Genomic DNA, 113454 nt, shown 5'->3' with positions numbered 1-113454 from the left:
TAGAACCTGGTACGGTGATGCGCAGTAGCCTCTCAACGCAGAGAAATAGCTGCGTGCTGCGCGCGCGAACCCGCTGTCCGTGACGGCCTCTAGAAGGTTCTCCAGCAAATCACGCGTTTTCTGCTCATCAAGGCCTGCAGTGACTATAATATCTCGGCCCGCGCGGGCTCCGTCTGCGGAGGCGTATTGCCCTGTCGCTGCCTCATCTCTGGTCATCGTAGCCACTTGAGACGTCTACGTCACGCCCAGCCGTGGACCGGTTCGCTGAGGCTTCACCTCCTGGACCTGTTCTGGCCTTTATATCGCGCCCCGCCTTTGCACCTTCAGCCGTCGCGCGCGGCTTGTGTTGGCCAGCTTTGAGACCCGTGTTTCCAAACAACGTCAGATTGATGAAACCGAGATTTCCGGCAAGCACCAGAACAACAATGATCGCAACAACGGCGACCGCTGTAATGAGCCAAGCAGTATCTGTCATCGCAAAGCCCTCCCCTTAAAAATACTGCGAAGGCTCGGCTTGCGTCAATGCAGTCGGATTAACCTGAAGAGGTAGTATCCGCGGATGCTGATCCGCCAAGCTTACGTGGACGGCCGCTGGATCAGATTATGTCAGATTATGATGGGCGAGCGCCGCTCAGGAACGCACGCACTTCGCTGCAATCCGGAGCCATGGATCGCCAGACGCCGCGTCAGGTTTTCCCTCAGCACCGCGGGCCCGCCGCCATGCGCATTACCATCCATGCGGCTAGAGAGGATGCATGTTGCTCCGTCCAGCGGTTGACCAGACCAAGCGACCTTTATTGAAGGATGCCGCAGTTGCATGGTGAGGCTGTCGTTGCTGCTAAACGGCCGAGCTTTGGTGCGGCGGCACCAGTTTGCTTCTACAAGCGTCATGAACCGCCCGCAGACTAGCAAGAGACCCTTCAGGTGAGGACTGATCTCCGTCATTCCGCAGGGAGCCTCGCTCCGGCCGAGAGTAGAGCCGGCCAAACCCGTCTTTCGGCCCTAGGCCCGAGTTGTCGTCGCCGAGCACAGGAGATGGGGCCAGGCGATTTTGCAGTCCCGAGGGCCGTGTGCGCGCCAGGGTCCTGTAACCGGTCAAGCTGTCGTCGCACGCTGGGCCTATGACCAAGCACTCGTACTCGCATCCGCCGGCGACCGAATTGATCTATAAGCAAAACATTGATCTACAGCAAAACGCGTCCAGTCGGAGCCGGCGCGGCTTCGCTACCTCCCAATCCGAGAACCGCTTCCAGCAGCAAGTCGACGTCAAGATCTGGGCACGCTGCTGTAGTGGCGGGCACGCAGTGATCACCGGCCTCAAACCGGGCAAGGCTGGACATTTTCAGGCACTGACTGCTTAATGTTCCATCGTCACCGCAAGATTTCGTGCGGGATACGACTTCCAGTGTCTGGAGGACGATGTGCCCACAAAGCAGCGAACATTCAGGCATATTCGGCTCCAGGCGCAACCGTGCGGCGGAGACGCACTGTTCCGGCACGGAGGTGCGGCGCGCGGTCTTACGGTCTGCCTTATTAGAGCGATGAGACGCCTGTTGGCCCTGCTCACCGTTGCCGTGCTGCTCAGTGCTTGGCCGCTTGACCAGACGACGGCGCGACGCGGATCGCCTGAGCGCCCGCCCGAACCGCCTCAGGTCCAGCATGGCCCATCGTACTTGAAGTCCGAGACCAAGGCTGCTCTGAGGGATGTACTAGCCACCGATCCGGCGCTGGCCGGCTTCGACACAAGCCAGTGGTCGTTTACGGAGCGCAGCTATCGAAGCCGAGACATTGTTCAAAGGTTCGCCGCGCTGATGCGCCACGACCTTCCCGGTAAACAGCCGCGGCTCACCTTCTTCCTTGACCGCGCGGTTTTCAGTGCGCCGATCGGCCGGATGGAAGAGGCTTGGAAGGGTAGCGGTGAAATCGCAGAGTTCCCCGATACTCCCGCTGCGATGGATAGCTTCTTCTCCATAAGGCGCGGCCAGACCATCATCGTGGTCAGTCATGTCGAAGACGGCGATTTTTCGCTCAATTACGGCACCGGATCAAGGATCTCAATCGCAGCGGCGCGCGACGCGGCGGCACGGCACGGCGTCTTCCTGGTGCCTGTGGGGTGCAACACTCTGACCTCAGGCGCTCCCTTCGGCTTCACGCGCAACATCTCGACGGAGCAGGTGGAGATATTCCTGCGCCACGCGGCCAGCGCCTCCACTTTTGCCGCATTGTTCAACGCGCTCGCGCAGGTGGGCTCGCTCCAGATCGATATCGCGCCCGTGGTCGGCCTGCTTACTGCGCTTGTCAGGGACACATCCACACTCAGCGACGCGATCAGCGTCGAAATTCCTCGGGAGGTCCTTAGCAATGTGTCGGGTTGGGACCAGCCGCCGGTCAATCCCGATAAGGACGGGAAGGTCCGCCTCTTTGTCCCTCAGCTGATCCACCCGATCAACCTGCCCTTCCCTATCACGGCTTTTGTCTGGCTGTGGGAGTGGGCACTTGTGTTGCTGGCACGCAGCAACTGGATGCAGAGAATCCGGGAGCGCAGTCGGTGGCTGCCCGCGGTCTTAGGGGCTTGCCGTGTCCTGCGGATCGCTCGGTGGGTCGGGATCTACATCTGCATGCTAGTAGCCCTCGTATGGAGCTGGCTGATGGGCCCTTGGCCACTCGTTATAATGTTGGTCATGCTGGGTTTCGCCCATGAAGCAGTTAAGAACGTCGACAGATGGACAAATGGCACAGTGAGGTAAGCCGTGACGCGCGAACGCTTTAGGGGCGGCTATCAGAGCTTGGTAACCGTCCTTGAGCGATGGGCTCCCACGGAAATTGCCGAACTTCGTCGGCGCCATGTCGCAGCCGCTTCACTGCTCAGCAGCAGCCGTGAGTTGGGAGAAGCCCAGGATGCTGGATCAGCCGCGCCCGTATCCGGCGATGGTACTGTGCTTCTGGACTTGGCCAGGGCCAGCCTTGCCCCCCTGCGGGCGCGGGTGGATCGCTTACTTGAGCACGTTCTGCGGCGCATGACTCTCGCCTCACGGATTAGGCTATTCGGCGCCGTTGCCGCAGCCGCCTCGGGACTGGTTGCCGCTCTGCTGGTCTACACTGGGTCGGAGAAGGGCACGCAACTCGCCACGGCCTGCTTCAGCTTCGTTGGCGGCTTAGTCACGGTCCTGGCCGACCGAGTCATTCAGGCGCCGAGCGGCCTCCCGATTGCCTCCAGCGACGTGTATACGAAAATCTTGGCGATGCGGCTTGACATCGAGCGCATGGCGCTGCGTCTCGCACGCGCCGTTCCGACCCCGCTTTCCGAGAGTGACCTTGCGGACATCCTGAATAGGCTCGATGAGATCGCACTGGACCTGATCCGCTACGAGCGCTCTTGACAGCGCCACGGCGCGACGAAGCAAGGTCTTTTTGAATTCCGCTCGCCTCCGGCTTTTCAGTCGGTCTGCGTTGAGATATCATTCCTTCTGAGACATGAAGAGGCTTCTCTCGACAGCAGTGCTTCGCATCATACCAATTGCGCCAGATCAGCACCTCAGGCTCCGACGTTCGCGCTTGAGGATACACGAACTCAGCCGGCTGAACTGCAGGAATAGAATGGCGCGCAGACCACTTCTCACTCCACTAAATGGCCCTTCTCCCTATTCGGTACTCAACAAGGCTTTAAGCTCGGCAGCATCAAACCTGTCGATGGTCGGGAGACGCTCGACATAAGTTCGGGTTATGCCCGCCAGCTTTTTTGCCGGAAAGTAGGCGTCGACGATGGCGTTGCGTTCGCGCGAAAAGATAAATTGGTAGACATATACCTGCTGTTCGTCAGAGACCAATTTTTCCATTTGGGCGAGCTGAGTCACTGCGCCTTTCTTGTCGCCGAGCAAGCTATCGTTGAGCGCGCGATAGAATAAGCCATCCTCCAGCCACTCGGATTTGACGAACGCCCCGGCGCGAGATTTGTTGATGAATTCGTCGAACACACCGTTCGATTCGACCACGAGTGCCCGTCCGTTTGGATGGCCAAGGCGATACGCCCTGGTGAGATACTGTCCAAGGTAGAAGTTTGCGTTTTCGGCGTACCGGCTCCTTCCGAAGTCCGAGTAGACACGCCTGAAGCAATCTTTTGTCCGTGGTAGATCGGAGATGACGTCATTGTTATAGTCTTGGATGCAGTCCCAATACATGCCTTCTGCATTGTTCAGGGCGTCATCCAGGGACCTCTTCAGCGTCTCGTCCTCGGCACGATTGTACAGGCTGTAAAGCTTTTGGAGAGCGCCCTCGTGGTCTGTAGCTCTCCAGCGAACCTTGGTTTTGCCCAACGCCACAGCAATTCCCAATTGGACTCGGTAATCTTTGTCATCAAGCGCACGGACCAGGGCATCTACAGCCGGGGCGAGCTGGTCACGCGGGATCCGGTCGAGTGAAATCGCCAGATCGTCTCTTGCGTTGCGTCTCTCGGCCGTGATTCCGGACTGCAGTTTTCGGGTCAGGTTTGGCAGGTCGGGGAACACCTGGCCACCCACTGGCGAAGTAGATGCGATCGAAACGAAGCAGAGCATGAAAGTGGTGAAGGGTGGCCGCCACATTCAACTACCCTCCTAACTCTGGACCCGCTGGAGAAAGAGCCTCAACTGCTGCTGTTCTCGTAAGTAAATGAGGCGATCGATCTCGTATCGGGCGGCTTCGGTCTCCACACGCTCTGGAGGAGCTGTCCGATCGAGCTCCAGCCGGATGGGTCCGCCATTCGCCAGTTGTTTGATGGGAATGATGTGACGATGCCCTTCCTTGCGGGCCGTCTTCTCGTCAGGATCTGATTCGTACTTGACCAACACGTCGCGTATTGGCCGGTCATTCAGATTTACTGTGACGATCAAGAGCTCCTTTTCATTAAGCTGCTGCAGGCCGGCCAAAACCCTGTTCAATTCCTGCTGCAGCCTGTCCCGTTCGCTTTGAAGCTTTTCTCGATCGTTCTGGGTCAGATCGAACTGTCTGAACTGGTCCGATGTGATCCACCAGAGTGCCGCGAACACGACGATGCTTCCACCGAGAACGATAGTGGGCTTTTGAATCGCACCCACCGCACGCAGGACGCCTACAAGCACCAGCGTTAGAAACAACAAAATGAACAGATACTGCCAAAATCTAGCTTGATCGTAGTAGATTATAAGCACGAAGAACGACCCGAGTGCGGCCGCCATGATTAAGATGATGACGGCATACTCGATAGATGAAAACTGTTCATGTCTCGGAAGTTCCAGCGGCTTCCCGCCGCCACCTCCTACAGCAGTACCAGGATCCGCAGTTGAACCTGGCGCATGGCTGCCTGGTGGAAGTCTAGGCGGCTCCTGGCCATTGCCTTGCGCACCGATACTCGGCTTGTCGGTCGCAGTTGGATCCTGCTTGCCGGGCGAACGTTCCGATTGATCCATTTTCCGCCTCGCGAGATCTTCTAGGGAATCCTATGCTATTCGTTGTCCCCGAGCCATTGCGACGGGTCTGTCAGACGCGGGAAATGTTGGGGAGTTGCTCCTAACTCTTTCGGCTATCTTCCTTGAGCGACAACCATACGGCTCAAGAGAATCGGAGCGCCGCACTGGAAGTGGGGCTCTGCGGGTTTCTCCGACATTGACGTGCGGACCGCAAACTTTGCGGCGGCCGGGCACGACTGCCGTACCGCCACTCGGCACATTGGTGTCAGTGGTTCGTCATCAAGCCGACACAGCATCGGAACTGGTCAGGCTCACCCGCCCCGACGGACCCACGGCTATGACAAAGTGGGGCATGACCTTTAGCAGAACGCATTTCCAGCGGCCTTGTGTCCACATGCGTCCATCCGAGGCTCTAGTCGTGAGGCTTTAGGCAGATCCGTTCACAGCCGTCGAACCAAGGGCAGTACCGGTTCTGGCACCGCATCGCGTCGTTGATCCGGGTTCCGTTGCAGATGTTGAGCCCACTTTCGGCGCAGAAGTGCCACAACGCGAATTGGATAAAGCGTGGAAAGCAGGCTGGAAAGTCAGAGTTGAACTCACGAGCGTCGATGTGGCGAGCCAACCCCCTGATAATGGCAGAACATCCTCTGGGCGCATAACACCCCTCGCCATAGGCATGGTCCGCATTCAGTCGCCTAAGCACCCCGGTGCGATGCATGAAGTTGTGAACCAGCGTATCAACCGCAATCATATGGGATCCCGTGGTGACCCATCGGCCGCGGGCCGGATCAGCCCCAAGCAGGAGGTCCGCCAGCGCCATCGACCATAGCTTCTCGCCGATGCCATAGACATTGGCGAGCGGATCGAGCAGCGCCCGTCCCATGCGCACCGCGCGGTCAGGAGCCCCCGGTCGATCGGCAGCGGCGAGGCGATGGTCGATCCACCGCACCAGATCGCCGCCGCAGACATCGCGGATGAACAGGAAAAGGCCGTAGGCGGCCTGGTTGAGGCGCCCGTTGCGGAGCGGATGGGCCGCCAGCGGACAACGGTGCACGAGGTGAGGCTCCGAGCAGGTCTGCGCCGTCTTCACGTACCGACATTCGTGAAAGTGCCAGTAACTCGTGAGGCGGCGGCATTCCGGCCCTCGGGCCAGCGCCGCGTCGACGTCGGCCCAACGGACCGTTCCGTGTTTCGCTGCATAGGCGAGCGCGACCCGGTCCGAGACGCCCTGAAGCTGAACCAGGCTCATCAGCCAGTCGAACACCGGCCCCGGTTCGTGCCGCGCTACTGCATCCTGGACCCCCGCTGCTGCGAGGGACGCACCGACGTCGTCGAGAAACGAGGCAGGCGCGAGCACAAGGGCGGGCCGGGCGGCCGCCCGAAAGAAGTCCCAGCGGTTCGCTTCATCGAGGTTCATGCCATGCCGCCACCTAAAGGGCCTCATGTCGTACACGGCCCGCAATAGGCGCTGTCAAGCAGGCATGCCGGCCGCTTACGACAGCGCTTGCCACAAGGCCCCTCGACCACGGGTCCGGCAGCCGAATCCCGTCCCGGCAGTCCACGCCTCCCTGCCCGGCGGCTCTGTCAGGATCTGTGTTGCTGCGGTGAAGCGCTCTGCCCGTCAGGTATCCGGCCCGGTGGCGCGTACTAGGTCACCACCCAACGCACCGGGCTGTCGTGGACCATGCCGCCGAGGCGACGAGGCAGCGTCTTGGCCCCGACGACCTGATTTGGCCTTGCCGGCGGGTAAGCTTATCCATAAATGCCTGGGGGAAATATCTTCAGGCTGCGGTGCAGTGGGGCGGCCGTCCGACTGATAGCCCTGCCATTGGGAGGATTGTGTCTTCTTCTTCTTTTTCTTCCCTCCGGGAATCTACACCAGCGGCGAATTCCCGAACGGACGGTTCATCGCACGGCTGACGCGGATAGACTCGCTCAGCTCCGCCCATCACGCGCGAATTTCGTTCGAGTTCGATGCAATCGACGCCGAGGGCATCGACGCGGCCGCCCGCGACATCAAGCAAGGAGCTGTGTCGCCGGAGTTCGGGCTCGTTCGGGTCGTTACGACGCTGAACAGGTTCACCGATGTTGCGGGGCGGCCTCCTCGGGTCGGGGACTGGTTCGCCCTCGACTTGGTGCAGGACAGCCCTGCGGTGCGCCTCCCTACCTGGTACGCCGGTCTGACGGAATTGGGCTACACGACCCTTGCGCGTGGCCATACCACATCGATCACTTTCCTGGCCGACGACGAAGCCGACGGTCCTCGCCCAAGCAGCTTGGGAGCAGCCGTCGCCCCGGCGCTTCAGCTTCCTCCGGATCTTGGACACGCTTGCAGCCTAAGCCCGTTTGTCCATCCGTCATCAGATGCTGCGATCAGCTCGCTCTTATCCAATCTGCCCGTTCCTGTGGAGGTCGTGGTCCACGATGTGGGCCAAGCGAATTTCACTGAAAGCAGGAACGCATCCGGAAGGGCCGTCTTCTTCTATGATGTCGGCCTTCCCATCTCGTTCAACGGCCATACGGCCCCGAAATCCTTGGCCTTCGATGCTAAGGGCACCGCACCCGTGATTCTGTCTCATTGGGATTGGGATCACCTTCACGCGGCCCTCAGTTCGCCTGCGCTGCTCGAGCGCCCCTGGATCGTGCCGCGGCAAAAGCTTGGTCCGGGAGCGGCACGGGTCGCGCATATCCTGGCGGCGAAGAACAACCTCCACGTCTGGACGGGCAGACACCTCCCGACGCCGTTCGGCTCTTTGGTCTCGGGTGGGGGCCCGTACGGTGACCACAACAACTCCGGCCTCGCCGTGCACGTGTCGCTGCAGGGCGGAAAGACGGCCCTGCTGGTCGGGGATGCGGACTACAACACTGTGCAACTTCCGGGAGGAATGCCGACGCTGGACTACTTGGTGGCAACTCACCACGGAGCAGTGTTTTCAGGTGGAAGCACATCAGTGCCCGCACCGACCGTACCCGGGAGGCCATACATCCTTTCGTACGGGACGAAGAACGTGTATCGCCATCCGCGCCAGCAGGCATTGATGGATCATGCGCGGGCGGGCTGGCGGCACGCGATCCCGACTGCGGGGCGGCGGGGGCAGCCTCGCGGCAACAGAGTGCTGGGACCCTAATGCAGAGCGTTCCTACCGGGCGTGTGGCAGGCCGCCCAAGAGAGCGGCCTCCAATCTAGGTGCGGCACTAGCAGGTATTAGCGGTATGGGACACTCAGATCGAAGAGATCGTCGGCGAGCATCTCCTGCACCATCGGCAACTGAACGCGGATCTGAACCTCAAGGTCCGCGACACCCCTTGGTGTCGTCTCGACCCAATATCGTCCTTCGAACGGTCCGCAGGACAGATAAGCTCCGCTGAATTCGGCCGGAATGATACTGATCATCATTTCGATTGCGCGAGCCCGCGGTATCCGAGCACCCCCTTTCCTTTGTATGGCCTCCCCAAGATGCCCCATGAACTCTAGCAAGGGCTCTCCACAACGAGAAGCCTCGGGATCTCCCTGTCTGGCCCACTCGACCCACCCAAAGATCTCGCACCAGTAGATTGGAGGAGTGGCTATGAATGCACGGTCTCGCAGATGTTCGAGCATCTCTTGCTTTGCCGTCAGTAGGTTCGGGTGTACGGCAATGCGAGGCTCCAGCGTGTCAAGCTGGCGAAACAGCCGAACCAAAAGCTCTCGACGGGTTGTGATTGGTGTTGGCTCGCTGGAGTTCCGTGGTGTACGATTGGATCTGGCACGGTGTCCGTCGATCAGTTGCTTAGCTATGACGCGTCTTGTGTTCATCATGGATGTCCTTTAGTGCAGCTCAATTAGTTCGGATCGCATAGCGGACCGCGATCTCGTCATTTGACGGTGCGGGCATGAAACGCAGGATCAGAGTCTTCGCCGCAGATGGTTTCAGTCGAGGTCAACCGGGTCTAGTGTGTCGGCCCGTGGCCGCTCCAACATGGAGCAGTCCTGCTCAATCTTGATCTTGACGTGAAGCTGCGTGCAGCCCGCCCTGGTCGTCTCCAGCCAGTATGTTTTACCGCGCCGGCTCTCAGTCACGACACCCCCCGCGACGAGCCCGAGGATTTCGATTGCCTCGCGGTTGGCGACATCGAGGGGAATGCCAGCCCGAAGCAACGGCGCCACCCGCGCGACGAATGCAACCAGGGTGCTGCTGTACGGCAGCTGCTCGGCGCTTCCCGCCAGGTTCGCGAACACGTGCCCGAGCAGCGTCGAGTCGGTCCGGTCGCAGCAGGGGCATCGCTCATCACCGTACAGGCTTTCGAGGATATGCTCCTCGACCAGAAATTCAGGAATCAGCCGAACGATGCATTCGGCCAAGTCGATTACCGCCTTCGGGTAGGGGCGCGTCTCCCCAGTCTGCCGCATGTATTCAACGAGCCGGTCGTAGAGCTGCGCTTCTGTCGTGATGACTTCCATAACCTGTGTCCTTCCTTCGTGATGGTGAGTGTCGAGGGTGCTTATGTCTTTACGCGGCACCGAGCGGGCATCGGCGGGCTGGCCTCGATCGGGAGTGCCGATGTGGTTCGACGGGTTGACGTTAAGAGGAGAGCTGGAGTCCGGTTCGCCGCCGCGGCACACGCCGTGTTCGGGCGCGGGCAGGAGGAGCGGACTGTTGCCGAGCCCGCTCGTACTTCTGGTAGGGCTCGAGAGCTTCAGCCTTGATAGCGTCATAGGTCGCCTTTCCTTCTTTTCCGGCGAACATGAGCTGATCCAGACAATACTTCGCGAGCACCACCGTCATCTTGGCGAGCCCCACCCTACGGTATGGCCGTTTCTTGTGCTTCCACCGCTCCGTCTTGACCTTGGTGACTTCCCCGGTCTCGGGATCGACGACCTCCTCGGCCTTCGGGTACACAAAGTGCTCCTTCATCGGAGCTTTCGTCATGTAGAGGGTCTGATCCTTGACTTCTTTGCGAGTCAGTAGCTTGTAGTGAGCAGGCCGCTTGTACGGGATTAGCGGCTCTTCCCGAGCATTCGTTGCGTCGACGATAGCTTTCAGCTCAAACTCTCGGATTCCCCATACGAGCAAGTGCGCGTGCCACGATACCGTTTTATCGGTTCGCCCTTGAACGAGTCCGAGGTTTGGATAGTGCGCAGCTTCAACCATTCCGATGAAGCTGCGGCCTTCGAGTTTCTGTCTCGCCCAAGCCTTCAGCCTTTCAACGTTGAAGTCTGCGGCTTCGTGAAAGGGCACGGCATACTTCCTTGGTGCCAGTGTCACGAAGAAAAAGGGCGTATCTTTTTGAACGCTCTTCACCAGCCTCCGAACATGCTCTCTTGCGATTTTAGCAAAGGCAATTCTCGAGTGGTTGTTGGTTGCGGGCAGGAACATGGCAGCGCGTCGTTTAAGCTGATCTTGAACATCAAGCGGGATCTCCATTGACCCCTTGCGCGGTTTCTCGACGTGCCTTTGGATTTCGTCGCCCCGTAGCTTGTGGGCAGTTTCGAAGCACCTCCATGTGGTAAGGCGCTCGCGTGCAGCCAGCTCGAAGGGGGTGGGGGGTCGTTTCGGCTTTTTGCGCTTTGAGGGTGTTGTCGGGGCAATTGGCGGCTTCAAATTGGGTTTTGACGGCTTAGTCATGAGTTTTTGATTGGGTTTGTGTATTTCAGGGTGAGTATATGCAGGGCGATCCGACGCACGGCAGCAGAGCTGAAGTGCATCGGGTTCAAATTGCGAGATCTTCGTCGTCGGGACGCTTTGGTCTGATGTGCAAAGGTCGCCGTTAGGATGCGCATCGACGCACCTAGCGAAGTCGTTGGCTGGCTCATGATCTGACTTTTGATGTGTTGGATGATGTGTTGGAGACTTCCCGCCACCTGGGCGTCAGGCATCTGCGGGAATGCGTCGGCAGGTTATGCTGCCGAAGGCTCAATCGAGGTCGGGACGTGCAGAGCCGCTGATCACGATGGGGATCGTTGCATCAGCGGTTCAGTTCCGATGAGGTTCGTCTGTTGGGGCGCTACAGTCGGCATACCCTGGCCGTGGTTCTTCCATTTGTTGGGCTGACGCCAACTACTGGTCATTGTATTTTTTGTAGAGCGCCAGAAGCACCTCGAGGAAGTCCGCCGCCGCTCTGAGCTGAACGATCAGTTTCGTCAGCCTCCGATTTGTATAAGCCAATGGCCTCAAATCGACCTCGTGCAGTTCCGCGAGTGTCGGAAAGTGCATTGTCAGACGAGGAAAATGGACATGCTTCGTCTGCTCTTTGTGTGATGGCCCGCGCTGCCGTCGCAGGGTCGGCTTAGAGAGATTCTTGTGCTCACCGGCCCTTTCCTGATCAAGCTGCTGGTGAAAGTGTACGCTAAAGTCTGTTTCCGTCATCACCCTGCTCCTTTCGATTTGGTGGGTGTGACGATCCTTTACGGAATACCGGAAGCATCGCTTCCACAGGGGAAGACGTTCCTTCGTGAGTTACGGCTCCCTGGCCGCTCGTTGTGTCATGGGCGTCGGCAAGTCAGAAATGTGAGTAGACTATTAATGGAAAGCCGCACGTGCAAAGGCTGAGGCAAGTGCGGTAAGCTTGCGGGAGGTGAAACCTACCAATAGTCGTTTCGAGGCCAGAGCGTAGTCTCGGTCCATTGGGGTGTGCTACTCCCGCGATGGAACATGGATTCGGTGCGCCACGGCTATGATCCTCGTCCACCCGTCAGGCCCTTTGCGCCTTTTCACGGTGATCCTCGCCCGGTCTTCTTTGCTCATGTTGAGCACCTCGGCCAACCCGTCGTCATCCATCTCAACTTCAAGGATTGCGGGCGGCGGCTCATCGGGGATGCTCAGGGCCCGTTCACACAGTTCGGTGAGTATCCGGCACTTATGGCGGGCGATCTGAACACGCTCCTTGGCGTCCTGATTCATTCCGGAGGCGGCTTGACCCGCATCGCTGACATGCTGACTCACGTGTTTCAGCAGGTCTATGGCACGCTCTACGATTTCGGCCATCGTGTCCGTGCCAGCGAGTGTACAGGCGATATTGAGCGGACCACTGGCTCGGAGCCTGACCTGCGCGGGGCTGGCTTCGCAGTCCTGTTGCGATGCTTCGTCAATAGCTGCACTCTCTGATCGTGCTTCCGCATCGGCTCGCTTCCTTGACCATGCATCGGGTCCTTCGCCCTTCTGGCGCGCGAGCTCTTCCACCTGGTCGGGCGGAATCTTCGCGGCCATTAGATAGCGAATGGCGTGAGCGTCGCGGTTGTAGAGGCGCCGATATCGACTGCGGTTTTCAGGTGTGTCGTCGCCGTACGTGAACATCAGCTCGACCAGCAGGTCGGCGAAGTGAGTTTGTTTTGTGACCTTTTTTCTTCTCGCAGCAAGGAGCCCGACAAGCGCCTTGCGGTATCCGTCATCCTGTGCCGCTTTGGCGTACATGGTATAGGTCAGAGCGAGGTGCTTCACGTGCTGGTCCCGTGACATCTTCTGAAGGTTTTGCACCTCCCGCCGGAGCCACGTCGCGGGATCCTCCCTCATCAGTTCGAGATCACGCGCGTCTTGAGGGTAGCGTTCCAGAAAAGCGTCGGCACCCTCGGCGACCTTTTCCGTCACACGGGGAAGGGTGCCGACCAGGTCGGCAATCCCTGCTTTCGGAGCGCTGCGACGGGTTCGCGAACCTGTTGGTCGTGGAGGCTTTGGCATCTGATACTCGCAATCAATGTCTGTTGCACAGACATTACTGTAGCCGAACTGCGATCCTGCGGCAACAGCGAGGTGGCTGGACTGGCTTGTAGCGAAGGTGGTTCGGGCTACGTCTCGTTCAGATCGTACGACGAGAGCTGGCTGATCGCCGCCGCTATGGTCTTCAGGGTCACGTCCCCGTAGCTGTCCGCGACCGACCGAGGAGCCTGGCCCTGGATGGCGTCGAGAATGCGCGGTGGAATACCTGCTTCCATGCCGACCGTCTTGAACCGGTGCCGCCATCCGTGGTTCGGCGCGACGTTCGGGTCGGGGACCACGGCCCGCGCGAATTCGGCCAGCCGGTTCTTCAGGCCCTGCAGCGGCCCCAACACCTCGCCTCCCTTCCCCGGAGTCAGGAACAGCGGTCCGTGCGAGGATTGCTCGACAAAGGCGGGAAACCCAAGGTCGATCAGCTGCGGGTGCAGCGCCACCTCGCGAGCCTCGTTCGTTTTCACGGTGCCGGCCTCGGGCGTGATGCGAATGACCCAGTGGCCATCCCGCTGCGTGACGTCCACCTTCCGCAGCTGCGCCACCTCGCCGACCCGAGCTCCCGTGAAGGCGCACAGCCAGGGCACCCAGCGCTTCGCGGCAGCCGTCTTCGGATTTTCCTGCCCCGACCGATGGTCGAGCGCCGCCTTGAGGATCGCCTTGGCCTCCGCATCGGTGAATCCTTTGGAGCGCATCCTCGGTGGCTTGCTGACCCGGATCGTGATGCCTGCGGCTGGATTGCTGGTCAGCTTGAGGTTCACGACGGCCCAGCTGAACACGGCCTTCAGGGCTGACAGGTCGCTGTCCTTCACAGTCTTGGCTGAAGGGATCCTCCCCGTTCGACGCGAGGGGGTCGTCAGCCTGTGATCCTTGAACCGGACCACATCGTTTCTCGTCACCCGTGTCGCATCGTCGTGGCCGAGAAAGGCGATGAGAGAAGAGAACGTGTGGCGGTAGCTCTCGTAGGTGCTCGGCTTCAGGCCGGCGGCCTGAGCCTCTTGCCACCAGCCCTGGACCAGACCGGACAAGGATGCGTCTTCATTGGCGGGCTTTCCTCGCCGCTCCGCAGGCTCGACCGGCAGAGGACTATTCCGCAGCGGGTCCGGCGTTTGAACACGTTGAACGGCGAGGCTCGCGGATCGCTCGACCGAGCCTGCCGGAGCTTCCCCTGACGCGAAGATGCCCTGTGCCTCGCGCTGAAGGACGAGGCTGGCGCGCTGCAGGGCAGCCGCAATGGCTTTCGCCAGCGTAACCCGGTTGTCCTCGTCAAGGCCGAGGCCGTGCAGCGCCAGTCCGATCTCGGCCTGCTCGAAGCAGTACTTCCGCATCGACCGGAGCAAGATGTTCTCGAGCGGCACCTCACCGGGGCTGCCTGGCCCCGGATCACGCTCGGGAAGAGGCGAAGCCGTCCAGAGCTTGGGGTACAGCTCGGGATGCCACAGGACCTGATTGCTCGGGTGATCGCGATGGGCTTCGAGCCAGTTCTCGAACACCGTCTCGGCCAATCCATGGGCCTCGCGTTCGGTGAGGGGGCGCGGACCGGCCCGCAGGTTCGTCCATTGCGCCTCGATTTCGGCGAGCGCCTGCATGTGGCGTCGTTTCGCCTCCGCCGGATCGCGGGTGTCCAGGCTGCGGGTGACCTCCCTGCGGCCGAGCACCGGGACAAGGTCAGCGGGAACGCGCTTCCTGAGCCAGAAGATGCCGGTCCGGGGGTGCTTGAAAGGTCGGGTCATGGGAAGGGTCATGTGGATCACCCGTGTGTAGCACTCGGGCGACGCTAAGACCATGATCCTGCTGATTTTCTTGCTGCATCAACCCCTTAGAGAAGGGTTGGTGCCCAGGAGAGGACTCGAACCTCCACGGCTTGCACCACTGGTACCTGAAACCAGCGCGTCTACCAATTCCGCCACCTGGGCATGCCTGTTCGGCGAGGGTTCGTTTAAGGTGCTTGGAGCTTCGCGTCAATCACTGAAAATGCGGTTCGTGCGCTTTCTTGGTGCGACGCCCCTTCACAGGGGGGCGGCGTTTGACTAGAGACATTCCAAATTCACCCCCAAGCTCCCCTTGCAAGTCCTTTGCAAGTCTTGGCGGACAGGAGGCTTTTCATGATCGGTGCGCTTCGCACGCCTGAGCAGCAAATTGTCACGGTCTTCGGCGGATCGGGCTTTCTCGGCCGCTATGTGGTGAGCCTTCTGGCCAAGCGCGGCTACCGCGTGCTCGTGGCCACCCGCCAGCCGAACCGGGCGAGCTTCTTCCCCATGGGCAAAGTGGGGCAGGTCCACGCGATCCAGGCCAATGTGCGCTATCCCGACTCGATCGCCCATGCGGTGGCGCGAGCCGACCATGTCATCAATCTCGTCGGCATCCTGCAGGAAGGCGGCCGCCAGCGCTTCGACACGCTTCAGGCGCAAGCCCCTGCCCTGATCGCGGAGGCCGCCAGGAGGGCCGTATCCTTCATCCATGTCTCGGCCATCGGCGCCGATGCCAATTCCGAATCGGCCTATGCCCGCTCCAAGGCCGCCGGGGAGGAGAACCTTCTGAAGGTCCGGCCGGATGCGGTGATCCTGCGTCCCTCCGTCATGTTCGGGCCGGGCGACAATTCCTTCAACCGTTTCGCGTCGCTCGCCCGCATGCTGCCGGTGCTGCCGCTGCCGGGCTGCGACACCCGCTTCCAACCGGTCTATGTGGGCGACGTCGCCGAGGCCATCGCGCGTGCGGTCGACGGCGCGGTGAGGCCGGGCACCTATGAGCTCGGCGGCCCCGAGATCCGCACCATGCGCCAGATGATGGAGTTCGTCTGCGAGGTCATCGAGCGCAAGCGCGTGATCGTGCCCGTGCCGAACGCGGTGACCCGCTTCCAGGGCACGGTCATGGGCGGGCTCGACAAGCTCACTCTCGGCCTGCTGCCGCGCGAGATCGTCACGACCCGCGACCAGGCGATCCTGCTCGAGAAGGACAACGTGGTGTCGGAAGCCGCCATCGCTGAAGGCCGCACCCTCCAGGGCCTGGGCATCACGCCCACCACCATCGAGGCCATCGTGCCGTCCTATCTCATCCGCTTCCGCAAGACCGGCCAGTTCGACCTCAAGCGCAACGCTGCGCCCACGACGCCGGACCTTTTGGCTGCGAAGTCAGGAGGCGCGACGTCCGACTTCCACCCGGAGCGGGCTTCCGGCCCGGCCGTCGGCCAGCCGTCGAGCCATTAAGCCCTTGTGCAGGTGAACCATCATCGCCGCTCCAAAGATCGGGGTGACGAGGTTCAGGATCGGCACGAGAACGAGACCCGCCAGAACCGCGCCCGCCGCGAGCACCGTCCCCCGATGCTCGTAGCGCAGGAGCTTGACCTCTTCAGGACTCCAGAAACGGCCTGCCGCCAGCTCGAAATATTCGCGGCTGAGCAGATAGGCGTTGGCGATGAAGAACACGCCGATATTGATGCCCGGCACGAAGAGCAGGAGCAGGGCGACGAGGTTCACCGCCAGCGACAGAGCACCGAAGCGCAGGCCATAGAGAATGGCCTTTCCGAAGGGCAGAGCCTGGCCCGGCAGATCGGCGGGATAGTGTTTGCGCTCGACGATTTCGGCCACATCGTCGAGGAAGTAACCCGCCACGATCGCCGAGACGGCGGGGAGCAGATAGAACAGCCCGAGGAAAAGGCCGAAGCCTGCGAGAAAGAATGCGAAGCTGTCGAGGATCGGATAGCTCGCACTTAGGTCGTGAGTCGAAAGAAAGGTGTCGAGCAGGCGCGTCAGGACAACCCATACCAGCGCCAGCAGCGCGATGGTCAGGCCGATGGACTTCCATAAGATGCGCCGAAGCGCCGGCGAGAAAACATCGCGGGCTGCGGCAATGACCGTCTGGATCAGCATGTCTCGTCTTTCATTGAGGCAGTTCTTTCTTAGAGGCTGTGGCGCCTCGTCAGCGGCAGGCGTGGCCTTTACTTATGAACGAACCTCTCGAATCGCGAGGGGATGAGGGAATCCGTGCCGCTCGACAGCTCTTCTGCCATCATCCTTTCTCAGGAACCCGACGTTGTGATCGTCGGCGCGGGCAGCGCCGGCATCGGCGCAGCGCGGCGGCTTCTCGCCTCCGGCCTTACTGTTACCGTGCTGGAAGCGCGCAACCGCATCGGCGGGCGCACCGTCACACGATCCTTCAAAGGGCACCCGGTGGATCTTGGTGCCCATTGGCTTCATGCCGGTCCCATCAATCCCCTGGTGAAGCTCGGGTTCGAGCGGGGCGAGCCCTTACGCCGCGCACCGACGGAGGGGCACTTTTATGTGCGCGGCAAGCCGGGAAGCCGCGCGCAATCGGTCGCTCTCGACCGGGCCTTTGCCATGGCCGACCGGGCGATGACGCAAGCCGCAAAGGCGAGGGAGGACCAGCCCGCCGCCAAGTCCCTGCCGCCGGGCATGGGGCCACTGGGGCATCGAGTGTCCGACATTCACGGCCTTGTCTCAGGCCGGCCGCTCGATGAGGTGAGCCTGCACGACTTTCCAAGCATGGAATACGCGGACAACCTGTTTATCGCGGGCGGGCTCGGGGATTACGTGGGGCGGCTCGGGAAGGACCTGCCGATCCGCCTCAATGCCGCTGTTCACGCCATCGACTGGTCGGGACAGGGCGTGCAGGTCGATAGCTCCGTCGGCACGCTTCGGGCGAAGGCTGCCATCGTCACCACACCAATGACCGTGCTTCAAGCGGATGCGATCCGCTTCGCGCCCGCCTTGCCGGACGAGGTGCGAGAGGCGATTCACGGCTTTACCCGAGGTGTGTATGAGCACGTGATTCTGCATTGGCCGGATGCTCCTTTCAAAGGCCCCGACCGGCTCGCGACGCTCATTGGCACGCACCGTTCGCCGCCCGGCCTTCTCACGCGCATCGACAACACGCCCTTCCATTTCTTCGAGCTCGACCAGCCCCATGCGATGCACTTCGACCGGCGCGACGTCCACGCGCCGGCGCGGTTCGCACGGGAGATTCTGACCGAGCATTTCGGGCATCGGGCTCTGCGAAACTTAAGCGTCATGCATGCCACGACGTGGCGCAACGATCCCTGGTCGCGGGCCTCCTGGGCCGTGATCCCGCCGGGGCTTGCCCCCATTCGCGATAGCCTCAAGGCCCCTGTGGCTGGGCGGATCTGGTTTGCGGGCGAGGCGCTCTCGCGCACCCAATGGGGCACGGCCGGGGGAGCCTGGGAAGAAGGCGAACGGGCAGCTGGTGAAATCGCCGAGCGCCTCAAAGCCTCACGATGAGGCCAGTCCCGATTTCAGCCGCTCGCGCACCCAGGCGATGGCTTCTTCCAGGGTCGGAAAGACCGATGGCTGGTGGGTCATGAGAATGCCGCAGGGGCCAAAGCCCGCTTCCAGGAACCAGCCGCCCCTTCCGCTTCGTCCGCCGGCATTCTCTTCCGCCGAGATCTTGGCGAAGACCGCCACGAGATCGCTGCCGGAAAAGACGAGACGTCCCTCGTGGCTGCCGCCATCGCTCATGACGGAGACGGGCTGAAGGCTGATGTTTGGCGTCGACTGCCCCGGCATCTATCGGTGCTCGTGCTGGAGATTGAGATAAGTCGGGGTGAACTCGCCCACTTTTTCCAAGCGCTCCCAATCGAGGATCGTCAGGGCATCGCCCTGCCACCGGATCAGACCTTCTTTCCGCAGTTCCTGCAGCACGCGATTCACATGCACTGTCGAAAGCCCGAGGGTATCGCCGAGTTCGGCTTGCGTGAGCGGCAAATGGATCGTGGCGCCATCGGTCCGGCCGACCGTTTCCAGGCGCAGGAAAAGCTCGCAGATGAAATGCGCCATATGGGCGGTGGCCGAGAGGCGCCCCATGGCGGTGAGCCATTCGCGATGGATCGCACCATCGATGAGCGTGTTGAGCCACAGCAGACGCGTGAGATGCGGATGATCGGCAGTGATCTTCTCGAGCGCCGCATGCGGCACCACGGCAACGCGGCAGGGCGTGAGCGCCAGCACGCCGTGATCCATGGTCTTCAAGAGAAAGCTATGAAGATCGACGAAGTCGCCGGCGACATGGATCGCCGTGATCTGCCGGCGACCATTGGAAAAGATCTTGTAGCGTGCAGCAAATCCGTCGAGGAGCAGGCTGCTTTCGGAAGGCGTTTCGCCCTCGTGCACGATATCCTCATCGGCCTCGACCACCCGAACGCGCGAGATCGCGCTTTCGAGAACCCGCTTCTCGTCATCCGAGAGCCGGTCGCGCTGTTCGAGCTTGAGAACGAGGGGGTTGGGCATGAAGGCTTTTCATCGAGGAATGAAAAACCCTTCTGGCCGCTCCACGCCCAAGCCCGCACTCACATATGTTATATGACAGAGGGTTCTCCCCTTCGCGCATCACACCATGCTCGGCAGCACACGATCCGGCGGCCTGTGGCCGTCGATGAAGGCCTTGATGTTGACGATCACCTTCTCGCCCATGGCGATGCGGCCCTCGTGCGTGGCCGAGCCCATATGCGGCAGGAGCACCACCTTGCCTTGCTTGGCGAGTTTCACGAGGCGCGGATTGACCGCGGGCTCCTCCTCGAACACGTCGAGGCCCGCACCCGCGATGGCGCCGGATTCGATGAGCTTGGTGAGCGCCGCTTCGTCGATGATCTCGCCGCGCGCCGTGTTCACGAGGATCGCGTCGGGCTTCATGAGCTTCAGGCGCCGCGCCGAGAGCAGGTGATAGGTGGCGGGCGTGTGCGGACAGTTCACGGACACGATGTCCATGCGCGCCAGCATCTGATCGAGGGATTCCCAATAGGTCGCCTCAAGCTCCGCCTCGACCTTCGGCGGAACATGGCGGCGATTGTGATAGTGGATCGACAGGCCGAAAGCCCTGGCGCGGCGGGCGAGCGCCTGGCCGATGCGGCCCATGCCGACGATGCCGAGCCGCTTGCCGGTAATGCGGCGCCCCAGCATCCAGGTGGGCGACCAGCCGACCCAATCTCCCTCCGGGATCACCTTGGCACCTTCCGTGATGCGGCGGGCGACGGCGAGGATCAGCGCCATGGTCATGTCCGCCGTGTCCTCGGTCAGCACGCCCGGCGTGTTGGTGACCGTGATGCCCTTCGCGACGGCCGCCGCCACGTCGATATTGTCGACGCCGTTGCCGAAATTCGCGATGAGCCTGAGATTCGGGCCTGCCTGTTCGAGCAGCGCGGCATCGATCTCATCCGTGATGGTGGGCACGAGAACATCCGCCGTGCGAACCGCCTCCGTCAGCTCCTCGCGGGAGAGAGGCTTGTCCTCGAGGTTGAGACGGGTATCGAACAATTCGCGCAGGCGCGTTTCGATCACGTCGGGCAGACGGCGGGTAACGACGACGACAGGTCTCTTTTTCATCGGCTTTAAGCGATCCCCCGCATGAAAACGGCTGGGTCGAGGTGAGGTTTTCACGCTCCCTTAACCCTGTCTCGGCAACTAATGGCGACGAGCCGCCGCGTGGCGGCGGTGGCCAAGCTTCTCTATCAGAGGCTTGAGCAGACACAAAGTCGCCGAGAGGGGTTCCATGCGCAAGATCGTCGTCGCCATTGCCGCCTTTATGGTCAGCGCAGTGCCGGCTCTGGCGCAGCAGCAGCCCCCCGGAGGGCGCCTCGGCACCGGCCTGCCGGTTCCCCGCTACGTGAGCCTCAAGACCGACCGCGTGAACCTGCGCGAAGGCCCCTCCAAGGACCACAGGACCGCCTGGGTGTTCCAGCGTGCGGGCCTGCCTGTCGAGATCATTGCCGAATACGAAACCTGGCGGCGCATTCGCGATTCGGAAGGCACGGAAGGCTGGGTGCTGCACTCCCTCCTGTCAGGCCGGCGCACGGCCCTCGTGATGCCCTGGGCCAAGAAGGGTGAGCCGCCGATCAGCCTGCTCGACCGGGCGGATGAAAAAGCGGGCGTCATCGCCCAGATGCAGCCGGGCGTGATCACCAACGTGAAGGCCTGCGACGGCAAATGGTGCCGTGTCATGATCGCGATCGACGGTGCGCGCGATCTCGACGGCTATGTGCAACAGGAAAAGCTCTGGGGCGTCTATCCCAACGAACAGATCGAATAAGGACCCGGGATCACCGCGGGATTTGAAGCTTTCCGATTTATCAAGGAATGGCCACGTAGGTAACGAGGTATCATCCGTTGTTTTCCGGGTTCGATTCCATGTCCATCAATCTGAGCTTCAAGCTCCTTCCGATCCTCGCCCTGATCCTGGGCATCGCCTCCATCGTAGCACCGCGCTTCCTCAGCATCTTCGTTGCGGTCTTCCTGATCGCTTACGCGCTGGTGGGTTTCGGCGTGCTGCGCTGATCTTCAAGCGGCTCTCCTGCGGTTCAGGAGCCGGACCCCGAACACATTCAGCGCCAAGCCTGCCACGATCACGGCACCGCCGAGGGCCTCGATGGGCCGCATGGCCTCGCCCAGGACGAGGGATGAGCCGAGGATGCCCGCGACCGGCACGAGAAGGGCGTAGGGCGTCACGGTCGCCGCCGGATGGCGGGAGAGCAGGTAGGCCCAGATCCCGAAGGCGAAGATTGTGGTGGGATAGGCGAGATAGGCGACCGCGCCCCAAGTGCCGGCATCCATGCTCATCAGCGCCGAGACGACCCTGTCCGGACCATCGAGCAGAAGGGAAAGGCCCAGCAGCGGCAGGGGCGCGACGAGGCTCGTCCAGACGATGTAGCCCAGCATGTCGACCCGGCCAGCGCGCTTGGAGACGATGTTGGCCACGCCCCAGGAGGCGGCGGCGGCCACGGTCATGAGGAACGGCACCGCGCCACTCCCGGAAAGCCGCGGGACGGCGATGATCACGAGGCCCGTGAAACCGATGAGGCCGCCCACAATCTGGTGAGGACCGGGCCGCTCGGCCATGAAAAGGGCAGCAAACAGGATCGTGAAGAATACCTGGGCCTGCATGACGAGGGAGGCGAGGCTCGCCGGCATGCCGAAGGCGATGGCGGCAAAAAGCAGGCCGAACTGGGCGACGCCGAGGAAGAATCCGTAGGCCACCACATTCCCGAAGGATGCCCTGGGTCGCGGAACGAAGAAGACGGCCGGAAGGGCGGCGAAGAAGAAGCGCAGGGCGCAAAGCAGTAGGGGTGGCATGGAGCCGACCCCGAGCTTGATGACGACGAAGCTCAAGCCCCAGATGATGGTGACCAGAACGGCGACGAGAGAGTGTGTGAGCGGCATGAGAAAAAATCCAGGCTGCCGCTTTTAGCGCATCGTGCGGAAAAGTGGACCCGATTTTTCGCTCAAACGATGCACTCATCAAAGCAGGAAGCATCGGATCCAAAAGTGCAAGTCCCCTTTTGGATCCGATGCTTTAGAACTCTGCTCGGATGATTTGTTAAGCGGACTTGCGGCGCAGGCGCACGATCACCTCGACGCCGGCGACTTCCATGCCCTCGGGCGGTTCGGGCAGGTCGGCCACGCTCACGGCGGCGGTGTCGGGCATGTCCACGAGTTCGCCCGCATCCTCCAGGAAGAAATGGTGGTGCTCGGTGGGGTTGGTGTCGAAATAGGCCTTGGAGCCGTCGACGGCGAGCTGACGGAGGAGGCCGGCTTCCGTGAACTGGTGCAGGGTATTGTAGACGGTGGCGAGAGACACCGGAACGCGGGCGCGGCTCGCCTCGTCGAAGAGCATCTCGGCCGTGATATGGCGGTCACCCTTGCCGAACAGGAGCCAGCCCAGCGAGACGCGCTGACGGGTGGGGCGCAGGCCGACGCGGCGGAGCTTGTCGCGCAGCTCGGACAGGGGGCACCCCCTCCGGTGGGCCGGAGCCGTGGTGGACTCGATATAGGCGGACAAAGGATCGGTCATCGTCGGAACTGTTTGCGGGAACGAGCGCTTCTATCATCACAATCATAGGAAAGCGAGGGGGTCGCCGCAAGGTGATCCGCGGTCGCGCTTAAGGAGTGTTCCTTAGGAGGCGGCAAAAGAATTGCTGCTCTCGTGCCCGGGTCCCTTTGATGGATGGCCAAGCCTGTGCTACCAGAGCCCGCATTGAAGGCCCCGGGCATCCTGGGGCCGCTTTTGAGACGACGATGAAAGGATCGGCACCCGGCATGGCCCGCCAGTCCAGCTTTAATTACGAAGAGCTCCTTGCCTGCGGGCGCGGAGAATTGTTCGGCCCCGGCAACGCCCAGCTGCCGCTGCCTCCCATGCTGATGTTCGACCGCATCACCTCCATCTCGGAAGAGGGCGGCGAATACGGTAAAGGCCATGTGCGCGCCGAACTCGATATCCGCCCGGACCTCTGGTTCTTCCCCTGCCACTTCGCAGGCGATCCGGTGATGCCGGGCTGCCTTGGCCTGGACGCTCTCTGGCAGCTGACCGGCTTCTTCCTGGGCTGGGGCGGCTCGCCCGGACGTGGCCGCGCGCTCGGCGTCGGCGAGGTGAAATTCTCCGATCAGGTTCTGCCCACCGTGAAGAAGGTGGTCTACGGCGTGGAACTCAAGCGCGTCTTCCGCTCGAAGCTGGTGCTCGGGATCGCCGATGGCTGGCTCGAAGCCGACGGACGCCGGATCTACGAGGCCAAGGACATGCGTGTCGGCCTGTTCCAGGCGGAGACCCCGGTCGGCGGCTAGCGCATCGTGCGGAAAAGTGGATCCGGTTTTCCGCACCAAACGATGCGCTGCTTGAGGAAGGGAGCATCGGATTGAATCCCAAAAGTGCATTCCACTTTTCTCGTCCGATGCCCTAAGGATCGGCCAAACATATCCATCATGTTGACAAAACATGATCTTTTCGAAAAACCGGCCCTGCCGCGTGCGGCGGGGTCATCGAGTTTGATGGATCGTTTCCCGATCCGCCCGCAGGCTCGCGGTTGAGATTGAGCCGATCCAGCCTTACCTGTTTGCACATGAAGGCTGGCATCCAAAATCCGATGAAGAGGTAGGCTATGAGACGCGTCGTCGTCACCGGAATGGGCATCGTTTCGTCCATCGGCAACAACACGCAGGAGGTGCTGGCCTCTTTGCGCGAAGCGAAGTCCGGCATTGCGAAGGCCGAGGATTACGAGAAATACGGCTTCCGCTGCCAAGTCCACGGCGCCCCGCAGATCGACGTGGACTCGCTCGTCGACCGCCGCGCCATGCGCTTCCACGGCCGCGGCTCGGCCTGGAATCACGTGGCCATGGACCAGGCGATTCGCGATTCAGGGCTCGAGGAGAGCGACATCTCCAACGAGCGCACCGGCATCATCATGGGCTCGGGCGGACCCTCCACCCGCACCATCATCGAGGCCGCCGACATCACCCGCGACAAGGGCCCCAAGCGCATCGGCCCGTTCGCCGTGCCCAAGGCCATGTCCTCGACCGCATCGGCGACTCTCGCGACTTGGTTCAAGATCAAGGGAGTGAACTATTCCATCTCCTCGGCCTGCGCGACCTCCAACCACTGCGTCGGCAACGCCTACGAGATGATCCAGTACGGCAAGCAGGACGTGATGTTCGCCGGCGGCTGCGAGGATCTGGACTGGTCCCTGTCCAACCTCTTCGATGCCATGGGCGCCATGTCCACCAAGTACAACGACACCCCGTCCCGCGCCTCGCGCGCCTATGACACCAACCGCGACGGCTTCGTGATCGCCGGCGGCGCGGGCGTTCTGGTGCTGGAGGAGTTGGAGCACGCCAAGGCCCGCGGTGCCAAGATCTACGGCGAGATCGTCGGCTACGGCATGACTTCCGACGGCTACGACATGGTGGCTCCGTCGGGCGAGGGCGCGGTGCGCTGCATGCGCATGGCGCTAAAGGACGTGCACAACCCGGTCGACTACATCAACCCGCACGCCACCTCGACCCCGGTCGGCGACCAGAAGGAGATCGAGGCGATTCGCGAGGTGTTCGGCTCGGGCGACAAGTGCCCGCCGATTTCGGCCACGAAGTCGCTCACCGGTCACTCGCTCGGCGCGACCGGCGTGCAGGAGGCGATCTACTCGCTCCTGATGATGCAGAACGGCTTCATCTGCGAAAGCGCCCATATCGACGAGATCGATCCGGCCTTCGCGGACATGAATATCGTCCGCAAGCGCATCGACAATGCCAAGCTCGACACGGTCCTCTCGAACTCGTTCGGCTTCGGCGGCACCAATGCCACACTCGTCTTCGGCCGCTACAACGGGTAAGACGTCATAAACCTGAGACAACGCCGTGCGATGTCCCGAATTTCCAACGGGGACCTCGCATGGACACGCTCATTGATATCAAGACCAAGGCTCACGATGCACGGTTTGCTAACGATCGGCATCGCAACATAGAGCCGACTTATAGGGGGACCCTCATGACCGGTCTGATGCAAGGAAAGCGCGGCCTCATCATGGGCGTCGCGAACGATCATTCCATCGCCTGGGGCATCGCCAAGGTTTTGGCGGAGCACGGCGCTGAACTCGCCTTCACCTATCAGGGCGAGGCGCTCGGCAAGCGCGTGACGCCGCTGGCGCAGTCGCTGGGCTCGGACCTCGTGATCCCCTGCGACGTGGAGGATCTGCCCTCCGTGGACGCCGCCTTCGATGCCATCGACAAGCGTTGGGAATCCATCGACTTCGTGGTCCACGCCATCGGCTTCTCCGACAAGTCGCAGCTGAAGGGCTCCTACACGGAAGTCACCACCCGCGAGAACTTCTCGCGCACCATGGTGATCTCCTGCTTCTCCTTCACGGAAGTGGCTCAGCGCGCCGCCAAGCGCATGAAGAACGGCGGTTCGCTGCTCACCCTCACCTATGGCGGCTCCACCCGCGTGATGCCGAACTACAACGTGATGGGTGTGGCGAAGGCGGCGCTCGAAGCGTCCATGCGCTACATCGCGTCCGATCTCGGACCCAAAGGAATCCGCTGCAACGCGATCTCGGCAGGCCCGGTCCGCACGCTGGCGGGCGCCGGCATCGGCGATGCGCGCCTCATGTTCACCTACCAGAAGGCGCATGCTCCCTTACGCCGCACGGTGACCATCGAGGAGATCGGCGGTTCGGCCCTCTATCTCCTCTCCGACCTTTCCAGCGGCGTGACCGGCGAGATCCACTTCGTGGATTCCGGCTACAACATCATCTCGATGCCGCGTCCGGAAGTGCTCAAGGCCCAGGACGCCGCCGGCGTGACGGGCGAAGAGGGTTAGCGCATCGTGCGGACCCGAAGGGCCGCGTCAGCGGAAAGTGGCCCCGGTTTTCCGCATCAACGATGCGCTCCTCTCAAGAATGAGCATCGGATCGATCCCAAAAGTGCAAATCCACTTATGGGTCCGATGCTCGAGCCTTCACAACTGCATGAGGGAGCAAAGCCTGGCCTTGCTCCCGACATGATCAAACGGCACCAGAGGCTCTCCTTCAAGAGAGCCTTGTTCCATGATCCTGTCCCGCCGCACCCTTCTGGCCGGCCTCGCCGCCTCCAGCGCCAGCGTTCCTGCCTTCACCCGATCCGCTTCAGCCCAACCCGCGCCGGAAGGGCAGTTGGTTCCGATCGAACTCGTCGAGGACACGATGGCCTTGAATGCTGCCGTGAAGCTCGGGCACCAGCATGGCGACGTGATCATGATCGAATATTTCGACTACAACTGCCCTTGGTGCAGGAAGTCGGCGGCGGACCTCCCCGCACTTCTGAAGGCGGAGCCGGATCTGACCTACGTGCTGGTGAATTTCGCCGTACTCGGCATCCCGTCCGTCACGGCCACCAAGGCAGCGCTGGCTTACTTCCAGCTCTACGGTCCTGAAGCCTACTTGGCCCTGCATCTTGCCCTGTTCAGGCTTAAAGGGGCGGTCGACGGCGAGCGGGCCCTGAAGGAAATCGAGCGTCTCGGCGGCGATCTCAAGCGCCTGGAGGAAGCGGCGAATTCCGAGCGCACCACGCAGTGGATGAAGGACGCCTTCAAGCTCGGCGACTCGCTCGGCTTTTCCGCCACACCCTCCTTCCTCGTCGGCACGGAATCCTATGTCGGCGGCATGACGCTCGCCCAGAAGCGCGAGGCGATTGCGCGGGCGAGAGGCTAAAGCGCTCTCTTCCTTCCTCATGGATCTCGGGCCTGTCCGAGATGGGTGGGGAGGGGAAAGAATGGCGTTGGCTCTCTGACATCACCATTTCTTAGACAATCTCGGCGGAAAGGTTTAAGCGCGACATGATCCATGTCGCTCATCCGCTCCTCCCTTCTGGTCGGCCTCGGCTCCATCGCCTCGCGCATTCTGGGCTTTGCCCGGGACATGCTGTTCGCGCAGGCCTTGGGCGCGGGCCCTGCGGCGGATGCATTTCTCACGGCCTTTCGCCTGCCGAACCTCGTCCGGCGCATCGTGGGCGAGGGCGGGCTCAATCCGGCCCTCGTGCCGCATCTGAGCCGGCTGAAGCCGGACGAGGCCGCCTCCGTGGCCGGCGACGTGATCAGCATTTTCGCGCTGGCGCTTCTCGGGCTCACCGCCACGGTGGAGATGGCTGCGGGCCCTGTCGCGCTTCTCCTCGCGCCGGGCCTGCACGACGACGGACAGACGCTGACGTTAGTCGCGCTTTACACGCGCCTGTCCTTTCCCATTGTCGTTGCGGTGACGCTCTCCTCGGTTGCCGCAGCCATCCTTAACATGCGCGGACGCTATGGGGCGACGGCCTTCGCGCCGCTTGCGGTGAATGTCGGATTGATCCTGGCGCTCGTGGCGCTCGAAACCGTCTTCGCGCTTCCTCTCGATGAGAAGGCCGCATGGCTTTCGGGCATTTCGAGTCTGGCAGGCTTCATCCAGCTTTTCATCGTGCTGGCGGCGCTGAGGCAGAGTGGGGAAAAACTCGTGCGTTTTCGCAAGCCGCGCTGGTCCTCAGGGCTCAAGAGGCTGCTGCTGGCGGGCTTTCCCGCGCTTGCCGCGAGCGGCGCGGTTCAGCTTTTCATTCTGGTGGGAACGCAGGTAGCCTCATTCTGGCCCTCCGGCATCTCCTGGCTCTACTACGCCGAGAGGGTGATGCAGCTGCCGCTGGGCCTGATGGCGGCGGTCGGATCGAGCGTGCTGCTTCCACGGCTCGCCAGGCACCACCATGCGGGGGAAACGACAGCCATCACCGCCGCCCAGCACCGCGCATTGGAAGTGGCGCTGCTGCTCGCTCTGCCGGCCAGCGCGGCTTTGCTGATTCTCTCCTTTCCCATCACTCATGTTCTCTTCGAGCGTGGAGCCTTTCTCTCGTCCGATACTCGGGGAACGGCAGGGGTGCTCGCGAGCTTGAGCCTCGGCCTGCCTTTCGCCACCGCCGGAAAGGTGCTGAGCCAGACTCTTTTCGCACGCGGCGCCCTGCGCATGACGATGGCCGGAACGCTTCTCGGCATCCTTGTCACGCTCGTTGGTGGCGTTCTGCTCGCGCTGCGCTGGGGACCTGTCGGGATCGCTCTCGGCATCAGCCTGGGCTGTTTCGTTCATGCCGCCGCCATGGCCTGGCAGCTTCAGCGAATCGGCTTGTGGCATCCGGATGGACGCTTCATGGGCCGCCTGACCCGCATCGCCCTTTGCACGGCTCTCATGAGCCTGGGGCTCTGGGGAGCTCAGCAGATGCTTGCACCCACGCACAGCCTGTCGCTCGCCGCCTTCTGCCTGGGCGGGCTCGCCCTTTATGCCCTCGCGGCATGGTTGATGGGCGCCGTGACCCGTGACGATCTGGCCGCGCTCCGCTAGCGCATTGTGCGGAACCGAACGATGTGTCGCTTGAAGAAAGGGAGCCTCGGACGGGAAAAGTGCAACTCCACTTTTCCCGTCCTAGGCTCTAAAGGCTTGCATCGTAGCGTGGCCCTGTCATAACCGCGCCGCAATGAAACATTGAAAACATCCGCGGGCCGGGGTCCAACCCGGTCCGGCGTGGGAGTGCAAGACGATGGCGCAGTTCAAGGAGCTGGTTTTCTCAGGCATGCAGCCGACGGGCAACCTGCATCTCGGAAACTATCTTGGCGCAATGATCCGCTGGATCGAACTCCAGAAGACGATGGAATGCATCTATTGCGTCGTCGACATGCACGCCATCACGGTCTGGCAGGACCCCGCCGACCTGAAGCGCCAGATCCGCGAGGTGACGGCCGCCTATCTTGCCGCCGGTCTCGATCCGAAGAAGAGTATCATCTTCAACCAGAGCCAGGTGCAGCAGCATGCGGAACTCGCCTGGGTGTTCAACTGCGTCGCCCGCATCGGCTGGATGAACCGCATGACGCAGTTCAAGGAGAAGGCCGGCAAGGACCGCGAGAACGCTTCGCTCGGCCTCTACGCCTATCCGAGCCTGATGGCCGCCGACATCCTGGCCTACCGCGCCACGCACGTGCCGGTCGGGGAGGACCAGAAGCAGCATGTCGAGCTGACCCGCGACATCGCCCAGAAATTCAACAACGACTACGCCGCCTCGATCGCGGCCAACGGCTATGGCGACGCCTTCTTCCCGCTCACCGAGCCCATGATTCAAGGTCCGGCGACCCGCGTCATGTCGCTGCGCGACGGCTCGAAGAAGATGTCGAAGTCGGACCCGTCCGATTATTCACGCATCAACCTGACGGACGATGCGGACACCATCGCCCAGAAGGTGCGCAAGGCGAAGACGGACCCCGAGCCCCTGCCCTCCGAGGTCGACGGCCTGAAGGGCCGCCCCGAGGCGGAGAACCTGGTTTCGATCTATGCCGCGCTCACCGGCACCACGGCGGAAGACGTGCTGCGCGAGCATGGCGGATCGCAGTTCTCCGGCTTCAAGGCCGCCCTCGTGGACGTGGCGGTGACGAAGCTCGCGCCCATCGCGGGCGAGATGCGCCGCCTCATGGCCGATCCCGGCCATATCGACGCAATCCTCGTCGACGGCTCGGATCGTGCGCGTGTGATCGCAGCGCAGACCATGGACGCGGTCAGGGACATCGTCGGCTTCGTCCGCTCGCGCTAAAGCATCGTGCTTAAAAAGTGGTTCCGGTTTTCCGGATTTCATTTCACGATGCGCTAAAAGCAAAATGCTGAATCTGCCCTATCTCCAAGGGCAGGGCAGCACCAGGCTGATGCAGGAGAGCGTTCAGTGAGCGGCCAGCGCCGATCCTACGAGACAGGCCACCGGCCCAAGTTCATGGTGGTGGTCGACAAGACGCCGGAATGCGCGAGGGCGGTCCATTTCGCCTCGCGCCGCACCGCCCGCACCGGGGCGAGCATGCTCATGCTTGCCGTGGTGGACCCGCCGGACGATTTCGAGTGGCTCGGCGTCGGCGAAGCGATGATCGAGGAAGCCAGTGAAGAGGCGGCAAAGCTCTTGGAAGCCGCCGCCCGCGAGGCGCGCAGCGCCGCAGGCGTGGAGCCGGAGCAGGTGATCCGCGTCGGCAAACGAGCCGAGGAGATCATCAAGCTGATCAACGAGGACGAGGACGTGTCCTTCCTCGTGCTCGCCGCCGGCAGCAGCAAGGAAGGTCCGGGCCCCCTGGTCACGAACCTAGCAGGCAAGGCGGCCTCCACCTTCCCGGTTCCCATCGTCATCGTGCCCGGCGGCCTGACCGACGAGGAAATCGATGCGCTGGCGGGCTGAACAAACGTCATTCCAGCACAGACCGGGCTTCCATCGCCATGACGATGCTCAAGCGTCATCCCCGTTCCCGGACTTGATCCGGGGATCCACGCCTTTGGAGCGTCACGGTTATAGACGTGGATGGCCAGGACAAGCCCGGCCATGACGGAGAGCGAGGCTGTTAACGATCCCAGGTTCTGCTCCGCAGCCCCGGGATGACGGGTTGTTCATTCTCCCCTTGGAATCCTCGCTCCCCCATTCCACATCTTGCCTGAAACCTGTTAGAACGATTCTAAGCCCACCACTCGGCCGGCCTTGAACCGGCGCCAGAGGACAAAAAGCGATGTTCATCCAGACTGAAGCCACCCCCAATCCCGCCACCTTGAAGTTCCTGCCCGGCCGCGTCGTGATGCCGGAAGGCACCTTCGAGGCGAAGACGCCCGAGCAGGGCGAGTTCTCGCCCCTGGCCCAGCGCCTCTTTGCCGTGCCGGGCGTGACAGGCGTCTTCTTTGGCTACGACTTCATCACCGTCACGAAGGCGGATGGTGAGTGGCAGCACCTGAAGCCTGCGATCCTCGGCGCGATCATGGAGCATTTCATGACCGGCGCGCCGCTCTTCTCGAACGGCTATGGCGCCGTCGAGGAGGATGGCGAGGAGTTCTTCGATCCGGCCGATGCCTCCACGGTCGAGACGATCAAGGAGCTGCTCGAAACCCGCATCCGCCCGGCGGTTGCGGGCGACGGCGGCGACATCACCTTCCGCGGCTTCAAGGACGGCGTGGTCTATCTCGTCATGAAGGGCGCCTGCTCCGGCTGCCCCTCCTCGACCGCCACGCTGCGCCACGGCATCCAGAACCTGCTGCGCCACTTCCTGCCGGATGTGCGCGAGGTCCAAGCCGTTTGATCAGTTTTTAAGAACTCTTAAATATTCAACAGCGCGGCTTTCATGCCGCGCTTTTTGTTTGGAGCCTTGCCTTGCCGCCTCTGTCCGATGCCGCCCTCGACCAGCTCTTCCGCAATGCCCGCACCCATCGCTGGTGGGAGGATCGAAAGATCCCCGAAGACATCCTGCGTGCCATCGCCGATCTCGCCAAGCTGGGCCCGACCAGCGCCAATTCCTCGCCGGGACGCTTCGTCTTCGTGGTGTCGCCGGAAGCGAAGGAAAAGCTCAAGCCCCATCTCGACGAGGGCAATGTGCGCCAGACCATGAGCGCGCCAGCCACCGTGATCGTGGCGCAGGACATGGAGTTCTACGAGAAGCTCGGCTTCCTAGCCCCGCACAGCAAGGATGCGCGCAGCTGGTTCGCGGGCAAGCCCGACGCCATCGAGCGCACCGCCTTCCAGGGTTCCTCCCTGCAGGGCGCCTACCTCATCGTGGCGGCGCGATCGTTCGGCCTCGATTGCGGTCCCATGGGCGGCTTCGACCGCGAGGGCGTGGACAGAACCTTCTTCCCGGACGGGAAAACCAAGTCCAACTTCCTCATCAATCTCGGCTACGGCCTGCCTGAAAAGCTCCATCCCCGCCAGCCGCGCTTTGGGTTCGAGGAATTCTGCCGGATCGAGTGAAGGCCACGGGTGTCATCCGGGTGCAGGCCGGGATGACGGTCGAGGCTCTGGCGCTTCGTCTCACACTCCACCTCGTCATCCCGGGCCTTGTGCCGCGGATCCACGTCTTGAACCCGCAGTGGTTCCCAAGGCGTGGATGGCCGTAAACCAAGTGCGGCCATGACGAAGAAAGTATTCGTCTCACGATCCCGGTTCGGCTCACGCCGTCCGGGATGACGGGACTGCACGAAACCGGGTTTCTCCCATCCGCTTCATGCTCTAAAGAAGCCTGACGATCAGACGGAGGCGAATGTTGCGCGTTCTTGCCATCGATACGGCGCTTGGCGCCTGCTCGGCCTGTATCTGGCAGGCGGGCGATGCCGAGCCGCTGGCGGCCGAGACCCTTTTCATGGAGCGCGGCCATGCGGAGGCCCTGCTGCCGCTCATCGAGCGCGTCGCCTCCAGAGTGGAAGGCGGCTTCGAGACTCTCGACCGGGTGGCGGTGACGGTGGGGCCTGGCAGCTATACGGGTCTGCGCGTCGGCATTTCGGCCGCCCGTGGCATCGGGCTTGCCGCCGGCATCCCGGTGGTGGGGGTTGCAACCCTCTCGGCCTTCCTCGCTCCGCTCATGGTGAAGGAACGGCGCGGGCTCTTCACCGCCGCCCTCGATGCCAAGCACGGCCACATCTACATCCAGGCGATCGCCCCGGGCGGACGCACGATCATCCAGCCGAGCCTCATGAGCTATCGCGATGCGATCCGGGTGCTGGGCTCGGGTCCTCTGGTGATCAGCGGCTCGGCTGCGGCGCTGCTGGCTGCGGAAGCGCGCGTGCAGGGCGTCGAGGCCCATGTGACCGACGTGCAGCAGGCTCCCGACATCGCCTGGGTTGCCCGTCTCGGTGCCCTCGCCGATCCGAATCAGGCTCTGCCCAAACCCCTCTATCTTCGCGATCCCGACGCCAAGCCGCAGGATGGCGCGCGTATCGCCCGCCAATGAGCTTCTTCGATCTCTTCAAGAAGCCCGGCGGCTTTCGCATCGATCCCTTGGGCAGCGATGCGGCTTCGCGCATGGCGGCGATCCATGGTGCCTCCTTCGCGCGGCCCTGGAGCACGCTGGAATTCGAGCGGCTGCTCGCCGAGCGCGGCGTGGTGGGAGACGGGCTGTTTCTCAGATCGGCCCCGAAGCCCATCGGCTTCGTGCTGTCGCGCCTCGTCCTCGACGAGGCCGAGATCCTCACCGTTGCCATCGCCCCGGAGGCGCGCGGCAAGGGCTTGTCCATTCCCCTGCTCGAGCGGCATCTGGACGAGCTCTCCCGCCGAGGCGTGCGGATGGTCCATCTGGAGGTCGAGGAGGGCAACGATCCGGCCATCGCCCTCTACCGGCGCTTCGACTTCAAGGAGACCGGGCGGCGCGAAGGCTATTACCAAAAGGCGGATGGCAGCAGGGTGGCGGCGCTCACCATGGCGCTGGGCCTATAGCCCCTCCCGGACAACTCTCGTATAAGCATCTGCAGGAAACAGGTTTCAGCCTTGTCAGCACGGACCAGCAGTACCGGAAAACTTCGTCGCCCAGGGGTCATCGAGCGCTCCTGCCGCGACAAGGGCCTGCGCATGACGGGTCAGCGGAAGATCATCGCGCAGATCCTCGACAATGCCGCCGATCATCCCGACGTGGTGGAACTGCACCGGCGCGCTGCGGAGGTGGATGATCGCATCTCGCTCTCCACCGTCTATCGCACGGTGAAGCTCTTCGAGACGGAAGGCATTCTGGACCGCCTCGATTTCCGCGACGGCCGCTCCCGCTACGAGCAGGCGGCACGCGAGCATCACGACCATCTCATCAATTTAGAGACCGGCGACGTGATCGAGTTCCAGTCGGACGAGATCGAGGCGCTGCAGACCGAGATCGCCAAGCGCCTCGGCTACAAGGTCGTCTATCACCGTCTTGAGCTCTACGCAGTGCCGCTCGACAAGGACGAGGCGTGACCAAGATCGTCGTCGGCTTGAAGCTCCTGGTGCTGGTGCTCTGCAGCCTCGTGCTCGTGCCGCTGCAATTGCTCGGCATCCGTTTCGGCTGGAATCTGGTGCACCATCTGCCGGTGCTGTTTCACCGCCTCCTGCTCAAACTCTTCCATGTGCGGGTGATCGAGAAGGGCACGCCGCCCGGTGACGCGCCGACGCTCGTTGTCGCGAACCATGTCTCCTGGCTCGACATCCCCGTCATCGGCTCGGTGCATCCTCTCTCCTTCATCGCGAAATCAGAGATCGAGGGCTGGCCTGTCGTCGGTCTGCTCGCAAAGCTCCAGCGCTCCGTATTCATCGACCGGCAGCGCCGCAAGGCGACGGCTGAGGTGAACGACGCGCTCGCTCATCGGCTCGTGAAGGGCGAGGTGATCGTGCTGTTTGCGGAAGGAACGACGAGTGACGGCAACCGGCTCCTTCCCTTCCGTTCCTCTCTCGTCGGCGCGGCTCAGGCCGCGCTCATGCATGACAGCGTCGAGCAGGTTTTTCTGCAGCCGCTCGCGATTTCCTATGCCCGCCGGAACGGGTTGCCGATCACGCGGCGCGACCGGCCGTTCATCGCCTGGTATGGCGACATGGATCTCGCGCCTCATCTCGCGCTCTTTGTCGAGGGTCATCCCATCGATGTGGTGGTGACGTGGGGCGAGCCGATCCCCTTCAACGGCAATCGCAAGGAAGCGACGCTTGCGGCGGAGCGCGCCGTAAGAAGAGCGCTGAAGGCGGCTTGAACTCTATTGCCTCGCGGCCTCGGCCTCGGCCTGAGCCTTTGCTTCTTCAAGAAGCCATGTGCGGAAGGCGGCGAGGGCCGGTTTGTCCGCATTCGCTTCCGGACAGACGATGTAATACTGATAGGCCCCCTTGACCTGATGCGGGAAGGGCCGGACGAGACGGCCTGCATCCAGATAGTCGCCGATCAGAACATTCGTGGCGAGAGCAACGCCCTGGCCCGAAGCCGCCGCCTGCAGGCAGAGATAGGTGTGGGTGAAGCGCGGGCCGCGCGATGTGTCGATTCCCTCGACGCCCACGGCCTCGAGCCAGCGATCCCAGGTGGTGTAGTCGGGCACGTCTTCGACAGCCTCGTGCACCAGCGTGTGATATTTGAGATCGGCCGGATCGCGCAACGGCCGCTCGGGATTCTTGAGCAGGGCCGCGCTGCACACGGCGAAGAAATATTCCTCCATCAGCAGCTCCGTGCGCAGGCCCGGATAATGGCCGCGCCCGAAACGGATGGCGATGTCCACATCCTCACGGGCGAAATCGGTGAGGCGCATCGAGACCGAAACCCGCACGTCGATCTCGGGATGCCGCTCCCGGAAGGCGCCCAGTCGCGGAATGAGCCAGTTCGAGGCCAGGCTCGGCATGGCGCTGACGGTGATCACATTGGATGTTTTCGGCCGCAGGACCTGCGCCGTCGCCTCGTCGAGCTTGTCGAGGACCTCCGACAGGGAGGCCGCATAGCGCTCGCCGAGAGGCGTCAGGGCCACGCCTCGCGCGGGCTGGCGCACGAAGAGAGGGCGGCCGAGCCAGGCTTCCAGCGCCTTCACCTGCTGGCCGACCGCGCTTGCGGTGACGGCGATTTCGTCGCCGGCCTTTTCGAAGTTCAGATGGCGGGCCGCAGCCTCGAAGGCGCGCACGGCGTTCAGGGGCGGCAGACGACGACGGGACATGGGCTGATCCAGCGGGTTCCAACCCAAGTTTTGCTTGGGAAACAGTGAAGGACTTCTCGTTTGCTTCGAAGCTAGCACAGGAGCAGAGTTTTCTCCAGCAAAACACCTTTGCAAGACACCTTTGCAAAGGCCCTTGATGGAGGCCGTCATGGCAACCGGATATACCGCAGTAAATCTTGGGTTCAGCACCGTCACTCGCGAGCGGCAGAGCACCCTGCTCAAGCTGCTTCTGCGCTACGAGGCCTGGCTCGACCGGCGCAGGAGCGCCCGCATCCTGTACAACATGGATGACAGGTCGCTCGCCGATATCGGATTGTCACGGGCCGATGTGGAAGGCTTGAATACCGCCTCCTGGCAGGATCACCTGCCGCCGGCGCTCGGACGATGAAAGGCCCCATTATGAAGCTCTATTCCGGCCCTTTGAGCCTCTTCTCCCGCAAGGTCGAGATCGCCCTTCACGAGAAGGGGCTGCCGTTCGAGCGCATCCAGGTCGCCTTCAGCCAGACCAGGGGCTACAGCCCCAAGCACCCCGACGTGCTGGCCGCCAATCCGAAAGGTCAGGTCCCCGTCCTCATCGACGGGGACCTGACCCTCTACGATTCCACCCTGATCCTCGAGTACCTGGAGGATGCCTACCCCGATCCCGCGCTTTATCCGAAGGCCGCAAAGGAGCGGGCGCGATGCAGGCTTCTCGACCTCTTCGCCGACGAGGTCATGCTGGTGCCGCTGCGCGCGCTGATGCACCGGACCGAACCCAAGCCCGACGATCCGCAGCGCTGGACCGAGAAGGAAGCCAAGGCGCGGGAGGCCGAGGCGGTTTTAAGCCGACATTATGCGGATCTCGACCGCAGGCTTGGGACCCAGGACTTCTTCTGTGGAGCCTTCTCCGCGGCGGATCTTTCAGTCTTTATGACGGTGTTCTGGACCCGCCGTCTGGGTGGTCCGTCCCTGAAGGAGCACGGGTCGCTGGCCTCTTGGTATGCGAGGCTCGGCGAGCGCCCGTCCTTCGCAAGAATCATCGCCGAAATCCGCGCCGCAGACCGCGACCTGTCCGCTCCCGTCGAGGACGCCTACCGGGATTAAAGCAATGTCGATTTAGGCTCGAACTCTCTGGAGCGGACTGTGCATTGGTGGGCCTGCGGCACAGGAGGCCAGCATGCTCCGGCCCTATTTCGCGGACAGCAGGCGCAGTCCCGCAAACCCGAAGAAGACGGCCAGCGTCCCTTCGATCCAACGCCTGGTTTTCTGATAGGCGTAAACCATGGGGCCTGTCGAAAAGATCAGGGCATATCCCCCAAAGACGATGATACCCAGCACAAGACACCCGCCCAGGATCGCCGCGAGAGCATAGGGAGCCGCGTCAGGCTTTAGCCCTAAACTCATGATGGCGATCCATGCCAGAATAGCCTTCGGATTGGTCAGATGCAGCAAGACCCCTCGACGATAGAGGGCGACATGATCAGCCCGCGAGCCATCAGCACGGGATAAGGTTTGCGGCACCGTCGCCGACAAAGCCGACCGTGCGGACCGATAGGCCAGGTACAGCAGATACAACCCGCCTGCGATCTTGAGCGCCACCAGAGCGCCCGCATAAGCCGATAGGACAGTGGAAATACCGGTAGCCGCCAGAATGGCCCAGAAGAGCGATCCGGTAACAATCCCAGCGGCGAGAACCAAAGCGGGCGCGCGGCCATGGCTCATGGCGACACCCATGATCGCCATGTTGCTTGGTCCGGGGCTCGCGGTCGCAATGACATAGGCTGCATAGACGAGGAGCAACTGGTCGAGGTACTGCACGGCAATCATGACAGATCCTTTTCCTATCGATGAGACGTTCTCGTCTTTTTGGGTGTCTCTGCCAAGTCTTTTTTGGGTGTCTCTGCCAAGATGAATTCACCTGCTGGACGGCGGAGCCCCGGATGCCGCCCCCGTATCGACAGGTCGGCAAATGTCGGTTTGGTGTCCTTTCCGCCTGAGGCCGCCGGGATGGCAAGGGCGCAGCGGCGAAAACCTTCTCGCTTGAGCCAAACGGCCGCTATTCTCATTGATGCCCAAAGGGCTTAAAAGGGCGCTCGATCTTTGACCGCCCGCATTGCAAGCAGACAGGCCGATCTCGTGAAAAAAGTTTTCGTCAAATCCTATGGCTGCCAGATGAACGTCTATGACGCCGAGCGCATGGCGGACATGCTGACCACCGAAGGCTATGCTGAGACCAAGGCCATGGAGGAGGCGGACCTCGTCATCCTCAACACCTGCCATATCCGCGAGAAGGCCGCCGAGAAGGTCTATTCGGAGCTGGGCCGCGTGCGCGAACTGAAGAAGGAGCGCCAGACCCACGGCCAGGAAACGAAGATTGTGGTCGCGGGCTGCGTCGCTCAGGCCGAGGGCAAGGAGATCCTGCGCCGTGCGCCAGCCGTCGACGTGGTGGTGGGCCCGCAGAACTACCACAATCTGCCGGAGCTTCTCAGAAAAGCGCGCTCGGAGCGCGTGGTCGACACCGAGTTCCCCATCGAGGACAAGTTCGATCATCTGCCCAAGCCCTCGAAGGCCATGATCCGGAACCGGGGCGTGTCGTCCTTCCTGACGATCCAGGAAGGCTGCGACAAGTTCTGCACCTTCTGCGTGGTGCCCTATACCCGCGGCGCGGAAGTCTCCCGTTCCGTTTCCAAGATCGTCGACGAGGCCCTGCGCCTCGCGGATGCGGGCGTGCGCGAGCTCACGCTCATCGGCCAGAACGTGAACGCCTATCACGGCGAAGGTCCCGACGGCTCCATCTGGTCCTTAGGGAAACTGCTGCATCGCCTCGCCGAAATCCCCGGCATTGCAAGGCTTCGCTATACCACGAGCCATCCGCGCGACATGGATGACGAGCTGATCGCCGCCCATCGCGACCTGCCGGCGCTCATGCCTTACCTGCACCTGCCCGTGCAATCCGGCTCCAACCGCATTCTCGACGAGATGAACCGCAAGCATACGGGCGACGAGTACCGCCGCCTGATCGAGCGTATCCGCAAGGCGCAAGCCAACCTCGCGCTCTCCTCCGACTTCATCGTGGGTTTTCCGGGCGAGACCGATGCGGAGTTCGAGGACACGATGCGGCTCGTGGCCGATGTGGGCTTTGCCAGCTCCTTCTCCTTCAAATACAGCCCCCGCCCCGGAACGCCTGCGGCCGAGATGGGTCTCCAAGTTCCCGAAGCCGTGAAGGCCGAGCGTCTGGCGCGTCTCCAAAACCTGTTGGAAACGCAAAGACAGGCTTTCAATCGCGGAACCGTTGGTCAGACTCTGGACGTTCTCTTGGAGAAGCCGGGTCGTCACCCGGGCCAGATGGCCGGCAAGTCGCCCTATCTGCAGGCTGTGCAGATCGAGACCGACTGTCATCACATCGGTGATATCGTGACGGTACGGATCACGCAGGCAGGCTCGAACAGCCTGTTCGGGGAAGTGGTGAAGCCCGGCAACCAGGCCGCGGCCTGACACCTTCTCCACTCACAAGAGTTTCTTTCGCGGCAATTCTGCCGCGGAAAAGAGAGGAGAGGCATTTGAGGCCAGCGGACAACGCGACCGCACGAGCGCAGAAGGGACAACCCTCCAGCACTTCCCATCCTGGCGTCGAGGAAGAGGCCGAAATCATCCTCACCTTCGACGACAACCGCCTCGCCAGCCTAGTTTTCGGGCAGTACGACCAGAACCTCGCACATCTGGAACGCCGCCTGAACGTGGCCGCCATCGCCAATGGCAATCGGGTGACGGTGAAAGGCACGCCGGAATCCTCGGAACTCGCCCGGCGCGTTCTCGAGACGCTCTATGACCGCGCCCGCCAGGGCGCGTCCCCCGGCCCCGGCGATGTGGACGGCACGATCGAGGAATCGTCCCTGCAGGGCACTCTCTTCCCGGATGCGGAAACCGCAGTGCCCGGTCTCTCCGCCTTCGACCATATCGCCACTCGCCGGCGCGGCGTGGTACGCGCCCGCAACGCGGCGCAGAACGCCTATATCAAGGCTCTCAAGCAGGACGAGCTCGTCTTTGCCGAAGGCCCTGCCGGCACCGGGAAGACGTGGCTTGCCGTGGGCTATGCCGTCTCGCTGCTCGAGGCGGGGCAGGTGGATCGCCTCATCATCTCGCGCCCGGCCGTGGAAGCGGGCGAGCGCCTCGGCTTCCTGCCCGGCGACATGCGCGAGAAGGTCGATCCCTATCTTCGCCCGATCTACGACGCGCTCTACGACTTCATGGAGGCCCGCCACGTGGATCGTGGCCTGCAGACCGGCATGATCGAGATCGCGCCGCTCGCCTTCATGCGCGGGCGAACCCTCACCAACTCCCTGGTGTTGCTGGACGAGGCGCAGAACACCACGTCCATGCAGATGAAGATGTTTCTGACGCGCCTCGGCGAAGGGTCGCGCATGATCATCACCGGCGACCCGACGCAGATCGACCTGCCGCCGGGCCAGAAATCGGGCCTCGTCGAGGCCGTGCGCATCCTCCACGGCGTCGAGGGCATCTCCCGCGTGACCTTCAAGGAGGCGGACGTGGTGCGCCACGATCTCGTGCGCCGCATCGTGGCCGCCTACGACAAGGCCGCGAAGCAAGAGCCGCCGCAGGAACAATCGTATCGCGAACGGAACGTGAGACCGTGATCGAGCTCGACATCATGATCGAGGAGGGCGACTGGGAGAAAATCCCGGATGTGGAGGCCCTCGCCCAGAAGGCCGCTTCGGCCGCTTTGGCCGTAACCTACGAGGCCGATGGGGACTTCGAGGCGAGCGTGATGCTGACCGACGATGCCCAGATCCAGGAACTGAACCGCACCTGGCGGGGCAAGGACAAGCCCACCAACGTGCTGTCCTTCCCGGCCCCCGAGCAGCCGGGGGCAACAGGGCCTCGCCATTTGGGTGATATTGCTCTAGCTTATGAAACGCTGGTGCGCGAATCCGAGGAGGAATCCAAGGAGCTCGCGCATCATTTTGCCCATTTGATCGTCCATGGAGTTCTGCACCTTCTCGGTTACGACCACGAAACCGAGGCGGAGGCGGAAATCATGGAAGCTCTCGAGGTGAAGGCGCTCGCCACCCTTGGCATCGCCGATCCCTATCGCGATATGGCAGCGTAAACGCAAAAACGTTTGAGCTGATACTCAACTGATATGAACGAAGATCGAAGTCGTAGCGACCGACCTGTCCGAACCCTCGCTGAACACGACGATTCACGCGACCATTGGTATGACCGGGTTCTCATTCGCCTAGGGCTGAAGCCCCGCGAATCCATCCGCCATGATCTCGAGGACGCCCTTGAGGAATCCGTCGAGGACACGGACTTCTCGCCCCAGGAAAGGGCGATGCTCAAGAACGTGCTCTCCTTCCACCGCATCCGGGTGGAAGACGTGATGGTGCCCCGCGCCGATATCGTGGCGGTGGCATCCGACACCAATCTCGGCGAGTTGCTCAGCCTCTTCCGCACGGCAGGCCATTCCCGTCTGCCGGTCTATGGCGAGACTCTCGACGACCCAAAGGGCATGGTCCACATCCGGGACTTTCTTGATTTCATCGCCATGCGTGCCGACGGCGGCGCCTCGGAAGGCGGAGCGAGCGACGATACGCCCCCGCCGAGCCTCGGGCAGGTCGATCTGTCCATGGTACTGGCTCAAGCCAATATCCTGCGCCCGGTGCTCTTCGTGCCGCGCTCCATGCCCGCCATCGACCTCCTGGTGCGCATGCAGGCAACCCGCACCCACATGGCCCTCGTGATCGACGAGTATGGCGGCACGGACGGCCTCGTTTCCATCGAAGACCTCGTGGAAATGGTGGTGGGCGATATCGAGGACGAGCACGACGAGGATGAGGAGGTCACCATCGCGAAGGCGGCCGACGGCACCTACATCGCCGATGCCCGCGCCAGCCTCGACGAGGTGACGGAGACGCTCGGCGTCGATCTCTCCGACGAAGAAGGCGCCGAGGACATCGACACCATCGGCGGCTTCATCGTGACGCTCGCTGGCCGCGTGCCTTCCCGCAGCGAGGTGATCGAGGGTCCGAAGGGCCTCGAATTCGAGGTGCTGGACGCCGATCCCCGCCGGGTGAAGCGCCTGCGCATCCTCCAGCATGTCGCATCCACCGAGGTCGAGGTGGAATCATCTCCGCGCCCTGAAAGCGCTGCGGCGGAATGATCCTTGTCGCCGATCGCGCCATCCTCGCCCGGGGATGGCGCCGCTGGATCTTTAGCTTTGCAGCGGGCGTTGCGGGTGCGCTCGCCATGCCGCCCTTCGGCTTCCTGCCGGCGCTTGCCCTGTCGCTCACGCCCGCCGTGTGGCTCATCGACGGGGCCGGCAAGGCGGGTCCTTCCCGTTGGGCTCCCCTCAAATCGGCGGCTCTCATCGGCTGGTTCTGGGGCTTCGGATATTTCGTAGCCGGGCTCTGGTGGCTGGGCGCGGCCTTCCTCGTGGAAGCAGACCAATTCGCCTGGGCCCTGCCCTTCGGCGTCCTGGGGCTTCCGGCTCTGCTCGCCTTCTTCACCGCCTTCGGCTTTGCGCTTGCCCGCCTTCTGTGGCTGCCCGATGCCTCGCGCGTCTTCGCCCTTGCTTTCGGACTTTCGATCAGCGAGTGGCTGCGCGGTCATGTCTTCACGGGCTTTCCCTGGAACAATCCCGGTATGGCGCTCGGCCAGAATCTGTGGCTGATGCAGAGCGCCTCGCTCGTCGGCCTCTACGGACTGAGCTTCCTCGCCATCGCGATCTGTGCTTCTCCCGCACTGGCAATCACAGGCCGCACGGCGCGTGAGCGCTGGACCGTGCCGGGCCTTGCTGTGGCATTGCTTCTCGCGATGGCGGCCTTCGGCTTCTGGCGCGTTCCATCCGAGCCGACAGCCACCGTCGAGAATGTGCGCCTTCGCATCATGCAGCCCAATCTGCCTCAGGATGCCAAATTCAATCCGCGCAATCGCGACGCCATCATGCGGCGCTATCTCACCCTGAGCGCGAGCACCGGCCGCGACGGCCAGACCGCTGCGGATGCTACCCATATCATCTGGCCGGAATCGGCTTTCCCGTTCCTTCTCCACCGCGATCCGGCTTCCCTCGCGCAAATTGGCGGTCTTCTTGAACCGGGCTCCGTGCTGATCACGGGCGCCGCGCGCATGGACGAGCCGCTGCCCGGCGAGGCGGTCGGCAAGTTCTACAACGCGATCCAGGTGATCGACGATCGCGGCACCATTCTTGGGCATTACGACAAGGTACATCTGGTGCCCTTCGGCGAATACGTGCCGAAGGTCCTCGATACCCTGATCCGAGCCGTGGGCCTGCGCCAATTCGTGCATATCCCGGGAGGCTTCGAGCCCAGCCAGGAGCGTCGACTGCTCTCCATTCCAGGATTGCCGCCGGTGGCCGCCACGATCTGCTATGAGGCGATCTTTCCCGGTGATATCCTCCCTGAGGGCCCCCGCCCCGACCTGATCCTCAACGTCACCAATGACGGCTGGTTCGGACAGACCACGGGACCTTACCAGCACTTCGCACAGGCACGCCTGCGTTCTGTAGAGGAAGGTCTACCGATGGTAAGGGCCGCCAACACAGGAATCTCAGCGGTTGTCGACCCTTACGGCCGGATTGTGGACAGTATTCCACTTGGAGTTGAAGGTATCCTAGACGCAAAGTTACCGGTTGCAGCGAAAGCAAATCTTTCTTCAAAAACAAGTAGGTTTTCTTTGACGGCCATGCTTGTGATCTGCTTAATGACCTTGATTGTACGCCGAAAACAAAGAGTGTCCTCCATCTAAGATGACAAGGACATGGCGTTACGTCAGCTTTGACAAGAAAGCCTGGGGCCATGAAGAAGTCGACCAGCTCGATTGATAAGGAAATCGGAACACGGGTGCGTATGCGTCGTATTTCGATTGGCATGAGCCAAGAAAAGCTTGGTGAAATGCTTGGCCTTACCTTTCAGCAGGTCCAGAAATACGAAAAAGGCATGAACCGGATCAGCGTGGGTCGCCTCGTCGACATTGCCAAGATCCTGGGCGTCGACATCCATTTCTTTTTCAATGGCATCAAGAGCGGCAAGACAGAACCTGGCTTTGCGGAACAGGAATCACCGCCTTACCTCGCGGACGTCATGTCGACCCCGGAAGGCCTGCAGCTCATCCGCACCTTTACCAGCATCAAGAGCGCCAAGGTCCGCAAGAGCATCGTCCAGCTGGTGACATCGCTCGCGGCCCAGGACGAGCAGGAACGTTCGTCATAAAGAACGCGTTCGCTTGACCTTTCCGCCGGCCTGAGGCATGACCTGAGTGCAGGCTTACGGCCCGTGTGAGCCGTGCTTTTCGTGTTTGCCTCAAAGGAATTCTATCGTGCGGCGGTCAAGCTATCTTTTCACCAGCGAGTCGGTGTCCGAAGGCCATCCGGACAAGGTTTGCGACCGGATCTCCGATGCCGTCGTCGACGCTTATCTCGCAGCCGAGCCGGAAGCGCGTGTCGCCTGCGAGACCCTGGCCACCACCAACCGTGTCGTTATCGCCGGTGAGGTGCGCGGCCCTGAGTCGATCACCAAGGACAAGGTGATCCAGCTCGCCCGCGACGCCATCAAGGACATCGGCTACGAGCAGGAAGGCTTCCACTGGAAGAACGCCGAGATCGACGTCTACCTGCACGCCCAGTCGGCCCACATCGCTCAGGGCGTGGACGCCGGTGGCGACAAGGACGAAGGTGCGGGCGACCAGGGCATCATGTTCGGCTATGCCTGCAACGAGACGCCGGAGCTGATGCCGGCGCCGATCTACTACGCCCACAAGATCCTCGAGAACCTGACCGCCGCCCGCAAGGGCAAGGTCGGCGATGCCGCCAAGCTCGGTCCCGACGCCAAGAGCCAGGTCACGGTCCGCTACGAGAACGGCAAGCCCGTCACCGCCACGCAGATCGTTCTCTCCACGCAGCACCTGGACGAGAACCTCTCCTCCAATGACGTGCGCGCGATCGTCGAGCCCTATATACGTCAGACTCTGCCCGAGGGCTGGATCTCGGCCGATACCATCTGGCACGTCAACCCCACCGGCAAGTTCGTGATCGGCGGACCCGACGGCGATTGCGGTCTCACCGGCCGCAAGATCATCGTCGACACCTATGGCGGCGCGGCTCCGCATGGCGGCGGCGCCTTCTCCGGCAAGGACCCGACCAAGGTGGACCGCTCGGCGGCTTATGCCGCCCGCTACCTCGCCAAGAACGTGGTGGCCGCGGGCCTCGCCGAGCGCTGCACCCTGCAGCTCTCCTACGCCATCGGCGTGGCCAAGCCCCTGTCGATCTACGTGGACCTGCACGAGACCGGCAAGGTGAGCGAGGACAAGCTCGAGGCCGTTCTCATGGAGATCATGGACCTCTCCCCGCGTGGCATCCGCACGCATCTCGGCCTCAACAAGCCGATCTATGCGCGCACCTCCGCTTATGGCCATTTCGGTCGCACGCCGGAAGCGGACGGCGGCTTCTCCTGGGAGCGCACCGACCTCGCCAGCGCCCTCAAGTCGGCCTTCTGATCTCCTATGAGCGAAGCATCTCAAAAGACCGGCGCTTTCTTCGGGCGCCGGAAAGGCAAGAAGCTTCGCTCCGGTCAGGATGACCTGATCCAAAACCTGCTGCCCGCGATCCGCGTGATCCCGGGCAGCGCTCCCTCCAGCCAGTTTCCCAATGCGGACGCACGCGAAACCTGGCTCGAGATCGGCTTCGGCGGCGGCGAGCATCTTGCCCACCAGGCCCGTACCCATCGCGACATCAACTTCATCGGCTGCGAGCCCTTCGTGAACGGCATGGCGAAACTGCTTGCCGCCATCGACCACGAAAAGCTCGGCAACATCCGCGTGTGGGACGACGACGTCACCAAGCTCCTGCCGACCCTGCCCGACGCATCGTTCGACCGGGTCTACATCCTCTATCCTGATCCGTGGCCGAAGCGCCGCCAGCGCAAGCGCCGCCTCGTCTCCGACGAGATGCTCACGACGCTGGCGCGCATCATGAAGCCCGGCGGGGAGCTGCGCTTTGCCAGCGACATCGACGACTACATCGGCTGGGTCCTGACCCGGGTGCTCCGCTCCAAGCACTTCCGCTGGACCGCGAAGCGCGCCGATGACTGGCGCAAGCCCTATGAGGGCTGGCCGGGCACACGCTACGAGGCCAAGGCCATCCGCGAGGGCCGCGTGCCGAGCTATCTGACCTTCGTGCGCGTCTGACGCTGCCGCTTACACAACCGCTTGGGCAACGCGCTCGTCGCTCACCACCTTGCCGTCGACGAGATGGATGCGACGGTCGACACGGGCGGCGATATCCATGTCATGGGTAACGGCGATCACCGTCTTGCCGCGCTTCCTCACGAGATCCTGCAGGATGGTGAAGACCTGCTCGGAACTCTTGCTGTCGAGGCTTCCCGTCGGCTCGTCGGCGAGCACAACGTGCGGATCGTTGGCGAGCGCGCGAGCCACCGCCACGCGCTGACGCTGGCCGCCCGAGAGCTGATCGGGCCGCTTGTCGAGATGGCCTGCAAGGCCGAGATCCTCCAGCAGGCTCGTGGCACGGTCGCTCATTTCAGATGCGGAGAGGTACCCTGCCTTTCGCATCGGCAGCTCCACGTTTTTCAGCACGCTGAATTCAGGCAGCAGGAAGTGGAACTGGAACACGAAGCCGAGGCTCTCGAGGCGCAGGCGCGCGAGCTCGTCATCATCGAGTTGCGATGTGTCCTGCCCCGCGATTTTCAGCGTGCCGCTGGTCGGGCGATCGAGCAGGCCAAGCAGGTAGAGAAGCGACGACTTGCCGGAGCCGGATGGGCCGGTGACCGCCACGAATTCCTTTTCACCAACAGTGAGAGACACGTCCCGCACCAACGTCACCGGTACGATCGCCGGCAGAATCCGGGTGAGATGCTCGGCTTCGATCAGCGCGCTCATGTGGCTCCCCGGATGATGTCGACCGGATTGAGTCGTGCTGCCTGGCGCGCGGGGAGATAGCCCGCCACGCCCGCGGACCCGAGCGCGAAAGCAGACGCGATCACGTAATGCCAGGGCGTCCAGAAGAGCGGCAGACGCGTGATCTCGCGCCCGACAGCTGCACCGGAGAGCTTGAACTCCAACTGCGAAAGCGCGAAGCAGAGAAGAAAACCGATCAGCCATCCGGCAACGGAACCGGCGAAACCCAGCGTCAATCCCTCGATGAGAAACAGGCGGCGCATGTTGCGTTGGGTGAAACCGAGCGATTTCAGGATGGCGATGTCGCGCGCCTTCTCGTGCGTGATGGTGGAGATGATGTTGAAGATGCCGAAACCCGCCACGAGCAGGATTGCGCCGACCACCGTGTACATCACCACGTTGCGCACCACGAGCGCTTCGAGCAGCGACTCGTTCGCCTCCTGCCAGGGCACGGCCTTGTAGCCGAGTTCCGCTTCCGCCTGACGGGCTACGCGGGGCGCAGCCTCCGGATCGTCCAGGCGAAGGCGGATTTCGTTGATGGCATTCGGCCGCTCGGAGAGAATCTGCGCGTTCTTCAAGAGCACATAGGTCTCACCTTCGTCGCGGGCATTGCTGCCGGTGTGGAACTGTCCGACGATCTTGAAGCCGCGCGACTGCCCCGTAGGAGACACGAGCTGGATCGTCGTGCCCATCGACGCGCCAAGGCGCTGCGCCAGTGTGTCTCCGACGACGATGTTGTTGCCGCCCGCCTGCAGGGCATCGAAACTTCCTTCAACGAAGTCGCCCGCAACGGAGGAAACCGTTGCTTCGATCTCCGGCTCGATGCCGATGATGGAAACGCCGACGTCGCGCCCTGCATATCGAACCACGCCCTGCGTGCGCAGACTCTGCGCCATGCGGCCCGGCACCCAGGAGCGCAGGGATGCGAAAGCGGCGGCGGGATTGAGGATGCCGCGGCGATCCTCTTTCGGTCGCAGGCCCTCGAACTGCACGGCGGAAAACAGATCCTCGGCCGGCTGCCGGCGGGGCGTGCGACGCTCGTCACTGATCTGCACATGGGGCATGGTGTCGACGAGCTGCGCGATGAAATCCTTCTCCGTGCCCTGCATCAGCGCCGCCATGGCGATGGAAAAACCGACGCCCAGCGCGACACCGAGAATGGCCACGATGGTCTGGCGGCCGCGTCCGGCGATATGGGTCAGGGCCAGCTCCAGGATGAGGCGCATGCTCAGCCTCTCTTTTCTCTCACCTTCGCCCCATCAGCGAGATCCTCCGGGAACGGCACGATCACGCACTCGGTCTCATCGAGACCCGACAACACTTGCGTGTTGCTGGCGCCGCGAATCCCGACTTTCACATCATGACGCCTGGCGACGCCATTCTCCACGGTGAAGAGAGCGCCGCCGCGAAGGGCATTGGTGGGCACGAGAAGCGCGTTGGCGGAGACCTGGACGATCACATTCACTTCCACCGTCATGCCGATGCGCAGCGGCGTCGTCTCAGGGAGTGCGAGACGCACCCGGTAGGTCTTGGCGACCGGGTCGCCCTTCGGCGTGATGGAATCGAGGGTCGCTTCCAGAACCCGGTCCGGAAACGCGTCGGCCTTGAGAACCGCGCGCTGGCCCACCGCGACACGCGGGATGTCCTCCTCGTTCACCTCGGCTTCCACCAGCAGCGGCTTCGGCTCGCCGACCCAGAACAGAACCGTACCGGGCTCGGCCACCTCCCCCACCTCGCCGTCCTGGCGCAGGACGACGCCGCTCATGGGCGCCCGCAGAACGTAGGTCTCGAGCCTTGTCTCCTGGCCGGCGATCAGCGCCTCGATCTGACTCAGCTCGCTTCGGGCGCGGTCGAGAGCCTGCTCGCTGGCGACCCGGCGCTCGACAAGGGTGGAGACCCGCTCGTAATCGGCTCTCAGGAATCTCTGGCGCGCGCGAAGCTCGGAGAGGCTCGCCTGGGCCTGCCGGTCATCGAGATGGGCGAGTTCGGCGCCCTTCTCCACGGCCTCGCCCTCGCAATTGCACAGCTCGACGATCCGCTCCCGCAAGAGCGGCGTCACCTTCGCCCAGATGCGCGGCTCCACCACGCCGGTAGCGTAGACGATCTCCGCCGCATCGCCGCGAGTGGGCATGACGATGGCGACGTCCCGAGGCCTGCCGAGGCGCCAATAGGCGGCTGCGGCCACAAGAAGCAGTGCGAGAACAAGAAGGACGCGGGAGATCTTCAAGGCAGGCTCCCCAGGGAACGTCTTCCTCTAGCGCATCGTGCGGAAAAGTGGATCCGGTTTTCCGCAACAAACGATGCGCTCATCAAGAAGGAGAGCATCGGACCCAAAAGTGGATTCCACCTTTGGGATCGATCCGATGCTTTAACATAGCCTCATTGAAGCCGTGATAACGTGGTGCTCCTGAATCAGGACAGCGGGCTTGCGAAAGAGGCCCCTTTTGCAGGACCCTTGCTTTTTCGGGCTTGAATCAGTATATCTGCGGTTGTCAGCTCTGGTTGCAGCGTCAAGCTGCTGGTCGAGAGTGGGCCCCGCCGGGTCCGCTCTTTTTTATTGCTCGAACGCCGGAGCTTCGGGGAGCCATGACGAACGAACGCGACAAGCGGCTGATTACGGAAAACGGCGTTGCCGCCCGGGTGGCTGCCATCGTCGAGCCCGTGATCGAGGATCTGGGCTTCAATCTCGTGCGGGTGAAGGTGACCGGCACGAATGGCTGCACCGTGCAGATCATGGCCGAGAGGCCGGACGGCACCATGTCGGTGGACGATTGCGAAACGTTAAGCCGCGCGATTTCGCCGGTCCTGGATCTCGAAGATCCGATCTCGACGGCCTATTATCTTGAGGTCTCCTCGCCGGGGATCGACCGCCCGCTCGTGCGCGCCAGCGATTTCGAGCGCTGGACCGGCCACGAGGCGAAGATCGAGATGGCCGTGCCGGTGGATGGCCGCAAGCGCTTTCGAGGCTTCCTCCGGGGCGTGGAGGACGGCAAGCTCGTGGTCGAGCTTCCGGACGTCAAAGAGGGCCTGGAGCCCATCGCGCGCCTGCCTCTGACCGATCTGGGCGAGGCGCATCTCGTCCTGACAGACGACCTGATCCGTGAATCGCTGCGCCGGGGAACCGCGCCGACCACGGACGATCTCGATGAAGACACGGACGTGGTGGAAGCGCCGGAACCGCGCAGCCCGTCCAAGACAAAACCGAATTAAGGAGTGACCTCAATGGCTGTTAGCGCCAACAGGCTTGAGCTCTTGCAGATCGCCGATGCGGTCGCGCGTGAGAAGGTGATCGACAAGCAGATCGTGCTGGACGCCATGGCGGACGCCATCGCGAAGGCTGCGCGCTCCCGCTACGGCGCCGAGACCGACATCCACGCCGAGATCAACCCGAAGACCGGCGAGCTGCGCCTCTCCCGCCACCTCCTCGTGGTCGAGGACGGCGCGCTGGAGAACGATTCCCGCGAGATCACCCTCTCAGAAGCCCGGGCCCGCCACAATCCGGCAGCGCAGGTGGGGGACGTGATCGCCGACACCCTGCCCCCGTTCGATTTCGGACGCATCGCGGCCCAGTCGGCCAAGCAGGTGATCGTGCAGAAGGTGCGCGATGCCGAGCGTGACCGTCAGTACCAGGAATACAAGGACCGCATCGGCGAGATCGTGAACGGCGCGGTCAAGCGCGTCGAATACGGCAACGTGATCGTCGATCTCGGCCGTGGCGAGGCGATCATCCGCCGCGACGAGCTGATTCCGCGCGAGACCTTCCGTCCGGGCGACCGTATCCGCGCCTACCTCTTCGACGTGCGCCGCGAGACCCGTGGCCCGCAGATCTTCCTGTCCCGCACGCATCCGCAGTTCATGGCGAAGCTCTTCGCCTCCGAAGTGCCGGAGATCTATGACGGCATCGTCACCGTGCAGGCCGTGGCCCGCGATCCGGGCTCCCGCGCCAAGATCGCCGTAACCTCGCGCGATTCCTCGATCGATCCCGTGGGCGCCTGCGTCGGCATGCGCGGCTCCCGCGTCCAGGCGGTCGTGGGCGAGCTTCAGGGCGAGAAGATCGACATCATTCCGTGGTCCCCCGATCAGGCGACCTTCATCGTCAATGCGCTGCAGCCTGCCGAGGTGGTGAAGGTGGTGCTCGACGAGGAGGCCGACCGCATCGAGGTGGTGGTGCCCGACGACCAGCTCTCGCTCGCCATCGGCCGCCGCGGCCAGAACGTGCGTCTGGCCTCCCAGCTCACCGGCTGGGACATCGACATCCTCACCGAGGCTGAAGAGTCCGAGCGCCGTCAGAAGGAATTCGCCGAGCGCACCGAGCTGTTCATGAACGCTCTCGACGTGGACGAGGTGGTGGGCCAGCTGCTCGCCTCCGAAGGCTTCCGCTCGGTCGAGGAAATCGCCTATGTGGATTCCGCCGAAGTCGCGTCCATCGAGGGCTTCGACGAGGACACCGCCGGCGAAATCCAGAGCCGCGCCCAGGAGTATCTGGCCCGCATCGAGGCCGAGAACGAGGCCCGCCGCAAGGAGCTCGGTGTCTCCGACGATCTGAAGGAGATCGACGGCGTCACCACCGCCATGCTGGTGGCCTTCGGCGAAAACGACATCAAGAATGTCGAGGACCTGGCCGGCTGCGCCACCGACGATCTCGTCGGCTGGACGGAAGGCAAGGGCGCCGATGCGACCCGCTACAAGGGCGCTCTCGACGGCTTCGACGTGTCCCGTGCAGAGGCTGAATCCATGATCATGGCCGCCCGCGTGAAAGCCGGCTGGATCGAGGAGCCTGAAGAAACCGTAGAGACCGAGGGATCGGCCGAAGAGGCCGAGACCGAGGCTCAGCCGTCTTAAACCACGGCCATGGCAAAGCGAGGTCAGCACCCGTGCCGCGGCATGAACCGGAGCGCACCTGCATCGTCACCCGCGAGGCGAACAGCCCCGCGGGACTGATCCGCTTTGTCCTGGGGCCCGACCGTCAGGTCGTGCCCGATCTCAAGCACAAGCTTCCCGGCCGGGGCGTCTGGGTGACGGCCCGGTCCACCATGGTGGACGAGGCGGTGAAACGCCGCCTCTTCTCCCGCGCCTTCAAGATGGAGGCCAAGGCCTCCGAAACTCTGTCACAGGACATCGAGCGGATGCTCCGGGAAGACCTGCGGCAGGGCTTGGCGCTCGCCAACAAGGCGGGCTGCGTCATCACTGGCTTCCAGAAAGTCGAGTCGGCTGTCACGGATAAGCCCATCGTTGCCCTTATTCACGCCGCAGAGGCGGCTGAAGATGGGCGAAGAAAATTGGCGAACCCGTTGCGAAAACGCCTCGGCGAGGCAATATCTAGCTTTCCGGTCATCCAAGTATTGTCAATCGACGAATTGGATTTGGCATTAGGCCGGTCACATGTGATACATGCTGCCCTCGTCGCGGGCGCTGGGAGCGACGGCTTTCTGAACCGCTGGCATCGTTACCGCACCTATTGCGGCTTCGAAGCCAATCCATCTGGCCTCGGAAACGAGACCGGCGAACCCACGATTTTGAAACCCGCAGGAACTGAGGCGGAATGACTGATACGAAAAACCAGGGCGACAAGACTCTCCACGTGTCGTCCAAGACGCTGTCTCTGAAGCGCCCTGTCGAGCAAGGCACGGTGCGCCAAAGCTTCTCCCATGGCCGATCGAAGTCGGTCGTGGTCGAGACGGTGAAGCGTCGCCCTGCCGTCGGCCCCGGTGGGGCCAAGGATGACAGGCCGGCGCCCCAACAGGCTGCAGCCCCCGCTGCCGCCCCGAAACCGGCTGCCCCGGTTGCCAGGCCTGCGGCTCCGGCTCAGGGTGGACGCCCACAGCGCTCCGGCCCTTCCTCCAACGCGCCCCGATCCGGCGTGGTGTTGCAGACGCTCTCCGATCAGGAGCGCGATGCTCGTCTGAACGCCCTGGCCGATGCCCGCCGTCGCGACGAAGAGGAGCGCAAGCGCCAGGCCGAAGAGGCTACCCGCCGCGCCGAGCGCGAGGCTGCCGAGGCCAAGGAACGTGAAGCGGCCGAAGCCCGCAAGCGTGAGGAAGAAGAGCGCCGTCGTCAGGACGAGGAGCGCAAGCGCCGCGCCGAGGACGAGGCCCGCCGTCGTCTGGGCGAAGAGGCTGCACCGCGTCCTGCCCCCGCTGCACCGGCTCCTGCACAAGCTCGCGACCGTGGCCCGGCTCCGCGCCACGAAGGTGGTCCGCGCGGTGAAGGCCGTCCCGGCGGCTTCCGCTCGGAAGGCGGTCCGCGCGGCGAAGGCCGTCCCGGCGGTCCGCGCCCTGATGGCCAGCGCTCCGGCGGTTTCCGCTCGGAAGGCGGTCCGCGCGGCGAGGGTCGCCCCGGCGGCTTCCGCTCCGAGGGCGGTCCGCGCGGCGAAGGTCGTCCGGGTGGTTTCCGCTCCGAGGGACCCCGTTCGGAGGGTGGTCCGCGCGGCGAAGGCCGCCCTGGTGGTTTCGGTGGTGGCCCGCGCGTTACGGGCGGCACCTCCGGGGGCCGTCCGCCGAGCCTGAACCATATGGCCCGTCCCCCGGCTCCGGCCATTCCGGATCCGGCGACGGCAAAGCCCAATGCCCGCACCGCTCCGCCGGTTGCGACCCGTGGCCCTGCCGTCGAGATCGATGATGATGAGGCACCGCGTACAGCCCGTCGCCCCGGTGGCGCGGCAAAGCCCGTGGCTGCTCCGAAGACCCCGAAGGCCGCTCCCGGCGAGGAGCGCCGCCGCGGCCGCCTGACCCTTGCCAATGCGACCTCGGATGACGACGAGCGTACACGTTCGCTCGCGGCTTTCCGTCGCCGCAACCAGCGTCTGATGGGCCACCGTCAGGTGGAGCAGAAGGAAAAGATTTCCCGCGAGGTGACGGTTCCGGAAACGATCACCATCCAGGAGCTCGCCAACCGAATGTCGGAGCGTGCCGTGGACGTGATCAAGTTCCTGATGAAGCAGGGACAGATGCACAAGATCACCGACGTGATCGATGCCGATACCGCGCAGCTCGTCGCGGAGGAGCTCGGCCACACGGTGAAGCGCGTCGCGGAATCGGACGTCGAGGAAGGCCTGTTCGACACGCCGGACACGGACGAGAATCTCTCGGCCCGGCCCCCGGTGGTCACCATCATGGGCCACGTCGACCACGGCAAGACCTCGCTGCTCGACGCGATCCGCAAGACCAACGTGGTCTCCGGCGAAGCCGGCGGCATCACGCAGCATATCGGCGCCTATCAGGTGACCTCACCGCTCGGCGGAAAGATCACCTTCATCGACACCCCCGGCCACGCGGCCTTCACCGCCATGCGCGCCCGCGGCGCCAAGGTGACCGATATCGTCGTGCTCGTGGTGGCGGCCGATGACGGCGTCATGCCCCAGACCGTCGAGGCGATCACTCACGCGCAGGCGGCCGGCGTGCCGCTGATCGTGGCGATCAACAAGGTGGACAAGCCCGATGCCAACCCGCAGCGGGTGCGCACCGAGCTGCTCCAGCACTCGATCGTCGTGGAATCCATGGGCGGCGAAACCCTCGAATTCGAGGTGTCCGCCAAGACCGGCCAGGGCCTCGACGACCTGCTCGAAGGTCTCCAGCTCCAGGCTGAAATTCTCGACCTGAAGGCCAATCCCGAGCGCTCGGCCGAAGGCACCGTCATCGAAGCCAAGCTCGATCGCGGTCGCGGCCCGGTGGCCACGGTTCTCGTCCAGCGCGGCACGCTGCGCACGGGCGACATCGTGGTAGCCGGGGCCGAATGGGGCCGCGTGCGCGCGCTGATCAACGATCTGGGCGCCAACGTGAAGGAAGCCGGTCCCTCGGTTCCGGTTGAGGTGCTGGGCTTCAACGGCACGCCGGAAGCAGGCGACCGCGTCGCGGTGGTCGAGTCCGAAGCCCGCGCCCGCGAGATCACCGAGTATCGTGCGCGCCAGAAGCGCGAACGCGCCACCGCCCGCATGGGCTCGGCCGGTCGTACGCTGGTCGACATGATGCGCGACCTGAAGGCCGGAGCGGGCCGCAAGGAGTTCCCGCTCGTGATCCGTGCGGACGTGCAGGGCTCGGCGGAAGCGATCGCCGGTGCTCTGGAGAAGGTCGGCAACGAGGAAGTGGGCGCCCGCATCATCCAGGCCGGCGTCGGCGCGATCTCGGAATCCGACATCACGCTGGCGGAAGCCTCCGGGGCGATCATCCTCGGCTTCAACGTGCGCGCCCACAAGGAAGCGCGTGAGGCCGCCGAGCGTGCCGGCATCGAGATCCGCTACTACAACATCATCTACGACCTCGTGGATGACGTGAAAGCGGCAATGTCTGGCCTGCTGGCTCCGACGCTGCGCGAAGAGCGGCTCGGCGAGGCGCAGATCCTCGAGGTGTTCAACGTGTCCAAGGTCGGCAAGGTCGCGGGCTGCCGCGTCCTCGACGGCGTGGTGCAACGCGGCGCTCATGTCCGCCTCATCCGCGACAACGTGGTCATCCACGAAGGCAAGCTGTCTCAGCTCAAGCGCTTCAAGGATGATGCCCGCGAGGTCACCTCGGGTCAGGAATGCGGCATGGCCTTCGAGAACTATCAGGACATGCGCGCTGGCGACATCATCGAGTGCTACCGCGTGGAAGAGGTGAAGCGGTCGCTGTAAGCCGCTTCACGCCCCTCTCAAGAACAATGCGTCATCACCGGGCTTGTCCCGGTGATCTCGCTTTGATGGGCTCCATTTCTATTCAATCGAGATGGCCGGGACAGACCCGGCCATGACATCCCGAACGATCCGGTCCAATCCCGGAGGATGACAATGGCAAAACGTTTCGAACAAACCGCCGGCCCGTCCCAGCGCCAGCAGCGCGTGGCCGAGCTCGTGCGTCACGCACTCGCGGAAGTGCTCTCCCGTGGCGATCTTCAGGATGACGTGCTGACGAAAAACGTCATTACGATTCCGGAAGTGCGCATGTCGCCTGACCTGAAGCTCGCGACCGCCTATGTGATGCCGCTCGGCGGCAAGGACGAGGATGCGGTGATCAAGGCGCTGGAGAAGAACAAGAAGGTTCTGCGCCAGGAAGTCGCCCGCCGCGTGAACCTGAAATTCGCACCCGACCTTCGCTTCCGCCGCGACGAGAGTTTCGATGAGGCCGCACGCATCGATGCGCTGCTGCGCTCGGAACGCGTGGCGCGCGATACCGGCAAGACCGGTGTCGATGTGAACGACGACAACGACGAGTGAGAGCGATGACTGAAGACCGCCCCGAAGAGCGCCCCCAAGAGCGCCCTCACCGTCGCCCTCACGGCGACCGTCCGAAGAAGCGCGACGTCAATGGCTGGATCATCCTCGACAAAGGTGTCGGGATGACCTCGACCCATGCGGTTGCGGTGGTCAAGCGCGGCTTTTCCGCCAAGAAGGCAGGCCATGCAGGCACCCTCGACCCGCTCGCTTCCGGAATCCTGCCGATTGCCCTGGGCGAGGCCACGAAGACCGTGCCCTTCATCATGGACGGGCGCAAATCCTACGTCTTCACCGTCGCCTGGGGCGCGGAGACCAACACGGATGACACCGAGGGCGATGTGGTCGAGCGCACGGACAAGATGCCGCAAGCCTCCGACATCGAAGCCCTGCTGCCGCGCTTCATCGGCCAAGTCCAGCAGGTGCCGCCGCGTTTCTCGGCCATCAAGATCCAAGGCGAGCGCGCCTATGACCTTGCCCGCGACGGCGAGGTGGTGGAGCTGCAGCCGCGCACCGTGGAGATCGACCGCCTCGCGCTTGTACACCATGACGGCAACCGCTCGGTTATCGAGGCGGATTGCGGCAAGGGTACCTATGTGCGCGCTATCGCCCGCGATCTCGGCCGCGCATTGGGCTGCCTCGGCCACATCGCGGCACTCCGGCGCACGCGTGTGGGACCGTTCACGGAGCACGACGCGGTGACGGTGGATGATCTCGCCACCGACCCGGCGGCCTTGCGCCCGGTCGAGACCGCGCTCAGCGAGATTCCGTCGGTTGCGGTGAGCCGCGACATGGCGGGCCGCCTGATGCGCGGCCAGTCCATCATCCTGCGCGGCCGCGATGCACCGCTCTCAGGCAAGGCTTACGCGACGTGCAATGGTGTGCTTGTCGCAGTCGGCGACATCGAGCGCGGCGAATTGGTGCCACACCGGGTGTTCAATCTCGGCGCTTGAGAAACGCACTACGTCATCCCCGGCCTTTTGCCGGTAATCCCGATGAAAAAGCGCCGTGCTCCTCAGAATCGAGATGGCCGTGACTGATCCCCGGATCAAGTCCGGGGATGGCCATGACGCGGCGACTTTGAGCCGTCCTATCGATCCGCCTTCAGTCCCTGAGCCTCACGCATCAGGTACTTGCGGGTGATCGGCTCGATCATGTCGCGAATGGCTTGAGCCGTCTTTTCCTCCTCACGGAGAGTGTCCTGCAGCGCCGGGATGAAGCGCTGGTGGCCGGCAGCCTCAGCCATCGTGATCAACGACTTGTAGGACGCAATCTCGAAATTCTCGAAGGCATGGTTGGCGAAGGTGTTCTTCAGAACCTCGTCGGCCATCGGCATGTGACCGACGGCAGCCATGTTGGCCATCACTTGAGTGGCCATGTCCTTCAGGAGCGAGCGGTCCTCGCCGAAGGTGTGCAGCATCTCGTCGAGGCGGCGCACTTGGCCTTCCGTCTCGGCGATATGGGTGCGCAGCAGGTCCGACATTTCCGGATAATGCTCGAAGCGTTCCACCTGGCGCTGCATCAGCTGCAGAGCTTCTTTTTCCAGAGCATGCGCGTTCTGAAGGCCGGTGATGAAGATGTTCTTCACCGTTTCGTTGGAGGTAAGATCCATCATGCCTGCGGTGCTGGCGGTCATGGTGTCGGGTTCCTATATTGAGGGGGCATCTGATTCACCAACATTGGCCGTGAAAACTTGTTCCGGCAGCTGCGGCGACAGATGTGGCGGAACCGGCCATCTCCTTGGCCTAACTTGGCAAAAACGATTCCGCTGGCACTTATTCGCAATTCGTGTATGGTGCGCCCGCCTCTGAAGGATTGACCCTCCAGGAGACCGTCTTGGGTTACAGACCGCGCTGGACGACATCCCGGCCCGGCCTTTCCCGGACGAACCTGATCTTGGGCCTGAAGCCTGAGATCCTCATCGAAAAGCAAACCTGAAAGGATATGCGATGTCGATCACTGCTGAGCGCAAGAACGCGCTTGTGAAGGAATTCGCGCAGAAGGCTGGCGACACGGGCTCCCCCGAGGTGCAGATCGCCATTCTGACCGAGCGGATCAGCAACCTGACCGGTCACTTCAAGACCCACACGAAGGACAACCACTCCCGTCGTGGCCTCCTGAAGCTCGTCTCGTCGCGTCGTTCGCTTCTCGACTATCTGAAGAAGAAGGACGAGAACCGCTACAAGACCCTGATCGAGAAGCTCGGCATCCGCCGCTAAGCTTTTAAACAACTTCCGTCCGGAGCACGGCTCCGGACGGTTTTTCCGGATCTGATCGAGAAAAGATCATCTCCGGTATTCACGAACGGATCGGATGAAAGCTTCCGACCCTTCGGTCCGGCGCTGGTGAGACAAAAAGAGATCCCGGCGTCCCTTTGAGAAGACGGATGACGCGATGACCATGGCAGGATCGCAAGGGGCTTGGGACAGCGGATGTTTTCGCTGCGTGAGTCTCTTGCCGTCTTGCTCATGGCATCGAGCCCCCGCTTCTGCTGTCATGAAAGACAAAACATGTTCGATATTCAACGCGAAGAACTGATCTGGGGTGGGCGCAAGCTCACGCTCGAAACCGGCCACATGGCCCGCCAGGCCGATGGCGCCGTGGTCGCCACCTACGGTGAGACCACCGTGCTCGCCACCGTCGTTTCGGCCAAGGAGCCGAAGGCTGGCATCGACTTCTTCCCGCTCACGGTGAACTACCAGGAGCGTGCCTATGCGGCCGGTCGTATCCCGGGCGGCTATTTCAAGCGCGAAGGCCGCCCGTCCGAGAAGGAGACCCTTGTCTCCCGCCTCATCGACCGTCCGATCCGTCCCCTCTTCGTCGACGGCTACAAGAACGACACCCAGGTCGTGGTGACCGTGCTCTCGCACGATCTCGAGAACGATCCTGACGTGGTGGCCATGGTCGCCGCGTCTGCTGCGCTGACTCTCTCCGGCGTTCCCTTCATGGGTCCGGTGGGGGCCGCCCGCGTCGGCTACATCAGCGGCCAGTACAAGCTGAACCCGATGCTCCAGGAGATGGAGCAGACCTCGCTCGACCTCGTGGTCGCCGGCACCACCGACGCCGTGCTCATGGTCGAGTCCGAGGCGAAGGAACTGCCCGAGGACGTGATGCTCGGCGCCGTGATGTTCGGCCACAAGCACTTCCAGCCGGTGATCGAGGCCATCATCCGCCTCGCCGAGAAGGCTGCCAAGGAACCCCGCGACTTCCAGCCGGCCGATGTCTCCGACGTGGAGAAGGCTGTTCTCGACATCGCCGAGAAGGACCTGCGCGAAGCCTACAAAATCACCAAGAAGCAGGACCGCTACGCCGCCGTCGACGCCGTGAAGGCGAAGGTGATGGATGCGCTCTGCCCGGTTGAAGGTGAAGCCAAGTTCGATGCCGAAAAGGTGAAGGCCGTCTTCAAGGAAGCCCAGGCCAAGGTCGTGCGCTGGAACATCCTCGACACCAGCCACCGCATCGACGGCCGCGATCTTCGCACCGTCCGTCCGATTCTCTCGGAAGTGGGCGTTCTGCCGCGCACCCACGGTTCGGCGATCTTCACCCGCGGCGAGACACAGGCTCTCGTGGTGGCGACGCTGGGCACCGGCGAGGACGAGCAGTTCATCGACGAGCTCGAAGGCACCCGCAAGGAAACCTTCCTGCTGCACTACAACTTCCCGCCCTACTCCGTCGGCGAGACGGGCCGCATGGGCTCGCCGGGCCGCCGCGAAATCGGCCATGGCAAGCTCGCCTGGCGCGCCATTCATCCGATGCTGCCGGCTTCCCACGAGTTCCCCTACACGATTCGCGTCGTGTCGGAGATCACGGAATCGAACGGCTCGTCCTCCATGGCCACCGTCTGCGGCTCTTCGCTGGCGCTGATGGACGCGGGCGTTCCGCTGCGCCGCCCGGTGGCGGGCATCGCCATGGGCCTCATCCTCGAGGGTGAGCGCTATGCGGTTCTGTCCGACATCCTCGGCGACGAGGACCACCTCGGCGACATGGACTTCAAGGTGGCGGGTACCGACCAGGGCATCACCTCGCTCCAGATGGACATCAAGATCGCCGGCATCACCGAGGAGATCATGCGCGTCGCGCTCGATCAGGCCAAGGAAGGTCGCGCTCACATCCTGGGCGAGATGAACAAGGCCCTCACCGCTCCGCGCGCCGAGCTCGGCGAGCACGCGCCGCGCATCGAGACCATGCAGATTCCGGTCGACAAGATCCGTGAAGTCATCGGTTCGGGCGGCAAGGTCATCCGCGAGATCGTGGAGAAGACCGGCGCGAAGATCGACATCAACGACGACGGCCTCATCAAGATCGCGTCCGCCGACGGCAAGTCGATCAAGGCCGCCTACAACTGGATCCGCTCCATCGTGGCGGAGCCGGAAGTCGGCGTGATCTACGACGGCACGGTCGTGAAGGTGATGGAGTTCGGCGCCTTCGTGAACTTCTTCGGCTCCCGCGATGGCCTCGTGCACATCTCGGAGCTCGCCAAGAACCGCGTCGCCAAGGTGACGGACGTCGTCAAGGAAGGTGACAAGGTGAAGGTGAAGTTCCTCGGCATGGACGAGCGCGGCAAGGTCCGCCTCTCCATGAAGGTGGTCAACCAGGAGACCGGCGAGGACATCACCGAGCAGCTCAAGGCCGAGCGCGAAGCCGAAAAGGCCCAGCGCGATCAGCAGAAGGCTGCGGGCGAGTAAGCCTCTCGGTTTTCGAGAACGATCGGGAAAGCGCGGCGAAAGCCGCGCTTTTTTGTTGCACTCTTCACGAGGATCGAGCTTGGCATGATTGACGCTCTGATCGAGGGACGATATTTAGAATTATTCTAAACAAATGTGCCGCCATGCTCTCGCGCGTCTTCGGCTTCGATCGCCGTCCCTTCGACTCTCTCAGCGAACAGGAAATCCTGGCGCTCGCGATTTCCTCAGAGGAAGACGATGCGCGGATCTACCTTTCCTATGCGGACGGGTTACGGGCCGATTTTCCACAATCGGCCAAGGTCTTCGAGGAGATGGCGGCCGAGGAGGACGCGCACCGGGCGGCGCTGATCGAGCTGCACCGCAGACGTTTCGGCGAGATCATTCCGTTGATCCGCCGCGAGCATGTGCGCGGCTATTACGAGCGCAAGCCCGATTGGCTCGTGCGTCCGCTCGGCATCGGGAAGGTGCGCGCTGCCGCCGAGACCATGGAGGCGCAGGCCCACCGCTTCTACGTGGAGGCCGCCAAGCGCACCAGCGATGCCTCGACACGAAAGCTCCTCGGCGACCTCGCGGCGGCGGAGGTGGCGCACGAGTCGCTCGCCCGCCGTCTCGACCTCGCCTACACGCCGGAATCGGTGAAGGAGGAAGAGGCCCAGACCGAGCGGCGGCAATTCATCCTCACCTATGTCCAGCCGGGCCTGGCGGGCCTCATGGACGGATCGGTTTCGACGCTCGCCCCGATTTTCGCGGCCGCCTTCGCCACGCAGGATACCTGGCAGACCTTCCTCGTCGGCCTCTCGGCCTCGGTGGGTGCCGGCATCTCCATGGGCTTCACGGAAGCCGCCCACGACGACGGCAAGCTCTCCGGGCGCGGCTCGCCCGTCAAGCGAGGCATGGCCTCCGGGATCATGACCGCCATCGGCGGCCTCGGCCACGCCCTGCCCTATCTCATCCCGCACTTCTGGACCGCGACGATCATCGCCGCCGCCGTGGTGTTCGTGGAGCTCTGGGCCATCGCCTTCATCCAGAACCGCTATATGGAAACGCCTTTCCTGCGCGCTGCCTTCCAGGTGGTGCTCGGCGGCGCGCTGGTCTTCGGAGCGGGCGTCCTGATTGGGAATGCATAGGACGGGTTGCTGGATCGCGAGATCAGTTTTCATTGCCTCGCGAAGAAGATCAGCGAGCCAGTTCGCTCACCTCGGGAATGATCCAGCTGTCGATGGGCGCGGCACGACCTCGAATGGGGATCGTGCGCCGTTCGCGAGTTGAGAGATCGAGCCCGGCACGAACCGCGATGTCCTGTGAGATCACGAGCTCCACATCGAGATCCTTGGCAAGACCCTCCAGACGACTTGCAGCATTGATGGTGTCGCCCACGGCGGTCAGGCTCGTTGCCTGGCCGTACCCCATTTCGCCGACGATGGCAGAGCCTGCGTGAAGGCTCATGGCGATCTGCAGCGGCTTCTCGAACTCGCTCGCGTATTGCCGGTTGAGAGCGGTGAGCCCCGCGCGAATTCTCAAAGCCGCATCGACCGCCTGTCTGGCCGCTTCCTGCGGCGACGTCTTCAAGCCGAAGAGAGCAAGCACCCCGTCACCGATGAATTTGTCGATATAGCCTCCGGCATTCTCCACGCATTCGCCCACCATCTCGAAATAGCGGTTGAGGATGAAGACCGTATCGAAGGGCAGATGCCGTTCCGCCAAGCTCGTGAATCCACGCAGGTCGCAGAAGAGGATCGCGATCTCGCGTTCCTGCCCCTGCGCCTTGCCGCCCCGCACCAGAGATGTCAGGCCGTTACGGCTCGTCGACAGGATCGGCACCACCGCAACATCGTGAACCGGCCTGAATTGGCAGGCGAGCCTCACATCGGGCCCGGCCTTGATCCGCGCCAGAGTTCCGCGCTCCTGGCCATTGGGAGGCGGCTGCCCTTCTTCACCATCGACGACGCGGACCCGGCATGTGGAGCAACGCCCTCGCCCGCCGCAGACGGAAATATGCGGGATGCCCGCGATCCGGCTCGCTTCCAACACGCTGAAGCCAAGAGGCACGCTGACGATCTGGTTATTCGGATAGATGATCCGAACTCTCTGCGATTGCAAAAGAGTCCTGCGGACGACGCGCGCGACGAGCGTGCCCACGATGAGCACCGCAAAGAACGCCGAAAGACCCATATTGATGCGGGCGAGAGTCTCGGCGGCCGATGATGCAACCCGCATGGCGGACCCGTACTGGTCCGGAGCCCTGGCAATCTCCTTGCCCGCCGACACGAAGCCGAGCAAAGCGAGCACCGGCACGAGAATGGCGCCCGTGTAGAGCAGCAGGGCATAACGTGAGAACCAGGTTTTCGCACGCAGCCAGAAGAAGATCCCTAAGCATCCGTGAAGCCACGCGACGATGAGGGCAATGGTTTGCCGAAGACCGATCTCGGGCGCGCGGATCCAGAGATTGCGGACCACTTCAGGATAGCCCGAGGCCCAGCCGGTCAGGCTCCACTCGATCCGGGTCCCCACCACATGCGAAATCACCAGAAATGGGAGCGAAAGCCCCAAAAGCAACTGCGCCGCCTCTCTCCAGGGCATCCGCAAGGTTCGCCGCCTGTAGAGCGCCTGGAGCGCCATCAGAAAATGAATCAGGAGCGATCCGTAGAGCAGGACCGTGCCGAGCGGGTTTCGCCAGAGAAGATTGAACCACCCCCGCCCCTTTTCCATCGCTTCGACGGAAATGAGACCCAGAGCGTGATTGCCGAAATGGGTGAGCAGAAAAAAGCCGAGGACAAGACCCGTTATCAAACGCACTTCCCGCCAGCGAAATGGGATCGCCGTGGGAGTGCTCTCAAGAGCCGGTCTCGCTGGATCGTGCTGCATGCGCCTTCTGAGGATCTTCCTGTCTCCCGCTCCTTTCAAGGGAGCGCAGGTCCGGAACTGCTGACATGCAGACGCCGCACCTCAAGGATTGTCAAATCACTATCGCTGGACCGCGAGCGCGCCTGTCCTTTGTAAGAATCAGCCCTTCCGCTCCGACAGGGTGAACCAGCCGATTCCGAGGATGACGAGGACGGCTCCGAGCCAATCCGTGCCGCTCACCGCGTCCCCCAGCACCGCCATGGCGAGCACGATGGTGACCACGGGGCTGAGCATGCCGATGGTGGCGTTGGCCTGAGCGGAAATCTGTTTCAGCGCCGCGCTCAGGAAAAACGACGGCAGCACCGTTGCGCCGAAAGCGAGCGCGAGCCCCAAGCCCCAGAGAGAGGGCGAGACCAGGATCGCCTCGAAAGGATGCGTTGCCAGAAACTGCAGGATGACGGCGATGCCCGCCGCACCCATGGCAATGCAGGTGAAGAGCTGTGGGCCGACCTTCATGATGAGAGGCTTCGCGAGAAGCTGGTAGAACGCGAAGGTAACGGCGGCGGCGAGCACGTAGAGAGCACCTGTCATCGTGCTCGCACCGAAGGTGGAAAAGTTCTGTGTGAAGAGAAGGGCCAAGCCCCCATAGCTCACGGCGAAGGCGAGCAACGCCTTCGGCTTGATCGGCTGACGGAAGAACGCTGCGCCGAACAAAACCACGAAGAGCGGATAGGTGAAGAGGATCAGCCGCTCGAAATGGGCCGAGATGTATTCAAGGCCTTTGAAATCGAGATAGCTCGAAATCCAGTAGCCGATGAGACCGACGCCGAAAGCCCGCATGAGCAGACCATTCTCCGGCAGCTGTTGCCCTTTCGCCCTCTGGCTCATGACCGCATGAGCGCCGATGACGAGATAGAACGGCAGGGCCAAGATCATGCGCAGGGCCAGCGTCGTCTCCGCATCGATTCCCCTCGCATAGGCGAGCTTGATCAGAATGCCCTTGGTGGCGAACAGCGTCGCGCCCGCAGCCGCCATGGCATATCCCATGTAGGGCGGGCGCTTGGCATCATTGGCGGCGGTGTCGATGGCAGAGCTCATGACGGGTTCCTTGAGGAAGCCACCTCTTCCACACCCCTTCCCAAGGCACAAGGTTTCACCATGCATCCCTCCGTTGCGGCCAATGCGAGGGAAGGCTATGCCTTGACCGCATCCAGTATAGGGAGAGGCTCCGCATGCCGGCCATGATCTCCAGCATCGCCGAACTCGAGGTGCTCTATGGCGAGCCTTCCGAAGCCTCGCTCCTGAAAGAGGTCGACCGCATGATCCCCGAATACCGCGCCTTCATCGAGGCTGCACCCTTCGTGGCGTTGGCGACACATGGGCCCGAAGGGCTCGATTGCTCTCCGCGTGGCGACGGCCCCGGTTTCGTGCGCGTGCAGGATGAAAAGACTCTGCTGATGCCGGACCGACGAGGCAACAATCGCCTCGATTCGCTTCGCAACATCGTGCGGAACCCGCAGGTCGGACTGCTCTTCCTGATCCCGGGCATCGGCGAGACGCTGCGCGTGAACGGGCTTGCGGTGATTTCCGTCGAATCTGCGCTTCTCCAGAGCTTCGCCGTCGACGGCAAGGCGCCGAAATCCGTGATCGCGATCACGATCGAGACGGTCTATTTCCAATGCGCCCGCGCGATCCTGCGCTCGCAGCTGTGGAATTCGCAAAAGCATGTGGCGGGTGAGCGCCTGCCAAGCGCTGGCCAGATTCTTGCGGCTGTGAGCCAGAACCGCTTCGACGGCGAATCCTACGACAAGGCGCTGCCCGAGCGGCAGAAGACGACGCTCTACTGATCTTGATCTAGAGCATCGTTGGGTACGGAAAACCGAGTCCACTTTTCCGCACGATGCGCTAAAGGCGCTTTACCGCCCTTTCCTTTCACAATTAGTGATTTTGCCGGTATATTATTAATATTGACGTCCGCCGGGGCCATGCCGCAAAGTGCCTGAAAACCGAGAGCGGATATGGCGGGCAGATCCCTCAGCGAGACGATCGCTTTCATCCAAAAGCTCGACCAGGCGCGAAACCCTGAAGAGGTTTGCGAGCTCCTGTTGAACATCACGCGCCGCTTTGGTGTCGAGCGCATCCTTGCCGGGTTGATCCCAGCCCCAGGAGCCGACCGGCGAACGCAGCTCTCTCATGTCGTCATGAATGCTTGGCCCGAAGAATGGGCCCGCCGCTACTTCTCGCATGGTTATCTCTTTCGCGATCCCACGATCGAACAGGTTCAGCTCGCGACGACATCGTTCCTGTGGAGCGAACTGGAGCCGAAATACCGGTCCGATTCGGCCGCGCGACGCATTATGGCGGAAGCCGGCGAGTTCAGGCTCAAGGAGGGGTATACGATCCCGCTCGTGACCCTCGAGGGAGAGATCGCCGGATTTTCGCTCGCCGGCGAACGCCTGGAGATCGCGCCGGAAGAGAAACCTATGCTTTCCCTTGTCGCGACCTACGCTCTGGGCCGTGCTCTGCCGTTGCGCCAATCCCCAAGGCGAGCGGTGACCAGCCTGTCACCACGCGAGCGACAAGCCCTACAATGGGCAGCGGAGGGTCTGTCCGATGGCGATATCAGTGCCAAGATGGGCATTTCCGAGCACGGTGTCGACAAGCACATGCGCTCGGCGCGCTCGAAACTCGGAGTGACCAGTCGAACTCACGCAGTCGCTGAGGCGCTGCGCCAGAGCCTCATCGTCTAAAGGGTACGGAAAAGCGTACTTTTTGTGGTTTCGGCGTATCGGCACAATGCCCCCATCGCAAACGAAGGGGGCGATAGTGATCCACATCGTAACACCACAGAATATCCATCTCTATCAGGATGAAATGGAACAGGCCTATCGGCTGCGCCACCGCATTTTTGTCGATGAAATGAAATGGACTGATTTGGCCAAGCCGGACGGGCGCGAGATTGATCAGTTCGACAATGAACATGCCGTCCATATGCTCTGCGTCGCCGATGGAAAGGTGCTGGGCTATCAGCGTATGTTGCCTTCGACTCGGCCGCACCTGCTTTCCGATATCTTACCGCAATTATGCGAGGACGAGCGTCCTGTTGGTGCGCATATTTGGGAATGGACGCGTTACTGCGTTGACCCAGCACATCGCGAACGAGGCAGAGCGCTCAGTCCGGTCGCCAATGCACTGCTTTCGGGTATTGTGGAGTGGGGCCTGGAGAGCGGGATCAACACCATCATTATCGAAATGAATCCACTATGGCTCTTGCGGCTTGTGCAGCTTCATTTTCGAACCATTCCGCTCGGGCTGCCGCAATCAGTGGGCGGTCAGGATGTCGTCGCCGTGACAGCGTCTTTTGATCGGCGCACTTTGCTGCGCCTTCAGGAGATGCGAGGTGACAGCCGCCGTGTCCTGATTCAACCGCAACAGACCAGGCCAATGCGTCTCGCAGGGTGAACGATGACGCGCCAATCCATCAAAATCAGCCCTGAGAAGGAGATCATCATTCTCCAGTTTTGGGCTCAAGCTATCGACATCATCCGGAGCTTTTCACCGGAGGAAATCAAGTCCGTGAAAGGCCTCGCCCAAGCTTTGGACGCCGCACGAAAATTACCCGATGCGATTGGTTGGGGCGAAGAGCATACAGTTCGGAGCCGAGTGTCAAAGAATACGAGGTCCAAAAGCCAGAAAGGTCGTGCCACTCGATCATGAGAGTCTGGGAAGCTCAGTGCAGAGCTCTCATCGCCTGCCTTTACGGTAAGGATTCAATCGCTGCCGATGAAGGCGTCATACGGGCAATGGCCTCAGCCATACTGACGAAGCTCTGGCGGATGGTTGGATCTGTGATCCGGGCAAAGGCTCGCGCCAAGGCAAGACCCTCGCGCGTCGTCATTATCTGCGAAAGATCGCCTCCGACATTGTCGCCGGAGGCGACATTCGTATATCCTTCAAAGAAATACGTTATTGGGACGTTCAAAGCCTCTGCGACATTGATGAGCCGGCCGGTGCCTATGCGATTGGTCCCCTTCTCGTATTTCTGAACTTGTTAGAAAGTAACCCCAAGAAGCTCTCCCAGACGTTCCTGGCTCATGCCCAAAAGCGTGCGCCGCATCCGAATGCGCATGCCGACATGTCTGTCGCCGGCATCGGGACTCTTCTTCGCCATTCTCGACCTCGCCACTATATATCCTATCGGTAAAGGTCGAGTTCGATTTTTGCAACCTGAAGATGATAATCGGCGTGTCTGGTGTCGCCTCCTCCAACAGCAATGTTCCCGAGAGGCCTCTTGACCACGATGCTCACACATCGGACAAGCGGGCATATGTTTTGAGAAGGGGCATATCATGACGATTCAACGCATCAAGCCCGGTCCCCGCATGAGCGGCGCCGTCGTTCACGGCAGCACGGTCTATCTCGCAGGCCAGGTCGCCGACCAGGCCGCGGGCAAGAGCGTCACCGAGCAGACGACGGAAATTCTCGCGATCATCGAAAGCCTGCTGGCGGAGGCCGGAACCGACAAATCGAAGATCCTGATGGCCAATATCTGGCTGACCGACATGAACACGTTCCAGGAGATGAACGCCGTGTGGGATGCCTGGGTCTCTCCTGGCAATACGCCCGCCCGCGCCACCGTCGAGGCGAAACTGGCAGCTCCGCCCTTCAAGGTCGAGATCGCGGTTGTTGCGGCGAAATAATTAGGGACGGCAAATTCAGGGGCAGGACACAGGCTTTTTTTCAGCTAAGATTTATGTAATGTTATTATCTTATAGATCTGCAGGAGAGCCTGATGTCAACCGTCCAACTGAGTGGAAATCAGTCCATTGATGGCCTCTTGAGCACCGTCAAATGGGATCTAACGACTCTAGATTTCAGCTTTCCTCAGTTCGCTTCTTTGTATGGGGCGGATTACGGCATAGGAGAACCTGATAACAATTTCCAGCCGGTAAACGAAACGCAGCAATCGGCTCTCCGTTATGCTCTGTTTTATATCAGCAGCTATACCAACTTACAGTTCAACGAAATTGAGGAAACAGCGGACAATCATGGAAGCATTCGGTTCTCCATGACCTCAGCTTCGCCGACGGCCCACGGTTATTTCCCTATGGGCTTGCCTATGGATGGCGACATCTGGATGAATCCCAATGGTGGGCCGAATTATACGACCCCCAAGATCGGTAATTGGGGTTTGGCGACGATCATGCATGAGCTTGGTCATACGCTGGGCTTGAAGCATGGACATGACCCGAACGGGGTTAATCAGACAACTCCCGGTGCGCTTCCCACGAATGAGGATACGTGGAGTTATTCCCTCATGACGTACCGGAGTTATGTCGGTGCATCTGTCGATAATGGTGTACAGGGACCAACGGATAACGGGAATCCAACCACGTACATGCAGAATGATATTGCCGCCCTGCAGTATATGTACGGGGCCAATTTCAACACCAATGCAGGCAATACGACCTATCGGTGGAACCCGACGAGCGGCGAGTTCACGGTCGACGGCGTAAGCTGGGGAATTCCCGAAAGCGCTAAAATCTTCATGACCGTCTGGGACGGCAACGGCATCGACACTTATGACTTGTCTGCCTATAGCACCAATCTCATCATCAATCTGCAACCAGGCGCTTTTTCCACCTTCAGCCTAGCGCAGGTGACCGATCTCGACGCCGGTCCGAATGTCCGGTTGGCGCCCGGCAACGTCGCCAATGCACGCTTATTCCTAGGTGATGTCCGTTCTTTGATCGAGAATGCTGTTGGGGGCAGCGGCAACGATCGCATTGCGGGGAATACGGCCGCCAATACGCTCAGCGGCGGTAGCGGCAACGACACGCTGAACGGTAGCAGCGGCGCCGACCGGATGACGGGAGGAGCGGGCAACGACATCTGCTATGTCGACAACACGGGCGACCGGGTGATCGAGACCTCCTCGGGCGGCACGGCTGACAGGGTCTACACCAGCATCAGCCTCACGCTGGCCGCTTCCGTGGAGCAGCTCTATGCCTATGGCTCCGCCGCGATCAACCTCACCGGCAACACACTGGCCAATGTGATCAAAGGTAATGCCGCAAGCAACAAGATCTATGGCGGAGCCGGCAATGACGTGCTCTATGGCGGCACGGGCACCGGACGCGACATCTTCGTGTTCAACACGGCCCTGAACAGCAGTTCCAACAAGGATCGGATCATGGACTGGAGTGCGACCTATGACACGATCCAGCTGGAGAACAGGTACTTCACGAAGCTGACGAAGACCGGCACGCTCAGCTCGAGCTTCTTCAAGATCAGCAGCAAGGCGCTCGATGCCAACGACTATATCGGCTACGACAAGGCGACCGGTAACCTGTGGTACGATTCCAACGGCAATGCCGCGGGTGGTCAGGTGGTGTTCGCCAATGTCGGCGCGAACAAGGCCATCGCCTATAACGACTTCGTCGTTGTCTGAGCAGATCCTTGACATGTGGCGAACAGAGTGAACGTTTGGTGAGAGCGTAGGTGCTGCTTGCCCGGTTCACCAACAAGGCCCTTACGTACTCGGGCTTCACCATCATCTGATCCCACGGGCCCTGATTGGGTAAGAGGTCAAAAGGAAGGGAGCCCTCCAGGAAGGCTCCCTTGCACATTGGACTTTATCGAAGATCAGGGGCAGGGATGACGCAAGCCGTCATAGCCCAGATAGGTGCCTGAGGCCGGATCGTAGGAGCGGTAGCGCTGCGCGCAATAGGCCTGAACGTTGCTGCCGTAGGCCGGAGCGGCCTGAGCCTGCGACTGAGCGATTGCGCCGCCGATGATGGCACCCGTGGCGAGGCCCAGAGCGCCGGCGGCCAGCGCATCGCCGCGGTCACGACGGTAGTAGCCATAGCGCCGGCCATAATAAGGACGGTCGTAGTAGCGGCGTTCCACATAGCGGTTGCTCGGATAGTACCGGCGTTCCACGTAGCGACGACGATACTGCACGTAGTCGGAATTCACATCGCCTTTCTGAATCGCGGCGACGAGCTCGTTCACGGGAGCGGTCTGCGTCTCGGCAGCCGATGCAGGTGCTGTGAGACCGAAGGTGCCGAGCGCGGCAGTAGCGGCGAAAGCCATGAGCATCTTACGCATGAGGTAACTCCTCCAAGAGGTTCCGTCTGGGTTGTGAGGCGAACGCATCACACAGGATGTCGTTCCGAAGCGCGGCATTTTTGGCTAACGGCCCTCGCGAAAACGTGAGACCTTTCCTATCGGGGCATCCCTCCCTCTCGCGAGATGGGAGAAGCTGTACGGCCCTCCGGCATCCGGGCCTGTCCGGTGGGACAGAGATCGAGAATGGCGCAGCGTCCGCAGGCGGGATTGTTGAAGAAGCAGCAGCGCTGCCCATGCAACATCATCACTTCATGATTGTCGTAGACGGTTTGCGCGTCCCAATCGGACGGGAGCAGGGCGAAGAGAACCGCATGCGAAGGTCCGACCGCCACGTTGCGGGCAATCAACCCGGTGCGGACCGCGACCCGGTGATGGTGACTGTCGACCGGCAGCGCGGCCTTCCGCAAGGTGGAGAAAGACAGGACGGCAGCGCTCGTCTTCGGTCCGACGCCAGGAATGCCCTCGAGCCAGGTACGCGCTTCCTCTATCGGCATGTCTTGCAAGAAGTCGAGGGAGAGGATGCCATGCCGCTCCTCGATGGCGCGCAGCACCGCCTGCAGCCGCGGTGCCTTCTGCTCGGGCCAGGTCACGCCTTGGACCGCTTCTTCCACCTCCTCCGTTGGCGCATTCATCAATGCGTTCCAATCCGCATAGCGCGCCCGCAGCGCCTTGAAGGCGCGACCGGAATCCGCATTGCGAGTGCGATGGGAGAGAAGCGAGGAGATCAGCTCGCTCAGCGGATCGAAAGAGTGGAAGTAGGGGATTGGACAGCCATAAACCGCACAAAGGCGCTCGTGAATGGCGAGCGACTTCGCTTTCAGATCCTGCAGCTCCGAATTCATGGGCTTTCAAGCCGGGGAGGGAGCTTGCGGTTCCCTCACGCCCTGCTCACCTCTCCGTCATCACCGGCCTTGTGCCGGTGATCTCGCTCGAATGAGGTGAGACGCATTTCTGATCGCGATGGCCGGGACAGATCCCCGGATCAAGTCCGGGGACGGCCATGACCACGGCGAGTGTTAGAGAATGAACCGGCTCAGATCCGTGTTCTTGGCGAGAGACTCCACCTCACCGCGCACGTACTCCGCCGTGATCGTCACCGTTTCGCCCGAACGATCCGGCGCGGTGAAGGACACGTCGTCCAGCACGCGCTCCAGCACCGTCTGCAGGCGACGCGCGCCGATGTTTTCGACGGTGTTGTTCACTTCGACCGCGACCTGCGCGAGCGCATCGATGGCATCTTCCGTGAACACCAGACCCACGCCTTCCGTCTTCATCAGCGCCACGGATTGCTTGATGAGGCTCGCTTCCGTCTCGGTGAGGATTCGTTTGAAATCCTCCACGGTGAGCGGCGAAAGCTCCACGCGGATCGGCAGACGACCCTGCAATTCGGGCAGCAGATCCGAGGGCTTCGAGACGTGGAACGCGCCCGACGCGATGAAGAGAATGTGGTCCGTCTTCACCGGTCCATACTTGGTGGAAACGGTGGTGCCTTCGATCAGCGGCAGCAGATCGCGCTGCACGCCTTCGCGTGACACGTCGGCACCGGACCGGCCTTCGCGGGCGCAGATCTTGTCGATCTCGTCGAGGAAGACGATGCCGTTGTTCTCCACCTGACGCAGGGCTTCCTGGACGATGGCATCCTGGTCGAGCATCTTGTCGGCCTCTTCCGTGACCAGCGGCTCATAGGCTTCCTGCACGGTGGTGCGGCGCGTCTTGCGCTGGCCGCCGAAAGCCTTGCCGAACATGTCGGAGAGATTGATTGCGCCCACCGATGCGCCCGGCATACCGGGAATCTCGAAGAAGGGCATGCCGCCCCCGCCCGACTGCTGCAGCTCGATCTCGATTTCCTTGTCGTCGAGCTCGTTGTTGCGCAACTTCCGGCGGAACGCATCGCGCGTCGCGACACTGGCGGTGGCGCCGACGAGCGCGTCGAGCACGCGCTCTTCCGCTGCTACATGCGCCTTGGCCTGCACCTGACGGCGACGCTCGTCCTTCACGAGGCCGATGCCGATCTCGACCAGATCACGCACGATCTGCTCCACGTCCCGGCCCACATAGCCCACTTCCGTGAACTTCGTCGCCTCGACCTTGATGAAGGGCGCGCCTGCGAGCTTGGCGAGGCGGCGGGAGATCTCCGTCTTGCCGCAGCCGGTGGGACCGATCATCAGAATGTTCTTCGGCGCCACCTCTTCACGCAGCGAGCCTTCGAGCTGCTGACGCCGCCAGCGGTTGCGCAAAGCGATCGCGACAGCGCGCTTCGCGTCATTCTGGCCGACGATGTAACGGTCGAGTTCGGAAACGATTTCGCGGGGAGAGAATGTGGTCATGATATGCTTTGGCCCAGGGTGTTGTCGTCATCCCCGGACTTGTTCCGGGGATCCACGTCTCCTTCGACGTGGAGTTTCCAAGACGTGGATAGCCGGGACGAGCCTCGGATCAAGTCCGAGGACGGCCATGACGGGCAATCAGGTTTCATTCAATGTCTCGATGACGATGTTTGAATTCGTGTAGACGCAGATCTCGGCCGCGATCGCGAGGGAACGGCGGACGATCGTCTCCGCGTCCAGGTCGCCGTCGGCGAGTGCCCGCGCGGCGGCGAGCGCGTAATTGCCGCCTGATCCGATGGCGGCGATGCCGTTTTCCGGTTCCAGCACGTCGCCGGCACCCGAGAGCAGAAGGCCCACCTCCCTGTCGGCAACGAGCATCATCGCTTCCAGGCGGCGCAGATAACGGTCCGTCCGCCAGTCCTTCGTCAGCTCCACGCAGGCGCGGGTGAGCTGGCCGGGATATTGCTCGAGCTTGGCCTCCAGCCGCTCGAAGAGGGTGAAGGCATCGGCCGTCGAGCCTGCAAAGCCGCCGATGACTCCGCCCTTGGACAGGCGGCGCACCTTTCGCGCATTGCCCTTCACGATGGTCTGACCCAAGCTGACCTGGCCGTCGCCGCCGATGACGACGCGATTGCCTTTGCGGACCATGAGGATCGTGGTGGCATGCATGCTGCGGGGGGTGGCGTCTTCGGACACGAGGCGAACTCCAGCGGACGGGGAGGGGGTTAAAAACCGTTCGAACCCTGACTTAATCACTCAACGGGCAAAAGCAACGCGGGTAGCGTTTCTCGCGCGGTCTTGGTAGAAGGCGTGCGTCTCACTCTCCGCAAAGGACACTCATGATGCGCTCCGCGAGCGTCAGCCGTCGCACCGCCGAGACCGATGTTGCCGTGTCGATTGCCCTCGATGGCACCGGCAAGGCCGAGATCTCCACGGGGGTCGGCTTCCTCGACCATATGCTGGAACTCTTTGCCCGCCACGGTCTCTTCGACCTGACCGTGAAGGTGACGGGCGACCTGCATGTGGACCAGCATCATACGACGGAGGACACGGGCATCGCGTTGGGCCAGGCCATCCTGAAGGCGCTTGGCGATAAAAAGGGCATCACCCGCTATGCGGACATCCATCTGCCGATGGACGAGACGCTGACGCGGATCGCGCTCGATATTTCCGGCCGCCCCTTCCTGGTCTTCCGCACCTCCTTCCCCACGGAGAAGATCGGCGTATTCGACACCGAGCTGGTGCGCGAGTTCTTCCAGGCCTTCGCCGTGCAGGCGGGGCTGACCCTCCACGTGGAGACGCTCTACGGGGAGAACAGCCACCACATCGCCGAGAGCTGCTTCAAGGGTTTGGCACGTGCCTTGCGTCAGGCCGTCACCGTGGACCCAAGGGAAGAGGGGCGCGTTCCCTCCACCAAGGGCACGCTCTAAGTTTAATCAAGAGACCCTTGTCCGGCCGGATTAGTCCCGCCTTGCTGGACGAGGTTTGAGGAAACGACGCCATGACCACCTATACCCTGCACCTTCCGCGCGATGTGCGGCCAGGTGATCCGGCTGCTTTGGAAGAGGCGGAACTCGTGAAGGATGCGTTCTCCTGGGGCGCTTTCTTCTTCACCTTCCTGTGGTTCTTCTTCCACCGCCTTTGGCTCGCTGGCTTAGGCGTGCTCGTGCTCGTCTTCGCCTTCGGCGCGCTGATGCAGGTGCTGAACGTCCATGACGCTGCAGGCACCCTGGCGATGCTGCTTCTGCAGGCGCTGATCGGCCTTGAGGCAAACAGCCTCAGGCGCTGGACGCTGGCCCGCCGTGGACTCAGGCTGGCCGATGTGGTCACTGCCGCCGACAAGGATGAAGCCGAGGCCAAGGCTTATGCCCGCTGGCTGGCGCAGCGTCCTGGCCCCGTTCCCACCCGCAATCCGGCCTCCGCGCCGGTTCCATCCACCCCCAGGAGGCCTGACCCGGTCATCGGCCTCTTCCCCGATGCGGAGCGTCCCCGGTGAGCGTCGTCATCATCGATTACGGGTCCGGCAACCTGCACTCCGCCGCCAAGGCCTTTGAGCGCGCGGCCCGCGAGGCAGGCCTCGACCAGACCATTACCGTCTCTTCCGACCCGACCCTCGTCGGACAAGCCGACCGGATCGTGCTGCCGGGCGTCGGCGCCTTCGCTGATTGCCGCCGCGGCCTCGATTCCGTGCCCGGCATGGTGGAGGTGCTTCAGCGCGTTGTGCGCGAGGAGGGACGTCCCTTCCTTGGCATCTGCGTGGGCATGCAGCTCATGGCGACACGCGGTCTCGAGCACACCACGAGCTATGGCCTTGACTGGATCCGTGGCGACGTGAAGGCGATCGAGCCGAAGGATCCCTCACTCAAGATCCCGCATATGGGCTGGAACACGCTGACCCTGGCAAAGCCCCATCCGCTGATGGACGGCATCCCCACTGGGCCTGACGGTCTGCACGCCTATTTCGTGCATTCCTATGCGCTGACGCCGGGCGATCCGAACGACGTGGTCGCCACCACCGATTACGGCGGACCCGTGACGGCCATCGTCGGACGCGACAACATCGTCGGCACGCAATTTCATCCCGAAAAGAGCCAGGCGCTCGGCCTCAAGCTCATCGCCAATTTCCTGAGGTGGCGCCCGTGATCCTTTATCCCGCAATCGATTTGAAGGAAGGCCGCTGCGTTCGCCTGATCCAGGGCGACATGGACCAGGCGACGATCTTCAACGACGATCCCGCTGACCAGGCCGCGACCTTCGAAGCTCAGGGTTTCGAGTGGCTGCACGTGGTCGACCTCGACGGGGCGTTTGCCGGCAAGCCGATGAATGCATCCGCCGTCGAGGACATCCTCAAGCGCGTGACGATCCCCGTGCAACTCGGCGGCGGCATTCGCGACATGAAGACCGTCGAAGGCTGGCTCGCGAAGGGTGTCTCCCGCGTGATCATCGGCACGGCTGCCGTGCGCGACCCAGCCTTCGTGCGGGAAGCGGCGCGCCTCCATCCGGGCAAGATCGCGGTCGGCATCGACGCGAAGGACGGCCTTGTGGCCGTGGAAGGCTGGGCGCAGACTTCGACCCTCTCGGCCGAAGAACTCGGACGCCGCTTCGAGGATGCGGGCGTCGCCGCGATCATCTACACGGACATCGCCCGCGACGGCATCTTGAAAGGCCTCAACTTCCCGATGACGCTGGGCTTGGCTCGCGCCGTTTCGATCCCGGTCATCGCGTCGGGCGGTCTTGCTTCCATGGCCGATATCGAGCGTTTGACCCAACCCGATTGCGCCGTGCTCAACGGCGCCATTTCGGGCCGCGCACTCTATGACGGGCGCATCGATCCGGTTGAAGCGCTGGCGCTGCTGCGCGCCGTACGCAAGGAAAATGCCTGATGCTGAAAGTGCGTCTCATTCCCTGCCTGGATGTGAAAGACGGGCGCGTCGTGAAAGGCGTGCAGTTCGTCGATCTCGTCGATGCGGGCGATCCGGTGGAAGCCGCAAAAGCCTATGATGCGGCCGGCGCCGACGAACTCTGCTTCCTCGACATCACGGCAAGCCACGAGGCTCGCGGTATCCTGCTCGATGTAGTGCAGCGCACGGCCGAAGCCTGCTTCATGCCGCTCACGGTGGGCGGCGGCGTGCGCAATGTGGAGGACATCCGCAAGCTCCTGTTGGCCGGCGCCGACAAGGTGTCGATCAACACCGCAGCGGTGAAGAACCCGGATTTCGTGCGCGAGGCCGCGGAGAAGTTCGGTGCACAATGCATCGTCGTCGCCATTGATGCGAAGAAGGTCTCGGGCGAGGGTGAGCCCCCGCGCTGGGAAATTTTTACGCATGGCGGGCGCACATCCACCGGCATCGATGCCATCGCTTTTGCCAAGCAGGTGGCGGAACTCGGCGCCGGTGAACTCCTCGTCACCTCCATGGACCGCGACGGCACGAAGGGTGGCTACGATCTCGCGCTGGTCCGCGCCATCGCCGATGCGGTCTCGGTACCCGTCATCGCCTCCGGCGGCGTCGGCAATCTCGACCACCTTGTCGATGGCGTGAAGGACGGTCATGCGAGCGCCGTGCTCGCGGCTTCCATCTTCCATTTCGGCACGCACACGATCGGCGAGGCGAAGAACCATATGGCGAATGCGGGCCTGAAGATGCGGCTGGACGAGCCGGCGAAGAACGCTGCCTGATCGGGGACCAAGCGATGACCTCCTTCACCCTCGACGACCTCGCCCGCATCGTAGCCCAGCGCGCCGCGGCACCCGCGACCGAGTCCTATACGGCCAAGCTCCTGAGCGAGGGGCCTGCGAAGGCTGCCAAGAAGCTGGGCGAGGAGGCCGTGGAGGCGGCTTTGGCCGCCGTTCAGGGCGACCGGCAGAACCTGACCGCCGAGGCGGCGGACGTGCTGTATCATCTTTTGGTCGTGTTGCAGGGCGCCAATATTCCTCTAAGTGACGTCATGGCCGAATTGGAGCGCCGCACCGCGCAATCGGGGCTCGCCGAGAAGGCCGCGCGCAAGTCGTGACCTTCAAGTCGTGACCTTAAAGCCGTGACCTCGAACAAGGGGGCTCGCATGGACCAGCCCAACGTCGTTTCCAACGAGGCGGATGACGACCTCTCGCCCTACCGCACCTTTTCGCGGGATGAATGGGCAAAACTTCGCGCCGATGCGCCCATGACGCTCACTGCCGACGAGGTGATGCGGCTGCAATCCCTCAACGATCCCATTTCGCTCGATGAGGTGGCGGCAATCTACCTGCCGCTCTCGCGATTGCTCTCGCTCTACGTCGCGGCGACCCAAGGGCTGTTCAAGGCGACCCAGCGGTTCCTGCTCGCCGAGCAGGAGGCGAAGGTGCCCTATATCATCGGCGTTGCGGGCTCGGTGGCGGTCGGCAAATCCACCACGGCCCGCGTGCTCAAGGCTCTTCTCGCCCGCTGGCCCAACACGCCGAAAGTGGATCTCGTCACCACGGACGGCTTCCTTCTGCCCAATGCCGAGCTGACGCGGCTTGGCCTGATGGAGCGCAAGGGCTTTCCGGAGAGCTACGACACCGGCAAGCTCCTGCACTTCCTGGCCGACATCAAGGCGGGCAAGCGCAACGTGAAGGCGCCGCTTTACTCGCACTTGGTCTATGATGTGGTGCCCGGCGAGGAAACGACAGTCGACCGGCCCGACATTCTCATCGTCGAGGGCCTCAACGTTCTCCAGCCCGCGCGTCTACCGAAAGACGGCACGGCCATCCCCTTCGTGTCCGACTTCTTCGATTTCTCCGTCTATATCGACGCGGAGGAGGAGGATCTGCACCGCTGGTACGTGAGCCGGTTCCTGCGGCTTCGCCACACGGCCTTCCGCGATCCGCTCTCCTATTTCCGCCGCTATGCCGAGATCCCGGAAGAGGAAGCCATCGCCATCGCCGACGGCCTGTGGAACCGGATCAACCTGTTGAACCTGCGCGAAAACATCGTGCCCACCCGACAGCGTGCGAGCCTGATTCTGACAAAGGGAGCGAGCCACCGGATCGAAACCGTGGCTTTGCGGCGTCTGTAAGAACTGACCTTTTTCGCAATCTTGAGCGTTGTGCCCCTGTTAAGAGGAACAACGCATGGCCACGCCACCGGTCGAGGAAAAGCTCAAGCGCAGCGCCGAGCACGCGAAGGAAGCTGCGGCGCAGACCCAGGAAGCGGCTGAAAACACACAGGAAGCCGCCGAGCAGACGCAAGTCGCGGCCAAAACGACGGCCGTTGCCAGCGTACAGATGAAAGACAGCGCCGATCGGCGCACGGAACTGGCGGCCAACCGCACCGTCTTTGCCGCCGAGCGCACCTATGCCGCCTGGGTGCGAACGGGTCTGGCGTCGCTCGCCTCGGGCATCGGGGCGAAGAAGCTCCTGGAAGGCGTGGTGCCGGAATGGTTGATCCTTTCCACCGGCTCCGTGCTGGTGTTCTTTAGCGCCTTCTGCTTCGCAGCCGCCGTATGGCGTCAGGTGTTCACCGGCGCGCAGCCCCCACAGCCGGACGTGCAGCGCCTTCCGCCCTACCTGCTCGTGATGTTCAACGGCTTTCTGATGCTTGTCGCGCTAGCGGCCCTGTTCGGGCTGTGGTTCGGGCGGACGGGTGGTGATTGACGGCTTGCCGGTGACGCGTTTGGACGAGGTTCGCGGCTTCAGCTACTCTTTGCCGGTGGCAATCTGAGCAAGAGGTGATCCCATGGGAGCCCGGCAGATGGCGCTCACGCCCGACCTGGTCGCGCTCGTTCATCGCAGTCTTGAGGATACCGGACCGGAACCGGGGCTCGTCTATCACACGTCCGAAGACTACGATGCCATCGTGGCCAGGATGCTCGCATTGCATCCGCCGGGGCAGGATGCCTGGCTCTTCGCCTATGGATCGCTGATCTGGAAACCGGCGGTCGAGCATGTTGACGCCCGCCGGGGCACGGCGCATGGATGGCACCGCTCCTTCTGCTTTCGGATCACGCGCTGGCGCGCCACGCGGGAGCAGCCGGGACTCATGATGGCGATGGATCGGGGCGGGCAGTGCCGGGGAATGCTCTATCGGCTTCCCGGGCACTCCCTTCAGGAGCAATTAGGCAAGCTGTTCCGCCGCGAGTTCACCGTAAAGCCGGCCAACAGCATGCCGCGCTGGATCCGGGTCGCGACCGAGGAGGGGCCGGTGACAGCCATCGCCTTCGTCATGAACCGGCAGGCGCCCGCTTATGTGGGACGGCTTGCACCCGAGGATGTGGCCGACGTGCTGGCGAAGGCTTGCGGACACTGGGGATCAGGCGCCGAATATCTCCACAACACGGTCATGCATCTGGCAGAGAACGGCATTCATGACCGCAATCTCTGGCGGCTCCAGAAGCTGGTCGCCGCCAGGATCGTCGAATTGAAGACAAGCTGAACCTGACGTTCAGGCGAGCAATCCTTCCTGCTGCGCGAGTTCGCGCAGATTCACCTGCGGGCGAGCGCCGAGATGGCTGATGATTTCTGCAGCCGCCAGGCCGCCGAGGCGGGCGCAATCGGCAAGCTCCAGGTTCTGCACGAGACCGGCGAGAAAGCCCGAGGCGAAGAGGTCGCCCGCGCCGGTGGTATCGACCACGCGCTCCACGGGGAAAGCCGGAATGCTGAGCGTCTCGTCACGGCTCACCACCAGCGCGCCTTCCGCCGAACGGGTGATCACGCCGAGCAGGTTCTCCTCGCGAAGAGCGGCCAGCGCGCTCTCCGCCGAGGATGTGACGTAAAGGCTCTGCAACTCGTGGATATTGGCGAAGAGAATATCGAGGCTGCCGTCACGCATGAGGCCGAGGAACTCGTCGCGATAGCGGTCGACGCAGAAGGCGTCGGACAGGGTGAGCGCGACCCTGTTACCCGCTTCGTGAGCGATCTTCACGGCCTTGCGGAACGCTTCCTTCGCGGCCGGCGGATCCCAGAGATAACCTTCGAGGTAGACGATGCTCGCGGCGCGCACCGTCTCAGGCTTCACGTCGTCGGGCGTGAGGTTCTGGCAGGCGCCGAGATAGGTATTCATGGTGCGCTCACCATCCGGCGTCACCAGAATGAAGCTGCGCGCAGTGGCGGGACCGTCCTCGGCAAAAGCCACATCGTAATGCACGTCGATGGCCTTCAGATCATGCGCAAAGAGCTTGCCGGTCTCGTCGTTCTTCACCTTGCCGATGAAGCCCGCCTTCACGCCCAGGGCTGCCACGCCTGCTGCCGTATTGGCGCCCGAGCCGCCCGACACGATCACCGCAGGGCCCATGTCCCGGTAGAGCTCCTCGGCACGTGCCTCGTCGATGAGCTGCATGGAGCCCTTGTGCACCTTCTTCTGGAGCAGGAAAGCCTCGTCGGTATGGGCGAGCACGTCAACGATGGCGTTGCCGAGCGTGAGCACGTCGATGCGGGTCTGGGACATGAAAAACCACGATGTTGGAAGGGATGAAGCGCGCTTTGGCATCCTCGGCCCGAGCGGTCAAGACCAGAGCATCGGACGAGAAAAGTGGATTTGCACTTTTGGGATCGATCCGATGCTCTCTTCCTCAGTCAGCGCATCGTTCTTGCGGAAAACCGGATCCACTTTTCACTGACGTGGCCCCTCGGGTCCGCACGATGCGCTAAGCTTTTTTCAGACAGCATCCCGAACGGCCTGGATCGGCAGCGGAGCGCGGCGCTCGCGGCCCAGAGCGTGGTCCAGAATGGCGAGCATATCCTCGAGCTCGCCCTCGGACAGATTTCGGATCTCGCGGGCGAGGCGATTGGCGAGAAGCGTCGCTTTCGGATCGGCGCCGGCGGTGTCGATCTTCACGCGTGGGTCGGAGAGATCGGCGAGCCGCGTCAACTCGTCGGCCTCGTCCCAGATGATGTGGAAATATTGCAGCACGCCCTGGATGAGCGCCCAAGTGGGCTTGCCGCGCTCGCCGCGCTCAAGGGCCGAAAGGTAGGCACTCGACACGCCCAGATGGGCGGCCATGTCCTTCAACATCAATCCGCGTTCGCGGCGCAGCTGCCGCACCCGTTCGCCAAAGGGAGTCATAGGTGGTTATCCCGCGCCCCGCCCCCGGCGGAGCCTGACATAGAGTGCACCGGAACCGCCATGTTGGGGAGAGGCCTCCTCGAAGCCGATCACAAGAGATCTAAGATCGGGCAGGCGCAGCCAATGCGGCACCATGCGGCGCAAGACGCCGCGCTCGTCGAAGAGACCGTTGTTGACAGCCGAACCGCCCTTGCCGGTGATGACGAGGACGAGACTGTGCCCGGTATTCTGCGCCCGGTGCAGGAAGCCGATCAGCGCGAAATGTGCCTCTTCCTGGCGCATGCCGTGAAGGTCGATGACGCTGTCCACGTCCTTCCGGCCCCGGCGCAGGGCCTGGAGAGTCTTGCGCTCCACGGGAGCGAGCGGCGGAAGCGAAGGCTTTTTGGGGGGTGGGGGCAGGGGTGCCGGAGCGGTGGCAAGAACCTGTGGAGCAGGGGCCGTCGCGGTCCCGGTCTCAGGCTCGTGCTCCGGCTCCGGCGGCAGCACCTTGCCCTTCATGGGTCGCACGTTGCGGGCCACGTGCGACCAGAGCCGCCGCTCCTCGGGACTGAGCTGCCGTGTCCGGCGACGCTTGGTCATGGCTGAGCTTTGGGCCTGAGCACCACAAAGCGCGTGGTATGACGCAACAGACCGGCGCGCGTGCCTGCTTCCTCGCCGCTGCCGAAGAAGAAATCGCCTCGCGCGGGACCAACGATGGCCGAGCCCGTATCCTGAGCGATCATGAGGCGACGCAGAGGCTCGGATCTCTCGAGAGTGAAGGGTAACTCGCCCTCGAGCCAGAAGGGCAGGCCATAGGCCCAGAGGGAGCGGTCGACGGCGAGACTCCGGCCCGGAACCAGCGGAAAGCCCGCGCCGCCGATGGGTCCGTCCTCTGGCGCAAGCTCATCGGCCTCGCGGAAGAAGATGTAGGATTGGTTCTGCCGCATCAGCTCCTTGGCCGGACCGGGGTTGCTCATCAACCAGCCCATGAGCTTTTCCAGAGTCATGGTTTCGAGGTCCATCTCGCCCCGCTGCACCAGCACACGTCCGATGGAGGTGTAGGGGCGTCCGTTGCGGCCCGCATAGGCGACGCGCATCACCCAGCCGTCGGTAAGGCGGATGCGGGACGAACCCTGCACATGGATGATGAAGGCCTCGGCAGGCTCGCGAAGATACACGACGGGTTTCGCGAGCGATCCGAGCGCGCCATCCTCGATGGCGGCGCGATCGGGATAGGGCTCGTAGCCCTTTGCGGTGCGCCGGGCAGCCTGCAGCCCCTTGTCGATGCCGGGCAGAGTCTCGCCCGGCGCGATGGTGACGAGATCGTCGGGTCGTACGAGCAATGGCACCTTGAAGCGGGAATCGGGCGTGCGCGAACCTTGAAACTCGGGTTCGTAATAGCCGGTCAGAAAGCCGTTGCCGGAATGGGGGATGACAGCGAAGGGCTGGAAATGCGTCTCGAAGAACCGGCGCGCCTCCGGGCGGGAGAGATTTTCGTTCTTCAAGGCTTCGCGGCATACGGCGACGAGATGACGCTCGGGCGCCTGGGCCGGCCGCAATTCGGCAGCGCTCGCATCAAGAGCCCGGCAGGAACGCAGGAAGGCCTTGAAGGCGGCGGCGTGGTCGTCATTCGCCCAAGCATCGAGATCCTTGAAGGACAAAGCCTCAAGGCGCGCCTGAGCCGCCAGACGTGATGCTGCCTCCGTCTCCGGCATGGTCACAATCCAGGCGAAGAGACATGCGAGGAGGGCTCGCCCGGCATGCCTCATTGCCCCGCTTCGGTCGCGACGAGCTGCCAGTTGGGATCGCGGCTGCCGAGTGTGCGGGCGAAGGTCCACACATCGGTGACCTCGGCCACCTGATCCGGACTGCCGTCGACCACCACGCCCGCTGCATCGCGGGTCACGGTGATCAGCTGCGAGACGAAGCGCACCACGATCTGCGCGGTCTTGTTGTGCACCTCGGCACCAGCCATCTCGGCTTTGTCGATGGAGACGAAGGTGGTCTCGACCCGCTCGCCGCGCTGTTCACGCTCCGTGATGGCGCGCTCGAAGCCCTCGTAGACTTCGCGGGAGAGAAGGTCCTTCAGGATCTTACGGTCGCCCACCGCAAAGGCCGTGACGATCATCTCATAAGCCGCCTTGGCCCCTTCCAGGAAGCCGGCAGCGTCGAAACTCGATTCGGCGCGGGCGATGCTGTCGAGAGCCCCGGCCATGGGTGTGCCGGGCTCTGCAAAACCCTTCCAGCGTTCGGCGGTCTGAAGCTCGGCCGCAGGACGGGTGCCGTTGGCACCGGGAAGACGCACCACATTGTGATCGGGCTCAGGATTCGAATTGCCAGGACGCAAGGGCGCATCGCGGCGCGAGAGCGGATCGAAGGGCGGCTGTTCGCTGCCGGTCTTCTGCCCCAGCACCGAGCGAAGGCGCCAGATCACGAAGATAGCGAGAACGATGAAAATGAGGGTCGTGATGTCGAAGGAATCCTGCATCGTCGATCCGTTGTCAGCCTGCCCAAACCCGGCTTGGCGCCGGACGTTGCCCCAAAGGGAGAAGGTGTGATCCTTTGCATATGGGGTGTTCCGGTCGTAACATCCACCTTTCCCCGCGACAAGCGAAGGAGGCTCGCAAATCTTGCCTCTTGAGCCGGAAACATGATAGCGCGGAGATCCATGGCCCGTTGCCGATCAGGTGCCTTCAGGTACGAAGCGCCACGTCCGGGTCGACCGATTTACCTCTCTTCGGAGCATGAAACCCATGGCCGACAACCCGGCAAACAACGGAGCGCCCGGCGGCATGCCCGCGCTGAACGCCCTTGCGCAATACTGCAAGGATTTCTCGTTCGAGAATCCCAATGCCCCCCGTTCCCTGCAGCAGCAGTCGGAAGGCCCGCAGATCAACCTGCAGGTCAACGTGAACGCCAAGCAGCTGGCGGAGGCCGATTTCGAGGTGGATCTCACCCTCGAAGGCAATGCCAAAGCTGGCAATGACGTGTTGTTCGCCTTCGAGCTCACCTATTCCGGCGTGTTCCGCGTGCAGAACATCCCCCAGGAGCAGCTGCATCCGGTGGTGATGATCGAGTGCCCGCGCCTGCTCTTCCCCTTCGCCCGCCAGATCGTGGCCGATGCGGTGCGCAACGGCGGCTTCCCGCCCCTCTATATCGACCCGATCGATTTCGTCGCTCTCTACCGCCAGCGCGCGGCCGAGATGCAGGCGCAGCAGGGCGGCCAGACCCTGTCGTAACACGGTCGGCTTTCTTAAGCTTTTATTTCAGGCGGAGCAGGCAACTGCTCCGCTTTTCTTTTTCGGACGGATCAGTCTCTGCCCACATCCTGAGGAGCAGCCGGTCAGACTACGTCTCGAAGGAGGTTCCAGAGTGCACGGCTTGTAAGCCGATGTATTTCAGGAGGATGCTTCCGGTGAAGCTTCGCCGATATATCCGCGCCACAGGGAGTTCGGGCCGAGTTGATCGACGAAGGCAGCGTGCGCAGCACGTTCCGCATCCGTCAGACGCGAGATCATCGGCCGCGGTTTCGCCTCGCGCGGCGTGGCGGAATCCGTGCGCAGGACAGGGCCGTTGCCCTTCACCGGCTTCGCGGAGAGGTCGAATCCGACCTGCCGTCCGCCGATCAGCTCGATATAGACCTCAGCCAGGATCTCGGCATCGAGCAACGCGCCGTGCTTGGTGCGCTTGGAATTGTCGATGCCATAGCGCGAGCAGAGCGCATCGAGATTGTTCGCCGCCCCCGGATGCTTGCGGCGCGCCATGATGAGCGTGTCGACCACATCCGACAGGTTGATGGCAGGATGGCCCGTGCGCGCGAATTCCGCGTTGATGAAGCCAATGTCGAAGGCCGCGTTGTGAATGACGAGCCGCGCATCGCGGATGAATTCATGAAACTCGTCCACGACAGCCGCAAAGACCGGCTTGTCGGCGAGAAATTCGTCGCTCAATCCGTGCACCGCGAGCGCGCCGGCGGATACCGGGCGTTCCGGATTGATATAGACGTGATAGCTCTTGCCTGTTGGGATATGGTTGAGAAGCTCGACGCAGCCGATTTCGATGATGCGATCACCCTTGGCGTGATCGGTGCCGGTGGTTTCGGTATCGAGAACGATCTCTCGCAGCATCGTCAAACACTCTTCTTCAAGAATTCACGGCGGCCAGGCCGTCCCGCAAGGCAAGCAAGGATAGACCGCACCTGCGCCTCGGCGGAAGCAAAGGTGCGGCTCGTATCGACAATAAAATGTGCGTGGGCACGCTTTTGCGCATCCGGCATCTGTTTACTGAGGATTGCTTGAAATGTCTCTTCCGTCATGCCGTGCCGCGCCATCACGCGTGCACGCTGCACGTCCGCGGGAGCAGAGACGACCAGAACCGCATCGCAGCGCTTGTCGCCGCCGGTTTCGAGAAGAAGGGGGATATCGAGCACGGCGAGCGATGCGGTTGCCGAAACATGTGTGAGGAAATTTTCTTCCTCTTCGCGCACCAACGGATGCACGATGCTCTCGAGCAGTTTCAGTTTTTCGGCGCTGTTGAGCACGGCTTGCCCGAGCTTGCGGCGATCCACCACACCCTCGACGACGGTTCCGGGAAACGCTTTTTCGATCAGTGGCGTGGCGCGCCCGCGATAGAGCGCGTGGACGGCGGCATCCGCATCATGCACTGGAACACCGAGTTTTCGGAAAAGATTGGCGGTGGCCGATTTTCCCATGCCGATGGAGCCGGTGAGCCCGAGGACGAAGGTCATGCCGCGCCCTCGATGTCGGCGACGATCAGCGCGCGTAGGTCAGGTGTCACTTCGGGCCTCACGCCGAACCAGCGCTCGAATCCGGGCACGGCCTGGTGCAGCAGCATTCCCAGACCATCGACGGTTCGCAGACCCTGCGCCGCGGCAGCCGCGAGCAGCGGCGTTTTCAACGGGACATAGACGATGTCCGAGACGATTGCGTTGTCGGGCGCTTTGTCGAGATCGATGAGCAGCGGCGGCTGCCCCGCCATGCCGAGCGAGGTGGTGTTGACGATGAGCTGCGACCCTGCAAGCGCGCCGTTGAGTTCGTCCCACGCAAGGGCCGCGAGTTTCACGGCGCTGTAGCGTTCGAAATCGCGAACGAGTTCCTCAGCTTTCGACACGGTGCGATTGGCGACGACGATGCGCTTCAACGGCCGGTCCTGCAGACCCGCAACGATGCCGCGCGCCGCACCGCCCGCGCCGAGAACGAGCGCTGTGTCCACAGCTTGCTCCCAGCCGATCCCCAGACTCTGATCGAGATTGGCCATGAAGCCGAGCACATCCGTGTTGTCGCCCCACAGCACGCCGTTCTCGATCCAGAGCGTGTTGACGGCCTTCAGACGCTCGGCGCGTTCCGTCCTGCGCGCGACGCCGGCGAAAGCCGCTTCCTTGTGCGGGATCGTGACATTGCCGCCGGCAAAACCCTGCTCGTGAAACTTCCGCAGGAAGTGACCGAAGTTCACAGGCTCGACATCGATTCGCTCGTAAGAGCCCGCGATGCCGTGCTCCTTCAGCCAATGGCCGTGAATGAGCGGCGAGCGGGAATGCTTGATCGGATGGCCGACGACGAAGGCCTTGGTCATGACGTGCAAGTCCTAGAGAGAAAGGCAGCCGAGACGGCGCAGGGCCGACAGAAGCGGAAGCAGCGGCAGCCCGAGAACGGTGGAATGATCGCCCTCGACGGAATCGAACAGGTGAACGCCGAGACCCTCATATTGATAGACGCCGACGCTATGGAGCACGCTGGGGCCAGCGAGTTCGAGATAAAGATCGATGGCCTCGTCCGTCAGGGGACGCATCGCGAGAATGGCGGTGGTCACGAAGCTCTCCACCACCTTCCCGCCGATGGCGATGGCGCCGGCGGAATGGAGCGCATGGCTTTTTCCCGAGAGCGCCTGCAGCTGGCGGCGCGCGGCTTCGCGATCATCCACTTTGTGAAACACGCTCGAGCCGCAGGCGAGAACTTGGTCGGCGCCCAGCACGATGCGTCCCGGATGACGGCTGCTCACGGCCAGCGCTTTTTCGGCGGCAAGACGTGCGGCCAGAGCGGGTGGATCGAGCCCTTCGCTTTGCGCCGCTTGTTCGATGGCGCGTTCATCGACGTTCGAGCTTTGTGTCTCGACCGACAATCCTGCGCCGACAAGCAGCCCGAGCCGCGTTGCGCTGGTCGATGCGAGCAGCAGTTTTTCCGAGGCAGTCCAGAGCGCGGGCATTGTTCTACTCCGCGAGGGATTTCAGGCGATGGTCGCGATAGAGATCGATGATCGCCGCCGCCGTCTCCTCGATGGAACGGCGCGTCACGTCGATCACCGGCCAGCCATGGCGTGCGAAGAGCCGACGCGAGGCCGCGATTTCCTCCGCCACTGCCTCGCGATCCACATAGGATGTATCGTCATCGGCGTTGAGACTGAGCAGACGGTTCTGCCGGATCTGCACGATGCGCTCGGGCGTCGCGACGAGGCCGACGATGAGAGCCTTCTTTGCCGCTTCCAGATTGGGTGGCAGCGGCATGCCCGGGACGAGCGGGAAATTGGCCGTCTTCAACCCACGATTGGCGAGATAGACGGCCGTTGGCGTTTTCGAGGTGCGGCTCACGCCCATGAGGATCACATCGGCCTCGTCCAGATCGTCAGGCAGATGCCCGTCATCGTGCATGAGGGTGAAGTTCATGGCGTCGATGCGCTTGAAATATTCCGCGTTCAGCATGTGCTGCGCGCCGGGCCGCGCGGTGGAATGGGTGCCGAGATAGGAGGAGATCAGCGAGTGCACCGGGGCGAGCACGGAGAGGCATGGCGAGCTTGTGGCGCGGCAGACATCTTCCAGGCGCGTCATGAGGTCTGGATCCACCAGGGTGTAGAGCACGATACCAGGGGCGGCTTCGATCTCGGCGAGCACGCGCTCGAGCTGCGTGGTGGAGCGCACCAGCGGATAGACATGCTCGATGGCAGCCACCCCTTCATATTGCGCCACCACCGCGCGGGCGACGGTGATCAGGGTCTCGCCGGTCGAGTCGGAGACGAGATGGAGATGGAAGTAGCTGCGTCCCACCACGGCGGTTCTCCTGGTGCATCGGACCTAAAAGTGGAAACCACTTTTAGGACCCATCCGATGCTTTCTGGTCAATTGGCGCATCGTGCGGAAAACCGGGTCCATTTTTCCGCACGATGCGCAAAGGAGTCGATAAATGTGGATAGAACGGCTTAATTCAGAGGTCCAGGGCAGGGGGCTGTGATCTGTCGGGCCAGCCATCAACAGAGCAGCTTCATGTGTGAGTCTGAATTCTCAACCATGGGGGAATCCGGCACGAATCACCCTCCAGCTTGGCGTTAACGTCCCGTTCAAATTCGTTAACGAGCTGTTAAGGTTTAAGAATTCGGAAATAATTGAGGCAAGGCCGCCCCACCCGTTAATGAACAGTTAACGGGTTGGCCGATGTGGAGAGATTGTGGACGGGCTTGCGGCTTTGTGATTCACGGCCCAAGAGAAACATCAGATTCTTAGATTCAAAGATTATTCTTATTAGAGAGGGCTTGTGAGCGAGCGTCCCACCAAAGCGATCCTCCGCGTGCTGAACGGCGAGCCGGTCTGGCCTCTGCCGATCTGGATCATGCGTCAGGCCGGCCGCTATCTGCCGGAATACCGCGAGACCCGGAAGCAGGCGGGTTCCTTTCTCGACCTCTGCTACAGCCCAAGGCTCGCCGAGGAGGTGACCCTCCAGCCGATCCGTCGTTTCGGCTTCGATGCCTCGATCCTGTTCTCCGACATCCTGGTCATTCCCCATGCGTTGGGCCAGGACGTGCGCTTCGTCGAGAACGAGGGACCCAGGCTCGATCCCGTCACCTCAGAAAGGGATTTTTCCAGGCTTGCCGATGAGCTGCCGCTGGAGCGGCTCGACCCGGTCTTCGAGACCCTCGACCGCCTCAAGCAGTCTCTCCCGAAGGAGACCACCCTTCTGGGCTTCTGTGGCGCACCCTGGACGGTGGCGAGCTACATGATCGCCGGCAAGGGCACCCCGGACCAGGCGCCGGCCCGGCTCACCGCCTATCGCGACCCTGCCTTCATGGATGCGCTCATCGACCGTCTGGTGCGGGCCTCCACGGCCTATCTCATCCGCCAAGTCGATGCGGGCGCGGAAGCGGTCCAGATCTTCGAGAGCTTCGGCTCGGCCTTGCCGCCAGCTCTCTTCGACCGGCTCTCCCTCGATCCGATCCGCCGCATGGTGGAAGGCTTGAAGGCTGCCCGGCCCCAGGCCAAGGCCATCGTCTTCGCGCGCGGCGGCGGCGCCAATCTTCACCGCTTCGCGTCAGCCGGGATTGGCGATGCACTCGCCCTCGACTGGACGCTTGATCCGGCTGCTGTGCTGCCGACCCTGCCGGGCACGGTTGCGACCCAGGGCAATCTTGATCCACTCGCGTTGATTGCCGGGGCTGAGCCGATGGAGCAGGGGATCGACCATATCCTGAATGCCGTGCGCGGCCGCCCGCATATCTTCAATCTCGGCCACGGCATCCTGCCGGAGACGCCGATCGCGCATGTCGAGCAGATGATCGCTCGCGTGCGGGAGGCTTGAAAACAATGCTGTATCTCTGGATCAAGGCGTTTCACGTCATCGCCGTCATCGCCTGGATGGCGGGCATGCTCTACCTGCCGCGTCTCTTCGTCTATCATTCCGACGCGCCGAAAGGCTCCATCCAGTCCGAGACCTTCAAGATTATGGAGCGGCGCCTGCTCAAGGCTATCATCAACCCGGCGATGATCGTCGTCTGGGTGCTCGGCCTTTACATGATCTGGGACGGCGGCTGGTACACCTCCGGCTGGCTCCACGCGAAGGTTCTTCTCGTGCTGATCCTCTCCGGCATGCATGGCGTCTATGTTCGCAGGTTCAAGGAATTCGCCGCGGACAAGAACACGCGGCCCGCGAAATACTATCGCATCCTCAACGAGGTCCCGACGGTGCTCATGATCGGCATCGTGATCCTCGTGATCGTGAAGCCGTTCTGATTATCAAGCCGTCATCCCGGATCGGCGGAGTCGATCCGGGATGACGCCTTCCAAAAGGACTATCCAAACAGGACTTGAGAAACGGCCCAAATACGGGTAAAAGAGAGTCCTCTTCCATAAAAGACAGGTTGCGCTGCACGGGCCCTCAGGGCTCTCTCAAGTCACCTCCGTGAACTGGGCGGCCCTGTCGAACATTTCCCCGATCTCCCCGCGCACAGTGAACCTGCCCGCGCATTTTACCCCGAGAGTGTTCCCCGATGAGGGAAATCAAACTTCAAGACCTGAAATCCAAATCCCCCACCGAACTCATTGCCTTTGCCGAGGAGCTCGAGGTCGAGAACGCGAGCACGATGCGCAAGCAGGAGCTCATGTTCGCCATCCTCAAGCAGCTCGCGGCGCGCGAGGTTGAGATCATCGGCGCGGGCGTGGTCGAGGTGCTGCAGGACGGCTTCGGCTTCCTCCGCTCCGCCGATTCGAACTACCTGCCGGGCCCTGACGATATTTACGTCTCACCCTCGCAGATCCGCCGCTTCGGCCTTCGCACCGGCGACACGGTGGACGGCCCGATCCGGGGCCCGAAGGAGGGCGAACGCTACTTCGCGTTGCTGAAGGTCAACACCATCAATTTCGAGGATCCCGAGAAGATCCGGCACAAGGTCCATTTCGACAACCTGACGCCGCTATTCCCGCACGAGCGCTTCAAGCTCGAGATCGACGATCCGACACGCAAGGATTTCTCGCCGCGCATCATCGACATCGTCTCGCCCATCGGTAAGGGCCAGCGCGCGCTCATCGTCGCGCCGCCGCGTACCGGTAAGACGGTGCTGATGCAGAACGTGGCGCAGTCGATCACCACCAATCACCCCGAGTGCTACCTCATCGTGCTGCTGATCGACGAGCGCCCGGAAGAGGTGACCGACATGCAGCGCTCCGTGAAGGGTGAGGTCGTGGCCTCCACCTTCGACGAGCCGGCGACCCGCCACGTGCAGGTGGCCGAGATGGTGATCGAAAAGGCCAAGCGCCTCGTGGAGCATGGCCGCGACGTGGTCATCCTGCTCGACTCGATCACGCGTCTGGGCCGCGCCTACAACACGGTGGTTCCGTCTTCGGGCAAGGTCCTCACCGGCGGTGTGGACGCGAACGCCCTGCAGCGTCCGAAGCGCTTCTTCGGTGCCGCGCGCAACATCGAGGAGGGCGGTTCGCTCACCATCATCGCGACCGCGCTCATCGACACCGGCTCGCGCATGGACGAAGTGATCTTCGAAGAGTTCAAGGGCACCGGTAACTCGGAAATCATCCTTGACCGCAAGGTCGCCGACAAGCGGACCTTCCCGGCCATCGATATCACCCGCTCCGGCACCCGCAAGGAGGAACTGCTGGTGCCTAGCGACACGCTCAAGAAGATGTACGTGCTGCGCCGCATCCTCAACCCGATGGGCACGGTGGACGCGATCGAGTTCCTGCTCGACAAGCTGCGTCAGACCAAGTCGAACCAGGAATTCTTCGACTCGATGAACACCTGATCTTTCCGCGTCATATGTCAGACGATCAGCCCCATCCTCTCGTTGAGAGGGTGGGGTTTTTGTTTGGCATGCTGAATGCTGTTGGCGAAAAGACGTGGATGGCCGCAACGGGTGTGGCCATAACGAAGTGAAGATGGCGCCCCATCATGGCCGGGCTTGTCCCGGCGATCCACGTCTTCTTTCCACTCGGATCCTCAAAGCACCCCCATCAGGAACAGGATGAGCAGGGTGAGACCGACGGAGATGAGAAGCGAGCCTGCGCAGCCGATCCGATTCGAGAAGAAAAAGAACATCGTCACTCCCGCATGGATGTGAGATGAAAAGCTCCGCGATGCGTCACTGTTCCTGCGACGCCAGCATCTCCTTCACCTGAGTCGTCAGAGCCTCAGGCGTGGTGACCGGAAGCGAACAGCGCATGCCAGCGCAGACGAGCGCCTGTGCTTTGTCGTCCGATGATGCGAGGACCTTCGCAGGATGGTTCTCGTCGAGAGCTTCACCAGGTTGGAGCAGACGCACGCTCCGGTCGAGATAAGGCACGCGCAGCGCCGCCTCGTGAAGCGGCTTCGCATTGTTCCCCGTGACGAGAATACTCACACCTCGCAGATGCAGATCGAGAGCATTGAGGATCGAGGTGTGCCCGAGAGGGGAAGAGCGGGCGACGCCGACGAGCCCTGTCAGGACCTCCGTCGCGCGCTGATGGTCGGATTGGGTCTCCGTGATTTGCGCGAGCCGCACGAGCGCTTCCGCGAACATGCCGTTGGCATTGGGCACTGCTTCGTCATGAGTCGGCTGCGGACGCACCACAAGCGGATCGGCGCTGCGTGCTGTCATCGCGAGACAACCCGTCTCCTCGATCATGAACTCTGTGAGCAGCACATCCCGCCAGGTTTCCGCATCACGCAGGTAGGATGCATCGCTCGTCGCCTCATAGAGGGCGAGAGCCGCCCGCATCATGGCGGCGTGATCAAGAGCGAAGCCGGGAAAGATGAGCGATTCTGCGCGCCATGAGTGGCCGAGCCTGCCTTGACGGTTCATCGACTGGTGAATGAAACGATAGGCGTGCTGAGCCAGGGTGATCCATTCCGGATGGTCGAGGAGGGGGGCCGCACGAACGAGGGCGGCGATCATCTGCCCGTTCCAATCGGCGAGCACCTTGTCGTCGAGCCCGGGCCGGACGCGGGTGGACCGCCGCTCCATCAGTTTCGCCCGCATCGCGGCGAGACGCTCTTCAACCGGGGCAGGGGCCTCGCCGGTGATCAGCCGGTTCGGGATGTTGTGGCCCTCGAAATTTCCTTCCTCGGTGATGTCGTAGACCTTCGCGAAATAGGCGGCATCCTCCTCGCCAAGAGCCTCTCGAATCTCAGCGAGGCTCCACACATAGAAGCGGCCTTCCTCGCCTTCGGAATCGGCGTCCAGGCTGGAGGCGAAGGCGCCCTCCGGCGTGATCATCTCCCGCCGGAGCCAAGTCACAATTCCCTCCGCAGCATCCTTGAACAAGGCGCGCCCGGTCTCGGCATGGGCTAGAGCGTAGAGTTCCAAGAGCTGCGCATTGTCGTAGAGCATCTTTTCGAAATGCGGCACGAGCCAGCGCTCATCCACCGAGTAGCGGGCAAAGCCTCCACCGAGATGATCGCGGATACCGCCGAGCGCCATCTGCTCCATGGTCAGAAGAAACCGCTTGCGAGCCTCTTCGTCGCCGGCGCGCCGGGCATAGCGGAGAAGATAGTCGAGGATCGTCGGATTCGGGAATTTCGGCGCGCCCTGAAGGCCGCCATGCTCCGTGTCGATCAACTCGGCAAGGCGCAGGCCCATGCGGTCGAGATCGGCGAGACCCAATGTGCCGCCGTCGGATTCCGCACCTCTCGCCAAATGCTGCTTCAGGGCATCCCGGTTCTTGAGGATGCGCTCCGGCTCCGCGTGATAGAGGCGGCTGATCTCCCTGAGCACTTGGACGAAGCCGGGACGACCGAAACGCGGCTCCTTGGGGAAATAGGTGCCGCCCCAGAATGGCTCTCCATCAGGCGTCAGGAACATGGTGAGCGGCCAGCCGCCGTGTTCGCCGAGAAGGTGGAGGGCGCTCATATAGACATGGTCGACATCGGGCCGCTCCTCCCGGTCGACCTTGATGTTCACGTAGAGCTCGTTCATCACCGCCGCGACGTCCGGGTCCTCGAAGCTCTCGTGGGCCATCACGTGACACCAATGGCAGGCGGCATAGCCGATGGAGATGAGGATGGGCCTGTTGAGCCGCTTCGCCTCGGCGAGGGCCTCCGGTTCCCATTCCCACCAATGGACAGGATTGCTCTTGTGCTGCAGGAGATAGGGTGAACTGGCATTCCCGAGGCGGTTCATGGATCCTGCTCCTGCCTGTTGGTTCGCTCACGTGAAACGGACCAATCGATTCGGATCAGAACCGATCCTTGATCCGTCTCGCGTTAACGCGTCACCAACGATAATCGCCCGATCGGGTGAGAGGTCCATAGAGGTTCTTTGCCCATGCGCTCGGATGATACCATCTTCGCCACCGCCTCCGGCCATGGTCGCGCCGCCGTGTGCATCATCCGGATCAGCGGGCCGCAGAGCCTGACCATTCTGGAAACCCTCGGCGGCCGCGTGCCCGAGCCGCGTCATGCTGCCGTGCGGATCTTGAGGGAGCCCGCCTCGGGAGAGTCGCTTGATCAGGCGCTCGTGCTCTGGATGCCGGGACCACGGAGCTTCACAGGGGAGGACCAGGCCGAGCTTCACATCCATGGCGGCCTCGCCACGAGGGCGGCGGTGCTCAAAGCCCTCGGCGCGATCGCTGGCTGCCGTCCGGCCGAAGCGGGAGAGTTCACGCGCCGTGCCTTCCTCAATGGGCGCATGGACCTCTCCCAGGTCGAAGGCCTCGCCGACGTGATCGATGCGGAGACGGAGGCGCAGCGCCGTCAGGCCATGCTCCAGCTCGAGGGCCGTCTCGGCAATGCGGCCGAGCGGTGGCGCGAGGGCATCCTCCAGGCTCTCGCTCTGCTGGAAGCGAGCCTCGACTTTTCGGACGAAGGGGATGTGCCCGAGGATCTGGAGGTCGACATCCTGAGCCGGCTCGATCATCTCCATGCCGAGATCGAGCAGGCGCTCTCGAACCGCGGCGGCGAGCGCCTGCGCGAGGGTTTTACGGTCGTGCTCGCCGGACCCCCCAACGCCGGCAAGTCGACGCTTCTCAATGCGCTCGCCCGGAGGGATGTGGCCATCGTCTCGCCGATTGCGGGAACCACCCGTGACGTCATCGAGGTGCATTGCGATCTGGGAGGCTTGCCCGTGGTGATCGTTGATACCGCGGGCCTGCGGGAGAGCAGAGATGTGATCGAGCAGGAGGGCGTCTCCCGTGCCCGCACCCGCGCGCAGAATGCCGACCTCGTGCTCTGGCTCATCCCGCCGGGAGGTGCGGAGACCGGTGCGCCGCCGGCCCGCCGGCTTCTGAAGGTCGGCACCAAGGCGGATTTGGATCGGAGCCGTCACGATTGCGACCTCTTTATCTCGGCCTCGACCGGGGAGGGGTTGCCTGAGTTGATCGCCGCGCTGGAACACGAGGCCGAGACGGCCTTGGGCGAGGGCGATGCCATTCTCACCCGGGAGCGCCATCGCAAGGCTCTCGAACGGGCACACCGCTCTCTGACCGCCGGACGGGAGCTGTTGGCAGCGCGGGGTCCTCTGGAACTTGCCGCGGAGGAAGTCCGTCTGGCGGCTCGTGCGGTAGGCGAGATTACGGGTCGGGTCGATGTCGAGGATGTGCTGGATCGCCTGTTTTCCAGCTTCTGTATCGGCAAGTAGCCGGGTGCGTCGTGCGCAAAAGCGGGCACGGTTTCGGGTCGGGGGCTATCACGGTAACGATGAAGCGAATCTGTGCGACTCTGCGCGACGCCTGTTCACGAATCGGTTGAATGGTGCTGAATGCCCTCTGCACAGCCGGTGTGGATCCTGTGCAGAACCGGTGGGCGGGGCGAATGTTTCACGTGGAACATTTTGCCCTTTTGACCTCTTCGCCGCCAGGTCCTAGACCCCAGGCATGGAGAATCCTGTGAGTCAGCTCTCAACACGTGACATGTTCGATGTGGTCGTGGTCGGTGGTGGCCATGCGGGTGCCGAGGCGGCCGCTGCCTCTGCGCGCATGGGCGCGCGCACGGCTCTTGTGACGCACAAACTCGCGACCGTTGGCGCCATGTCCTGCAATCCGGCCATTGGTGGTCTCGGCAAAGGCCATCTCGTGCGCGAGATCGACGCCCTCGACGGTGTCATGGGACGCATGGCCGACAAGGCCGGCATCCAGTTTCGCCTCCTGAACCGCCGCAAGGGACCTGCCGTTCGCGGTCCCCGCACCCAAGCCGACCGGAAGCTCTATGCCCGGGCGATCCAGACCGAACTGCTCCAGACCGAAAACCTCATCATTGTGGAAGGGGAGGCGGACGACCTCCTCGTGCAGGACGGGCGCGTGACCGGCCTGCTTCTGACAGATAGTCGGACGCTCACGGCGGGCGCCATTGTCATCACCACCGGCACTTTCCTGTCTGGCCTCATCCATATCGGCGAGAAGAAGATCCCGGCAGGCCGCATGGGCGAGCGCCCTTCGCTTGGTCTCCCGAAGACCTTTGCGCGACTCGGCTTCACCCTCGGCCGCCTCAAGACCGGCACGCCGCCGCGTCTCGACGGCCGCACGATCGATTGGGCCGGAATCGACAAGCAGGCGGCGGATGACGACCCGGTGCCGTTCTCGCTCCTGACGGACCGGATCACAACGCCCCAGATCGAGTGTGGGATCACTCGCACCACGGCCAAGGTCCATGAGCTGATCCGAGGCAATCTTCACCGTTCGGCCATGTATTCCGGCGATATCCAGGGCACCGGCCCGCGCTACTGCCCCTCCATCGAGGATAAGGTGGTGCGCTTCGGCGACCGCGACGGGCACCAGATCTTCCTCGAACCGGAGGGCCTGGACGACATCAAAGTCTATCCCAATGGGATCTCGACCTCTCTGCCCGAGGACGTGCAGCTGGAATTCCTGAAGCATATCCCGGGCCTCGAGAAGGTGCGGATGCTTCAGCCGGCTTATGCCATCGAATACGATTATGTGGACCCCCGAAACCTGACGGCCGGGCTCGAGACCAAGGCGGTGAGGGGCCTCTTCCTCGCGGGTCAGATCAACGGCACGACAGGCTATGAGGAGGCGGGTGCTCAGGGGCTTGTGGCTGGCATCAACGCCGCCCGCCGCGCGGCCGGACAGGAGAGCGTGATCTTCGACCGGGCCGAGTCGTACATCGGCGTACTGATCGATGACCTGATCACACGCGGGGTCAGTGAGCCCTACCGGATGTTCACCTCCCGCTCGGAATACCGCCTGAGCCTGCGCATCGACAATGTGGACGAGCGCCTGACGGGGAAGGGGCTGGAGATCGGCTGTGTCGGGTCCGAACGTGAAGTCCACTTCCGCCGCTCTCAAGGTGAAATGCGCTCCATCCGTGAGAAGCTGCAATCCTTGAGCCTCACACCCCAGGAAGCGGCGCGCCAGGGCATCGGGCTGAATCAGGACGGCATTCGCCGCAGCGCCTATCAACTGCTCTCCTATCCAACGATAAGCTGGGACGACCTCGTCAAGGCTTGGCCGGAGCTCTCTTCCGTGAGCCCGCAGGTTCAGGAGCGGCTGGAGACGGATGCCACCTACGCCGTCTATCTCGACCGGCAGCAGGCGGATATCGCCGCCTATCGTCGAGACGAGGGGATCGTGCTGGAGGAGACGCTCGACTTCCAGGGACTCCCGGGTCTGTCGAACGAGATCAAGGCCAAGCTCGTTCTGGTCCGTCCCAGGACTCTGGGGCAGGCGGCTCGCATCGAGGGCATCACCCCTGCTGCGCTCACGCTTCTGGCTGCTCACGCAAAGAAAGCCATCGTAAAGGGATCGCGTTCAGTTGAGCCGGTGGCATCATGAAAGCGACCGCATCCTCCTCCACCGATCTGAATGTTTCACGTGAAACACACGAGAAGCTGGAGCTTCTGGAGCGTGAGCTCCGCCGGTGGCAGGCGATCAAGAACCTTGTTGGCCCGGCGACGCTCGACCATATCTGGGACCGGCATATCGTCGACTCCCTCCAGCTTCTGGAACTGGTCCCCGAGGCCAAGACCTGGATCGATCTCGGTTCTGGCGCCGGATTTCCCGGTCTTGTGCTCGCCATTGCCGGGCAGGAGAGGGGGCTGAAGGTTCACCTCGTCGAGAGCAATTCCCGCAAGTGTGCCTTCTTGCGCCAGATCGCCCGCCTCACCGGGGCCTCGGCTACGGTCCACGAGGCGCGACTTGAGACAGTCCTTCCCGGCTTCGTGGGCAGGGCCGATGTGGTGTCGGCCCGGGCGCTCGCCTCCCTGACCCAGTTGCTGGAATGGACTGAGCCCATGTTGAAAACGGGGACAATCGGCCTCTTTCCCAAAGGACGTGAGGTCGAGTCCGAATTGACCGAGGCCCGGAAAAGGTGGACATTCAAGGCAGATATCCTGCCAAGCCGTACCGATTCTGAAGCCAGGATTCTCCGCATAACCTCCATCGAGAGCCATTCATGATGACCGACCGCAGCGAATCCGAAGCTGGAGCGCGTGGTGTGAAACCACGCATTCTTGTGCTCGCCAACCAGAAGGGCGGCGTCGGCAAGACGACGACGGCCATCAATCTCGGTACGGCTTTGGCCGCCATCGGCGAGAAGGTGCTGATCATCGATCTCGACCCGCAAGGCAATGCCTCGACCGGCCTCGGAATCGACCGCAAGAGCCGTCAGGTCTCGACCTATCACGTGTTGGCCGGTGAAGCCTCGCTCCCAGAGAGCATCACCGAGACGGTGGTGCCCGGTCTCTGGCTGGCACCCTCGACTCTCGACCTGCTCGGCGTCGAACTGGAGATCGCAAACGAGCGTGATCGTGCGCATCGCCTCCGCGCGGCAATTCAGGGCTTGGCGGCCGATCAGGTAAAAGAACCTTTTACCTATGTCCTTATCGACTGCCCGCCTTCTTTGAATCTCCTGACCATCAACGCCTTGACCGCTGCTGACGCGGTTCTGGTCCCCCTCCAATGCGAATTTTTTGCTCTGGAAGGTCTCAGCCAGCTGCTCACAACGGTCGAACAGGTCCGGTCGGCCCTAAACCCGGATCTCACGATCCATGGCGTGGTGCTCACCATGTTCGACCCCCGCAACAACCTCTCAGGGCAGGTGGTTGCGGACGTGCGCGAGTTCATGGGCGACAAGGTCTATGAGACCATGATCCCGCGAAACGTCCGCGTCTCGGAGGCGCCGTCTCATGGCAAGCCGGTGCTGCTCTACGACATCAAGTGCACGGGCTCGCAAGCATACTTACGATTGGCATCCGAAGTCATTCAGCGTGAACGCGCCCTGCGCGCCGCGTAACAAGAGTTGAGACAAACAATGGCAAGAGAAGCGAAATCACTCGGCCGGGGCTTGGCCGCATTGATCGGCGAGGTCGGTGCCGAAATCGGCACTATGCAGAGCAGCAACAAGGGCGGCCAGAAGAAGGTGCCCGTTGAGTTCCTCATCCCGAACCCGCGCAATCCGCGCAAAGTGTTCGAGGATGCCGAGCTTCAGGAGCTGACGCAGTCCATCAAGGACCGCGGTATCATCCAGCCCATCGTGGTCCGGCCCGTGCCGAACAGGAACGATTCGTACGAAATCGTTGCCGGGGAGCGCCGCTGGCGCGCATCGCAGAAAGCGGGCCTGCACGAAGTGCCGGTGGTCGTCGTGAATATCGACGACAAGACCTCGCTCGAATACGCCATTCTCGAAAACGTCCAGCGCGCCGACCTCAACCCGATTGAAGAGGCGGAGGGCTATGCGCGCCTGATGGCCGAGTTCTCCTACACACAGGAGAATCTCTCGAAGATCATCGGCAAGAGCCGTAGCCATATCGCCAACATGATGCGCCTCACCGATCTGCCCGATCCGGTGAGGAAGCTCTTGGTTGACCGCAAGCTCTCCGCCGGCCACGGCCGGGCTTTGCTCGCCGTGAAGGACCCGGTGGCGGTCGCCAAACAGGTGCTCGACGCTGGTCTGAGCGTGCGCCAAGTCGAGGCGATCGCACAAACCGAGAGCACAGAACCTTCCAAGCTCGAGACGAAATCGGCCAAGCCCAAGGTGGAGAAGGATCCCGATACCCGTGCGTTGGAGCGCGTTCTCCAGGACGTCCTGGGGCTTACCGTCTCCATCGACCACAAGGGCAATGGCGGCGAATTGCGCATCCGCTACAAGACTTTGGAGCAACTCGACGGCCTGTGCCGACGGCTGAATCCGTAAAAAATACTTCAATTCAGTGCGCTAATGCTCTTCGTCATCCCCGGCCCTGTGCCGGGGATCCACATCTTCAAGCCACTGCGTTTCCTAGGCGTGGATGGCCACAACGAGTGCGGGCGTGACGGTGGAGGATGCGGCTCGAAAGCAGCAAGTCCATTGCCCCTTCACCCATCACCACTCTCCTCCCGCCGTCATGGCAGGCTCCGGACTTGCTCCGGGGATTGTGCTGGGGATCGGCTCCGGCCATCCCCGTTTGTTCGCATCACCGATGAACCCTCCTCGTCATGGCCGTCCCCGGACTTGATCAGGGGATCAGTCCCGGGGATCCCCGTCTTCACACCGCTGTGGCTCCCAAGACGTGGATGGCCGCAACGAGTGCGCGCGTGACGCGGGACTGCTTGTGGAGCCGGGGCACGGTCCTGCCGGAGGGCTGAACGCACCGCCGCCGGGCAGGAGGTCAGTCGCCCCGTGAGGGATGGACCGCCTCAAGAAGCCGTGCGCGAGGAGCCGTCGGGTTCCACGCTGACATCTCAGACCTCGAGCCGGAGCGCTCCTCGCGCCCCCCTCGACCGCTCACCCTCGGACGGCTCGCAAGCCCCGAGGACGATTCCGCCCGGCTCCATGATATCGTCCTCCGACATTGCCTGCTCCGTGTCATTCCCAGGCCAAGCCGTAGGAATCGGGAAGGCGATCTACGATCAGGCGCTGCGCTCTGGATTCGTTTCTCTCCAATGGCAGCACCATTCCGGCGGAGATGGGGCTGGCAGCTTAGTCTCAACGGAACGATGAATTACCGCCGCGCCATGCGTGCGATGTCGAGAAGGGTCTTGGCCGCAATCGTATCGTCGAGATCCGACAGGCGACGGGTGTCGAGGAGGCTTGCCTGGATGAGGGCGATGGCTGTTTTAAGGCTCTCGCTCGTCCAGCGCTGAAGATGACGCTCGACCAGTGGCTTGCGGCGGAAATGCAGGCTGCGCATGGTTTCCATTACCGCCGGGATTGGCCGTCCTTCCTCCACAGTCAGGCGGGCGGTGAGCAGCATAAGAGCATGGCGAAGCGCCGCGCCCAGTAGCACAGCGGCATTCACGCCTTCTGCCGCCAGGCGCCGTGAGCCGATTTCAAGATTAGTGCCATCGCCACCAAAAGCGGCATCCACCACGGCGTCCATGGCAAGGCTCGATACGTCGCTCATGATCGCATCGACGTCCTCAAGAGTGATCTCGCGTTTTCCATGCGCGTAGAGCATGAGCTTGGAGATTTCGCCACGGGTCGCCAGCCGATCCCCGCCGAGGCTGGCGATAAGGGCCGTGCGAGCATCGCGGGTGATGGAAAAACCGTTGTTTTTCAGGGTCTCGTCGACCACCGTGCCGAGATCCTTGCCCGTATCCGCATAGCAGGGCAGGGCGAGAGCCTTCTGCGAACGCTCGCAGAGGGTGCGCAGGGGCGAGGACTTTTGCAGATCGCCGCCTTCGATAACGATGACTGTATCCGTCAGCTCGCCTTTCAGCACGGCATCCACCGCAGGGGCGATGTTGCGGGAGGTGGATTTCACCCAGATCGCGCGCTTAGCCCCGAACAGGCCGATGGTTCCGGCCTCGTCCGCGAGACGGGCGGGATCCGAGGCGATGTCGTCGCCATCGATGCGAATGAGCTGGAAGGGATCGGCGGGGTTGTCCACCGAGCGCTCCGCGACGGCGCGGGCGCGCTCGTTGATGAGGCCCATGTCCGGGCCGTAGAAGAGGTACACGCCGATGCGCGGATCGGGACGCCGCAGCGCCCCATCCACATCGCCGGCCTTGACAGCAACCATATTAGAGCGTTCCCCGTGGATGAAGGTTCATGGAGAAATCTCTAAGTTATTGAAAAGACGCATTTCCTTTCGCAAAACCGGATCCATTTTTGCGGAAAATGTCTCAGCTGCCGGCGGAGAGCGTCGCCGCCAGACGGGTTTTCACCTGCTCAGCCAAGACCTTAGCGAGCCTGATCTCGGCATCGCGCTGAGCACGCACACTGGCGAAGCGCTGCTGATAGCGGTCATAGCTGGTCGTGGAGGTGGCCGTTCCCTTGGTATAGACCATGTTTCCATCGAGGCTCGTCAGGGTGTAGTTGAGCGTGCCCCCGACGATGGCGGAGCTCGCCCGGCCCGTCTCCGTATCGACGATCGGCGTCGAAAGAGAACGCACGAGGGCCAGCTTCAACACGTAGCGTTTCGGCGTGTCCGAGCCTGAGCCGTTCAAGGCATAGACCAGCTCGCTGCGCAGGTAATGACCCATCACCGCCTGGCTATCCGGCCAGTCGATCTCGGGAACGTCGATGGACGCCAGGACCGTCTGAAGCGACTGGCCCGAGGCCGTGGGACCGTAGAGCGGCTTGAAGCAGGCGGTCAGGCCAAGGGAGAGGCCCGCCACGACAGTCAGCCGGGCCAAGCTCTTGAGATTAAGCGACGACATTCACGATCCTCTGGGGAACGACGATGATCTTGCGGGCGGGCTTCCCTTCCATAGCCTTTTGCACGGCTTCAAGCGAGAGCACAGCCGCTTCAATCGTGGCCTGATCCGCGTCGCGCGCCACAGTGACGTCCGCGCGCTTCTTGCCGTTGACCTGGACGGGCAGGGTGACCGTGTCCTCGACGAGCAGCGATCGGTCGAGGACCGGCCAAGCCGTGTCGGTCACAAGGCCGGGCTGGCCGAGCGATTCCCAGCATTCCTCCGCCAGATGCGGCATCATCGGAGCAAGAAGCTGCACGAAGATGCGGCCGGCTTCGCCGAAGGCGGCGGAGAGGCCGGGCTCGTTGGCGGCCTTGGCTTGGTTCGCCAGATCCTGCAGGCTGTTGGCGAGCTCATAGAGATGCGCCACGCAGCGGTTGAAGCGCAGGCGCTCCACATCCTCTTCCACCGCAGCCAAGGCCTTGTGCGCGGCCTTCCGGACGGCAAGGCCGATCGGACCCTCAGCGGCAGCGCCGTTACCGCCGTTTATGCGGTCGGCGAGATCGCCGATGAGACGCCATACGCGCTGCACGAAGCGGCCGGCGCCCTGCACGCCTTCCTCGGTCCAGATCACGTCGCGCTCGGGCGGCGAGTCGGAGAGCATGAACCAGCGGGCCGTGTCGGCGCCGTAGGAGGCGATGATCTCGTCCGGATCGACCGTGTTCTTCTTCGACTTCGACATCTTCTCGATGGAGCCGATCTCGATGGGCTCAGCCGTTTCCACATGGAAGGCCTTGCGCGCGTTGCCTTGGGTGTCGAAGCGCACGTCGCTCGGCAGCACCCAGGCGCCGCTCTGGTCCTTGTAGGTCTCGTGAACCACCATGCCTTGCGTGAACAGGCCGGCAAACGGCTCGTCCAGGCCTGCATGGCCGGTCTTCTTCATCGCGCGGGTGAAGAAGCGGGAATAGAGCAGGTGCAGGATCGCGTGCTCGATGCCGCCGATATACTGATCGACCGGAAGCCAGGCATCGACCGTGGCGCGGTCGGTGGGCTTGTCCTCGAGGGTCGGATCAGTAAAGCGGGCGAAGTACCAGGACGAATCCACGAAGGTGTCCATGGTGTCCGTCTCGCGGCGGGCCGTCTTGCCGCAGGTCGGGCAGTTCACGTGCTTCCAGGTGGGGTGACGGTCGAGTGGGTTGCCCGGCACATCGAAGGACACGTCCTCCGGCAGCACCACGGGCAGCTGATCCTTCGGTACAGGCACGACGCCGCAATCATCGCAATGGATGATCGGGATCGGACAGCCCCAGTAGCGCTGGCGCGAGATACCCCAGTCGCGCAGGCGGAAATTCACCTTGCGCTCGGCCACCGGACGGTTGTTGCGCGTCTCCTTTTCGAGGCGCTTCGCCACCTCTTCCTTCGCCTCGGCGATGGTCATGCCATCGAGGAAGCTGGAATTGATCATCCGGCCCTCACCGTCATAGGCGGTGTCGGTGATGACGAACGTGTCCGGGTCGACGTCTGGCGGGCACACGACGGGAGTAACGCCGAGGCCGTACTTGTTGACGAAGTCCAGATCGCGCTGGTCATGCCCCGGGCAGCCGAAGATGGCACCGGTGCCGTATTCCATCAGGATGAAGTTCGCGACGTAGACGGGCAGCGCCCAGTTCGGGTCGAACGGATGCACGGCGCGCACGCCCGTATCGAAGCCGAGTTTCTCCGCCTTCTCGATGGCTTCCTGCGCGGTGCCGATGCGTTTGGCTTCCTCGATGAAGGCGGCAAGCTCCGGGTTCTTCGCGGCAGCGGCCTTCGCCAGAGGATGATCGGGAGCGACCGCCATGAACTTCGCGCCGAAGAGCGTGTCCGGGCGCGTGGTGTAGATCTCAAGCTCGGTCTCGCCGTTCGGAGCCGTTTCGGGCTTGAGCGCAAAACGCACCAGCAGGCCTTCCGAGCGGCCGATCCAGTTGCGCTGCATCAGGCGCACCTTCTCCGGCCAACGGTCGAGGGCGTCGAGCCTGTCGTCGAGATCCTGCGCAAAATCGGTGATCTTCAGGAACCACTGGGTCAGCTCGCGCTGCTCCACGAGCGCGCCGGAGCGCCAGCCGCGGCCGTCAATCACCTGCTCGTTGGCGAGCACGGTGTGATCAACCGGATCCCAGTTCACCTTGGCGGTCTTGCGGTCGACGAGGCCAGCCTCGAGGAAATCGAGGAACATGCGCTGCTGGTGCTTGTAGTAGCTCGGATCGCAGGTTGCGATCTCGCGGCTCCAGTCGAGCGAGAGGCCCATGCTCTGCAGCTGGGCGCGCATGGTGGCGATATTGGCGTAGGTCCATTCCTTCGGGTGGACCTTGTTCTGCATGGCGGCGTTCTCCGCCGGCATGCCGAAGGCGTCCCAGCCCATCGGATGGAGCACGTTGAAGCCCTTGGCCCGCTTGTAGCGCGCCACCACGTCGCCCATGGTGTAGTTGCGCACGTGACCCATATGGATGCGCCCCGACGGATACGGGAACATCTCAAGCACGTAATATTTCGGACGCGGGTCGTCGTTGTGGGTCTTGAACAGGTTGCGGTCGTTCCAGACCTTCCGCCATTTCAGCTCGGCTTCCTTGGCGTTGTAGCGCTCGGGCCTCATTTTTCGTCAATCATCCGTCGGTTCGAGATTCAAGCGGCTTGCGCCGCCACGTTGCGGCGGACTAGGACACAGCTCTCCCGCGCGGTCAACGGTTTCGCGCGCGAGAAGACGGCTTTGAGAGGGTCCCATGAGCGAGAACGATGCAGTCGAGGCCTTAAGAGAAGTGCGGGAGGCAATCCGCCGCGCCGCGTCGGACTACGACCGCGACCCCTCGAGCATCACGCTGGTGGCCGTCTCCAAAACCTTCTCAGGCAACGCCATCGAGCCCGTTCTGGCCGCCGGCCAGCGGGTTTTCGGCGAGAACTACGTCCAGGAAGCTAAGGCCAAGTGGCCTGGGCTGCGAAGCCGCTACCCGGATGTGGAGCTTCACATGATCGGGCCGCTCCAGTCCAACAAGGCCAAGGAGGCCGTGGAGCTTTTTGACGTGATCCACACCCTCGACCGGCCCTCGCTCGCCGAAGCTCTCGCCAAGGAGATCGCCAAGCAGGGGAAGAAGCCGCGCCTGCTGGTCCAGGTGAACACCGGCGAGGAGCCGCAGAAGGGCGGTATCGCCCCGGGCGAGGTCGACGCCTTCCTGGAGGCCTGTCGCACGAAATACGGTCTCGAGGTCGAAGGCCTCATGTGCATTCCCCCGGCGGAGGACCCGCCATCGCCCCATTTCGCGCTCCTCAACACCCTCGCCGATCGCCATGGGCTTCAAATTCTCTCCATGGGCATGAGCGCCGATTTCGACGAGGCGATCCAGCTCGGTGCGACGCATGTGCGGGTGGGCAGCGCGATCTTCGGGGCGCGCTCGAAGCCTGCAGCATAAATGATGTGGAGCCGGGAGGGCGGGGGCCGTTCCGCGCTACCGGTGCTCTTGGCACTCTCGTAAGATTTGTTCGGATCCGAAGTAGTTCTCAGTGACGCAAGCAACAGCCAAACGCCGTCGCATCGCTCCAACCGAGGAAGTTGGAGAACGCGCGCTGCCGCTCGATGAGGTGCTTGCCGGCGATTCGATCGAGCTCATCAAGTCTCTCCCTGAGGAGAGCGTGCATCTGATCCTCAGCGACATCCCCTATGGCATCGGCGCCGCGGATTGGGATGTGCTGCACACCAACACCAATTCCGCCTATCTCGGTGCCAGCCCTGCGCAGGCAAAGGCAGGTGCGGTGTTTAAAAAACGCGGCAAGCCCATCAATGGCTGGTCGGAAGCGGATCGTGCGATCCCACGCGAATATTACGAATGGTGCCTCACATGGGCACCGGAATGGCTGCGCGTGTTGAAGCCCGGCGGTTCGGCGTTCGTCTTCGCAGGCCGTCGGCTTGCGCATCGCTGCATTTCCGCGATGGAGGATTCCGGTTTCTCCTACAAGGATATGCTCGCCTGGATGCGTTCGCGTGCGCCGCATCGCGCACAGCGTTTGAGCGCGGTCTATGAAAGGCGCGGTGATGCAGATGCCGCGAAGATATGGGACGGTTGGCGCGTCGGCAATCTGCGCCCAACTTTCGAGCCGATCCTGTGGTTCACGAAACCCTACAAAATCGGAACGACGCTTGCCGACAACGCACTCATCCATGGTGTCGGCGCATATAACCAGGACGCGCTGCTGACATACATCTCAGGCCCTGAGAACGTGCTCGATCTCGGCTTCATGCCGAAGGAAGGCGGGCTTCATCCCACACAAAAGCCCGTGCGCCTGATGCAGGCGCTCGTCGAGCTCACGACGCAGGAAGGCCAGATCGTGCTCGATCCCTTCTGCGGCAGCGGCACGACACTGGTCGCCGCAAAAAATCTCAACCGCTCCTTCATCGGCTTCGAGGCCGAAAGTGCTTATGTCGATATCGCACGTAAGCGATTGAGAGACGCAGGCTGAGCCGCCTCTATCCCACGATCTCGATCCGCGTCTGCGGCCCGATCCGCTCCAAAAGCCGCCGGATCATGCGGGGCTCCACCGCCACGCAGCCTTCGGTCGGCAGAAAGCCGGGGCGGGCGAGGTGGAGAAAGATGGCGCTGCCGCGGCCTCGTCTGATGGGGCCCCGGTTCCAGGCGATGTCGATCACCACATCGTAGAGATGGTCGTCCCGCCACATCTTTTCGTGGCTCGTGGGGCAGGGGAGCGGCACGAGCCTGTTGTAGCGTCGGTCGCGGGCATCGTCCGACCAGCCATCCGTTGGGCGGATAGGCCGCAGCTTCAGGCCCGTGCGGGGGCGGGGGCCCTGGTCGGCCCGGTAGAAGGCCTGCAGCAGGCGAAAGCAACCCGCCGGAGAGGCCCCGTCGCCTTCGCGCTTTGCATGGCTCGTGCCGGAGCGCCCGATGGCGCAGGGCAGAGTGAGATTGCCGGCCTTAAGCCGCCCCCGCCTGTGATCGAGCGGGGAGCGGTGGACACGGATGACATTGACGCGAGTACGCTTCATAGGCAGTGGAAGGGCAGGGCCTGCCCCTTGTTGTCAAGCTGGGAATGACTACTCTAATGCAACGAGCGTGATCTGAAAGCAGAATGCTTGCGCCGGCAGGGCCTTCAAAGAGCCCGGCTGTCCGAGCGGATCATGCCTGAAAGACAGGAGCAGGCGTTGCCTTAGCTCCTTGAAGCCGCCCCAGCGCTAATGCTGTTCATCGTGTGAAGGGTTTGAGATGTCGAATGCCAGCCGCCTCCTCGTCGTGGACGACGATCAGGACCTGCGCGACACCCTGTCCGAGCAGTTGGGCCTCCACGAGGAATTCCAGGTCACCACCGTCGATACGGGGTCGGCCGCCATCGAGGCGGTGAAAGGCGACCGGATCGACCTCGCCATCATGGATGTGGGCCTGCCCGACATGGACGGCCGCGAGGCGGTGAAGGTCATGCGCCAGAACGGTTTCCGCAGCCCGATCATCATGCTCACCGGCCAGGGCTCGGACAACGATACCGTCATGGGCCTTGAGGCGGGCGCCAACGATTACGTGGTCAAACCCTTCAAGTTCGCCGTATTGTTGGCCCGCATCCGTGCGCAACTGCGCCAATACGAGGCGAGCGAGGATGCGGTGTTCCAGATCGGACCCTATACCTTCCGCCCAGGCTCCAAGCTTTTGACCAACGAGAAGGGCTCGAAGCTCAAGCTGACGGAGAAGGAAACCGCGATCCTGCGCTATCTCTACCGCGCCGGCCAGGCGGTGGTAGGGCGCGATACGCTGCTCACCGAGGTCTGGGGCTACAATTCCAACGTGACCACCCACACGCTGGAAACGCATATTTATCGGTTGCGCCAGAAGATCGAGGCCGATCCTTCCAATGCCCGCATCCTGGTGACCGAGCCTGGCGGCTACAAGCTGATTCCATAGAACCATGGCTCTCGACGACGACATCGCGATCCTGTCCCAGGCTCCCCTGTTCAACTTGTTGGAGCGCGATGCCCTGCGTCTCGTGGCCTTTGCGTCGGAAACCCGGAGCCTTCGGGAGAGTGACGTTCTGTTTCGCAAGGGCGACCGCTCGGATGGCGGTTATGTGGTGAGCCGGGGCGCTATCGCGCTCGACGCGAACGAGGACGGCTCGCCCGCGGCCTTCGTCGCGGGTCCTGGTTCCCTGATCGGTCAGGCGGCCCTGTTCACCCGCATCTCCCGGCCCGCCACGGCGAAGGCCCAAGAAGCCTCCACCGTGATCCGCGTCACGCCGAGCCTCATGCGTCGCGTGCTGGAAGAATTCCCCGATGCGGCGGCTGCCATGCAGGACGCCATGGCCGCAGAGCTTGACCGCTTGAGCCAGGGGCTGGAGCGCGTGCGCCAGAAGCTCATCGCCATCGACGGCGAGGAGATCCCGGCGAAACCCTCGGATGACGAGTGAGGGCTCCGAGCGCATCGTTCCACACGATGCGCTCACGTGAGCAATGACGCATCGGATGGATCCCAAAAGTGGATTCCACTTTTGGCTCCGATGCTCTCGCCCTCACGCTGCTTTCACGCCTGACAGGAACGAGCTGACCTCGCGGCTGAGCGTCTCGGAATGGCGCGCCAGGTCCTGCGCGGAGGTCAGCACCTGTGCTGCCGCCATGCCGGTTTCGCCTGCGCCCTGACGCACCTCGTTGATATTGCCGGTCACCGCTTCCGTGCCGCGCGCGGCCTCCTGCACGTTGCGCGAGATTTCGGCGGTTGCCGCACCCTGCTCCTCCATGGCGGCCGAGATCGACACGGAGATCTGGGACATCTCGGCGATCGTGCGGGCGATGTTCTGGATCGCCTGCACGGCCTCCGCCGTTGCCTGCTGCACGGAGCCGATCTGTGCCGATATTTCTTCCGTGGCCTTCGAGGTCTGCGTCGCGAGATGCTTCACTTCGCTCGCCACGACAGCGAAACCCTTGCCGGCTTCGCCGGCGCGCGCCGCCTCGATGGTGGCGTTGAGCGCCAGCAGGTTGGTCTGGCCCGCAATGGTGTTGATGAGCTGGACCACATCGCCGATGCGCTCTGCGGAAGCAGCGAGCGCTTGCACAGTCTCGTTGGTCCGCTGGGCATCCGATACGGCCTGCTCGGCGATGCGAGAGGACTGGCCGACCTGCGAGGCGATCTCGCGGATGGAGATGGAGAGCTCTTCGGTGGCAGCCGCGACCGTCTGCACATTGGCCGAAGTCTGCTCGGCCGCGGAGGCAACGCTCACCGATTGGTTCGTGGTCTGATCCGCCACCGAGGTCATCGACTGGGCAGTGGTCTCCATTTGCGTTGCGGCGGAAGAGAGGCCACTCGTGAGCACCGAGACATTGGCCTCGAACTGCTTCGTGAGCTGATCCAGAACCTGCGCCCGGCGCATCTTCGCCTCGGATTCGATGGCAGCGGCCTCGTCGGCTTCCTTCTTGGCGATCAAGGCTTCCTTGAAGACTTGCACCGCGCCGGCCATGGCGCCGATTTCATCGACACGTTCGATGTCTGTGACCTTCACGCTCGTGTCGCCGCGGGCGAGGGTCTTCATGGTTTCAGTGATGCGCGTGATCGGCGTGGCGAGCGACCGGGCAGCCCACCAGGCACCAGCCAGGGCCAGGACGAGGAGGATGGCAGCGGTGAGCAGCATCCGGTTGCGGGCATCGATGGCGCCCGTGATCATGGCGTCGGCAGGAACCGAGATCGACAGCAGCCATGGCTCGTCGATTCCAGGGAAGGTCACCGGGACGATGGCCCGATAGATCTCCTTGCCCGAGGCATCCTCGATCATCGTGTCTGCGAAACCAGCCGACGATGCCTTGGCCTTCTCCGTCAGTTCGGAGACAACCTTGTCATCGGCTGGTTTCCCGAGAAGTTGCGCGTCCTTGTTGGCAACCCACAATCCTCCTGAGCCGATCAAGCTCACGGTTCCTTCACCGAACGGCTTCAACGCGCCGATGGCCTCCGAGATCTTATTGAGGGCCATATCGGCGGTGATGATGCCAACCGGTTTCTTGTCGCGGCGCACGACGATGCTGACCGTCGACATCAGCACGTCCTCGCCATCGACCTTGTAGGTGTAGGCCGGAACGATCTGGTTGCGGTTTTCGCGCAGGGGCTTGCTGTACCAGTTCTCGATCTCTTGCGGCTTCGTCAGGTTGATGGGTTCGACGGAAACCTTCCGCTCCTTGGTCCAGTAGAAATAGGGGGCGAAGCGGCCCGTCGGGTCCGAATAGGTATCGGCGAGAAAATCCTTGTCGTGCCTATCCAGGCCATCCGGCTCAAAGGCGAGCGTCATGCCGACCAGGTTGGGCTGCGCCTCGACGGATCGCGCAATCACTTCCGCAAGCTCCCCCCGCTCCACCTTCTCATCGTAGATGATGGCTTCGACGGCTGAATTGAGCACTGTCGCGGCCGAAACGGCGCGGCCGATCTCGGATTGGACGAAACCCTTGTACTGGTTGAGGAGCGTATTTGCCGTAACGATTGCCTCGGTCCGGCCTGAGCGCATCATAATCTGCGTGCCCGCGAAGGTCAGAACTGCGCAGGCTCCGATGAACCCGGCTCCTGCCAGCAGCAGAACCCGGGTTTTGATCGAACGTAGTTTGAGAACCATCCGCTTGCCCCCAGACATGGCTTCTTGAATTTATTCGCCTTCTACAAAGCCTGGCTTGTGCCTGGCTTGTGGGGGCAAGGCGTACGTCGTGATCATTAGGCAAAGTGTCCGCGGACATCGTCCGCGGAATCGATCACAGTTCCAGTTCCACCGTCACCGGCGCATGGTCGGAAGGACGCTCCCAGCCGCGCGTGTCGCGGGTCACATCGACGGAGCGCAGCGAGCCCGTCAGCGCATCCGAGATCCAGATGTGATCGAGCCTGCGGCCCTTGTCGGCGGCGGCCCAATCGGGGGAGCGGTAGCTCCACCAGGAATAGATCTTTTCCGGTTCAGGGCGTAAGGCGCGCATGGCGTCGATCCAGCCGGCTTCCTGGCGCAGTTCTTCCAGCGCTTGCGTCTCGACAGGCGTGTGGCTCACCACGTCAAGAAGCTGCTTATGGCTCCACACATCGTGCTCGAGGGGCGCGACGTTGAGATCGCCGACGAGAATCGCGGGACCGGATGTGGGCTTCGCCTTCGAGCCCCAGGCGCGCATCTGGCCAAGAAAATCGAGCTTGTGGCGGAATTTCTCGTTGATCTCCGGATCGGGAATGTCGCCGCCGGCGGGCACGTAGAAATTATGGATCGTGATGCCGGAAGCAGCCTTCGCCTGGCCGAGAGTCACCGTGATGTGGCGCGCATCCTGGCGACCGCACATCTCCATCACGCTCGTTTCCGAAAACGGATAGCGCGAGAGGATCGCAACGCCATTGTAGCCCTTCTGACCCATATGGACGACAAACGGATAGCCGAAGGATTGCAGCTCCTTCATCGGCAGTTTGTCGTTCGGACACTTGGTCTCCTGCAGGCACAGGATGTCGGGCCGCCGGTCCTTCAGGAAGCGTTCGACCTGATCGATGCGCAGACGGACGGAATTGATGTTCCAGGTAGAGACGGTGAGTTTCACGGACAGGTCCTTCGAGAGACCTCTCCGGGCTACGACAGTTTTTCGCCGGAGGGAAGATCGAAAGCCCTGTCCGGTGAAGTGGATGCCGGTTCGCCGTCAGACAAGGCGATCAGCAAGAAGCAGCTATTTGCCGCCGTCGCCGCGGATCTCCTCGTACTGGATCTTGAACAGGTCCTGGTCGATGCGGCGGCCCTTCTCGACCTGGTTCAGCACCACGATAGTCTGGAATCCTTGTGCGTCGACGATGCGCCATTGATTGAGATTCTGCACCTCGGGGTCGAAGAACAGGGTGATCCGGGAGGTGCCGCCGAGCGTGGACGAATCCTCCAGGTTGATGCGTACCGCGTTTGGATCGTTGGTGATGCCGGTGATCTTGATGTCCTGGCCGAGGCTGACCCGCTCGCGCAGCAGGAATTTCAGCGGCGTCTGCGAGATCGAATAGAGATCCTGGGTGGCGAGCTTCCGGTCGCGTACGGCCACCGAGCGACCATCGGCGATCACTTCGAGGGTGGCCGGAGGATCGTATTCGAAGCGCACCTTGCCGGGCCGCTGAAGATAGAGCGTGCCGCCCATCCGCCGCCCGTCGCCGCCAACTTGCGTGAAATCGGCGATGAGGGTGTTGAGATTGGTGAAGTAGGCGTTCGCCCGCTCCACGATGGCGCTGTTCGGCAGGGGCTGGCCCTGACCGACCGGACCCATGGAGGCCGTCACGATGGGCTTCTGCGTGATGGTGATGGGCTCGGCCTCTGAGGGTTGCGCTGTCGATGGCTCAGCAAAAGCCGGCCGGGCCGGGGGCAGGGGCGCAGTGGCGGCCAGCACCTGCTCGGCATTCACCGGCCTGGTGATGGCAGGGCGGGTCGGCTGTGTGACCACATTGACCAGGGCCGGAGCCGTCGCGGTGGAGGAAGCCTGATGGAAGGACGAGGTCGGAAGCGAGGGCGCGGAGGCATTGAATCCTTGGCTGATCGGCCGCTTGGGCGGCAGGATCATGTCCATAGGCAACGTCTGTGCGGCAACCGGCAACGGGCCCGCAAGAGCGGACGCCACGGTCGCCGGACCGACAAAACTGAACAGACGCATTCGAACCTTCCTTCGATAGACACTATAGCCGCAGCTGCGCTTTTGCGCAGCGCCGAAAGACGACGCAGGGCTGCGGCCAAGGTTCCATCTATATAGGCCTAGTCGTCTCCGCCGTGAGGGCTCTCCAGCAGGATTTCGCGTTTTCCGGCGT

The 113454-nt window shown here is 62.7% G+C and carries 112 protein-coding genes, 1 tRNA gene and 1 pseudogene (1 of these 114 only partly in view); 66 read left to right on the top strand and 48 right to left on the bottom strand.

All coding sequences use genetic code 11. The features are described 5' to 3' along the window. Positions 1–216: the 5' portion of an NACHT domain-containing protein gene (locus tag AA309_RS05430; protein WP_047187973.1), read on the bottom strand. 3783 nt of this gene lie to the left of the window's left edge; only the first 216 of its 3999 coding nucleotides appear in the window; the start codon lies at positions 214–216; its stop codon lies off the left edge, out of view. 1457 nt (positions 217–1673) lie between these two features. Between AA309_RS05430 and AA309_RS05415 the strand changes: the two genes are divergently transcribed. After that, complete coding sequence (locus AA309_RS05415) at positions 1674–2747, top strand: hypothetical protein (protein ID WP_150117396.1); 1074 nt, start codon at positions 1674–1676, stop codon at positions 2745–2747. A gap of 3 nt (positions 2748–2750) precedes the next feature. Beyond that, positions 2751–3380 (top strand): hypothetical protein, encoded by a 630-nt coding sequence (locus AA309_RS05410; RefSeq protein ID WP_047187969.1) that lies wholly within the window; start codon positions 2751–2753, stop codon positions 3378–3380. Positions 3381–3641: 261 nt separating this feature from the next. Here the strand turns inward: AA309_RS05410 and AA309_RS05405 are convergent, their stop codons facing one another. The 3 genes from AA309_RS05405 to AA309_RS31695 form a co-directional block, all read right to left on the bottom strand. Further along, positions 3642–4580 (bottom strand): HEAT repeat domain-containing protein, encoded by a 939-nt coding sequence (locus AA309_RS05405; RefSeq protein ID WP_047187968.1) that lies wholly within the window; start codon positions 4578–4580, stop codon positions 3642–3644. Between the two features lie 12 nt (positions 4581–4592). Further along, positions 4593–5423 carry a COX15/CtaA family protein gene (locus tag AA309_RS05400; RefSeq protein WP_150117395.1) on the bottom strand — a complete coding sequence of 277 codons (831 nt, stop codon included), beginning with the start codon at positions 5421–5423 and terminating at the stop codon, positions 4593–4595. Between the two features lie 412 nt (positions 5424–5835). Continuing rightward, the gene (locus AA309_RS31695; RefSeq protein WP_052954485.1) at positions 5836–6840 is read right to left on the bottom strand and encodes a hypothetical protein; all 1005 of its coding nucleotides are present in this window, start codon (positions 6838–6840) and stop codon (positions 5836–5838) included. Between the two features lie 613 nt (positions 6841–7453). Between AA309_RS31695 and AA309_RS05390 the strand changes: the two genes are divergently transcribed. Then, entirely contained in the window at positions 7454–8551 is a 1098-nt protein-coding gene (locus AA309_RS05390; RefSeq protein ID WP_047187966.1) for a ComEC/Rec2 family competence protein, read from the top strand. Between the two features lie 77 nt (positions 8552–8628). Here AA309_RS05390 and AA309_RS34055 read toward each other — a convergent pair whose 3' ends face one another. The 7 genes from AA309_RS34055 to AA309_RS05355 form a co-directional block, all read right to left on the bottom strand. Beyond that, positions 8629–8820: a hypothetical protein gene (locus tag AA309_RS34055; protein ID WP_150117394.1), complete on the bottom strand. Its 192-nt coding sequence runs from the start codon at positions 8818–8820 to the stop codon at positions 8629–8631. Positions 8821–9333: 513 nt separating this feature from the next. Further along, positions 9334–9864, bottom strand: coding sequence for a hypothetical protein (locus AA309_RS05380; RefSeq protein ID WP_047187964.1), 531 nt, complete (start codon positions 9862–9864; stop codon positions 9334–9336). Positions 9865–9985: 121 nt separating this feature from the next. Continuing rightward, on the bottom strand, positions 9986–10828 hold the full coding sequence (locus AA309_RS05375) for a hypothetical protein (RefSeq protein ID WP_160310405.1): 843 nt from the start codon (positions 10826–10828) through the stop codon (positions 9986–9988). A 633-nt stretch (positions 10829–11461) separates the two neighbouring features. Beyond that, positions 11462–11770, bottom strand: a complete 309-nt coding sequence (locus tag AA309_RS05370) for a hypothetical protein (RefSeq protein ID WP_047187962.1) — start codon at positions 11768–11770, stop codon at positions 11462–11464. Between the two features lie 267 nt (positions 11771–12037). After that, positions 12038–13078 carry a hypothetical protein gene (locus AA309_RS05365; RefSeq protein WP_160310404.1) on the bottom strand — a complete coding sequence of 347 codons (1041 nt, stop codon included), beginning with the start codon at positions 13076–13078 and terminating at the stop codon, positions 12038–12040. A gap of 107 nt (positions 13079–13185) precedes the next feature. Continuing rightward, complete coding sequence (locus AA309_RS05360; RefSeq protein ID WP_047188185.1) at positions 13186–14850, bottom strand: DUF6538 domain-containing protein; 1665 nt, start codon at positions 14848–14850, stop codon at positions 13186–13188. 86 nt (positions 14851–14936) lie between these two features. After that, positions 14937–15021 (bottom strand) — tRNA-Leu (locus AA309_RS05355). 189 nt (positions 15022–15210) lie between these two features. Here AA309_RS05355 and AA309_RS05350 point away from each other — a divergent pair. Beyond that, a complete protein-coding gene (locus AA309_RS05350) occupies positions 15211–16311 on the top strand; it encodes a complex I NDUFA9 subunit family protein (RefSeq protein WP_047187960.1) in 1101 nt (366 codons plus the stop codon). Here the strand turns inward: AA309_RS05350 and AA309_RS05345 are convergent. Next, positions 16237–16974 (bottom strand): sulfate transporter family protein, encoded by a 738-nt coding sequence (locus tag AA309_RS05345; RefSeq protein ID WP_047187959.1) that lies wholly within the window; start codon positions 16972–16974, stop codon positions 16237–16239. The two genes, AA309_RS05350 and AA309_RS05345, sit on opposite strands and share 75 nt — an antisense overlap. Before the next feature lie 114 nt (positions 16975–17088). On the opposite strand from AA309_RS05345, the gene AA309_RS05340 reads away from it, so the two are divergent. Beyond that, positions 17089–18360 (top strand): flavin monoamine oxidase family protein, encoded by a 1272-nt coding sequence (locus tag AA309_RS05340; RefSeq protein WP_342027929.1) that lies wholly within the window; start codon positions 17089–17091, stop codon positions 18358–18360. Here AA309_RS05340 and AA309_RS05335 read toward each other — a convergent pair. From AA309_RS05335 to AA309_RS05325, 3 genes are all read right to left on the bottom strand, one after another. Beyond that, entirely contained in the window at positions 18352–18645 is a 294-nt protein-coding gene (locus AA309_RS05335) for a hypothetical protein (RefSeq protein WP_047187957.1), read from the bottom strand. The two genes, AA309_RS05340 and AA309_RS05335, sit on opposite strands and share 9 nt — an antisense overlap. Then, on the bottom strand, positions 18646–19365 hold the full coding sequence (locus AA309_RS05330; RefSeq protein WP_047187956.1) for a Crp/Fnr family transcriptional regulator: 720 nt from the start codon (positions 19363–19365) through the stop codon (positions 18646–18648). 99 nt (positions 19366–19464) lie between these two features. Next, positions 19465–20457, bottom strand: a complete 993-nt coding sequence (locus AA309_RS05325; RefSeq protein WP_047187955.1) for a 2-hydroxyacid dehydrogenase — start codon at positions 20455–20457, stop codon at positions 19465–19467. A 166-nt stretch (positions 20458–20623) separates the two neighbouring features. Here AA309_RS05325 and AA309_RS05320 point away from each other — a divergent pair, with 166 nt between their 5' ends. Both AA309_RS05320 and AA309_RS32865 read left to right on the top strand, forming a co-directional pair. After that, a complete protein-coding gene (locus AA309_RS05320) occupies positions 20624–21160 on the top strand; it encodes an SH3 domain-containing protein (protein WP_047187954.1) in 537 nt (178 codons plus the stop codon). Between the two features lie 98 nt (positions 21161–21258). Further along, entirely contained in the window at positions 21259–21405 is a 147-nt protein-coding gene (locus tag AA309_RS32865; protein WP_084730881.1) for a DUF3096 domain-containing protein, read from the top strand. A gap of 3 nt (positions 21406–21408) precedes the next feature. On the opposite strand, the gene AA309_RS05315 is transcribed toward AA309_RS32865, so the two are convergent. Both AA309_RS05315 and irr read right to left on the bottom strand, forming a co-directional pair. After that, positions 21409–22287, bottom strand: a complete 879-nt coding sequence (locus AA309_RS05315) for an EamA family transporter (protein WP_047187953.1) — start codon at positions 22285–22287, stop codon at positions 21409–21411. A gap of 157 nt (positions 22288–22444) precedes the next feature. Next, positions 22445–22918, bottom strand: coding sequence for a Fur family transcriptional regulator Irr (gene irr / locus AA309_RS05310; protein ID WP_047187952.1), 474 nt, complete (start codon positions 22916–22918; stop codon positions 22445–22447). Positions 22919–23163: 245 nt separating this feature from the next. On the opposite strand from irr, the gene fabA reads away from it, so the two are divergent. The 13 genes from fabA to olsA all read left to right on the top strand — a co-directional run bounded on the left by fabA (position 23164) and on the right by olsA (position 34859). Then, a complete protein-coding gene (gene fabA / locus AA309_RS05305) occupies positions 23164–23685 on the top strand; it encodes a 3-hydroxyacyl-[acyl-carrier-protein] dehydratase FabA (RefSeq protein WP_084730911.1) in 522 nt (173 codons plus the stop codon). A 314-nt stretch (positions 23686–23999) separates the two neighbouring features. Then, the gene (gene fabB / locus AA309_RS05300; protein WP_047187950.1) at positions 24000–25223 is read left to right on the top strand and encodes a beta-ketoacyl-ACP synthase I; all 1224 of its coding nucleotides are present in this window, start codon (positions 24000–24002) and stop codon (positions 25221–25223) included. A 155-nt stretch (positions 25224–25378) separates the two neighbouring features. Beyond that, positions 25379–26209 (top strand): enoyl-ACP reductase FabI, encoded by an 831-nt coding sequence (fabI, locus tag AA309_RS05295; protein WP_047188184.1) that lies wholly within the window; start codon positions 25379–25381, stop codon positions 26207–26209. Between the two features lie 226 nt (positions 26210–26435). Beyond that, a complete protein-coding gene (locus AA309_RS05290) occupies positions 26436–27077 on the top strand; it encodes a thioredoxin domain-containing protein (protein ID WP_047187949.1) in 642 nt (213 codons plus the stop codon). A gap of 132 nt (positions 27078–27209) precedes the next feature. Next, positions 27210–28724, top strand: a complete 1515-nt coding sequence (gene murJ / locus AA309_RS05285; RefSeq protein WP_047187948.1) for a murein biosynthesis integral membrane protein MurJ — start codon at positions 27210–27212, stop codon at positions 28722–28724. A gap of 196 nt (positions 28725–28920) precedes the next feature. Continuing rightward, entirely contained in the window at positions 28921–29961 is a 1041-nt protein-coding gene (gene trpS / locus AA309_RS05280; RefSeq protein ID WP_047187947.1) for a tryptophan--tRNA ligase, read from the top strand. Between the two features lie 174 nt (positions 29962–30135). After that, entirely contained in the window at positions 30136–30585 is a 450-nt protein-coding gene (locus tag AA309_RS05275; RefSeq protein ID WP_047188183.1) for a universal stress protein, read from the top strand. Positions 30586–30907: 322 nt separating this feature from the next. After that, positions 30908–31468, top strand: coding sequence for a NifU family protein (locus AA309_RS05270; RefSeq protein ID WP_047187946.1), 561 nt, complete (start codon positions 30908–30910; stop codon positions 31466–31468). A 71-nt stretch (positions 31469–31539) separates the two neighbouring features. Further along, positions 31540–32130: a malonic semialdehyde reductase gene (locus AA309_RS05265; RefSeq protein WP_047187945.1), complete on the top strand. Its 591-nt coding sequence runs from the start codon at positions 31540–31542 to the stop codon at positions 32128–32130. 292 nt (positions 32131–32422) lie between these two features. Then, the gene (gene tsaB, locus AA309_RS05260; RefSeq protein ID WP_047188182.1) at positions 32423–33106 is read left to right on the top strand and encodes a tRNA (adenosine(37)-N6)-threonylcarbamoyltransferase complex dimerization subunit type 1 TsaB; all 684 of its coding nucleotides are present in this window, start codon (positions 32423–32425) and stop codon (positions 33104–33106) included. Further along, a complete protein-coding gene (locus AA309_RS05255; RefSeq protein ID WP_047187944.1) occupies positions 33103–33588 on the top strand; it encodes a GNAT family N-acetyltransferase in 486 nt (161 codons plus the stop codon). The genes tsaB and AA309_RS05255 overlap by 4 nt, the downstream gene beginning before the upstream one ends. 132 nt (positions 33589–33720) lie before the next feature. Next, the gene (locus AA309_RS05250; RefSeq protein WP_047188181.1) at positions 33721–34095 is read left to right on the top strand and encodes a Fur family transcriptional regulator; all 375 of its coding nucleotides are present in this window, start codon (positions 33721–33723) and stop codon (positions 34093–34095) included. Next, complete coding sequence (gene olsA / locus AA309_RS05245; RefSeq protein ID WP_047187943.1) at positions 34092–34859, top strand: lyso-ornithine lipid O-acyltransferase; 768 nt, start codon at positions 34092–34094, stop codon at positions 34857–34859. Before AA309_RS05250 ends, olsA begins: the two co-directional genes overlap by 4 nt. A 3-nt stretch (positions 34860–34862) precedes the next feature. On the opposite strand, the gene AA309_RS05240 is transcribed toward olsA, so the two are convergent. Continuing rightward, positions 34863–35798: a transcriptional regulator GcvA gene (locus AA309_RS05240; RefSeq protein WP_047187942.1), complete on the bottom strand. Its 936-nt coding sequence runs from the start codon at positions 35796–35798 to the stop codon at positions 34863–34865. A 148-nt stretch (positions 35799–35946) separates the two neighbouring features. Here AA309_RS05240 and AA309_RS05235 point away from each other — a divergent pair, with 148 nt between their 5' ends. Together AA309_RS05235 and AA309_RS05230 are read left to right on the top strand one after the other, a co-directional pair. Next, on the top strand, positions 35947–36186 hold the full coding sequence (locus tag AA309_RS05235) for a DUF1127 domain-containing protein (protein WP_160310403.1): 240 nt from the start codon (positions 35947–35949) through the stop codon (positions 36184–36186). Beyond that, positions 36183–36881 (top strand): glutathione S-transferase family protein, encoded by a 699-nt coding sequence (locus AA309_RS05230; protein ID WP_244470264.1) that lies wholly within the window; start codon positions 36183–36185, stop codon positions 36879–36881. The genes AA309_RS05235 and AA309_RS05230 overlap by 4 nt, the downstream gene beginning before the upstream one ends. An 84-nt stretch (positions 36882–36965) precedes the next feature. On the opposite strand, the gene AA309_RS05225 is transcribed toward AA309_RS05230, so the two are convergent. Beyond that, positions 36966–37604 carry a LysE family translocator gene (locus AA309_RS05225; RefSeq protein WP_047187939.1) on the bottom strand — a complete coding sequence of 213 codons (639 nt, stop codon included), beginning with the start codon at positions 37602–37604 and terminating at the stop codon, positions 36966–36968. A 309-nt stretch (positions 37605–37913) separates the two neighbouring features. Between AA309_RS05225 and miaB the strand changes: the two genes are divergently transcribed. The 8 genes from miaB to trmB all read left to right on the top strand — a co-directional run bounded on the left by miaB (position 37914) and on the right by trmB (position 45998). Then, entirely contained in the window at positions 37914–39272 is a 1359-nt protein-coding gene (gene miaB / locus AA309_RS05220; protein WP_047188180.1) for a tRNA (N6-isopentenyl adenosine(37)-C2)-methylthiotransferase MiaB, read from the top strand. Positions 39273–39337: 65 nt separating this feature from the next. Continuing rightward, positions 39338–40432: a PhoH family protein gene (locus tag AA309_RS05215; RefSeq protein ID WP_047187938.1), complete on the top strand. Its 1095-nt coding sequence runs from the start codon at positions 39338–39340 to the stop codon at positions 40430–40432. Between the two features lie 14 nt (positions 40433–40446). Then, entirely contained in the window at positions 40447–40905 is a 459-nt protein-coding gene (ybeY, locus tag AA309_RS05210) for an rRNA maturation RNase YbeY (protein ID WP_047188179.1), read from the top strand. 33 nt (positions 40906–40938) lie between these two features. After that, the gene (locus tag AA309_RS05205) at positions 40939–41958 is read left to right on the top strand and encodes a hemolysin family protein (protein ID WP_047187937.1); all 1020 of its coding nucleotides are present in this window, start codon (positions 40939–40941) and stop codon (positions 41956–41958) included. Next, positions 41955–43562, top strand: coding sequence for an apolipoprotein N-acyltransferase (lnt, locus tag AA309_RS05200; protein ID WP_047187936.1), 1608 nt, complete (start codon positions 41955–41957; stop codon positions 43560–43562). Before AA309_RS05205 ends, lnt begins: the two co-directional genes overlap by 4 nt. Before the next feature lie 50 nt (positions 43563–43612). Next, a complete protein-coding gene (locus AA309_RS05195) occupies positions 43613–44026 on the top strand; it encodes a helix-turn-helix domain-containing protein (RefSeq protein WP_047187935.1) in 414 nt (137 codons plus the stop codon). A gap of 106 nt (positions 44027–44132) precedes the next feature. Continuing rightward, positions 44133–45308, top strand: a complete 1176-nt coding sequence (metK, locus tag AA309_RS05190; protein ID WP_047187934.1) for a methionine adenosyltransferase — start codon at positions 44133–44135, stop codon at positions 45306–45308. Positions 45309–45314: 6 nt separating this feature from the next. After that, entirely contained in the window at positions 45315–45998 is a 684-nt protein-coding gene (gene trmB / locus AA309_RS05185) for a tRNA (guanosine(46)-N7)-methyltransferase TrmB (RefSeq protein WP_047187933.1), read from the top strand. Positions 45999–46007: 9 nt separating this feature from the next. On the opposite strand, the gene AA309_RS05180 is transcribed toward trmB, so the two are convergent. Genes AA309_RS05180 through AA309_RS05170 form a run of 3 tightly spaced genes read right to left on the bottom strand, consistent with a single transcriptional unit; the run spans position 46008 to position 48954 of the window. Next, positions 46008–46709 (bottom strand): ABC transporter ATP-binding protein, encoded by a 702-nt coding sequence (locus tag AA309_RS05180; RefSeq protein ID WP_047187932.1) that lies wholly within the window; start codon positions 46707–46709, stop codon positions 46008–46010. Further along, positions 46706–47953, bottom strand: a complete 1248-nt coding sequence (locus AA309_RS05175; protein WP_047187931.1) for an ABC transporter permease — start codon at positions 47951–47953, stop codon at positions 46706–46708. The genes AA309_RS05180 and AA309_RS05175 overlap by 4 nt, the downstream gene beginning before the upstream one ends. 2 nt (positions 47954–47955) lie before the next feature. After that, positions 47956–48954, bottom strand: a complete 999-nt coding sequence (locus AA309_RS05170) for an efflux RND transporter periplasmic adaptor subunit (RefSeq protein ID WP_047187930.1) — start codon at positions 48952–48954, stop codon at positions 47956–47958. Positions 48955–49313: 359 nt separating this feature from the next. On the opposite strand from AA309_RS05170, the gene rimP reads away from it, so the two are divergent. From rimP to truB, 6 genes are all read left to right on the top strand, one after another. Continuing rightward, positions 49314–49937: a ribosome maturation factor RimP gene (rimP, locus tag AA309_RS05165; RefSeq protein WP_047187929.1), complete on the top strand. Its 624-nt coding sequence runs from the start codon at positions 49314–49316 to the stop codon at positions 49935–49937. A gap of 12 nt (positions 49938–49949) precedes the next feature. Further along, the gene (nusA, locus tag AA309_RS05160; protein WP_047187928.1) at positions 49950–51569 is read left to right on the top strand and encodes a transcription termination factor NusA; all 1620 of its coding nucleotides are present in this window, start codon (positions 49950–49952) and stop codon (positions 51567–51569) included. 32 nt (positions 51570–51601) lie between these two features. Next, positions 51602–52273 (top strand): RNA-binding protein, encoded by a 672-nt coding sequence (locus tag AA309_RS05155; protein WP_047187927.1) that lies wholly within the window; start codon positions 51602–51604, stop codon positions 52271–52273. Beyond that, positions 52270–55332: a translation initiation factor IF-2 gene (infB, locus tag AA309_RS05150; protein WP_047187926.1), complete on the top strand. Its 3063-nt coding sequence runs from the start codon at positions 52270–52272 to the stop codon at positions 55330–55332. Before AA309_RS05155 ends, infB begins: the two co-directional genes overlap by 4 nt. A 153-nt stretch (positions 55333–55485) precedes the next feature. After that, a complete protein-coding gene (rbfA, locus tag AA309_RS05145; protein ID WP_047187925.1) occupies positions 55486–55911 on the top strand; it encodes a 30S ribosome-binding factor RbfA in 426 nt (141 codons plus the stop codon). Positions 55912–55916: 5 nt separating this feature from the next. Further along, positions 55917–56861, top strand: a complete 945-nt coding sequence (gene truB, locus AA309_RS05140) for a tRNA pseudouridine(55) synthase TruB (RefSeq protein WP_047187924.1) — start codon at positions 55917–55919, stop codon at positions 56859–56861. 137 nt (positions 56862–56998) lie between these two features. Here truB and AA309_RS05135 read toward each other — a convergent pair whose 3' ends face one another. Then, a complete protein-coding gene (locus tag AA309_RS05135) occupies positions 56999–57544 on the bottom strand; it encodes a ferritin-like domain-containing protein (protein ID WP_084730879.1) in 546 nt (181 codons plus the stop codon). 313 nt (positions 57545–57857) lie between these two features. On the opposite strand from AA309_RS05135, the gene rpsO reads away from it, so the two are divergent. The 3 genes from rpsO (at position 57858) to mbfA (ending at position 61720) form a co-directional block, all read left to right on the top strand. Beyond that, positions 57858–58127: a 30S ribosomal protein S15 gene (rpsO, locus tag AA309_RS05130; RefSeq protein WP_047187923.1), complete on the top strand. Its 270-nt coding sequence runs from the start codon at positions 57858–57860 to the stop codon at positions 58125–58127. A gap of 291 nt (positions 58128–58418) precedes the next feature. Continuing rightward, positions 58419–60593 (top strand): polyribonucleotide nucleotidyltransferase, encoded by a 2175-nt coding sequence (pnp, locus tag AA309_RS05125; protein ID WP_047187922.1) that lies wholly within the window; start codon positions 58419–58421, stop codon positions 60591–60593. A 143-nt stretch (positions 60594–60736) separates the two neighbouring features. Beyond that, positions 60737–61720: an iron exporter MbfA gene (mbfA, locus tag AA309_RS05120; protein ID WP_047187921.1), complete on the top strand. Its 984-nt coding sequence runs from the start codon at positions 60737–60739 to the stop codon at positions 61718–61720. A 49-nt stretch (positions 61721–61769) separates the two neighbouring features. Here the strand turns inward: mbfA and AA309_RS05115 are convergent, their stop codons facing one another. After that, positions 61770–63458: an adenylate/guanylate cyclase domain-containing protein gene (locus AA309_RS05115; RefSeq protein ID WP_047187920.1), complete on the bottom strand. Its 1689-nt coding sequence runs from the start codon at positions 63456–63458 to the stop codon at positions 61770–61772. Positions 63459–63596: 138 nt separating this feature from the next. After that, positions 63597–64535, bottom strand: coding sequence for a DMT family transporter (locus tag AA309_RS05110; RefSeq protein WP_047187919.1), 939 nt, complete (start codon positions 64533–64535; stop codon positions 63597–63599). Positions 64536–64669: 134 nt separating this feature from the next. Here AA309_RS05110 and AA309_RS05105 point away from each other — a divergent pair, with 134 nt between their 5' ends. The 3 genes from AA309_RS05105 (at position 64670) to AA309_RS05095 (ending at position 66899) form a co-directional block, all read left to right on the top strand. Next, the gene (locus AA309_RS05105; protein ID WP_047187918.1) at positions 64670–65284 is read left to right on the top strand and encodes a pyridoxamine 5'-phosphate oxidase family protein; all 615 of its coding nucleotides are present in this window, start codon (positions 64670–64672) and stop codon (positions 65282–65284) included. A gap of 171 nt (positions 65285–65455) precedes the next feature. Continuing rightward, entirely contained in the window at positions 65456–66187 is a 732-nt protein-coding gene (locus AA309_RS05100) for a helix-turn-helix transcriptional regulator (RefSeq protein ID WP_047187917.1), read from the top strand. Between the two features lie 76 nt (positions 66188–66263). After that, the gene (locus AA309_RS05095; RefSeq protein WP_047187916.1) at positions 66264–66899 is read left to right on the top strand and encodes an acyl-homoserine-lactone synthase; all 636 of its coding nucleotides are present in this window, start codon (positions 66264–66266) and stop codon (positions 66897–66899) included. 295 nt (positions 66900–67194) lie between these two features. Here AA309_RS05095 and AA309_RS05085 read toward each other — a convergent pair. Further along, positions 67195–67608: pseudogene (locus AA309_RS05085) on the bottom strand (helix-turn-helix domain-containing protein). A gap of 178 nt (positions 67609–67786) precedes the next feature. Between AA309_RS05085 and AA309_RS05080 the strand changes: the two are divergent. Together AA309_RS05080 and AA309_RS05075 are read left to right on the top strand one after the other, a co-directional pair. Continuing rightward, positions 67787–68137: a RidA family protein gene (locus AA309_RS05080; protein ID WP_047187914.1), complete on the top strand. Its 351-nt coding sequence runs from the start codon at positions 67787–67789 to the stop codon at positions 68135–68137. 92 nt (positions 68138–68229) lie between these two features. Continuing rightward, positions 68230–69888 (top strand): M10 family metallopeptidase, encoded by a 1659-nt coding sequence (locus AA309_RS05075; protein WP_052954484.1) that lies wholly within the window; start codon positions 68230–68232, stop codon positions 69886–69888. A gap of 194 nt (positions 69889–70082) precedes the next feature. On the opposite strand, the gene AA309_RS32860 is transcribed toward AA309_RS05075, so the two are convergent. The 4 genes from AA309_RS32860 to hslV all read right to left on the bottom strand — a co-directional run bounded on the left by AA309_RS32860 (position 70083) and on the right by hslV (position 73564). Then, positions 70083–70547, bottom strand: coding sequence for a BA14K family protein (locus AA309_RS32860; RefSeq protein ID WP_047187913.1), 465 nt, complete (start codon positions 70545–70547; stop codon positions 70083–70085). Positions 70548–70663: 116 nt separating this feature from the next. Next, positions 70664–71410, bottom strand: coding sequence for an endonuclease III domain-containing protein (locus AA309_RS05065; protein ID WP_047187912.1), 747 nt, complete (start codon positions 71408–71410; stop codon positions 70664–70666). Positions 71411–71584: 174 nt separating this feature from the next. Continuing rightward, positions 71585–72895: an ATP-dependent protease ATPase subunit HslU gene (gene hslU / locus AA309_RS05060; protein WP_047187911.1), complete on the bottom strand. Its 1311-nt coding sequence runs from the start codon at positions 72893–72895 to the stop codon at positions 71585–71587. A 138-nt stretch (positions 72896–73033) separates the two neighbouring features. After that, positions 73034–73564: an ATP-dependent protease subunit HslV gene (gene hslV, locus AA309_RS05055; RefSeq protein WP_047188176.1), complete on the bottom strand. Its 531-nt coding sequence runs from the start codon at positions 73562–73564 to the stop codon at positions 73034–73036. A gap of 173 nt (positions 73565–73737) precedes the next feature. Between hslV and hisB the strand changes: the two genes are divergently transcribed. The 9 genes from hisB (at position 73738) to AA309_RS05010 (ending at position 79785) form a co-directional block, all read left to right on the top strand. Beyond that, positions 73738–74325, top strand: coding sequence for an imidazoleglycerol-phosphate dehydratase HisB (gene hisB / locus AA309_RS05050; protein ID WP_047188175.1), 588 nt, complete (start codon positions 73738–73740; stop codon positions 74323–74325). Between the two features lie 71 nt (positions 74326–74396). Further along, positions 74397–74891: a DUF2628 domain-containing protein gene (locus tag AA309_RS05045; protein ID WP_047187910.1), complete on the top strand. Its 495-nt coding sequence runs from the start codon at positions 74397–74399 to the stop codon at positions 74889–74891. Continuing rightward, complete coding sequence (hisH, locus tag AA309_RS05040; protein ID WP_047187909.1) at positions 74888–75538, top strand: imidazole glycerol phosphate synthase subunit HisH; 651 nt, start codon at positions 74888–74890, stop codon at positions 75536–75538. Before AA309_RS05045 ends, hisH begins: the two co-directional genes overlap by 4 nt. Further along, complete coding sequence (hisA, locus tag AA309_RS05035) at positions 75526–76278, top strand: 1-(5-phosphoribosyl)-5-[(5-phosphoribosylamino)methylideneamino]imidazole-4-carboxamide isomerase (RefSeq protein WP_116528327.1); 753 nt, start codon at positions 75526–75528, stop codon at positions 76276–76278. Before hisH ends, hisA begins: the two co-directional genes overlap by 13 nt. After that, the gene (hisF, locus tag AA309_RS05030) at positions 76278–77072 is read left to right on the top strand and encodes an imidazole glycerol phosphate synthase subunit HisF (protein ID WP_047187907.1); all 795 of its coding nucleotides are present in this window, start codon (positions 76278–76280) and stop codon (positions 77070–77072) included. The genes hisA and hisF overlap by 1 nt, the downstream gene beginning before the upstream one ends. Positions 77073–77086: 14 nt before the next feature. Next, positions 77087–77407, top strand: coding sequence for a phosphoribosyl-ATP diphosphatase (locus AA309_RS05025; RefSeq protein ID WP_047187906.1), 321 nt, complete (start codon positions 77087–77089; stop codon positions 77405–77407). A gap of 48 nt (positions 77408–77455) precedes the next feature. Then, entirely contained in the window at positions 77456–78430 is a 975-nt protein-coding gene (gene coaA, locus AA309_RS05020; protein ID WP_047187905.1) for a type I pantothenate kinase, read from the top strand. 55 nt (positions 78431–78485) lie between these two features. Further along, positions 78486–79007, top strand: a complete 522-nt coding sequence (locus AA309_RS05015; RefSeq protein WP_047187904.1) for a YidH family protein — start codon at positions 78486–78488, stop codon at positions 79005–79007. Between the two features lie 82 nt (positions 79008–79089). Continuing rightward, positions 79090–79785, top strand: coding sequence for a gamma-glutamylcyclotransferase (locus AA309_RS05010; RefSeq protein WP_047187903.1), 696 nt, complete (start codon positions 79090–79092; stop codon positions 79783–79785). Positions 79786–79794: 9 nt separating this feature from the next. Here AA309_RS05010 and AA309_RS05005 read toward each other — a convergent pair whose 3' ends face one another. The 5 genes from AA309_RS05005 to AA309_RS04985 form a co-directional block, all read right to left on the bottom strand. After that, on the bottom strand, positions 79795–80796 hold the full coding sequence (locus AA309_RS05005; RefSeq protein ID WP_047187902.1) for an adenosine kinase: 1002 nt from the start codon (positions 80794–80796) through the stop codon (positions 79795–79797). A gap of 210 nt (positions 80797–81006) precedes the next feature. Beyond that, the gene (locus tag AA309_RS05000; protein ID WP_047187901.1) at positions 81007–81414 is read right to left on the bottom strand and encodes a helix-turn-helix domain-containing protein; all 408 of its coding nucleotides are present in this window, start codon (positions 81412–81414) and stop codon (positions 81007–81009) included. A 6-nt stretch (positions 81415–81420) separates the two neighbouring features. Beyond that, positions 81421–81993 (bottom strand): Smr/MutS family protein, encoded by a 573-nt coding sequence (locus tag AA309_RS04995; protein WP_047187900.1) that lies wholly within the window; start codon positions 81991–81993, stop codon positions 81421–81423. Next, the gene (mltA, locus tag AA309_RS04990) at positions 81990–83108 is read right to left on the bottom strand and encodes a murein transglycosylase A (RefSeq protein WP_047188174.1); all 1119 of its coding nucleotides are present in this window, start codon (positions 83106–83108) and stop codon (positions 81990–81992) included. The genes AA309_RS04995 and mltA overlap by 4 nt, the downstream gene beginning before the upstream one ends. Before the next feature lie 50 nt (positions 83109–83158). Then, complete coding sequence (locus tag AA309_RS04985; protein ID WP_047187899.1) at positions 83159–83881, bottom strand: Tim44/TimA family putative adaptor protein; 723 nt, start codon at positions 83879–83881, stop codon at positions 83159–83161. 265 nt (positions 83882–84146) lie between these two features. On the opposite strand from AA309_RS04985, the gene secB reads away from it, so the two are divergent. Next, entirely contained in the window at positions 84147–84632 is a 486-nt protein-coding gene (gene secB / locus AA309_RS04980; protein ID WP_047187898.1) for a protein-export chaperone SecB, read from the top strand. Positions 84633–84791: 159 nt separating this feature from the next. Here the strand turns inward: secB and dnaQ are convergent, their stop codons facing one another. The 5 genes from dnaQ to AA309_RS04955 are packed head-to-tail and all read right to left on the bottom strand — an operon-like array spanning position 84792 to position 88450. Beyond that, the gene (dnaQ, locus tag AA309_RS04975) at positions 84792–85520 is read right to left on the bottom strand and encodes a DNA polymerase III subunit epsilon (RefSeq protein WP_047187897.1); all 729 of its coding nucleotides are present in this window, start codon (positions 85518–85520) and stop codon (positions 84792–84794) included. 2 nt (positions 85521–85522) lie between these two features. Beyond that, positions 85523–86140: a dephospho-CoA kinase gene (gene coaE, locus AA309_RS04970; protein ID WP_047187896.1), complete on the bottom strand. Its 618-nt coding sequence runs from the start codon at positions 86138–86140 to the stop codon at positions 85523–85525. Further along, positions 86137–86985 (bottom strand): shikimate dehydrogenase, encoded by an 849-nt coding sequence (locus tag AA309_RS04965; protein ID WP_047187895.1) that lies wholly within the window; start codon positions 86983–86985, stop codon positions 86137–86139. Before AA309_RS04965 ends, coaE begins: the two co-directional genes overlap by 4 nt. A gap of 12 nt (positions 86986–86997) precedes the next feature. Next, complete coding sequence (locus AA309_RS04960; RefSeq protein WP_047187894.1) at positions 86998–87615, bottom strand: Maf family protein; 618 nt, start codon at positions 87613–87615, stop codon at positions 86998–87000. Between the two features lie 4 nt (positions 87616–87619). Then, positions 87620–88450 carry a pyruvate, water dikinase regulatory protein gene (locus AA309_RS04955; RefSeq protein WP_047188173.1) on the bottom strand — a complete coding sequence of 277 codons (831 nt, stop codon included), beginning with the start codon at positions 88448–88450 and terminating at the stop codon, positions 87620–87622. A gap of 484 nt (positions 88451–88934) precedes the next feature. Here AA309_RS04955 and hemE point away from each other — a divergent pair, with 484 nt between their 5' ends. The 3 genes from hemE (at position 88935) to rho (ending at position 91926) form a co-directional block, all read left to right on the top strand. Next, positions 88935–89972 carry a uroporphyrinogen decarboxylase gene (gene hemE / locus AA309_RS04950; protein ID WP_047187893.1) on the top strand — a complete coding sequence of 346 codons (1038 nt, stop codon included), beginning with the start codon at positions 88935–88937 and terminating at the stop codon, positions 89970–89972. A gap of 8 nt (positions 89973–89980) precedes the next feature. Next, positions 89981–90403, top strand: coding sequence for a protoporphyrinogen oxidase HemJ (gene hemJ / locus AA309_RS04945; RefSeq protein ID WP_047188172.1), 423 nt, complete (start codon positions 89981–89983; stop codon positions 90401–90403). A 257-nt stretch (positions 90404–90660) separates the two neighbouring features. Next, a complete protein-coding gene (gene rho, locus AA309_RS04940; RefSeq protein ID WP_047187892.1) occupies positions 90661–91926 on the top strand; it encodes a transcription termination factor Rho in 1266 nt (421 codons plus the stop codon). A gap of 336 nt (positions 91927–92262) precedes the next feature. Here the strand turns inward: rho and AA309_RS04935 are convergent, their stop codons facing one another. After that, on the bottom strand, positions 92263–94278 hold the full coding sequence (locus AA309_RS04935; RefSeq protein WP_047187891.1) for a thioredoxin domain-containing protein: 2016 nt from the start codon (positions 94276–94278) through the stop codon (positions 92263–92265). Positions 94279–94422: 144 nt separating this feature from the next. Here AA309_RS04935 and mnmE point away from each other — a divergent pair, with 144 nt between their 5' ends. The 5 genes from mnmE to AA309_RS04910 all read left to right on the top strand — a co-directional run bounded on the left by mnmE (position 94423) and on the right by AA309_RS04910 (position 100241). Continuing rightward, entirely contained in the window at positions 94423–95733 is a 1311-nt protein-coding gene (gene mnmE, locus AA309_RS04930) for a tRNA uridine-5-carboxymethylaminomethyl(34) synthesis GTPase MnmE (RefSeq protein ID WP_047187890.1), read from the top strand. A 271-nt stretch (positions 95734–96004) separates the two neighbouring features. After that, positions 96005–97882 (top strand): tRNA uridine-5-carboxymethylaminomethyl(34) synthesis enzyme MnmG, encoded by a 1878-nt coding sequence (mnmG, locus tag AA309_RS04925; RefSeq protein WP_047187889.1) that lies wholly within the window; start codon positions 96005–96007, stop codon positions 97880–97882. Continuing rightward, positions 97879–98505, top strand: a complete 627-nt coding sequence (gene rsmG, locus AA309_RS04920) for a 16S rRNA (guanine(527)-N(7))-methyltransferase RsmG (RefSeq protein ID WP_047187888.1) — start codon at positions 97879–97881, stop codon at positions 98503–98505. Before mnmG ends, rsmG begins: the two co-directional genes overlap by 4 nt. Beyond that, on the top strand, positions 98502–99341 hold the full coding sequence (locus AA309_RS04915) for a ParA family protein (RefSeq protein ID WP_150117391.1): 840 nt from the start codon (positions 98502–98504) through the stop codon (positions 99339–99341). The genes rsmG and AA309_RS04915 overlap by 4 nt, the downstream gene beginning before the upstream one ends. 18 nt (positions 99342–99359) lie before the next feature. Beyond that, entirely contained in the window at positions 99360–100241 is an 882-nt protein-coding gene (locus AA309_RS04910) for a ParB/RepB/Spo0J family partition protein (RefSeq protein ID WP_047187887.1), read from the top strand. Positions 100242–101028: 787 nt separating this feature from the next. Here the strand turns inward: AA309_RS04910 and holA are convergent. The 3 genes from holA to leuS form a co-directional block, all read right to left on the bottom strand. Next, a complete protein-coding gene (gene holA, locus AA309_RS04905; protein WP_047187886.1) occupies positions 101029–102048 on the bottom strand; it encodes a DNA polymerase III subunit delta in 1020 nt (339 codons plus the stop codon). 103 nt (positions 102049–102151) lie between these two features. Beyond that, on the bottom strand, positions 102152–102688 hold the full coding sequence (locus AA309_RS04900; protein WP_047187885.1) for an LPS assembly lipoprotein LptE: 537 nt from the start codon (positions 102686–102688) through the stop codon (positions 102152–102154). Next, entirely contained in the window at positions 102675–105296 is a 2622-nt protein-coding gene (gene leuS / locus AA309_RS04895) for a leucine--tRNA ligase (RefSeq protein WP_047187884.1), read from the bottom strand. The genes AA309_RS04900 and leuS overlap by 14 nt, the downstream gene beginning before the upstream one ends. A 127-nt stretch (positions 105297–105423) precedes the next feature. Here leuS and AA309_RS04890 point away from each other — a divergent pair, with 127 nt between their 5' ends. Both AA309_RS04890 and AA309_RS04885 read left to right on the top strand, forming a co-directional pair. Further along, a complete protein-coding gene (locus tag AA309_RS04890) occupies positions 105424–106107 on the top strand; it encodes a YggS family pyridoxal phosphate-dependent enzyme (protein ID WP_047187883.1) in 684 nt (227 codons plus the stop codon). Between the two features lie 91 nt (positions 106108–106198). Next, positions 106199–107152, top strand: coding sequence for a DNA-methyltransferase (locus AA309_RS04885; RefSeq protein ID WP_244470263.1), 954 nt, complete (start codon positions 106199–106201; stop codon positions 107150–107152). Between the two features lie 7 nt (positions 107153–107159). Here AA309_RS04885 and AA309_RS04880 read toward each other — a convergent pair whose 3' ends face one another. Further along, positions 107160–107693, bottom strand: a complete 534-nt coding sequence (locus AA309_RS04880) for a L,D-transpeptidase family protein (protein ID WP_047187882.1) — start codon at positions 107691–107693, stop codon at positions 107160–107162. Between the two features lie 217 nt (positions 107694–107910). Between AA309_RS04880 and AA309_RS04875 the strand changes: the two genes are divergently transcribed. Further along, positions 107911–108597 (top strand): response regulator transcription factor, encoded by a 687-nt coding sequence (locus tag AA309_RS04875; RefSeq protein WP_047187881.1) that lies wholly within the window; start codon positions 107911–107913, stop codon positions 108595–108597. Positions 108598–108601: 4 nt separating this feature from the next. Beyond that, positions 108602–109096, top strand: a complete 495-nt coding sequence (locus AA309_RS04870) for a cyclic nucleotide-binding domain-containing protein (RefSeq protein WP_047187880.1) — start codon at positions 108602–108604, stop codon at positions 109094–109096. A gap of 102 nt (positions 109097–109198) precedes the next feature. On the opposite strand, the gene AA309_RS32855 is transcribed toward AA309_RS04870, so the two are convergent. From AA309_RS32855 to AA309_RS04855, 3 genes are all read right to left on the bottom strand, one after another. Then, entirely contained in the window at positions 109199–111277 is a 2079-nt protein-coding gene (locus AA309_RS32855) for a methyl-accepting chemotaxis protein (protein ID WP_160310402.1), read from the bottom strand. A gap of 133 nt (positions 111278–111410) precedes the next feature. After that, the gene (gene xth / locus AA309_RS04860; protein WP_047187878.1) at positions 111411–112223 is read right to left on the bottom strand and encodes an exodeoxyribonuclease III; all 813 of its coding nucleotides are present in this window, start codon (positions 112221–112223) and stop codon (positions 111411–111413) included. A 123-nt stretch (positions 112224–112346) separates the two neighbouring features. Beyond that, on the bottom strand, positions 112347–113303 hold the full coding sequence (locus AA309_RS04855) for an outer-membrane lipoprotein carrier protein LolA (RefSeq protein ID WP_047187877.1): 957 nt from the start codon (positions 113301–113303) through the stop codon (positions 112347–112349). Positions 113304–113454: the final 151 nt, after the last annotated feature.

It is taken from the genome of Microvirga vignae, assembly GCF_001017175.1.
Taxonomy (GTDB): Bacteria; Pseudomonadota; Alphaproteobacteria; order Rhizobiales; family Beijerinckiaceae; genus Microvirga; species Microvirga vignae.
This window is presented reverse-complemented; position numbering and strand designations above follow the sequence as displayed.

Coding starts and splice junctions, on each gene's coding strand:
- AA309_RS05405 (WP_047187968.1), bottom strand. CDS start 4,580: ATGTGGCGGCCACCCTTCACCACTTTCATGCTCTGCTTCGTTTCGATC.
- AA309_RS05400 (WP_150117395.1), bottom strand. CDS start 5,423: ATGGATCAATCGGAACGTTCGCCCGGCAAGCAGGATCCAACTGCGACC.
- AA309_RS31695 (WP_052954485.1), bottom strand. CDS start 6,840: ATGAACCTCGATGAAGCGAACCGCTGGGACTTCTTTCGGGCGGCCGCC.
- AA309_RS34055 (WP_150117394.1), bottom strand. CDS start 8,820: ATGATGATCAGTATCATTCCGGCCGAATTCAGCGGAGCTTATCTGTCC.
- AA309_RS05380 (WP_047187964.1), bottom strand. CDS start 9,864: ATGGAAGTCATCACGACAGAAGCGCAGCTCTACGACCGGCTCGTTGAA.
- AA309_RS05375 (WP_160310405.1), bottom strand. CDS start 10,828: ATGGAGATCCCGCTTGATGTTCAAGATCAGCTTAAACGACGCGCTGCC.
- AA309_RS05370 (WP_047187962.1), bottom strand. CDS start 11,770: ATGACGGAAACAGACTTTAGCGTACACTTTCACCAGCAGCTTGATCAG.
- AA309_RS05365 (WP_160310404.1), bottom strand. CDS start 13,078: ATGCCAAAGCCTCCACGACCAACAGGTTCGCGAACCCGTCGCAGCGCT.
- AA309_RS05360 (WP_047188185.1), bottom strand. CDS start 14,850: ATGACCCTTCCCATGACCCGACCTTTCAAGCACCCCCGGACCGGCATC.
- AA309_RS05350 (WP_047187960.1), top strand. CDS start 15,211: ATGATCGGTGCGCTTCGCACGCCTGAGCAGCAAATTGTCACGGTCTTC.
- AA309_RS05345 (WP_047187959.1), bottom strand. CDS start 16,974: ATGCTGATCCAGACGGTCATTGCCGCAGCCCGCGATGTTTTCTCGCCG.
- AA309_RS05335 (WP_047187957.1), bottom strand. CDS start 18,645: ATGCCGGGGCAGTCGACGCCAAACATCAGCCTTCAGCCCGTCTCCGTC.
- AA309_RS05330 (WP_047187956.1), bottom strand. CDS start 19,365: ATGCCCAACCCCCTCGTTCTCAAGCTCGAACAGCGCGACCGGCTCTCG.
- AA309_RS05325 (WP_047187955.1), bottom strand. CDS start 20,457: ATGAAAAAGAGACCTGTCGTCGTCGTTACCCGCCGTCTGCCCGACGTG.
- AA309_RS05320 (WP_047187954.1), top strand. CDS start 20,624: ATGCGCAAGATCGTCGTCGCCATTGCCGCCTTTATGGTCAGCGCAGTG.
- AA309_RS32865 (WP_084730881.1), top strand. CDS start 21,259: ATGTCCATCAATCTGAGCTTCAAGCTCCTTCCGATCCTCGCCCTGATC.
- AA309_RS05315 (WP_047187953.1), bottom strand. CDS start 22,287: ATGCCGCTCACACACTCTCTCGTCGCCGTTCTGGTCACCATCATCTGG.
- irr (WP_047187952.1), bottom strand. CDS start 22,918: ATGACCGATCCTTTGTCCGCCTATATCGAGTCCACCACGGCTCCGGCC.
- fabA (WP_084730911.1), top strand. CDS start 23,164: ATGGCCCGCCAGTCCAGCTTTAATTACGAAGAGCTCCTTGCCTGCGGG.
- fabB (WP_047187950.1), top strand. CDS start 24,000: ATGAGACGCGTCGTCGTCACCGGAATGGGCATCGTTTCGTCCATCGGC.
- fabI (WP_047188184.1), top strand. CDS start 25,379: ATGACCGGTCTGATGCAAGGAAAGCGCGGCCTCATCATGGGCGTCGCG.
- AA309_RS05290 (WP_047187949.1), top strand. CDS start 26,436: ATGATCCTGTCCCGCCGCACCCTTCTGGCCGGCCTCGCCGCCTCCAGC.
- murJ (WP_047187948.1), top strand. CDS start 27,210: ATGTCGCTCATCCGCTCCTCCCTTCTGGTCGGCCTCGGCTCCATCGCC.
- trpS (WP_047187947.1), top strand. CDS start 28,921: ATGGCGCAGTTCAAGGAGCTGGTTTTCTCAGGCATGCAGCCGACGGGC.
- AA309_RS05275 (WP_047188183.1), top strand. CDS start 30,136: ATGGTGGTGGTCGACAAGACGCCGGAATGCGCGAGGGCGGTCCATTTC.
- AA309_RS05270 (WP_047187946.1), top strand. CDS start 30,908: ATGTTCATCCAGACTGAAGCCACCCCCAATCCCGCCACCTTGAAGTTC.
- AA309_RS05255 (WP_047187944.1), top strand. CDS start 33,103: ATGAGCTTCTTCGATCTCTTCAAGAAGCCCGGCGGCTTTCGCATCGAT.
- AA309_RS05250 (WP_047188181.1), top strand. CDS start 33,721: ATGACGGGTCAGCGGAAGATCATCGCGCAGATCCTCGACAATGCCGCC.
- AA309_RS05240 (WP_047187942.1), bottom strand. CDS start 35,798: ATGTCCCGTCGTCGTCTGCCGCCCCTGAACGCCGTGCGCGCCTTCGAG.
- AA309_RS05235 (WP_160310403.1), top strand. CDS start 35,947: ATGGCAACCGGATATACCGCAGTAAATCTTGGGTTCAGCACCGTCACT.
- AA309_RS05230 (WP_244470264.1), top strand. CDS start 36,183: ATGAAAGGCCCCATTATGAAGCTCTATTCCGGCCCTTTGAGCCTCTTC.
- AA309_RS05225 (WP_047187939.1), bottom strand. CDS start 37,604: ATGATTGCCGTGCAGTACCTCGACCAGTTGCTCCTCGTCTATGCAGCC.
- ybeY (WP_047188179.1), top strand. CDS start 40,447: ATGATCGAGGAGGGCGACTGGGAGAAAATCCCGGATGTGGAGGCCCTC.
- AA309_RS05205 (WP_047187937.1), top strand. CDS start 40,939: ATGAACGAAGATCGAAGTCGTAGCGACCGACCTGTCCGAACCCTCGCT.
- lnt (WP_047187936.1), top strand. CDS start 41,955: ATGATCCTTGTCGCCGATCGCGCCATCCTCGCCCGGGGATGGCGCCGC.
- AA309_RS05195 (WP_047187935.1), top strand. CDS start 43,613: ATGAAGAAGTCGACCAGCTCGATTGATAAGGAAATCGGAACACGGGTG.
- trmB (WP_047187933.1), top strand. CDS start 45,315: ATGAGCGAAGCATCTCAAAAGACCGGCGCTTTCTTCGGGCGCCGGAAA.
- AA309_RS05180 (WP_047187932.1), bottom strand. CDS start 46,709: ATGAGCGCGCTGATCGAAGCCGAGCATCTCACCCGGATTCTGCCGGCG.
- AA309_RS05175 (WP_047187931.1), bottom strand. CDS start 47,953: ATGCGCCTCATCCTGGAGCTGGCCCTGACCCATATCGCCGGACGCGGC.
- rimP (WP_047187929.1), top strand. CDS start 49,314: ATGACGAACGAACGCGACAAGCGGCTGATTACGGAAAACGGCGTTGCC.
- nusA (WP_047187928.1), top strand. CDS start 49,950: ATGGCTGTTAGCGCCAACAGGCTTGAGCTCTTGCAGATCGCCGATGCG.
- infB (WP_047187926.1), top strand. CDS start 52,270: ATGACTGATACGAAAAACCAGGGCGACAAGACTCTCCACGTGTCGTCC.
- rbfA (WP_047187925.1), top strand. CDS start 55,486: ATGGCAAAACGTTTCGAACAAACCGCCGGCCCGTCCCAGCGCCAGCAG.
- truB (WP_047187924.1), top strand. CDS start 55,917: ATGACTGAAGACCGCCCCGAAGAGCGCCCCCAAGAGCGCCCTCACCGT.
- AA309_RS05135 (WP_084730879.1), bottom strand. CDS start 57,544: ATGACCGCCAGCACCGCAGGCATGATGGATCTTACCTCCAACGAAACG.
- rpsO (WP_047187923.1), top strand. CDS start 57,858: ATGTCGATCACTGCTGAGCGCAAGAACGCGCTTGTGAAGGAATTCGCG.
- pnp (WP_047187922.1), top strand. CDS start 58,419: ATGTTCGATATTCAACGCGAAGAACTGATCTGGGGTGGGCGCAAGCTC.
- mbfA (WP_047187921.1), top strand. CDS start 60,737: ATGCTCTCGCGCGTCTTCGGCTTCGATCGCCGTCCCTTCGACTCTCTC.
- AA309_RS05115 (WP_047187920.1), bottom strand. CDS start 63,458: ATGCAGCACGATCCAGCGAGACCGGCTCTTGAGAGCACTCCCACGGCG.
- AA309_RS05110 (WP_047187919.1), bottom strand. CDS start 64,535: ATGAGCTCTGCCATCGACACCGCCGCCAATGATGCCAAGCGCCCGCCC.
- AA309_RS05105 (WP_047187918.1), top strand. CDS start 64,670: ATGCCGGCCATGATCTCCAGCATCGCCGAACTCGAGGTGCTCTATGGC.
- AA309_RS05100 (WP_047187917.1), top strand. CDS start 65,456: ATGGCGGGCAGATCCCTCAGCGAGACGATCGCTTTCATCCAAAAGCTC.
- AA309_RS05080 (WP_047187914.1), top strand. CDS start 67,787: ATGACGATTCAACGCATCAAGCCCGGTCCCCGCATGAGCGGCGCCGTC.
- AA309_RS05075 (WP_052954484.1), top strand. CDS start 68,230: ATGTCAACCGTCCAACTGAGTGGAAATCAGTCCATTGATGGCCTCTTG.
- AA309_RS32860 (WP_047187913.1), bottom strand. CDS start 70,547: ATGCGTAAGATGCTCATGGCTTTCGCCGCTACTGCCGCGCTCGGCACC.
- AA309_RS05065 (WP_047187912.1), bottom strand. CDS start 71,410: ATGAATTCGGAGCTGCAGGATCTGAAAGCGAAGTCGCTCGCCATTCAC.
- hslU (WP_047187911.1), bottom strand. CDS start 72,895: ATGACCACATTCTCTCCCCGCGAAATCGTTTCCGAACTCGACCGTTAC.
- hslV (WP_047188176.1), bottom strand. CDS start 73,564: ATGCATGCCACCACGATCCTCATGGTCCGCAAAGGCAATCGCGTCGTC.
- hisB (WP_047188175.1), top strand. CDS start 73,738: ATGCGCTCCGCGAGCGTCAGCCGTCGCACCGCCGAGACCGATGTTGCC.
- AA309_RS05045 (WP_047187910.1), top strand. CDS start 74,397: ATGACCACCTATACCCTGCACCTTCCGCGCGATGTGCGGCCAGGTGAT.
- hisF (WP_047187907.1), top strand. CDS start 76,278: ATGCTGAAAGTGCGTCTCATTCCCTGCCTGGATGTGAAAGACGGGCGC.
- AA309_RS05025 (WP_047187906.1), top strand. CDS start 77,087: ATGACCTCCTTCACCCTCGACGACCTCGCCCGCATCGTAGCCCAGCGC.
- coaA (WP_047187905.1), top strand. CDS start 77,456: ATGGACCAGCCCAACGTCGTTTCCAACGAGGCGGATGACGACCTCTCG.
- AA309_RS05015 (WP_047187904.1), top strand. CDS start 78,486: ATGGCCACGCCACCGGTCGAGGAAAAGCTCAAGCGCAGCGCCGAGCAC.
- AA309_RS05010 (WP_047187903.1), top strand. CDS start 79,090: ATGGGAGCCCGGCAGATGGCGCTCACGCCCGACCTGGTCGCGCTCGTT.
- AA309_RS05005 (WP_047187902.1), bottom strand. CDS start 80,796: ATGTCCCAGACCCGCATCGACGTGCTCACGCTCGGCAACGCCATCGTT.
- AA309_RS05000 (WP_047187901.1), bottom strand. CDS start 81,414: ATGACTCCCTTTGGCGAACGGGTGCGGCAGCTGCGCCGCGAACGCGGA.
- AA309_RS04995 (WP_047187900.1), bottom strand. CDS start 81,993: ATGACCAAGCGTCGCCGGACACGGCAGCTCAGTCCCGAGGAGCGGCGG.
- mltA (WP_047188174.1), bottom strand. CDS start 83,108: ATGCCGGAGACGGAGGCAGCATCACGTCTGGCGGCTCAGGCGCGCCTT.
- AA309_RS04985 (WP_047187899.1), bottom strand. CDS start 83,881: ATGCAGGATTCCTTCGACATCACGACCCTCATTTTCATCGTTCTCGCT.
- secB (WP_047187898.1), top strand. CDS start 84,147: ATGGCCGACAACCCGGCAAACAACGGAGCGCCCGGCGGCATGCCCGCG.
- dnaQ (WP_047187897.1), bottom strand. CDS start 85,520: ATGCTGCGAGAGATCGTTCTCGATACCGAAACCACCGGCACCGATCAC.
- coaE (WP_047187896.1), bottom strand. CDS start 86,140: ATGACCTTCGTCCTCGGGCTCACCGGCTCCATCGGCATGGGAAAATCG.
- AA309_RS04965 (WP_047187895.1), bottom strand. CDS start 86,985: ATGACCAAGGCCTTCGTCGTCGGCCATCCGATCAAGCATTCCCGCTCG.
- AA309_RS04960 (WP_047187894.1), bottom strand. CDS start 87,615: ATGCCCGCGCTCTGGACTGCCTCGGAAAAACTGCTGCTCGCATCGACC.
- rho (WP_047187892.1), top strand. CDS start 90,661: ATGAGGGAAATCAAACTTCAAGACCTGAAATCCAAATCCCCCACCGAA.
- AA309_RS04935 (WP_047187891.1), bottom strand. CDS start 94,278: ATGAACCGCCTCGGGAATGCCAGTTCACCCTATCTCCTGCAGCACAAG.
- mnmE (WP_047187890.1), top strand. CDS start 94,423: ATGCGCTCGGATGATACCATCTTCGCCACCGCCTCCGGCCATGGTCGC.
- mnmG (WP_047187889.1), top strand. CDS start 96,005: ATGTTCGATGTGGTCGTGGTCGGTGGTGGCCATGCGGGTGCCGAGGCG.
- rsmG (WP_047187888.1), top strand. CDS start 97,879: ATGAAAGCGACCGCATCCTCCTCCACCGATCTGAATGTTTCACGTGAA.
- AA309_RS04915 (WP_150117391.1), top strand. CDS start 98,502: ATGATGACCGACCGCAGCGAATCCGAAGCTGGAGCGCGTGGTGTGAAA.
- AA309_RS04910 (WP_047187887.1), top strand. CDS start 99,360: ATGGCAAGAGAAGCGAAATCACTCGGCCGGGGCTTGGCCGCATTGATC.
- holA (WP_047187886.1), bottom strand. CDS start 102,048: ATGGTTGCTGTCAAGGCCGGCGATGTGGATGGGGCGCTGCGGCGTCCC.
- AA309_RS04900 (WP_047187885.1), bottom strand. CDS start 102,688: ATGTCGTCGCTTAATCTCAAGAGCTTGGCCCGGCTGACTGTCGTGGCG.
- leuS (WP_047187884.1), bottom strand. CDS start 105,296: ATGAGGCCCGAGCGCTACAACGCCAAGGAAGCCGAGCTGAAATGGCGG.
- AA309_RS04890 (WP_047187883.1), top strand. CDS start 105,424: ATGAGCGAGAACGATGCAGTCGAGGCCTTAAGAGAAGTGCGGGAGGCA.
- AA309_RS04880 (WP_047187882.1), bottom strand. CDS start 107,693: ATGAAGCGTACTCGCGTCAATGTCATCCGTGTCCACCGCTCCCCGCTC.
- AA309_RS04875 (WP_047187881.1), top strand. CDS start 107,911: ATGTCGAATGCCAGCCGCCTCCTCGTCGTGGACGACGATCAGGACCTG.
- AA309_RS04870 (WP_047187880.1), top strand. CDS start 108,602: ATGGCTCTCGACGACGACATCGCGATCCTGTCCCAGGCTCCCCTGTTC.
- AA309_RS32855 (WP_160310402.1), bottom strand. CDS start 111,277: ATGGTTCTCAAACTACGTTCGATCAAAACCCGGGTTCTGCTGCTGGCA.
- AA309_RS04855 (WP_047187877.1), bottom strand. CDS start 113,303: ATGCGTCTGTTCAGTTTTGTCGGTCCGGCGACCGTGGCGTCCGCTCTT.